A 114220-nucleotide genomic window follows, 5' to 3' on the forward strand; every position below is an offset into this window, starting at 1 on the left:
CGACGATATGCTCCCGGTCGACGATATCCGGCCGATCCTCGGGGCGAGGTTCATAGCTCCAGAAATAGCGCGCTAGCGAGCCGAATTCGCTGCGCAGATCGATCGCGCGCCGGGCATTGTTGATCGTCGAGACGATCTTGCCGCGATGTCGGATGATCCCGGTATCGGCAAGGCAGCGCGCGATATCCTCGTCGCCGAAGCGCGCCACTTTCTCGAAATCGAACCCGGCGAAGGCGGCGCGGAAATTCTCGCGCTTGCGCAGGATCGTCAACCAGGAAAGGCCGGACTGAAACCCTTCGAGGCAGATCTTCTCGAAGAGCCTGATGTCGTCAGTCACAGGCCTGCCCCATTCCTCGTCGTGGTAGCGCAGATAGTCAGGGAGATTCGCATGCCAGTGGCAGCGGCTCCTGCCGTCCTCGCCGATGATGATGCCGGTTTCGCTCATGTTTTTATCTCGTTTTGCGGCTGCGAATCCGGCTTTACCATTTGCAAACCTTCTTTCCAAACCGAACGGTAACCCTGACGAAAAGTTTATCCGGCCGTTCGTCTTTTCATGAATCGACATTTACCATTCGCTGGCGGACGCGGTGGCAGCATGACCGGAGGCGGATAATTCCGCCAGCCCATTTTCGGTCATTTGTAGAGAGTTCGTCCGATGATGAAACCCCTTGTTCTTGCCGCAGCCATGCTCGGTATTCTTTCCACGGCCGCCATTGCAGACGACCGCTACGCTTCCCGTCCACCCGTGGTGCTGAGCCCCGACCTCACCGCCCCCTGGATCAACCAGCTCGGCGGCGGCAGGGTTCGTCCCGTCGTCTACCAGCGGCCGGTCGTCTACCAGCAGCGCGGCCTTTTCCAGCAGCGCCGGACGTATATTCAGAGCGCGCCGCAGCGGGCACTGCAGATGGTCTCAGCCGTCCGCCCCGGCATTCCCGTGGTACGCGGGCAGGTCGAGCCACAGTTCCTGCCGCAGCTCGTCGATTACGATACCAGGGAAAGGCCCGGCACGATCGTCATCGATACCAATAATCGCTTCCTCTATCTCGTGATGGATGGCGGCAAGGCGCGCCGCTATGGCGTGGGTGTCGGCAAGCCCGGCTTCGAATGGGCCGGCGCCCACAAGATTACCCGCAAGTCGGAGTGGCCGGACTGGACCCCACCCTCGGAAATGGTGAGCCGCGAAGCCGCCAAGGGCCATTATCTTCCCGCCCGCATGGATGGCGGTCCGGAAAATCCGCTCGGCGCCCGCGCCATGTATCTCGGTTCCACCCTTTATCGCATTCACGGCACGAATGCGCCCTGGACGATCGGCAGCGCCGTCTCCTCCGGCTGTATCCGCATGCGCAACGAGGACGTGGTCGACCTTTACGATCGCGTCAATGTCGGCACCCGCGTGATCGTGATGTAAAAGCCGAATAACGGCCAGCGGACAGCGAGGACAGCCGTCCGCTGCCTAGAAAAACCGTCTCCCTCACCTCTCCGACTTGAAATTCAAACCGATTTGACTAGCCTCTACGCGGTCCTGAAGGAGAGGGTATCGAAAATGAAGCAGTTTTTTAGGCTCGCAGCGGCGGCTGCCGTTGCGCTGTCCTGTACGGTTGTGGCCGTCAGCGCGGAACCGGTGATGACCGCAACGGACGCAGTGCGCGGCGTCAAGCAGACCCGCGAGATCAAGCCACAGTTCCGCAAGCGTGTCGTCCGTCTTGCCACCAGCGAAAAGCCCGGCACTGTTATCGTCGACACCAACAACAAGTTTCTCTACCTCGTCGAAGGCAATAACCGCGCCACGCGCTACGGCATCGGCGTCGGTCGTGACGGTTTCGGCTGGTCGGGTGTGGTGACGGTCGGCCGCATGGCCGAATGGCCGAGCTGGACGCCGCCGGCCGAGATGCGCGCCCGCGAGGCCCGCGAGGGTCACAACCTTCCCGCCGTTCAGCCCGGCGGCCCGGACAATCCGCTCGGTGCGCGCGCCATGTATCTCTACAAGGGCGGCCGCGACACCATCTTCCGCATTCACGGCACGAACCAGCCCTGGACGATCGGCCTCAACATGTCCTCCGGTTGCATCCGGATGATGAATGACGACGTATCGCATCTTTACAACCGAGTCTCTGTCGGCACCAAGGTCGTCGTCGTCGGTCCCGGCAATAAGCAAGGCAATGTCGCCTTCCAGGACAAGGGAATTGATATCCTGCGCACTATGTTTGGCGGTTAGGCAACACTACCTATGAAAAATAAAGGCGCAGCAGATGCGCCTTTTTCTTTTTTAAGACTGTGACACAGAACTCTGCCAAGAATCGAACTGACAACCTTTCGGTACTTCGGGGGCATTCATGGCATATGCATCGCGTCTTTCCACCGTGCTTCTGGCGAGCATTGCGTTTTCCGCACTTGCGTCGGTGGCTGGCACGGCTTCGGCTGAAGATCTGGAATTTTCTATTTACGGCGGCTACCAGACGGCGCCGCATAGCCACGTCGATGTTTCCGACGGCACGTCCTTCAGCGCCGGCTGGGAAGGCAAATCCTTCGGCAGTCCGCCCTATTACGGCGGCAGAGTCACCTGGTGGCTGGGCGACTTCAACCTTCCGAACTGGGGTGTGTCTCTCGATTACACCCATGACAAGGTCTATGCCGACGACGATACCATGGCGCGTTCGCCGGGATGGACGCATTTCGAATTCACCGACGGCCTGAATCTCGTGACGGTCAACGGCCTCTACCGATTCAAGGACCCGGCTCGCCGCTGGACCCCTTATCTCGGCGCCGGTGTCGGCGTGAATATTCCGCATGTGGAAGTCACCCGTCCCCAGGGCACGACCTTCGACTACGAATTCGGCGGCGTAACCTTCCAGGCACAGGCGGGCGTCGACTTCCGCGTCACCGACAATTGGTCGACCTTCGTGGAATACAAGGGCACCTATTCGCGCGTCGACGTTCCGATCGACAGCGGCGATCGCCTGAAGACAAACATCGTCACCAACGCCGTCAACGTCGGTATTTCCTACCACTGGTGATTTTGGGTGCAGGCTGCGGGACTATTTGGTGCCGCAGCTCACTTTGCCTTCGACGACGAAGAAGCTTGTGCTGCCTTCGATGCGCAAGGCATAGGTGCCGCCGAAATTCGCCGCAGTCTCATCATGCTTGCCGGCGATCACCGCAAGATCCAGGGACTCGCGTTCGGCATCGGCACCTTCGATCGTGAACACTTCCAGGCGCAGATCGCCATTGCGCGACCAGCGGTTCGTCAGATCCTTCGATTCGAGAATGCGCTTGCCGAAGCTCTTGGATTTATTGGCGTCCTTGAGCATAAGCGCGCCACGGAAATGGATCAGCTGGTGGCCACCGCCGTCTTGAAAAGCGCTTTCGAGCGTGAACCGCACGTCCTTGTCGTCTGCAGAACAGAAATACCTGGCATCGGCGCGCGCCGCACCAGCCGCGCCGAGCAATACGGCAAGCACCATCAATCCACGCCACATAGCCAAAACTCCTGAGGTCGACCCTGAGACCAGTCAATGAATCGGTGGTCTCAAGCTAGCGGCAAATCCCTTAATTTTTCAGGCACAGCACCGCCATAGGCCCAATCCAGAAGTTCGACGGTATGCAGGATCGGCGTGGCAGTACCAGACCCGATCTGGGTAATACAGCCGATATTGCCGGTGGCGATGATATCGGCCTTGGTCGCCTCGATGTTCTTCACCTTGCGGGCCTTCAGGGTTGCAGAAATATCCGGCTGCATGATGTTGTAGGTGCCAGCCGAGCCGCAGCAAAGATGGCCCTCGACCGGATCGCGAACGGTAAAACCTGCCACCTTGAGCAGGTGCTTCGGCGCCGTGGTGATCTTCTGGCCATGCTGCATGGAACAGGCTGAATGATAAGCAACCGTGATACCTTTCGGCGTGTGAGCGGGCAGATCGAGTCCAACAAGATATTCGGTGATGTCCTTGGCAAGAGCCGACACACGTGCCGCCTTGCCGGCATAGGCCGGGTCAAGGCGCAGCATGTGGCCATAGTCCTTGATCATCGTGCCGCAGCCGGAGGCGGTGATGATGATCGCGTCGAGGCCGCCAGCCTCGATCTCGCGGGTCCAGACATCGACATTGGCTCGGGCCGAGGCGAGAGCCTGCTCTTCGCGCCCCATATGATGGACGAGAGCGCCGCAGCAGGCCTCGCCCTCGGGAACGACCACCTCCACACCCAATCGTGTCAGCAACCTGATGGTCGCGGCGTTGATGGCGGGATCAAGGACCGGCTGCGCGCAGCCGGTGAGGATCGCAATACGGCCGCGGCGCTCGCCCTGCGGTTCATGCCGGCCAGGGCGGGCAAAAGACGACGGCGCCGGAATATTGCGCGGCGCGAGCGCCAGCATAGCCGCGAACGGCTTCAACGCCGGCCCGCGCATCAGGCCGGCAAAGGGACGGCCGATGCGGGCAAGCGCAAGTGCTGCGCGAAAACGGCCGGGATAGGGCAGCACCGCGGCCAGGATGGCGCGCGTCGTCCGGTTCATGAACGGGCGCTTGTAGGTTCTTTCGATATGGACCCGGGCATGGTCGACGAGATGCATGTAGTCGACACCCGAAGGGCATGTCGTCGTGCAGGCAAGGCAGGAGAGACAGCGATCGATATGAGTGACGACTTGCGTATCCGCCGCGCGGCCGTTTTCCAGCATGTCCTTGATGAGATAGATGCGCCCGCGCGGGCTGTCGAGTTCGTTGCCGAGGGTCACATAGGTCGGACAGGTGGCGGTACAGAAGCCGCAATGGACGCATTTGCGCAGAATCTGCTCGGATTCAGCCACGTGCGGATCAGCAAGCTGGGCAAGGGTGAAGTTGGTCTGCATTTCAGTGTCCCGCCGTCTCCGGTATCCTCTTCTCCCCAGCTGGGCGAAGGTGCCCGCGGGGCGGATGAGGGGCCTTTACGCGGAGAGAGCGCGGAAGGGCAGCGAACGACGTGCCCTGTGGCCCCCTCATCCGACCCTTCGGGCCACCTTCTGCCCGGTGGGGAGAAGGGGAAACAAGAAGCACCGTCGTCCAATCCATCGACCGTCCATATTCCGGAACAAGCATCTCCATCATCCCATCTTGCCCGGATTAAGGATCCCCGCCGGGTCGAAGCTTTCTTTCACCCGACGCGAAAGCAGTGCCACTGCCTCTTCCTCCGGATGGAAGGCTGACGCCGCCGCTCTTGCCTGAGCCGTAGCGCGGATGAGCGTCGCATGGCCGCCACCGAGCGCCTTGATGAAGCGGCGGACCAGATCCGCTTCCGGATCGGCTTCCATGCGCATCCAGACGAGACCGCCCTGCCAGTCATAAAAAGCATCGACGCCCGCTTCGAGCCTCAAGGCCGCAACCAGTTGATGGCCGATACCAGGTGCCACTGAAACCCGCCAGACAGGCCGTGCGGTTCCATCGGCATAGGGCGCCACGTCACGGATCTCCTGCCAGAGCTGGCGGCTTGCTGCCCGGTCGAGCCTGACGACCTGGCCGAAAGGCGCCATCGCCGACAGAAGCTTTGCCGCCCGCGAGTCCACTGAGCTGGGCAGGCCTTCGATGCGCAGCACCGTCGCCTCCCCCTCCGGCAGCTTACCGCCGAGAAATTTCCAGGTCACCGTCAAAGGCAGGTGGGCAGCACCCGAAACCTCCACCGGCAAAGCCATGGCCGCCGCCATAGCATTTGCGGCCTCGACATCGCTGAGACCGGAGATGACGATGGTCTCCTCGGTCTTGGGACATGGCGGCACGCGGAAGGTCACTTCGGTCAGGAAACCGAGCGTGCCATGCGAGCCGGAAAGCAGCTTCACCAGATCGAGGCCGGTAACATTTTTCATCACTCGGCCGCCTGCCTTGATGATCTCGCCTTTGCCATTGACGAAACGAATGCCGAGCAGGCTATCGCGCGCAGCACCCGCCACGAAGCGCCGCGGCCCCGAGACATTGGCGGCGAAGACACCGCCGATTGTCGGCTGGCCTGATGTGCCCATCAGGGCGCGATGATCCATGGGCTCGAAGGCGAGCATCTGGCCGTTTTCGGCAAGGGCCGCCTCGACCTCGGCAAGCGGTGTACCCGCTTTCGCGGTCATGACCATCTCACCGGGATTATAGGCGACGATACCGGACAAGCCAGTCGAGCGCAGGCGATCCTCCGCTTCAACCGCATTACCGAAACCCGAGCGTGTATCGCCGCCGCTGATGGCAAGCGCACGCCCCTCTTGCGCATGCGCGCGGATGATGGCCGCAGCCTCCTCTTCGCTTGCAGGCACCAGATCGATCATACGGCAGGACGCCCCTTGAGCGGGAAGACCTTGGAAGGGTTCAGCAGCCATTGCGGATCGAAGGCGGCGCGCGCTGCCATCTGCTGGGCAAGATCGGCCTCGGAATATTGATGGCGCATCAGATCGCGTTTCTCGATGCCGACGCCGTGCTCGCCGGTCAGGCAGCCGCCGGCATCGACGCAGAGCTTCAGGATATCGTTGCCGGCCGCTTCGGCCTTGGCAGCGTCCTCGGGGTCATTGGCATTGAAGAGGATCAGCGGATGCATGTTGCCGTCGCCGGCATGGAAGACATTGGCGACGCGCAGCCCGTAACCGGCGACGATCTCGGACGTCCGCTGCAGCACATACGAAAGCTGGCTCAGCGGCACGGTACCATCCATGCAGATGTAATCGGCAATACGGCCGGTGGCACCGAAGGCGGACTTGCGCCCTTTCCAGATCAGCGCCGCCTCGGTTGCCGACTGGCATTCGCGCACCGTCTTGACGCCATGGGTGCGGGCGATCTTGACGATACTTTTCAGCATGTCGTCCATTTCCGCCTCCGATCCCTCGACCTCGACGATCAAGAGCGCGCCGACATCGAGCGGGTAGCCGGCATGAGCGAAGGCTTCGCAAATTTCGATCGCCGGCTTGTCCATGAATTCGATGGCGACGGGAATGATGCCGGCTGCGATGACGTCGGCCACACAGCGGCCGGCCTCTTCGGAGCTTTCGAAACCGAAAAGCACCGGCCGGGCACCCTCCGGTTTTGCGATGAGACGCACCGTCGCTTCGGTGACGATGCCGAGCTGGCCCTCATGACCGCAGACAAGGCCCAGCAGATCGTAACCCGCCGCATCCAGAGCCTTGCCGCCGAGCTCGATCACCGTGCCGTCGGTCAGCACCATCTTGACGCCGAGCAGGTTGTTGGTCGTGACACCATATTTCAGACAATGCGCACCACCGGAATTCATGCCGATATTGCCGCCGATGGTGCAGGCAAGCTGCGAGCTCGGATCGGGTGCATAGAAGAAACCGTCCGCGGAGACGGCTTCTGAAATGTTGAGATTGGTCACACCGGCCTGAACGACCGCGCAGCGATTGGCAAAGTCGATGTCGAGAAGACGGTTCATCTTCGACAAGCCGAGCACGACGGCGTCTTCCTGCGGGATCGCACCGCCCGAAAGCGAAGTGCCGGCACCGCGAGGAACGACCGGAATGCCGTAGCGATGACAGTATTTCATGACAGCCGCCACTTCCGCCGTCGAGCGCGGCAGGGCGACGGCGAGCGGCAGGCGGCGGTAGGAAACGAAGGCATCCGTCTCGAAGGGCACGAGTTCGCGCGCTTCGTGAATCAGGCATTCCGGCGGCAGGAGATCGACGAGATCGGCAACAATTTCCTTGCGGCGCGCCAGAACGTCGGGGCGTGGAGCGAGAAACGAAATAGCGTCGGACATGGCGTTCTCCCTCGGCCAACATGACGGAGACCGATGGCACTTCCTCCCTGTCACCGGTTCTTCGGGCTTAGCACTTTCCCGAAACCGGCGCAAATGTTAAGCACTTATGCCAAAAGGGAAAAAGTTACAAAACCTTATGACCAATCTGGGTGACTTGGAAATTTTTGCCAAGGTCGTTTCGACCGGCAGCATGTCGCTCGCCGGCCGCGCGCTCGGCTTTTCCCCTGCTGTCGTTTCCAAGCGCATCAAGCGACTGGAGGACCGGCTCGGCACGCGGCTTCTGCAGCGCACGACGCGACAGATTTCGCTGACTGAAGCCGGCCAGGGTTTCTACGATCGCGTCCTCGGTATTCTGGCGGGGCTGGAGGAGGCAGAGTTCTACATTTCCGGGCGTTCGACGCAGATGCATGGCACGCTGAAAATCTCCGCTCCCACCTCTTTCGGCCGCATGCATATCGCGCCGCATCTGAAGGTCTTCATGGAAGCACATCCGGAGCTCACCATTAACTTGGTACTGACCGACGAATTCAGCGATATCGTCGGCGGCGGCTTCGATCTTGCCATCCGGATCGCAGAGCTGACCGATTCCAGCCTTGTCGCGCGCCGGCTGGCGCCCGTGCGTCGCGTGCTCTGTGCCTCGCCTGATTATGTCGCCGCCCATGGCATGCCCAAGCATATCGAGGAGTTGAAACAGCATCGCTGTCTGCCGGCTCATAACAATGATGTCTGGCGGCTCGACGGCCCGGATGGGGCCTTAAGCATGCGGCCCGAAGGCATGCTCATTACCAATTCCAGCGAAGTGATCCGCGAAACGGTCATCGCCGGCCTCGGTATTGCGCTGCGTTCCACCTGGGATATCGGCGAGGAGCTAAAAAACGGCAAACTCGTGCAGGTGCTGCCGGCCTATGAGGGTTCGCACAATGTCACGCTCTCAGCGGTTTATCCAAGCCGGCAGTTTCTGCCGGCCAAGGTTCGGTTGTTCATCGATTTTCTGGCCGAGCTCTACGGCCCGGTCCCCTACTGGGAGCGCTGAGGCCGGCGAGCAGGGACTAATCCGCCAGCCGCTCGACGACGAGATCGAGAAGCGCCCTCAGCCGCGCCAGCCGCTTCATATCGCGGTGATAGCCGATCCAAGTATCGCGGCCGGGCGGCGCTTCGCCGAGATCGACAGGTTCGATGGCCGGGATGGCATCGCCAAGCGGGCGCGGCAGGACGGCAAGGCCGGCGCCTCTGGCACAGAGTGTCGCCTGCACATCGCGGTTATTACTGCGCATGGCGATATCCGCTTTTGGCAACAGCCTCTGCAACCAGCCGACGTCGGGCATGCCACCAAAGGCCTCGTCCATGGTGACGAGCCGGGCGCCTTTACCATCGCCCGCTACAGGATGCGGTAGACCGCGACGGATATAAAGGCCATAGTCTATATGCAGCAGCTTGCGGGATATGACCTCGGTCTCGGTGAAAGGCGCGATCCGGAAGACGATATCGGCTTCCCGGCGTGAGAGGCTGAGAAGCCGGCTGTCAGTCAGCAGTTCGACGACGACCTTGGGATAGGCAGCAGAGAACTCGGCCAGCACCGGCGAAAGAACATGCGCGCCGAACCAGTCTGACGAAGAGAGCCGCAGCAAGCCGTCGAGCTGCCTGCTCTGGCCGGCAAGCTCGCGCTCCAGCCCCAGTGCCTCCTCTTCCATGCGTTCGGCATGGGCGAAGACAGTCGTGCCTTCATCCGTCAGGACAAAACCGTCGGCAGTGCGCTGGAAGAGCGTCTGGCCAAGCGAAGTCTCAAGCGCCCGCAGGCGCCGGCCCATGGTCGGTTGCGTCAGCCCGAGGCTGCGCGCCGCGGCGCCGAGTGTTCCGAGGCGCGCGATTGCAAGAAAGAGTTTCAGATCGCTCCATTCCAATAGCATTGCCTTAAACAAAATTGCATGATCTTCATTCTGTATCTTTCATTTTCATTCATAATTCAATGAGTCATTCTGCGTCCAACAAACCAAGGAGAGTTCCATGAGCACGATGAAAGCCGCGCTTATCGAAGCGCAGAATTCAGAATTCAAGATTGCCGATATCGCAAGGCCAACGGCCCAGGCCGGCCAGATCCTCGTCCGCATCAAGGCGGCCGCACTCAATCCGCTGGATCTGAAGATTCGGGCCGGCGAGGCCGCGCATGCCCGTCACCCCCTGCCCGCCATCCTCGGCATCGATATGGCAGGTATCGTGGAAGCAGTCGGCCCCGGCGTCGAAGGCTTTCGCCCCGGTGACGAAGTCTACGGCATGACCGGTGGTGTCGGCGGCCTGCAGGGATCGCTTGCCGAATTTGCAGCCGTCGATGCCGATCTCGTGGCGCTCAAGCCGCGCAATCTCTCCATGCGTGAAGCAGCGGCCCTGCCGCTGATTGCAATTACCGCCTGGGAAGGCCTGGCGGAACGTACCCAGGTGAAAGCCGGACAAAAGGTGCTGGTCATCGGCGGTGGTGGCGGCGTCGGCCATATCGCCGTGCAGATGGCGGCTGCTGCCGGTGCCCAAGTCTTTGCCGTCGATGGCGGTTCGAAGGCCGAATATCTCCGCAGCATCGGGGCCACGCCGATCGACTATGCCAAGGAGACGACGGAAGATTATATTGCCCAGTATACCGACGGAAAAGGCTTCGACATCGTCTATGACACGATCGGCGGCAAGGGGCTCGACGCCGCCTTCCAGGCTGTCGCCAAGTTCGGCCATGTTGTCACCAGCCTGGGCTGGGGCACGCATTCGCTGGCACCGTTGTCGTTCAAGGGCGCTACCTATTCCGGCGTATTCACGCTGGCGCCGCTGCTGACGGGCGAAGATCGTGCCCATCATGGTGGGATCCTGAAGCAAATCGCAGCACGTGTCGAAGCCGGCTCGCTGATGCCGAATCTCGACCGGCGGCAATTTTCGCTCGGAGACGTCGGCGAAGCCTACCGGCTGCTCGAAAGCCGGCAGGCTGAAGGCAAAGTGGTCGTCGACATCTGACGACCTTCCGCAATTCCGGACGCAAAACCGCAATGCACTTTTGCTGGAATTGCTAGCCTGTTTTTGGCGCAATTCCGGACGCAAAACCGCAATGCACTTTTGCTGGAATTGCTCTAGCGCGCCAGATCGAGATAGGCGCTCGCAACCATCGCATCGATATCCGCCGGAACCGGCACGATGCAGGATTCAGCGCCGACGCCACGCTTTGCGACCCGCTCCAGGCAGCGAGCCTGCAAGGTAAAGCCGAGATCCATGGATTCCACGGAATTGCCAAGCGGACGCGAACCGGCCAGGTTGGCCATGTGGCCGCCACCGAGAACGTGGAATGACCGGCCGTCCTTCAGGTGGAAGGTCTCAATAAAATCGGCCTCGTAGCGATCGATATCAACGACATCGGGATGACTGCGAAAGGCGGCCACATCGATCTCATGCGGGAAATGCCCCCCGTTCATGAGGATTGCTCCGTCGTTGATCAGCGGCAGATCGGCTGCTGTGACGATGCCGGGGAAACCGGTGACGGTGGCGATCACGTCTGCCGAGCGGATGGCCTGTTCGCGCAACGGCGTGACGAAACCGTCGAGATGCGCCTCAAGGCTGGTGACGGGGTCGATATCGACAACGCTCACCGTCGAGAAGGCATTGCGGAAGGCGGCGGCCGTGCCCTTGCCGCAGGCGCCGTAACCGAAGACGGTGACGCGTTTGCCATTGGTGGAGCGGTTGGTAAAGCGCATGTAGCTTTCGAACAGGCTCTGGCCGACGGCGTGTTTGTTTTCTGCGAATTGCTTGATCGGGCTGTCATTGATGACGAGGATCGGCATGGCGAGCTTGTCGCGCATCGGCAGCAGGCGGGTCCGGCCGGAGGTCGTTTCTTCCGTCCCGCCGAGCAGATTGGCATAGGGCTTCTCGGCTGCGATCGCGAAGAGATCACCACCATTGTCGAGCAGGAGATCGGGCTTTTCGGCAAGGACGGCTTCAAGGCTTCGGTGATGGGCGACGAGATCGGTCGTTTGGGTTGCGAAGACGGTGATGCCTTGCGCACGCAGGAATTCCGCGGTTGCCGGCTGCGTACTGTTCAGATTGCCGGTGCAAATCAGGCGCGCGCCACCGGCCCGCAGGGTCATCAGCAGAGCGACAGTCTTCGGTTCCAGATGGATGCCGGTGCCGATCGAAAGACCGGCAAAGGGGCGTGTCTTTTCGAATTCCGCAGCCGTTGCCTTCAGCAGGCGGCAGCTATTGCTGATCCAGTCTATGCGTGTTGCAGGTTTTTCCATCTCATGCCCTTTCCTTTCCTCTGTTCTAGCGAGGCAGAGACAGGGCGGGCATGGAGATATTTCTGATGAAAGGGCAGAAAAACTGCCCTTTCAGGACGCGCCACCCGAGCGCAGCAGCCAGTTGCGGAGTGCTACGAAGGCTGGCCGTTTCGCATCTGATGCCCGGCAGCAGAGGCTGTAGCCGGTCGGCCGGCGGATGAAGCCGTAAGGTGCGACCAGAATGCCGCGGGCGAGATCGTCCTCGATCGAGGCTTTCGGCGCCACTGCAACACCGAGGCCGGCACGGGCCGCACCCACCGCCAAAAGAAGATCTTCGAACTCGCGGCGCCGGGAAAAGGCGACCGACGGCGTACCGCTTTCGGCAAACCATTCCGCCCAGAGTTTCGGCGCGCTTCGGCTGATAAGGATGTTTGCTTCCGCCAAGGCCGCGGCATCGCCTGCAAGTCTGGCCGCCATTGGCGGCGTTGCAACCGGGCCGAATTCGTCTTCCATGAAGCGTGTCTCGGTGACGCCGGCAGAAGATCTGATTTCGCCGCCCATAATCACGGCATCGAAATCCGGATGTTGCGACAAGGGCTCGACGACCGTCATCGGCACGATATCGATTTCGATATCGCCAAGACTTGCCTGCATGTCGGCCGCTCGCGGCATCAGCCACCAGACAGCAAAGGCCGAGGGCACGCCAAGGCGGATGCGCGTTCTATGTGCGTCTTCAAACTCAGCGGCGGCACGCTTCAATATCGTCAAGGCAGCGCTCGCGGCCTCGGCAAGGGCGCTCGCCCTCTCAGTCGGCACCAGCCTGCGGCCATCACGCACGAAGAGCTTGCTACCCAGGTGATCTTCGAGTGTCGATATCTGCTGTCGCACAGCGCCGCGCACCACACCCAGCTCTTCGGCTGCCTTCAGAATGCTGCCGTGACGACAGACAGCTTCAAAGGCGCGGATGGCGTTGAGGGGTGGGAGCCGCATGATCACGATACCTTGAAAAATGCTGGTGGAACAAATGATCGCGGCATTGATTAGGATGCCGCACCGGCCCATATTGTACAGCTGTGCAAGACGACGCCTTCAGGACAGGAAATGACGGAATTTCAGAACCTGCCCAGCTTCGATTTTCCTATGTACAATGAATCAAATCGTGTTCCGGTTCGTTCTGCACGTATGGATCGCGCAAGCTTTTCATACCATACTAATATAACACGACTCAGCTAAACGATCGCAAAGGTGACCCGACAATTGACCCTTCTTGCCCGCCTGGCTTCTGATGTGCAACTCATGTTTCGGCGTCCGCCGCGACAACAGTATGCTGCGCTGTGTTATCGGGTCAAAAAGAAGACGGGTGAGCTCGAAGTTCTGCTGATGACCAGCCGCGATACTGGGCGCTGGGTGATCCCCAAAGGCTGGCCGATGAACCGCAAATGTGCCTATGAAGTTGCGGCGCAGGAAGCCTTGGAAGAGGCTGGCGTACGCGGCACGGTAGAGACCGAAACGCTCGGCGATTATACCTACCCTAAGGTTTTGCGGGACGGCATGAAGGTGACTTGCAAGGTTCAGGTCTATGCCCTCGAAGTGACTGGCGTGGCGAAGAATTTCAAAGAAAAGGGCGAGCGAACTGTCGAGTGGGTTTCCTGCGACGAAGCGGTCAAGCGCGTCCAGGAATCCGAACTGCGCAATCTCTTCCTCGCTTTCAAACAGCGTATGGCCGAACGCCTTTCCAACGGCATTCCGAAACAAATTCCGGCGGAATGAGTCTTGCCATCTTGTGCTGCTAGAAAAGGCGGCGCAAAAGCAGGATCTAGCCAGGAAACAGAATGCCGCAACGCAACGCCGTCCTTACGAAACGCACGCTTGATAAGGACCTCGACAAGCTCACCCATGTCGAGGACGCGGCCAAATATGTTTCGCGACGGCTGGTCGCGCCGGGGCTTGGCCTGATCTTTCTCGGCCTCGCGATGCTTTTTGCCGGCGTTTACGTTTTCGACAGACCAGGGGCGGTCCTGGTGATTGCCGCCGCGGCCCTTGCCGCCTATATGGCGATGAATATCGGCGCCAACGACGTGACCAACAATGTGGGCGCGGCCGTCGGCGCGCGCGCCATCAGTATGAAGCAGGCGCTGATCATCGCCGCCATCTTCGAGGTGCTGGGCGCGACGATTGCCGGCGGCGACGTCGTCAAGACGATTTCCTCCAGTATCGTCGATACCGTGGTGGTGCCGCAGGCCATGCTCGGCTGGATCATGATGGCGGCGCTCACGGCTGCCGCACTCTGGATCAACCTCGCCACCTGGATGAATGCGCCGGTTTCGACGACGCACACGATCGTCGGCGCTGTGATCGGTGCCGGCATCGGAGCGGTCGGGCTCGAGCCGGTCAACTGGCGGGTGATGCTGGAAATCACCGCGAGCTGGATAACGTCGCCATTGATTGGCGGGCTGATCGCCGCGGGGCTCCTCTATCTGGTCAAGACCCTCATCGTCTATCGCGAGGACAAGATCGCCGCCGCCCGACAGTGGGTCCCCATCATGATCGCCACAATGGCTGGCGGTTTCATGGCCTATATGGTGCTGCAGCTCGCGCCGCAGGGACGGTACTCGCCGCTGACGATCCTCCTGATCGGCATCGGCATCGGTCTCGTCAGCTGGCTGGCCGCACGGCCGATCATCCTGCGGCAGGCGGAGAATCTCGAAAATCGCAACAGCTCGCTTCGCACGCTGTTCCACTTTCCGCTGATCGGGTCTGCGGCGCTGCTTTCCTTCGCACATGGCGCAAACGATGTTTCCAATGCGGTGGGTCCGCTTTCGGCGATCGTTCACTCGGCCGGCATCGGCGACGACGCGATGATCGGCCACTCACCGCTCTGGGTGATGCTCATCGGCGCTCTTGGAATCTCCGTCGGCCTCCTGCTTTTCGGGCCGCGGCTCATCCGGCTCGTCGGTGAGGAGATCACCAAGCTCAATCCGACGCGCGCCTATTGCGTAGCGCTATCGACCGCCTTCACGGTCATCGTCGCTTCGTGGCTCGGCCTGCCGGTCAGCACCACGCATATCGCCGTCGGCTCGGTGTTCGGTGTCGGCTTTTTCCGCGAGTGGTACACGCGCCATTCGAAGCGACGTATCGAATTCATACGCCGCAAGGCCGAAACCTTCGAGATCGAGGAGCCGGAGCCGAACGTTCATGAGGCCCGGCGCCGCTACCTGGTTCGCCGGTCGCATTTCATGACGATCGTCGGGGCGTGGATCATCACCGTGCCGATCTCTGCCGCGCTTGCGGCGGTGATTTATTGGGCTATGTTCGCGCTCTTCATGTGAATCAAGGTCTTAAGATGCGCGCCAATTTCCGCATGCAGCGGCTTTTCATCGATGCTCCTTTGTCAAAAGGTGCCGCCGTCGAGGCCAGTTCCGACCAGTTCAACTATCTCGCCAACGTGCTGCGTATGGAAGAGGGTGCGGAAATCCTCCTCTTCAACGGCCGCGACGGCGAATGGAAGGCGAGCCTTACCTTCCCGACCCGCAAACGCATCCTGCTCACGGCGAGCGAAGAGACCAGACCGCAGCCCGCCCCCTCCGACCTGCACTATCTCTTTGCGCCGCTGAAGGTCGGCCGCATGGATTATCTGGTGCAGAAGGCGGTGGAAATGGGCGCAGGCCTGTTGCAGCCGGTCATGACCCAGCATGTGCAAGGCAAGATCACCAATCTCGACAAGATCCGCGCCAATGTCATTGAAGCGGCGGAACAGTGCGGCATCCTCGGCATTCCCGATGTGGCCGAGCCCGTGCGGCTTGCCGATCTGCTCGACCGCTGGCCTGCGGACCGGCGCATCATCTATTGCGATGAGGGTGATGCCGGGCAGAACCCGCTGCCACTGCTTTCCAGGGTAACCGAAAGGAAGCTTGCGCTTCTCGTCGGCCCTGAAGGCGGCTTTTCGGAGGAAGAACGGGCGCGTCTACGCAGCCTCGATTTCGTGACCGCTATTCCGCTCGGGCCGCGCATCCTGCGTGCTGACACGGCAGCCGTCGCAGCCATGGCGGTGATACAGGCTGCCATCGGCGACTGGAATTGATCATCGAAGGTCGATCGGGCGGAAAGTGCCGCTATTTTTTTGATGACCTGTTGAAACAATTTCACTTGCAACTTGGCTGGCTTGGGCACTAATCACCCTTCCAATTATCCTGGCCCCGGCGCCTTCGAATACAGGTACTTTCATGGCTCGCGACACCACCGACCAGACGCCGATCTCTTCGGTTCAGGAGCTGACCGATTATCTCGCCGCCGGCAACAAGCCGAGGGACCGATTCCGCATTGGCACGGAACATGAGAAGTTCGTCTTCTTCCGCAAAGACAATAGTCCGGTTCCCTATTTTGGCGAAGCCAGCATTTCGGCGCTGCTGAAGGGCCTGCAGGCCAAGAGCGGCTGGGAGCCGATTACGGACGGCGACAATATCATCGGCCTTGCCGAGCAGAGTGGCATGGGCGCCATCTCGATCGAGCCCGGCGGCCAGTTCGAACTTTCGGGCGCACCGCTCGAAAACATTCACCAGACCTGCAAGGAATCCAACCACCATCTGGCGCAGGTGCGCGAGATCGCAGAGCCCATGGGCATCGGCTTCCTTGGGATCGGCGGCAGCCCGAAATGGACCTACGCGGAAACCCCGCATATGCCGAAGTCGCGCTACGAGATCATGACCAGCTACATGCCTGAGGTCGGCACCCGCGGTCTCGACATGATGTATCGCACCTGTACGATCCAGGTGAATCTCGACTTCTCCTCGGAAGAGGACATGCGCCGCAAGATGCGCGTGTCGATGAAGCTGCAGTCGCTGGCGACCGCGCTCTTCGCCTCCTCTCCCTTCACCGAAGGTAAGCCGAACGGTGCTCTTTCCTGGCGCGGCGATGTCTGGCGCGACGTGGACAACCAGCGCAGCGGCCTGCTCGACTTCACTTTCCGCGACGATTTCGGCTTCCGGGATTATGCCGAATGGGCGCTCGACGTACCCATGTATTTCGTCATGCGCGACGGGCACTATCACCGGGCAACCCACGTCACCTTCCGCCAATTCATGAACGGGGCGCTGAAAGGCGAGATCGCTGCGTATGAGCCGACGATGGGCGACTGGACGAACCATCTTTCGACGCTCTTCCCCGATGTTCGCCTGAAGCGATTTCTCGAAATGCGCGGTGCGGATGGCGGGCCGTGGCGGCGCATCTGTGCCCTGCCGGCCTTCTGGGTCGGACTGCTCTATGACGATACTGCTCTTGAGGCCGCCGACGAACTGACGAAGGACTGGGGCTTTGTCGAAGTGAATGCGTTGCGCAACGCGGTGCCGGAAGAGGGTCTCAAGGCCGAGTTCCGCGGACATGCGCTGATCGACACGGCGCGTGAGGTCCTCAATATTTCCCGCGCCGGCCTGAAAGCACGCAACAGGCTGAATGGCGACGGCGTCGACGAGAGCATCTTCCTGGCACCACTCGACGAGGTTCTGGCCAAGAAGGCGACACTCGCCGAGGACCTGCTGGCGCTCTATCACGGCCGCTGGAACGGCTCGGTCGAGCCAGTCTTCCAAGAATATCAATACTAAAAGGCGGTTCGCCCTTTCCAAAAAGCCGTTTGCGCATTCGCATTTCGAGCTATAGTAGCACGAACATGCGCCGCTATCCGGGAAAGGGACTTTCATGCTGCCACTTTTCGACATGATGATGCAGGCGCAAAACGGGGCGGCGATGGATGCCATCGCCAAGCAGTTCAACCTCGCGCAGGAGCAGGCGACCAAGGCGATGGCCGCGCTGACGCCGGCCTTTTCCGCGGGCCTTAAGCGCAGCACCAGCAATCCTTACGATTTCGCCGGCCTCATGCAGGCGGTGGCGTCGGGCAATTATGCCAAATATTTCGAGGACATGAGCAAGGCTTTCACCCCCGAAGGCATTTCCGACGGCAATAACGTCCTTTCCCAGCTTTTTGGATCGAAGGAAGTCTCGCGCGCCATTGCCGCACAGGCGGCGCAGATGACCGGCATCGGCCAGGAAATCTACAAGCAGATGCTGCCGGTCATGGCAGGTACGCTGATGGGCGGGCTCTTCAAGCAATCGACCGGTCAGATGGCCTCGCCGGTCAATCCTTTCGTCAATACTGCCATGGGCGAGACGATCCAGAAATGGCTTGAGAGCACCGGCTTCGCGCCGAAACCGAAGACGACACCCGAACCCAGCATTTTCGATAATCCGTTCACCCAGGCCATGCAGCTGATGTTCAGCGTGCCGAAACCGGCGCCCCAGCCGCAACAACCCGTCAACCCTTTCCTGGACAATCCCTTCGCTAAGGCATTCCAGGAGATGATGGCAGGGCTTCAGCAGCCGGCTGCAAAGGCTCCGGAGCCGCCGAAGGAAGAACCGAAAGCCGAAAACGACAGCTATAGCGAGATGCTGAACGCCATGTTCGACAGTGGTCTCGAGGTGCAGAAGAGCTATCAGAAGAGCCTCGAGGCGATCTTCGAAGCCTATCGGCCAAAGACGGCGCCCTCCCCTGAAAACAATGCTCCCGCCGGTCCCTCCACAACAGGCAAGCCATAAAAAAAACCCGGAGATGGCTTGGGAAAGCCGATCACCGGGTTAAGCAGCAGGGCTATTGGCTATCACCCTGCGGGGAAACGCCTGCGTTCAGTCCCTGTAGGGGCGCATGACCGCAATACGCCAGCGGCGCTTGGCCGCCTGCGTCAGATGCTCCGACGGATCTTCGAAGAAGGTCGAAGCCAGAAATGCGGAGGTGACATCGGCCCGCGTCAGGCCGATATCCCGCAACTGATTGTCATCAAGGTCGTAAAGCCCATTCACCTGCGAGCGATTGCGCACGATGCGAAGGGCGGTTGCCAGCGGCGCAAGGCCAGCCATAAGACGCTGGGTGAACGTCGGGGCGAGCTTGCCGCAGTCGAGTTCTAGTGTCTGTTCATGAGTGCGCATCGAACTCTCCTTTCTTCGGGGCGCAGAACAGCCCACCCCGCCTGCGAGGTCGTGCAGGAAGGGCAAAGCTGCTCACAGGCTGGACAGGCAGGGTGTCTGTCCTTCACTTTGCTTGATTTGCATCCCGAAGATGCCAAAGACCTATTGATCAGTCCAACGAATGTTTCTAATGATTAACATCAGAGATCTTTATGGATGGACAAGATCATGTCGGCGCCCCTTGATATCGACCAGTTGCAGACTTTCATCGCAATCGTGGACTCCGGCAGCTTCACCAAAGCGGCCGACAAGGTCTACAAGACACAGTCCGCCGTCTCCATGCAGATGCGGCGCTTGGAAGAACGCATCGGCAAGCAGCTCTTCATCAAGGACGGCCGCGGCAACCGGCTGACGGTCGAAGGTGAAAAGCTGCTCAATTACGCGCGCCGCATCATCCGCCTGAACAACGAGGCGATCGCCGCCTTCGACGACAACAGGCTGGAAGGCACTCTGCGCATCGGCACGCCCGACGATTATGCCGACCGCTACATGCCCGAGATCATCGGCCGCTTTGCCAAGACGCATCCGAATGTCGAGCTCTATATCGTCTGCGAACCATCGGTGGATCTCGCAGATCGCATGCACAAGGGAGAGCTCGATATCGCGCTCGTCACCCACAACCCGCGCGAACGCATTTCAGACGTGGTGCGCACGGAGCCGCTCTGCTGGGTGAGCTCCGCCAACCACCCGATCCGCGACGATGCGCCGGTGCCGCTTGCCGTCGGCCGTCGCGATTGCCAGTGGCGCCAGCTCGCCTGCTCGGCGCTCGATGCCGTCGGCCGTGAATATCAGGTCCTGTTCACGAGTTGGTCCTGCACTGTGGTCGCCTCCGCCGTCCTCGCCGGGATGGCGGTATCGGTCATGCCGGAATCAGCACTGCGGACAGGCATGAAAGTCTTGAGCCAGGCAGACGGTTTCCCGCCGCTGCCACCGGTGCAGATCGGCATCATGAAGCGGCCCGGCGTTTCGCTGTCGCTGATGAACGCGATCACCGCGCACATCACCGCCTGTCTCGATAACATCACGCCGACCGTCATCGAAGACGGTCTGGAACAGGATATGAGGACGGGCTCCTCCCGCCACTATCCGCGGCTGAAGGCTGCTGCCAGCATGATGCCAAGCTGGTGATATTGAGGCTGGCGATATTAGGCCGCTGAAGCTGAGGTCGGAGCAAATAGAGAGGCGCGGATGGCGCGCTTCCATTCGTCGAGAATGCGCTCCCCGAAGCCATCTTCGCTCAGCACTGCAAGGCGGATGGCCGCGCCGATCAGGTGGCTGAAAAGGTAAGTGCGCGCTTTCATCTGCTCATCGCAAGATTCCGGTGCCAGGCGGCGGACAGCGGCTTGAAAGATCTCGGCGACTTGGCCGCTATGCTCGATGTTTAGGCGCAGGAGATCCTGATCCGTCTCCGTTCCCATCCAGACGCCAAGATAGGCGGCATCGTTGCGGTATTCGGCATAATACCAGTCGATCACCGCGGAGATCAGGTCGAGAGCTTCGTCCAAGGACCGAACATCCGCGAACATTTGGGCCGTCTTCTGCTGGATCGCCTGCGCATGGCGGTCGAACAGCGCTTTGACGATCGCCGCCTTTTCGGGGAAATACTGATAGACCGAACCGATCGGAACGTTCGCGGCGACGGCAAGCTCGGTCATCCGCATGGCGCTGACGCCCTTTTCGGCGATGATGGTGGCTGCGGCGTTGAGGATGAGGTCCAGCCGCTGGATGCTTCGCTCCTGTTTCGGCTTCCTGCGAAGAGCAATGCGATCCGAAATATCCGCGATCATGTGGTCCCCATCTGTCTCGTTATCGAGCGGCCGAACTGGTGTGTCACGCCGGCGCTTCGGGCCGATATGACATGCAGGTATTCATCCGTCGTAAATGGAAATGGTCGGATTTTAGGCAATGGCAAGAGGCTGGGGAAAACGGGGCATTGCGCCCCGTTTTGGTCCGCGTGAGAGGGCCTCTCAACACCTCGTTCAGCAAGACCAGCTGAGCATACGTCATCAAACCTGTATCGTCTTTCGGCACAATGCCGAAGCTTGGGGCCGAAGCTTGGGGCCGAAGCTTGGGTCAGGCGAGGTTCCGCTTCAGAAACTCGACCGTACGGCCCCAGGCGAGATCGGCCGCTGCCTTGTCATAGCGGGCAGCCGAGGTATCGTTGTTGAAGGCGTGGTTGACGCCGTCGTAGACGTAAATCTCGAATTTTTTGCCATTCTCCTCCAGCGCCTTCCTGTAGGCATCGATGCCCGCATTGATGCGATCATCGAGGCCGGCATAGTGGAGCAGCAGCGCCGCCTTGATGTTGTGAACGTCAGAGGCCGGCGGCTGTGCACCGTAATAGGCCACGCCTGCCTTCAGCTCGGGCGACTTGACCGCGAGGTTGTTGACCGCACCACCGCCCCAGCAAAAGCCGATCGCGCCGACATTGCCGTTCGCCGTGTCGAGCTTGGAGAGGTAGATGACCGTCGCCTCGCCATTTGCGGTAACCGTGGCCGCATCGAGCTTGCTGAACATGTCGCGCGCCTGATCCTCGTTCTCAGGTGTGCCACCCTGCGGCGACAGGAAATCTGGCGCGAGCGCCACAAAGCCTTCGAGCGCCATGCGGCGGGCGACATCGCGGATATGCGGATTGAGGCCGCGGTTCTCATGGATGACGATGACGGCGCCGAGCTTGCCGGAGGCATTCTTCGGCTGCACCAGATAACCTTTCATGTCACCGCCGCTACCGGGATAGGTAATATCCTTACCGGTGAGGCGATCGTCATTTTCGGCGACGACCTCGGCGGCTGCCTTGTTGGCGGCCAAGAGCGGCGCGATTGCCGCGGCCGCGGTTGCCGAGCCGGCAAGCTTCGTGAGCTTGTCCATGAAGCTGCGGCGATCCAGCGTCAGATGCGTATATTCATCATAGGCATTGATCATTGCCTGCGTAATGACGGGCTTTTCCATGACGGACCTCCTTGTTTCCACCCCATGCCCAATCGGCAAAGGGGAACATAGGTCAGCGGCCGATAACGGAGGAACAAAACTGTGTTACCGACCTACCTGTAAAAATCACCCCGGATCAGGAGAATAGCATCCAGCCGGCGAGCCAGGCCCACATGGCAGCTAACACCACGAAGCCGGCGGCGAAGAGCGGGCTGCGATAGCGCAGATCGTTGCTGGTGACATGCACATAGGCATGGGCATATCGCAGGGTGACGAAAAGCCAGGCAAGCACGACGGCCGCCAGATTATCCGCCTCAGTGATATAAAGAAGAATGCTGCAGGCATAGAAGAGCACCGGCAGCTCGAACTGGTTGGAAAGGCTGTTCTTGACGAAAAGGCATTCGGCTGGTTCATCGCGGTTCTCACGAAAATCGGATTTCCTGATCCGTCCTTCGCGCACCGCTTTGCCGCGGCGCATGCCGAGCAGCCCATAGAGGATATAGACCAGCAGGACGTGGGCAAGCAGAGGCCAGAACATCTCGTAGCCAGTCATCAATCATTCCTTCTTTCGGCGACTGCCGGAGCAGTAGCGGAAAGACCTGCCGGATGCCAGAGCCGTGATGGCCCGCCGTGGAGCGGGCCGTCTTCAGGGTCAGACCTGGGCGATACCGCCGTCGACGAAGATCTCGGCGCCGGTGATGAAGCTCGATTCTTCTGTCGCGAGGAAGAGGGCCGTTGCGGCGATTTCTTCCGGGCGGCCGACGCGCCCCATCGGAACCTGCGATGCCATATAGTCCAGGAGGCCCTGCTGCTCGGCCTTGTCCTGACCCGCGAGTTCAACGAGACCTGTCGTTTCGGTCGGCCCCGGGCTCAGCGTGTTGATGCGGATGCCGCGATCCTTCAGGTCGAGGATCCAGTTGCGAGAGAAGTTACGGATCGCGGCCTTCGAGGCAGCGTAGACGCTAAAGGCCGGTGTGCCTGAAACCCCCGCCGTCGAGCCGGTCAGGATGACTGACGAACCTTGCCCAAGCAGGGGCAGCGCCTTCTGCACCGTAAAGAGCACGCCTTTCACGTTACGCCCGAAGGTATCGTCATACTGCTCCTCGGTGATTGCGCCGAGCGGGGCAAACGAGCCCCCACCGGCATTGACGAAAAGCACGTCGATGCGGCCGGCCTCTGCCTTCACCTGTTCATAGAGGCGGTCGAGATCAGCAAGCTTTGCCGAGTCTGCCTGAATTCCGGTGACATTGCCGCCGATTTCGGCAACAGCCGCATCAAGCACTTCCTTTCTGCGGCCGGTAATGAAAAGCCGTGCACCTTCGGCTGCGAAGCGCTTTGCGGTGGCCAGGCCGATACCTGATGTTGCGCCGGTGATGACCGCAATCTTCCCATTCAGTCTCTGTGTCCCATTCAGTGTCTGGCTCATTGTCGTCGTCTCCTGTTGCGTTCGACTGAGCAGAAGATGTGGACGCGCCCCTTGTTTCTGAATAGAAACAAATGAAAGGTATCATTGCAGGAATGAAATGATGGGTTTTCCCGATTTCGAGGGGCTGGCGATGTTTGCCAAGGTTGCAGAAGAGCGTTCTTTCGCTCGTGCCGCCAAGGCGCTCGGCGTTTCCGTGCCGACCGTATCGAGGGCGGTCAGCAGGCTGGAAAACCGGCTCGGCGCGCGGCTCTTCAACCGCACATCGCGGCAACTGGCGCTGACCGATTTCGGGCTGCGGCTGGTCGACCGCGCCCAGCGCATCTATGCGGAGGCGGAAGCGGCAGAGAATGCGGCTCGCGAACTCTCCAGTCAGCCGCGCGGGCTGATCCGCCTTGCGGTGCCGATGGTTTTCGGGCGGCAGTGGCTGGCGCCGATCCTGCCCGATTTCTTCGAGCTTTATCCCGATGTTTCGATCGATATGCATATGAGCGATGCGGTGGTCGATCTGGTGGGCGAAGGCTTCGATGCAGCGCTGCGCATCGCCGTCCTGCCGGATTCCTCTCTAGTGGCCAAACGGCTGGCGCCGGTGGCACCTTTCATCCTGGCAGCCCCCTCCTATCTCGAGAAATATGGTTCCCCGCAGCACCCGCGCGAGCTTGCCGCCCATCATTGCCTCGGCTACGCCTATCGGCCGCGGCAGGATATCTGGCGCTTCAGCAACAAGGCGGGAGAGGAGGAGATCGTCGTGCCGAACGGGCCGCTCAGGGCGACCAATTCGGAGGCGCTGATCCCGATGGCGTTACGCGGTCTCGGCATTGTCGAGCTGCCGGAATTCATGGCTTATGAGTATCTGATCGATGGACGGCTGAAAGCGATCCTCACCGATTGGACCCTGCCGAAAGGGGCCGTCTATTTCGTCACGCCATCAGCACGTGCGCGTCCGGCAAAAGTGGAGGCGCTTGCAGAGTTTTTCGCCGCAAGGCTCTCACATCCGACATGGCGCTGGCCGCAATAAAGGCTCAGTTTTCACGCGACCAACGGAGAATCGCGCCCCTCGCGATCAGAATGGCACAGACTGCAAGGCTTGCAAATTTCAGCTTCGTCATCCACGGCAGGATCTGTGCGGCAAGTCCTGCCGCGCCGCTGTCGCTGAAGGCCACCAGGCTCGAGATGTTTTCGCCGTAGTCGGCAAGCCCGTATATGAAGGGCAGGATGTAGGTGATACGGCCGAGCAGGCGGGGTGCCGGCCGGCCGCGCCATGTCCCGATCGGGCCGAGCCGCAGGAAAATCAGGAATAGAAGGGCTGTCAGCAAAGCCGGAAAGACGAGTTCCGGGCCGAAATACATGGCCCGGAGAATGCGGCTCGCCGTCTCGTTCCGATCGAGCAGCGTCTGCATATGGAAGACGGCGGACTCGTCATAGCCTGCAAAATATGTATCGAGCACTGCCTGCCCGGTCTCATGCTCGAAGGGCATGGTGAAGCCGAAGGTGGTCCAGCCGAGGACGACGAGGCAGAGGGCTGCGAGCAGCGCGATGATCCAGAGCGGAATCGAGCTGCTCGACTTCATTGTCAGGCGCCGGCGCCCGGATAGTTCGGGCTTTCGCGGGTGATGGTCACGTCATGCGGATGGCTCTCACGCAGACCGGCGCTGGAGATGCGCACGAAGGTAGCACGCTCCTGGAACTCCTTGATGTCCTTGCCGCCGACGTAACCCATGGCAGCCTTGAGACCGCCTGCGAGCTGATGCAGGACGCCGGACACGGGACCCTTGTAAGGCACCTGGCCCTCGATGCCTTCAGGCACAAGCTTCAGCGTGTCGCGCACTTCCGCCTGGAAGTAGCGGTCCGCCGAACCGCGGGCCATGGCGCCGACGGAGCCCATGCCGCGATAGGCCTTGAAGGAGCGGCCCTGATAGAGATAGACCTCGCCCGGGCTTTCATCGGTGCCGGCGAGCAGGGAGCCGACCATGACGGCAGAAGCGCCCGAAGCAATCGCCTTCGCCACATCGCCCGAGAACTTGATGCCGCCGTCGGCGATCACGGGAATACCCTGATCCTTTGCGGCCTCGACCGCCGACATGATGGCGGCAAGCTGCGGAACGCCGACGCCGGCGACGATGCGCGTCGTGCAGATCGAACCCGGCCCGATACCGACCTTGACGACGTCGGCACCGGAATCGATCAGCGCCTTGGTGCCGTCATAGGTCGCGACGTTGCCGGCCATGATGCGAACGGAATTGGAGAGCTTCTTGACGCGGCCGACGGCTTCCAGAACACGCGCCGAATGACCGTGCGCGGTATCGACGACGAGCAGGTCGACACCTGCATCGATCAGCCGTTCGGCGCGCTCGAAACCATCGTCACCAACACCGACGGCAGCAGCAGCCCGCAGGCGGCCCTGCGCATCCTTCGATGCGTTCGGGTTCAGCTGCGCCTTTTCGATATCCTTGACGGTGATGAGACCGACGCAGCGGCCCTCGCCATCGACCACCAGCAGCTTTTCGATGCGATGGGAGTGCAACAGACGCTTGGCCTCTTGCTGATCGACGCTTTCCTTGACCGTCACGAGATTTTCGCGGGTCATAAGTTCGAAGATCTTCTGGGTCGGATCGGATGCAAAGCGGACGTCGCGATTGGTGAGGATGCCGACGAGAAGGCCGGACTTTTCGACGACCGGAATGCCGGAGATACCGTGCATCTTCATCAGCGCCAGGGCGTCGGCAAGCGTCGCGTCGGGGCCGATCGTCACCGGATTGACGACCATGCCGCTTTCGAACTTCTTGACCTGGCGAACCTGCTCTGCCTGTTCAGCCGGCGTCAGGTTCTTATGAATGACGCCGAGGCCGCCGGCCTGTGCCATGGCGATCGCCAGACGGCCTTCGGTGACGGTGTCCATCGCCGCCGAGATGATCGGGATATTCAGCTCGAAGTCCGGTGCAAGGCGTGTTGCCACGCTCGTCTGGCCGGGGAGGACTTCGGAATGACCGGGTTGCAGCAGCACGTCATCGAAGGTGAGTGCGTCCAGTCCGGTTGGCGTTTCAATGATGCGAGCCATGGCCAAATTCCTTCAAGAAAGAAAAATGCAACCCACCCGGTACGAATCGTCCGCACCGGCGGTGTGCATGAGTTTATGGAAGTTGGCGAGGGCTGGTAACACGTCTATGACAGGAAGGAAATAGCAAAAAAGCCGGGAAAATAGCCAAGCCTAAGACGCCGTACATCCATTTGGACGCGCAGAGGACGCTCCAACACCTTGAATTTATGCATCAGGCTTTGGAAAATCGACTTCGATTTTCGAGTAGATGCCTTCACATGGGAGCCATGCGTCTGGCTCAGATGTCGTCCTGGCCCGGTAAGCACATTTCAATCTCGATAGACGAAGGTATCGAACAAGCAGTGTCACGCAGTCGTGATCCAAACGGATTACCGGGACCGATTGGCACAGCCCATAACTGGGACTACACAGCACGGGCCTCCCAAGCCCCATCCGCATCCATCAAGGCATTCGCCTATGAACCGCATCGTCCCGCTGATCCTCGCCGTTGCCCTCTTCATGGAACAGATGGACTCGACCGTGATCTCGACGGCCCTGCCGGCGATTGCGGCCGATCTGCATGTCGGGCCGATCACCCTGAAACTGGCTCTCACGTCCTACATGGTGGCGCTTGCGGTGTTCATTCCGATCAGCGGCTGGATGGCGGACCGGTTCGGCGCAAAGAATATCTTCCGGCTGGCGATCTGTGTTTTCGTCGTCGGCTCCATCTTCTGCGCCTTCTCCTCCGGCCTCGTCGAATTCGTCTTCGCACGCTTCCTGCAGGGCATGGGCGGCGCAATGATGACGCCTGTCGGGCGTCTCGTGCTGGTGCGAACGACGCAGAAGAGCGAACTGGTCTCGGCCATGGCGCTCTTGACGATCCCGGCCCTTGTCGGCCCGCTTGCCGGTCCGCCGCTCGGCGGCTTCATCACCACTTATTTCAGCTGGCACTGGATCTTCCTCATCAACGTGCCTGTCGGCATCATCGGCGTGTGGCTCGCGACAATCTTCCTGCCGGACATAGAGGCGGCGGCTCCGCCGAAACTCGATTTCACGGGTTTTATCCTGACCAGCCTTGCAGCTGCAGGCGTCGTCTTCGGCCTCTCGGTCGTCAGTCTTCCGGCCCTGCCGCCGATCATCGGCATTGCGGCCACTGCTGTCGGCATCCTCTGCGGCGTGCTCTATGTGCGTCACGCCAGGCGCTATCCGACGCCGATTCTCGATCTCAACCTGTTCAGGAATTCGACCTTCCGCGCCTCGACGAGCGGCGGCACCCTGTTTCGCATCTGCGTCGGCGCAATGCCCTTTCTGACGCCACTGATGCTGCAGCTCGGATTTGGTCTTACGCCCTTTCAGTCCGGCCTCATTACTTTTGCCGGCGCGATCGGCGCGATTACCACGAAGTTCATCGCGCGGCGCGTCTACAAGGCGATCGGCTTTCGCACCACGCTTCTCTGCGCCGGCGCGGTGACGACGGTCGTGACCGCCGTGACCGGTCTCTTCACGCCGGAGACACCGCATCTCGTCATCATCGGCGTGCTGCTGCTTGGTGGCTTCTCCCGCTCCTTCATGTTCACCGGCGTCAATGCGCTGGCCTTTGCAGATATCGACGATGCGCAGGCAAGCCAGGCGACATCCATGGCCTCGGTGATGCAGCAGATCAGCCTGGCGCTCGGCGTCGCGGTTGCCGCCTCGATCCTGGAAACCTCGATCTATTTTCGTGGAGCCGAGCTGCAGGTCACCGATTTCCACATCGCTTTCTTCGTCATCGCCGGGCTGACTGTCATCGCCACCATCCCCTTTGTCCTCATGGCCAAGGACGCTGGGGCTTCCGTGTCGGGCCACCGCGCCAAGCGCGTGCCGTCGACGATCAACGCCGAGCAGCAGCCGGTCAAATAAAGGGCGGTTCTTCGGCCTTTTCGCAGACCGCGCATAGCTTGTTGCCGTCAGGATCCCTGACATAGGCTGCGTAGAAATGCGCGTGATAGGAGCGCAGCCCCGGCTCGCCTTCATCGATAGCGCCGGCCGCAATTGCCGCTACATGGAAGGCATCGACCGCCGCCCGCGTTTCCGCCTCGAAGGCCACCATCGAGCCGTTGCCGTTCGTCGCCCGGCGCCTGTTGAAAGGGGTTACGACCCAGAAGCGGCAGCGTGTGTCGCCATCGGCGGCATAGCCGATCTCCTCCTCCGAATAGCGCTGGCACCGGTAGCCGAGCACCGGCAGGACGGCATCATAGAAATGCCGGGCGCGATAGAGATCGTTGGTTCCGAGTGTAACGTAAAGAAGCATGGGATCGGTGGTATCCAGTCCTGGGAAATCATCATCCGCAGGACGGGTGCAAAGATCAAGCCTCCTCGGGCTCCGCCTCGGCCTTGCGGCCTTTGAAACCCTTCGCCAGCAGGAACATCTCGACCGATTCGGCACGAGATGAAGCAGGTTTGACGTGCACGACCTGACGGAAATGCTGCTTCAGCATGGCGAGCAGATCCCGTTCGGTGCCGCCCTGGAAGGTCTTGGCGAGGAAGTGCCCACCCTCGCCCAGCACTTCGACGGCAAAGTGCGCTGCGACCTCACAAAGGTGCATGGTGCGCAGATGGTCGGTGCGGTGGTGGCCAGTCGTGGGGGCGGCCATATCCGAAATCACCAGATCGGGCGTGCCGCCGACGGCCTCCATCAGCTTCTCCGGCGCTGTGGGATCAAGGAAGTCCAGTTGGAGGATCTTGACGCCGGGAAGCTGGGCCATTTCCAGAAAGTCGATCGCGGCAACGCGGACATCCTCATCCGTCGATCCTGTCACCTTCGCGGCGATCTGTGACCAGCTGCCGGGGGCAGCACCGAGATCGATGATGCGCTTTGCGCCCTTCAGGATATGGTACTTCTCATCGATCTCCAGCAGCTTGAAGGCCGCACGTGCGCGATAGCCCTCGAGCTGGGCGCGCTGCACATAGGGATCGTTGATATGGCGCTGCAGCCACTGGCGGGATGAGGCCTTCAGCTTCTTTTTTTTGACGCGCTGGCCGAGCTTGCGGCCGATCGGTGCTTTGGTCATGCCTACCCCTTGTTTCCCCGCTGGCCGCGACGGTTGCGATTCCGCCGCCAGACGCCGTCATCGGCCATCATGTCGGTGAGCAGACCTTCCCTCAAGCCGCGATCGGCAACACGCATGCGCGGGCTCGGCCAGCGGCGGCGGATCGCCTCCAGAATGGCGCAGCCTGCAAGCACCAGATCGGCGCGATCCGGCCCTATGCAGGGATTGGCGGCGCGGCTTTCGAAATTCCAGGAGAGAAGCTTCGCCTGCATGGCGGAAACCTCATCATCTGACAGCCATATGCCATCGACCTTGCGGCGGTCGTAACGCGGCAGGTCGAGATGCACGCCAGCGAGTGTCGTCACCGTGCCCGAAGTGCCGATCAGATGGAAATCGCCATCTTCGGCAATCTCGATCTCGGGGCAATCGAAATTCGACAGCATGCCCGCAACCTCGCTTACCATGCCCTCGAAAACCTCCGGCGTCACATCCCGGCCACCGTGCCGTTCCGAGAGAGTAACGACGCCGACGGGCAGCGAGGTCCAGTGGGTGATGTGATTGGCAAGGCGGGCGAAGCGGTTATCGCCGATGCGGATGACGGCGATCTCCGAGGAGCCGCCACCGATATCGAAAAGAACGACGGAGCGCGTCTCGCGGCCGACCAGCGACGAGCAGCCGGACACGGCAAGTCGCGCCTCGGTTTCGCGATCGATGATTTCGAGGTCCAGCCCGGTTTCTGCCACGACGCGTTTCAGAAATTCCTCGCCATTGGCCGCCTGGCGGCAGGCCTCGGTCGCAATCAGCCGCATGCGGCGGATCTCGCGGCTCCGAAGCTTGGAGGCGCAAATCCTGAGCGCATCGACAGCCCGCTCCATCGCTTCGTCGGACAGCCTGCCGCTGGCGGCAAGCCCTTCGCCGAGGCGCACGATACGGGAAAACGCATCGACGACGCGGAACTGGCCGGGGCGCGTGGGCTGAGCGATCAGCAGACGGCAATTGTTGGTGCCGAGATCAAGCGCCGCATAGAGCTCATCCGGCCAGGGATGTTCGCCCCCTGCCCGCTCAACTTCAGGACCTGACTGCCGGCTCCTGCGATTTGCAGCTTCGGCGTCGTGGACCTCGCGCGGAGAAGGCCGCGTAGGAGCGTCGGCGCGATGCTCGGGTCTCGCAGACGGCGGCGCCTGCACAGGGACGAGCGGCCTGCCCTGCAGACCACGCTTGCTGCGATGCTTGCGGCGGTTGCGGCGGCTGGAGGGCGAATCGCCATCCGGCCGTGTTCCGCCATGACTGTGCGTGACGATCTGAGCAACGGCTTGGGGCTGAGCGGCGATGTCGGGTTGAGATGCGCCACGCCCACCACGACGGCGGCGTTTCCGCTTACGGGCCGGGCTTTCCGTGTCTTCCTTCGGGCGCGCTGTCTCGCCGGCATGGCCGGAAAGATCATGCGAAGCGGGCTGAGCGGCGTTGCGGGATTGCCCGCCACGCTTGCCCTTACGGCGCCTGGACTTCTTGCCGTCCTTGCGCCCTGCCGCCGACGCCCCGTCAAATTGCGGCCTAGCGCCGCCTTCGGGGTCTTCCACGTTCGTTTTCCATCGCGCCGCGCAAGTCCTGAAAGGTATGCAGCAGGCGCTCATTCGATTTTTGCGTTGGCGCGAAGATATCAGCGACCGGCGAAATCACCAAATTCTTTTTGATTCCGGATTTTAGCCGCCCGATTTTCACGCGGATTGGAAGGGTCGAATTTTTTCAAAACGGGTATTTGCAATCCGCCAGCTTTTGTTTATAAGCGCCGCACACCAGCCGAGCCAACTTGGGTTCGCAGCTGCTGGGGAATAGTTCAATGGTAGAACAGCGGACTCTGACTCCGTCGATCTTGGTTCGAATCCAGGTTCCCCAGCCAATTTCTCAAAAGCCTTTAATTCGTTGATTTTAGTTGTCATCAATCGTCGTGGCGCCCTCGTAAAAGCCGTTCGTCTGATATCGGCCTCGAGATCACCTGCGAACCGCTGGGCGTCATCGGTGTGATACCCGAATTTGTAAGCGCGGCCGTTCGCGGGCAAATTTCGTAAGCGCGATTAGATAAGAAAATCATAATTTTAACTGCCGCGCTTACGAACTTACGAAATTACGACCTATCTCCAACTCTCTTGGGGAGAGCCAACAGCCGCTGGAATACCGGCTGTCTCTCCATCTGAGTTTCACTATTATCTTCGTAAGTTCGTAAGCGAAGCAGTAATTCTTTGAAACCATTGCGGAAATTCGCTTACGATGTTCATATGTGCAATCGTAAGCGGCGTAAGCAATTCTGCCGGCCGTCGTAAAAGAAAACCGTCCGAAGATAGCGTCTCCAGTCGGGTGCGCCAACATCTGCCGAAAGGTCCGTTCCCGCTCTCACCGGGCATGCTCGAACTCGCTGCGACCATCTCGCCCAAAGCTCGCCGCTCACATCGCCGCGAATACGCCAATCCAGGCCGCATGCCGGAACGCTTGAGGTGACCCCGGTAGCAAAAACTCAACCTTCCGTCGGTAGAATCACCTCACGACTTGGAGACGGTTCGAGCCATGAAGACCTTTTCTGCATTATTGCTGACAGCACTTCTCATTCCGGCGACAGCCCACAGCGAAACGGCATCAGGCGAGACGGAGTGGATGGGCGAAGCGCGGCAGTGGTCGGTCGGGTTTGTCGACGAGAAGCCGTCCTATTGCCGACTGGTCTGGAACGACGAGCTCGGCAAGACGGCTGAATTCCGCCAGAGCCTCGACAGCGTCATGTGGCTCCTCTCGAAGGATGGCTGGGATATCCCCAGGGGCACGGCGACCAAGGTAACGCTTGTCGGCTATTCCGGCACCAAGGCCGTACCGGCCGAATTCTTCGACAGCAAGACGCTTCGCATCCTGCCGGCCAGCGACAAGACGGCCGTGGCGCAGATCAAGAAGATCCTCAAGAATTCCTTTATTGGCACGCCCGATATGGAACTGGATTTTGCCGGAAATGAAGGATCGTGGGTCGTGCCGCTCTCGCGGCTCCAGCAGATGTATACGACCTATGTCAACTGCCTGAACCGTCTCGTTCCCGCCAATCAGATCAGCCCGGTGTCCGACAAGACCCAGCCGTTCTAAACTCTCTGTCTCCACGCAATTCCGAACGCAAAATCAGGGCACTTTTTGCTGGAGTTGCTGCCCGTCTGCGGCGCCACGTCGCAGCGAAGCGCCACAAATTTGGCCGGCGTCACAGTGATCATCCGTCCTGCCGCCGCGCTTGCCCACGCGGGCGGTTGGATAGTGTTCTTCCAGTTCAGGAGGTCATTGTGCAAAAGCTTCGTATCGCATTCCTGATGAGTGCCGCTGTCATCGCCGCCGCAGAACTTGCCGGCCCGGCTGCGGCCGAGACGATCGCCCACAAACCCGCCAATACCCACGTGTTCGTGGTGCGACTGCCGGATGGTTCCATTGAACAAATTCGCTATGCCGGCGACTGGCCGCCGCAGGTCCGCATCGACAGTCAGCCGGAGCCCGGTTTCTTCGATCCTTTCTGGCCTTCGACACCCTTTGCCGATCTCGACCGCATATCCGCCGACATGGATCGCGAGGCTGCCGCCATGCTGCAGCAAGCCGACAGCATGATGCTGATATCACCGGGCAATCTGACGACGATCGGTCTCAGCGATCTGCCGGCCGGAGTGCGGGGATATTCCATGGTCTCCACCATATCCGGTAACGGCGTCTGCACCCGCAGCGTCCGTTACGTCAGCACGGGCAACGGCAAGCCCCATGTCGAGAGCAACATGTCAGGCAATTGCGCTCCCGGCAAGGCAGCGAGTGCGCCGGTTCCGGCCAAGGCGCCACGGCCGGGCGTCAGGCAGAAACCATCTGGCGTCATCGAGGTGAACGCCCAGCCACAGGTTCTCAATGCGTCACAGGCAAATCTTCGGCTTGCGAGCGTAGCTAATTGAGGCCGTCCGTCAGCCTAGACCGAAATTTTGCCCCTGATGGCGTCGGCGATCTCCGTCATGCGGTCGACAGGGGCATGGCCGATCAGCATGAAGGCATGGGCGGCGCTTGACCAGTAGACGACGTTCATGCCCTTGCGGCCCTCGATATCGGGGGCTTTGGGGCCGCCGTCGGAGGCGACGATGCAGAGCGCCATGGGGCCGGTTTTGGGATCCAGATAGGCGATCTGTGCGAGCGGCTTGCCATCATATTGCAGGATCTGGGCGCGCTTGAAATCGATATCCGGCAGGGCGACCTGCTCTGGCGAGAGTTGCAGGCGGAGGTCGCCATCCAGACTGGCGAGCTGCGCTGCCTGCACATCTCTGGGCGGAACCGGACCGGTGAGCGTCTCCGGCGTATAGAGCGAAATATATTCGGCAACGACGGCGCGCCATTCGCTGTTTTCATCCTTGCCCGAGAGCCTTGCGCCGACACCGATCACGGCGCGATCGACGGCGATGCCGGCAACGATCGAAGCAGCAAGCGCGCCGAGAAAGCCGCGACGGCTCACGAAGGCAGCCGGTCTTGCAGGCTGGGCGGTAGGAATGGCCGCTAACATGGCTTCGAGCTTTGCCTGCGGAGCGGCATCGAGCAGCGGCGCGAAGGCCTGCTTGTAAGGCAGGCTTGCATGCGCCAGGAATTCCAGCCGTTCGGCGACAGCCTCATCTGCCTCGATCATAGCCTCGATGCGGGCAGCCTCTTCGGGCGCAAGCTCACCATCGATGAAGGCGGTCAGTTCCTCGTCGGAGGGCATTTTATGCTTCGTGTTCATTCGAATCCCCCTGCCGATACGGTTTCGGAGAGCTTCGCGCGGGCGGCTGCCAGCCGGCTCATCACGGTGCCGATCGGAACATCCAGTATGGCAGCGACCTCGCGATAGGAAAGTCCTTCGACATAGGCGAGAAACACCGCCGATCGCTGCGCCTCCGGCAGCGCGTGCACCTGTTTCAAAACCTGGTTCGCCATGACATGCGTTTCGGTATCGCGGGCGCCGTCGAAGGTGAGCGTCTCGTCGGCATCGACGAAACCCTGCCCCTGGCGTACGCGGCGGGCACGGATCTCATTCAGCCAGATCGAATGCAGGATCGAAAACAGCCAGCGGTCGAGCCGCGTGCCTGCTATAAACTGATCGGCCCGCTCCAGCGCGCGAACACAGGTCGCCTGCACGAGGTCATCGGCCACATCACGCTGATGCGAAAGAACGAGGCCATAGCGCCACAGACGGGAAAGATGCTCCGTCAGGCCGCTCCTGATATCCGCTTCGCTCGCGATGGTTGCCTCCGCGCATACTAACTGTTTCGGGACCGCCGGCGGGGCCGGCGATTCCGTTCTGGCGCGACTATAGGCAGGAAATGTGGTGTGTGCGACCGACATCCGGAAATAGCCTTCAATCAACCTTGCCTCTCTCCTGCCTTGGCCCGGGTTCAGATCTTCGACGGATCAAGAATGGCGGCGTTGAGATCCTGATATTCTTCGCAGCCCGTGCCGCAAATCGCCTTGATGGTTGTCAACTGCTCCTTTGCGAGGTCGAGCTGACCCTTGATGACATAGGCTTCGCCGAGATATTCGCGGACCTTGGCATATTGCGGATCAAGCTTCACCGATTGCAGGTAGTAGGAGATACCTTCATCCGTGCGGCCGAGTTTGCGGGTGGCGTAACCGCGATAATTCAGCCATTCGGCATTGTTCTGATCTTTGACAGTGTCGAGCATGGCGAGCGCTTCTTCATAGCGGCCGGCCTTGGCGAGCGAGTAGGCGTAATCGGTGCGGTTCTCGTCCGTTACGTTGGCGCTCTGTTGCTTGACGCATTTCTTTGCCTTCTTGTCGTAGATCTCGCCCTTCTTGCAGGTCGGCATAGTGCTGCTATCGTCGCCGATCGCGAAGACGGGGCCGGAGAAGACAGACGCGGCAATGCAGCCGCCGAGCAGGAGGGAAGCAATGCGGACAGTCTTGATCGTCATGGGATAACTCCTCGAAAAATGACGTTGCGAGGAGTGAACACCGCTGCATCAAGCTTTATTCGGCGGGCCTTTGAATTTTTCGGTCACGGCTTCGTGAAGGGCGCCACGTCGAATAAACTTTGCAGCCAGCGTGTTTTCCGCTCGTTCCGCCGGGGGCGATAAGGAGCATACCGTGACTCAATCCGTCAGACTTTTAAGTCTCGCCACTGCAGTGCCTGACCATATCATCTCGCAGAGCCAGGCCGCGGAGGCCTCCGCGCGCCTGTTTGCCGATCGCTTCAAGGAATTTCGCCACCTCGCGCGCGTGTTCGACAATGCCGGCATCGCAAAACGTCATGCCGCCCGTCCCCTCTCCTGGTTTGAAGAGACGCATGGCTGGCAGGACAGGATGGAGGCCTATGAGCAGGTCGCCGGCGCATTGTTCGAAGAGACGGCAACGCGTGCGCTTGATCAGGCCGGGCTGACAGCCGGTGAGGTCGATTGCGTGGTCACGGTCTCATCCACCGGCATCACCACGCCGAGTCTTGATGCGCGGTTCGCTGGCCGGCTCGGCTTTCGCGCGAATATCGAGCGCGTGCCCGTCTTCGGGCTTGGCTGTGCTGCCGGCGTTTCCGGTTTCGGCATCGCCTCGCGGCTGGCGCGCAGCCGCCCGGATGCCGTGGTGCTCTTCGTCGCCATAGAGCTTTGCACACTCGCCTTCCGTCTGGATGAACTGACGAAACCGAACATCATTGCCACCGCGCTCTTCGGCGACGGGGCTGCAGCCTGCGTGCTGCGATCGGGTAAAGGTGGCGTGGCGGAAGTGGAATCGGCTGGCGATCACCTGTTTCCCGATACGCTCGACATCATGGGCTGGAAGATCGACGATACCGGGCTCGGCATCCTGCTGGCGCAGGGACTGCCGCCATTTGCAGAAAAGGAACTCGGCCCGGCGATCGACGGTATCCTGGCGCGCAGCGGGCTCAAGCGGGGTGATATCGACCGCTTCATCTGTCATCCCGGCGGCACCAAGGTTGTGGCGGCGATGGAGAGTGCGCTTTCCATGGCGCCCAATAGCCTCGATATCGAGCGGTCGGTGCTTGCAGATTACGGCAATATGTCCTCGCCGACAGTGCTCTTCGTTCTGGAGCGCGCTATCAGCAGAGGCCTGCCGGACCGGGCGGCGATGATCGCCATGGGGCCGGGCTTTACCGCAAGCTGCGTGACATTGCGGAGGGTCGCATGATGTGGCCTTCCATCGCACTGCTCACCTTCGTGACCGCCCAGCGGCTCTCCGAACTTGTCATCGCGCGCCGAAACACGATGGCGCTCTTTGCAAGGGGAGCCCGCGAGATCGCGCCCGATCATTACCCCTATATGGTGGCGCTCCATACGGGCTGGCTCGCCGGGCTTTGGATGCTCGCGACGGGACAGGCGATCCAGCTCTTCTGGTTCGGTGTTTTCATGCTGCTGCAGGTGCTGCGGCTCTGGGTGCTAGTGACGCTTGGGGAGCGCTGGACGACGCGCATCATCATCCTGCCCGGCGCGCCGCTCGTCGAAGGCGGCCCCTACCGCTTCTTCAAACATCCGAATTATATGATCGTCATCGGCGAGATCGCCACCCTGCCCCTTGCCTTCGGCATGCCGCTCTATGCGCTCGTCTTTTCGCTCCTCAATGCCGCAATCCTGACGATCCGCATCAGGGCTGAAAATGCCGCACTGAAAAGCGCAATGATTTTGAAATGATATGCGATTTTTCGTTTGCACCGCAGCATCGAGATGGGCATTTTAGGCCTCAAAATACAGCGGAATGCAGGGAAAATGACCAAAAACGCAATCGTGCTCGGCGCCGGTATCGTCGGGGTTTCGACGGCCATCCATCTTCAACGTCGCGGTCGGCAGGTGACCCTCATCGACCGCAAGGAGCCGGGTAACGAAACCTCCTTCGGCAATGCCGGCCTGATCCAGCGCGAAGGCGTCATGCCCTATGGTTTTCCCCAGCAGCTCGGCCTGCTGCTGCGCTATGCGCTGAACAACCGCATCGATGCGCATTATCACCTGAAGGCGCTGCCGAGCCAGCTCGCCTTCCTCGCCCGCTACTGGTGGAACTCCAATCCGAAGCGGCACGAGATGATCACCAAGGCCTATGCGCCGCTGATCGAGAATTCGATCACCGAGCACAAGGATCTGATCGAGGCCTCGCATGCCGAAGCGCTGATCCGCAAGGATGGCTGGATGAAGATTTTCCGCACCGAAGCCAAACGCGACGAGGCCTTTGCGGAGGCGGCTCTCTGGAAGAATCAATTCGGCGTCAGCTACGAAAGCCTGACCTCATCTGATATCGCCCGTCTGGAACCCAACATCATGGGCGATTTCGTCGGCGGCCTGCGCTGGATCGACCCGTGGTCGGTCCTCGATCCTCATGCGCTGACGCGTGCCTACCGCAGCTATTTCGAAAGCCTCGGCGGCAGGTTCGTGACCGGGGATGCGGCCTCGCTCGGGCAAGCCGGCTCCGGCTGGAAGATCATGACGTCGGAGGGATCGCTGGAAGCCGACGACGCCGTCATGGCGCTCGGTCCCTGGGCGGCGGTCGCGACGCGGCGTCTCGGCTATTCCTTCCCGCTTGGCGTCAAGCGCGGCTACCACATGCATTACAGCGTTCAGGGCAATGCGGTGCTCAACAACTGGACACTCGATTCCGAGCGCGGCTATTTCCTTGCTCCAATGAACAAGGGCGTGCGCCTGACGACGGGTGCGGAATTCGCAGCGCTGGACGCGCCGAAGACCCCGGTGCAGCTCGACCGGGCCGAAGCCGTGGCGCGCACGATATTCCCGCTGGGTGAGAGACTGGATCCGGAACCGTGGATGGGTGCCCGGCCCTGCACGCCTGACATGATGCCTGTTATCGGCAAGGCGCCGCGCCATCAGGGCCTGTGGTTTGCCTTCGGCCATGCCCATCACGGGCTGACGCTCGGGCCGGTGACGGGACGTGTGCTGGCGGAACTGATGAGCGGCGAGACGCCGTTCATCAATATCGCGGCCTATTCGCCCAGCCGGTTCAACCCGTAATACCAAGGGCAGCGAGAGCCTTCAGGGCCTTCGCCGCGATATCCTCGATCGTATCATCGATATCGACGGTCACGACGCCCTTTTCGCCTGTCGGCACTTCCAGTGTCTGTAGCTGGCTTTCCAGCAACGACGTCGGCATGAAGTGGCCCTTGCGGTGCGCCATGCGGTCCGTCAGCAGCTCTTTCGAGCCTTCGAGATAAACGAAATAGAGGTTGCCGCCAGCTGCCGCCCGCAAGCGGTCGCGGTAGATACGCTTCAGCGCCGAGCAGGAGACGATGATGCCTTCGCCCTTGGCAAGCGATGCCTTCATCGTCTCGCCGATACGGTCGAGCCAGGGCATCCGGTCCTCGTCGGTCAGCGGAATGCCCTTCGACATTTTCTCGACGTTGGAAGCGGGATGAAGGGCGTCGCCTTCGACGAACGGCAGGCCGAGGCCCGCCGCTATCTTTTCGCCGATCGAGGATTTGCCGGAACCGCTCACTCCCATGACGATGATTGCATGGAGACTTCCGTTATTCTCGGTCATAGCTCATCTCGGTCATCGTTCCAGCGTGAGATATCTGCGGCCTTACTAGGCTGCAGAGACGGCAGCGGCCTTGCGTGCAAGACGTGCCTTGATCGTATCGACATCCGCCCGCGGGGTCGCTGCAAACAGGGTCTTGGTATAATTGTGCTGCGGATCGTTGAAAACCTGCTCCCGCGTGCCGTATTCGACCGCCTCGCCGAAATACATCACCATAACCTCGTCTGCCATATAGCGAACAACAGACAGGTCGTGGCTGATGAAGACATAGGTCAGGTTCAGTTCGTCCTGCAGGTCCGCAAGGAGGTTGAGCACCTGCGCCTGTACAGACAGGTCGAGTGCGGAGACCGGTTCGTCGAGAACCAGGAGCCGCGGGTTCAGCATCAGCGCGCGGGCAATGGCGATACGCTGACGCTGGCCGCCAGAGAACATGTGCGGAAAGCGGTTGAAGTGAACGTCCTGCAGGCCGACTTTTTTCAGCATCGCCATTGCCAGGTCGCGCCGCTCGGAAGCCGGCGTGTTGGTGTTGATGATCAGCGGTTCCATCAGGATATCGCCGATCTTCTTGCGCGGATTCAGCGATCCGTAGGGATTCTGGAAGACGATCTGGACCTTGCGGCGGATTTCCGGCGTCAGATCGCCCTTGAAGATATCGACCTTCTTGCCGTCGATGAAGAGTTCGCCCGACGTGGCGGGATCGATCATCGTCACGATGCGGGCAAGCGTCGACTTGCCGCAACCGCTTTCGCCGACGATCGCAAGCGTCTTGCCCTGCTCGACGCTGAAGCTCACGCCTTTGACGGCATGAACCGTCCTTGCCTTCTTGAAGAGGCCGCCCGGCAGGTAATAGTCGCGGACGATGTTCTTTCCTTCGAGAACTGGCGTCATCAGGCCGCTCCTTCCACAGTCTTATTCGGATTGAAAAGTTCGCCGATGGTCGGTAGCCGGTCGCCGGTCGCATTATCTGGAAGGGCGGCGAGCAGTGCCCGCGTGTAATCGCTCTTGGGCGCCTCGAAGAGCGAGAGCACGTCGGCCTCTTCCATCTTGCGGCCCTTGTACTGGACGATCACCCGGTCGGCCGTCTCGGCAACCACGCCCATATTGTGGGTGATCATGATCAGGCCCATGCGATGCTCCGTCTGCAGGCGCATCAGCAGATCGAGGATCTGCTTCTGGATGGTCACATCGAGCGCGGTGGTCGGCTCATCGGCGATCAGGAGCTTCGGGTTGCAGGCAATGGCGATAGCGATCATGACGCGCTGGCACTGACCGCCCGACATCTGGTGCGGGAAATGGCCAAGCCGCTCGGCGGGATCGGGAATGCCGACCGCCTGGAACAACTCGATTGCGCGCTTGCGCCGCGCCGCCTTGTCCAGACCGAGGTGAATTCTCAGCACCTCTTCGATCTGGAAGCCGACGGTGAAGCAGGGATTGAGGCTGGCAATCGGTTCCTGGAAGATCATCGACATATCCTTGCCGATGATCTCGCGGCGCTTGGCACCGGACATGCCCAGTAGGTTCTGGCCGTCGAAGACCATCTTGTCTGCCGTCACCTTTGCCGTCCAGGGCAGAAGGCCCATGGCAGCCAGCATCGAGACCGATTTGCCGGAGCCGGATTCGCCGACGATCGCCAGGACTTCGCCCGCGTCGACCTTCAACGAAACGCCATCGACGGCGCGGAAAGGACCCGTCGAGGTCTGGAATTCGACGACGAGATTTTCAATTTCGAGGAGCGCCATCTCAGGACCTCTTCATCTTGGGGTCGAGCGCATCACGCAGGCCGTCACCCATCAGGTTGATGGCAAGAACTGTGATCAGGATCGCAAGACCCGGAAATGTAACGACCCACCAGGCGCGCGATATGAATTCGCGGGCTTCGGCGAGCATCGTGCCCCATTCGGGTGTCGGCGGCTGTGCGCCCTGGCCCAGGAAACCGAGGGCGGCTGCATCCAGGATCGCGGCAGAGAAGGCGAGCGTCGCCTGTACGATCAGCGGTCCCAGGCAATTCGGCAGGATCGTCTTGAACATCAGCCGGAAGGTGCCGGCACCCGCGACGCGGGACGCCACCACATATTCCTTTTCACGCTCGCTCATGACGGCGGCACGCGTCAGGCGCACGAAATGCGGCTGGTTGACGATCGAAATGGCGATCATGGCGTTGAGCAGGCCGGGACCGAGCACCGCGACGAGCACGAGGGCCAGAAGGAGTGACGGGAAAGCCAGGATGATATCCATGAGGCGCATGATGACGATATCGACACGGCCACGGAAATAACCGGCGACGAGGCCAATCAATACGCCCGCAACCACCGAAAGCGTGACGACCACGACACCGATGAACAGCGAGAAGCGTGCACCGAAGATCAGACGCGAGAGAATATCGCGGCCGACGGCATCCGTTCCGAGCGGATAGGAGAAGCTGCCGCCATCCATCCAGAAAGGGACGGAAAGCAGAAGCTCGCGGTTCTGCTCGGTCGGCGCGTGCGGCGAGACGAGAGGCGCAAAGATCGCCATGAGAAGAATGATGGCGAAGACGAAGAGGCCGATGACGGCGCCCTTGTTTCGCGAGAAGTAGTACCAGAATTCCGTGAGGGCGGAGGGCTGGTCGGATTTTGCAGTAACCGTGCTCATGGACCGCTCCTAGTGTCTGATACGCGGATTGATGAAGCCGTAGGCAAGGTCGACGATCAGGTTCACCAGCATGATGATGCCGGCGATCAACAGAAGACCACCCTGGACGACTGCATAGTCGCGCTTGAAGACAGCATCGACCATCCACTTGCCGATGCCCGGCCAGGAGAAGATCGTCTCGGTAAGAATGGCGCCTGCGAGCAGCACGCCGACCTGCAGGCCGATCGTGGTGACGACCGGGATCATGGCGTTTCTAAGCGCATGAACGCCGACGACGCGCAACGGTGCCAGGCCCTTGGAGCGGGCGGTGCGCACATAATCCTCGCCCAGCACTTCGAGCATCGCCGAGCGGGTCTGGCGGGCGATAACCGCAAGCGGAATGGTGGCAAGCACCACGGTCGGCAGAATGAGATAGCTGACGGCCGAGGCGAAGGCGCCCTTCTGGCCGGAGAGCAAACTGTCGATCAGCATGAAGCCGGTGACGGGTTTGAAGAAATACATCAGTGAGATGCGGCCAGAGACGGGCGTCCAGCCGAGATAGCCGGAGAAGAAGATGATGAGTAGCAGGCCCCACCAGAAGATCGGCATCGAATAGCCGATCAGGGCGACGCCCATCACGCTCTGATCGAACCAGGTTCCGCGCTTGACGGCAGCGAAGACGCCGGCCGGCACGCCAAGAAGGATTGCCACCAGGATGGCGCAGAGCGAAAGCTCAAGCGTTGCCGGGAAGAGCGTGAAGAATTCGCCGAGGACCGCACGTTTGGTGACGATCGAGGTACCGAGATCGCCGTGCAGCACTTTTCCGAGATAATCGAAATACTGCACATACATGGGCCGGTCGAAACCGAGATCGTGCATGATCTGGGCGTGACGTTCGGGTGCCATGGTTCGTTCGCCCGACAACAGCATGACGGGGTCGCCGGGAAGCAGGCGGATGAACGAGAAGGCAATGAGCGAAACGCCGAGGAAGGTCGGTATCAGGACTGCGAGGCGCCCGATGAAAAATCGCAACATAGCAGGTTGTCCAATAGTTTCCGGCGGTCAGGTGGAACCTGACCGCCGGTCGAGCCCGGTTTCAGCCGGGCAATTTACCATTTTTCTTATTCGGCGATATCAACGCCGTCGAAGCGGTGGATGCCGAGCGGATCCATATGGAAGCCCGACACCTTCTTGCTGACCGGAACGAAAACCAGCGAGTGGTCGAGCGGAGCCCAGGGAGCTTCCTTCTTGAAGATTTCCTGTGCCTCTTCGTAGAACTTCGTGCGGGCAGCAACGTCAGCCGTCTCCTTGGCCTTCGTCATCAGAGCATCGTAGTCCTTGTTGCACCACTGAGCGCGATTGTTACCGCCGACAGCGTCGCAGCCGAGCAGCGTATCCATGAAGTTATCAGGGTCGCCGTTGTCGCCGGTCCAGCCGAGGATGACGGCGCCATCGCGCTTCACGTCGGAGGAGAGCTTCAGGTATTCGGCCCATTCATGAGTGACGATCTCGACGTTAACGCCGATCTTGGAAAAGTCTGCCTGGATCAGTTCGGCGGCGCGGCGAGCGTTCAGCATGTACGGACGCGAAACCGGCATTGCCCAGACCTTCATGGAGAGGCCCTTCACGCCAGCGGCTTCGAGAGCCTTCTTGGCGCCTTCCGGATCGTACTTGTCGTCTTCGATCTTGTCATTATAGGACCACATGGTCGGCGGGATCGGGTTCTTGGCAACCTGGGCAGCGCCCTGGAAGACCGCGTCAATGATCGCCTTCTTGTTGATCGCCATGTTCAGCGCGCGGCGTACTTCCGGCTTGTCGAACGGAGCCTGCTGGGTGTTGTAGGCGAGGAAGCCGACGTTCAGGCCAGCCTGTTCCATGACCGTGAGGTTCGGATCCTTCTTGAGCTCGGCAACGTCAGCAGCGTTCGGATACGGAACGAGGTGGCACTCGCCGGCCTTCAGCTTCTGGGCGCGGACAGCGGCATCAGGCGTGATCGCGAAGACGAGATCGTCGATCTTTTCCTTGCCCTTGAAGTAGGTTTCGTTGGCCTTGTAGCGGATGACGGCATCCGTCTGATAGGCAACGAATGTGAACGGGCCGGTACCGAGCGGCTGCTGGTTCAGCTGGGCCATCTTGCCGTCAGCGGCGAGCTTGTCGGCATATTCCTTGGAAACGATGGATGCGAAGTCCATGGCGAGGTCGGCCAGGAACGGAGCTTCCGGGTTGTTCAGCGTGAACTTGACCGTCAGATCGTCAACCTTCTCGACCGACTTGATGAGATCGGGGAAGCCCATGCCGGCGGCGTATTCGTAGGAACCGCCTTCGACATACTTGTTCCACGGGTTGTCGGTTTTGATCTGGCGCTCGAAGGAGAAGACGACGTCGTCAGCAGTGAGATCGCGCGACGGGGTGAAGAAATCGGTCGTCTGGAACTTCACGCCGGGATGCAGCTTGAAGGTATATTCCTTGCCATCCGGAGAAACCGTCCAGCTGTCGGCAACGCCCGGCTCGATCTCTGTTCCGCCGTGCTTGAATTCAACGAGGCGGCTATAGACCGTACGCGAAGACGCGTCGAAGGTCGTGCCTGCCGTGTAGAGGCTCGGATCGAAGCCTTCCGGCGATCCTTCGGCGCAATAGACAAGCGTCTTGGAATACGCGGCGGTGGCCATGACCGAAGCCAGGGCTGTCGCTGCGAGCAGGACAGAGAACTTTTTCATGATATCGTTTCCCAGGTTTGTTCTTTTTTGATCTTTGGAGATCGGGCGCTCATTAGCCCGATCGGCGGGCCGATGGAACGATATTTATTTGCTGAAAGCAACGGGATCCGCAGAAAATTTTTCCAGGAAAACAATTTTAGAAATTTTCGGTCAAAAATAGGCCAAAATTTGCAAGATTGAAGCACGTTCAACCGAATTTTTGTCGCTTTTGGTACAATTTGGCGTCGCGGAAAGCGTTGAGAACGGTTTCAATCGGCTCTGATATATCAACAATCCGTGAGTTAAATGAAAAACCACGGCTATCGAAAACAGCCGTGGTTCATGATGATATCAGAATACCAAGTATTACGCAGCCGGTGCCGGAATGACGGGCTTGCGATAGTGTTGTTCGCCGGTGAGGCCGAGGAGGAAGTTGATCTGCGGCCGCGCCTTTACCAGGTCATCGATCGAATATTCGGTCAGCACGTCGAAGAAGGCATTGAGCGCCTTGCGCAATGCCGAATTCAGACCGCAACTATCGACCAGCGGGCACTCGGCCACACCGTCTTCAAAGCATTCCGCCATGGCGAAGCTGTCTTCAGTGACCTTTACCACGTCGAAAAGGCTGATATCGGTCGCCGGCTTGCCAAGGCGGACACCACCATTGCGGCCGCGCACCGTCTCGACAAGGCCTGCCTTGTTCAGAGGCTGCAGAATCTTGAAAAGAAAGAGCTCGGAAACACCGTATGCCCTGGCAATCTCCGGAATCCGGCTCAAATGTCCTTCATTGGCTGCACAATACATCAACATGCGAACCGCATAGTTGGTCTGCTTCGTCAACCGCATGCCGATCTCCTAAATCGTTTGTGGACCGTATATAATGGCTTTCACAGTTTTGAACAATTCCAAAATATGAAATTCACATTCACGTTTCCCGCGACTGCTCGCCGCAGCGTTTCCAAATGAAAACAGGCCCTTCTCGGGCCTGCTTGCAGATGACGAAAGATAAGTTGGATCACTTCATCGTCGGCATGACGAATTCGGCGCCGCTTTTGATGCCTGACGGCCAGCGGGCGGTAACGGTCTTGGTCCGGGTCCAAAACTTGATCGAATCGGTGCCGTGCTGGTTCAGGTCGCCGAAGCTCGAAGCCTTCCAGCCGCCGAAGGAGTGATAAGCGAGCGGAACCGGGATCGGAACATTGATGCCGATCATGCCGATATTGATGCGGGAGGCGAAGTCGCGGGCGGCGTCGCCGTCACGGGTGTAGATCGCGACGCCGTTGCCGTATTCATGTTTCATCGGCAGGTCGAGGGCCTCTTCGTAGTTCTTGGCACGAACGACGGAGAGAACCGGTCCGAAGATTTCCGTCTTGTAGATGTCCATGTCCGGCGTGACGTTGTCGAACAGCGTACCGCCAACGAAATAGCCGTTTTCATAACCCTGCAGCTTGAAACCACGGCCGTCGACGAGAAGCTTTGCGCCCTCTTCGACGCCGCGGTCGATAAGGCCGTTGACGCGGTTATAGGCATCCTTGGTGACCAGCGGTCCCATGTCGGCCTTTTCATCGGTATAGGGACCGATGCGCAGGGATTCGATCTTGGGCGTGAGTTTCTCGACGAGACGGTTGGCGGTTTCCTCGCCGACGGGGACGGCAACCGAGATGGCCATGCAGCGCTCGCCAGCAGAACCGTAACCTGCGCCCATCAGCGCGTTGACGGCCTGGTCCATATCGGCGTCAGGCATGATGATCATGTGGTTCTTGGCGCCGCCGAAGCACTGGGCGCGTTTACCGTTCATCGCAGCCGTTCCATAAACGTAACGGGCGATCGGCGTGGAGCCGACGAAGGAGACGGCGCCGATATCGGGATCGGTGAGGATCGCATCGACGGCCGTTTTGTCGCCGTTGACCACGTTCAGGATGCCAGCGGGAAGACCGGCTTCGATCATCAGCTCGGCCAGGCGGATCGGAAGGGACGGATCGCGCTCGGAAGGCTTCAGGATGAAGGCGTTGCCGCAGGCGATTGCCGGGGCAAACATCCACATCGGGATCATGCCCGGGAAATTGAAGGGCGTGATGCCGGCGCCGATGCCGACGGGCTGGCGGATCGAATACATGTCGATCGCCGGGCCGGCGCCTTCCGTAAATTCACCCTTGGCAAGATGCGGAATGCCGCAGACGAATTCGCAGACTTCGAGGCCGCGGATGATATCGCCCTTGGAATCCTCGACCGTCTTGCCATGCTCGCTGGAAAGCAGCGTTGCGAGCTCATCCATATGCTGGTTCAGCAGTTCGACGAACTTGAAGAAGACGCGAGCACGGCGCTGCGGGTTGGTGGCAGCCCATTTCGGCTGCGCAGCCTTGGCGTTTTCGACGGCGGCGCGCAATTCCTCGACGCTTGCAAGCGCGACCTTTGCCTGCACTTCGCCGGTCGCCGGGTTGAAGACGTCGCTGGTGCGGCCGCTGGTGCCGGCGACTTTCTTGCCGCCGATGAAATGACCAATCTCACGCATGGGGGTCCTCCTGATCTTTTGGATGGCGCAACAATCGCACTTCAATTTGCACAAATCAATGCGCTACAATAAGCAACCATTGTGCGCATATTATAGTTCTATTGCCGTGACCGGTGCTCCTGCTCCAAAACTTGGCATGGTACGCGGACAAGTCAAAGGGAGGGTCACCGATGAGCGGGAAACCTATCGTCAGAATGGCGGAACTGGAGATCGATCCAGGCGGGATCGAAGCCTATCGCGCGCTGCTGGCCGAGGAAATCGAGGCATCCATCACGCTGGAAGACGGCGTCCTTTCTCTGAATGCCGTTTCCATCAGGGATCATCCGAACAAAATCCGTATCCTCGAGGTCTATGCCAACAGGGAAGCATACGAAGCTCATCTGCAGACGCCGCATTTTCTTAAATACAAAACCGAGACATCAGGCATGGTGACAGCACTGACGCTCATAGACGTCGATCCCATCGCGATGCGTTCAAAGCCATGAACTGGGATGACGTTCGTATTTTCCTGGCTGTAGCCCGCGCCGGGCAGATCCTCGCCGCATCGAAACGGCTGGGGCTCAATCACGCCACGCTCTCACGCAGACTGACCTCGCTGGAAGAGGCGCTGAAAACCCGGCTTTTCATACGCCGGACCAATGGCTGCGAGCTGTCCGCCGAAGGCGCAATCTTTCTTGCCTCGGCTGAGCGAATGGAAACGGAGATGCTTGCGGCGCAGGCCAATCTCGGACACACCGATACGGCAATTGCCGGAACGGTGCGTGTCGGCGCGCCTGATGGGTTCGGCGTTTCCTTTCTTGCGCCACGCATGGGCCGGCTGATCGAGCGTCATCCGGCACTGAAGATCCAGCTCGTGCCGGTACCGCGTTCCTTTTCGCTGTCGCAGCGTGAAGCGGATATCGCCATCACACTGGAACGTCCGGAACAGGGACGCCTCGTTTCCTCCAAACTCACCGACTATACGCTCGGCCTCTACGCGTCGCGGGACTATCTGGCGCAGCATGGAAAGCCCGAACATGTCGACGCCTTGAAGGCCCATCCGCGCATCGGCTACGTCGAAGACCTGATCTTCACTGCTTCCCTGAATTTCTCCGCCGAGGTGATGCGCAGCTGGGATGCGGGGTTCGAGATCTCGACGGCGATCGGCCAGACGGAGGCCGTACGTTCAGGTGCCGGCATCGGTATCCTGCATGACTATATCGCTCGGCAATACCAGGAACTGGTGCGCATCCTGCCGCAGGTGTCCATCCGCCGCGCCTACTGGACGACTTACCACGAAAGCGCGCGCGATCTGGTGCGCGTGCGCAGCGTCATCGATTTCCTGCAGGAACTCGTTGACGAGGAAAGGCAGATCTTCCTCTAATACCCAGTTCGGAGATGTTTCGCCGGTTCCTCATTCTCATCGGGATTGGGAAGCGGCGTTTCATCCGGCAGGCGATCCGGCTCCGGCTCCTTGATCGGCGGTTCCGGCTTCCAGCCCGGTGAAGGCATCGGCGGCTGGTCGGGAATGGGTTCGTTGGGGACGGACATGGCCGGCTCCTTTACGATTACGATATCGGATTATTTTTCGTGCCTGACGGTTTCGCCAGCGCGCACGGGCATGCTGTCGATAATGGCGAAAAGTTCGCCGGATCTGATCGGCTCGCTGGCCTTCAGCTTGATCGCACCATCCTTGCCGACCAGAAAGGCGCAAATTCTCCTGCCTCAGGCGCTTCCAGCTCTTCTCGAAGCGCCTCACCGTCCAGCCCGTCGCCGCTTCCAAACAAGGGTTTGATGCTCGATCCAACAAGCTTGAGAACAATCATATCCCGCTCCTCAAGAGCGGCCCAATCGGCAAGCAACTGATTTTCCTGACGGGCAGCGCGGGAATTATCCGCATCGGCAATCACAAAGAAGACACGGTTCTTCCATTGGAACTGTTCGAGGCCAGCAACCGCTGCATAGGCGGCGTTCGTCTCGTCGATCTTCGTTGCGCCGTAAAGAAGGGTCTTGGACATACACATACTCCCGTCACCGGTGAACGGTGCGGGAGCCGCAAGAGTTCCAACCATGTCTTATAAAGGGGACGACGGCCGATCAGAAAATGCTGATCGGCCCTGTCGCACAGTCAGATATGCAGAAAAGCAGAAATCGGAACCTGCAGGGCTGCTGCGATGCGCTTCAGCTTTGCCGGATCGGCACTTTCGCCGTTTTCGATTTCGAGGATTTCCCCATTGGCCAGACCGCAGGTGACTGCGAGGTCTTCAATGCTGTAGCCAACCGCACTGCGTGCGTCCCGAACCGCAGCTGCCGCGTCAATCGGGGAAACAGCGGTCGATTCCTCTATATTCTGAACAGAAATGGACATCAAATTCTCCTTAATGCCTCGGTGGACTGTCCCTACCCCCAGGCGGCAAGCCGCCAGCATTTCGCAATGCAGCGGAAAGAATGGGCAATTGCTGCATCGCACCGCACATAAATAGGTAAACTAATGTTAACGGCAATAGCAAAATGCGAGGAGGCATCATTTTGACGGCAAAAAGCGCCGATGCCGTGCATTGCCGAACAGGAAGACCAACTTATGGGAGAGAATGGTACGGTTGGGGGGTCTCGAACCTCCGACCTCAGGTGCCACAAACCTGCGCTCTAACCAACTGAGCTACAACCGCACATGCCGCGCTCGGCGCGACGGGGGTCACATACGAGGACTTGAACTTTAATTCAAGCCCCGATTTGCCCTCAATATACAAAAAGGCCGAACCCACGGTCCAGCCTTTATTGCATATGGATGGTCGATCAAGCAGCCTTGAAGGATGCCATGACCTTTTCAGCGGCTTCCTTGGAAGGCTTTGCAACCTTTTCGGCAACCTGCTTGGTGGTTTCCTGGAGCGACTTCGCCTGCTCGATGGTGATCTCAGCCTGCTTGCGCAGGAAAGAGGTCTGCAGCTCGAAGAATTCGGCAACGGACTTGACGCCGAGCAGCGCTTCCATGTGCGACAGCGAGCTTTCAGCATTGATGCGGAGCGCATCGACTGCCTTGAGGCCGATTTCAACGCTGCCGGCCTGCGCGGTCTGCACCGTTGCTTCCAGCGTCTTGCTGGCTTCTTCGCCTGCAGACTTCAGCTTGGCATAGGCTTCCTTCGACTGCTGAGCGCCCTTTTCGGCGAAGTCGCGGAAGGACTCGGTCAGCTTGCTCGGGTCGAAAGAGGCAATTGAAAAAACGTCGTCGGTCTTTATGGTAGCCATCGGATAACGTCCTCTAGGATGGGCAAAGCTCGTGCCCGTGATACATTGGATAAATCTTATATAGAGCATTTCGTTGTGCATTGCAACATCATTGTGCAACGCACAATACGTTAACCTTTCCGGCCGAAAGCTCCCTGCTCTTCTGGACCGGTCGCAGACCTGCAGTTATTAATAAGCAGTTAATTCTAAAAGGCCGAAAGCGACAGGTTCGATCATGCCCGCAGTCCAGTATCCGTTCATCGATATTGCCGTTCATGCGCGGGTTCGTGAACGATTTTCGCGTGGCGAAGCCATGGTTTTGTTCTCGGGCGACCTTTCCCGCTTGCTGTGGGCAAACGGCGCGGGTGCTGAACTTTTTGGCCATACTGCTGTCTATGATCTGCTCGATCAGGGCGTCAGCCACGCCGACATCACCTTCCGCCAACTTGAGGCGACTGCCCGCCAGCTTGGCGAAATCGGCGACCAGAAAACCTTTGTCATTCGTATCGCCAAGGGCTTCCAGCGCGTTCAGGCCCCAGCATCATCGGAGCTCATCCGCCTCGCTTCGGGTGAGAAAGCCATCCTGTTTTCCGTTCCGGTTTTCACGCGGCCGCTGACGGCAGGCGCAAGCGCTGCGCAGATGCTGCAGGGCCTCGATGACCCGGATACGCATATGGCTGTGATCGGGGCCGAGGGCGAAGTCATTGCCGCTTCGCCAGGTTTCGCCTTGCTCGGCATCACACAGCAGGCGGCAAGAACGCTCATCACGCTTGCCGGCGCTCATCCTGACCGGCTGGTGAAGCGCCCGGTTGCGACCGGTCGTGGCCACTTGCCGGCTGCCGTCGGTAAACTCAGCGACGAGCCCGCACTGCACCTTCTCTTCGCCGTCGAAACGTCGATCGGTCATCTCGATCCGATCGAGCCCTCCGCCAAGGCCGAAGAGCCTGCGCCGCAGGAAATTGCGCCAGCGGAAGCCGCAGCGGATGAAATCGCTGGTGTTCCCGCACCTGTGGCCGGCTTTACAGAGGCCGAAGCGATCGATGCCGTTTCCGGTATCGAAGAGGTCGAGGAGACGCTGGAGGACATTACCGGGGAGCCCGAGGAACCGGTCCAGATGAACGAATCGGTCAAAGTCGAGGCCCAGGTCGAACCGTCGGCAGATGAAAGCAGTTCCGAGCCCGAAACAGCCGCCGCAGGCTCCGGTGAGCACCCGGCGGATCAGCCGAACGAAGCGTTGACCTCGGCGGAAGGAATCTTGGAGACACGCGCAGAGGCTCCGGTGGTCGAGCAGGTTGAGCCGGCCGCTTCCGTCGCCGAGAACTTCGCAGCAGCACCCGTTCTACCCGCTGAACCCGCAGCGGCGGCGAAGAAAAGTAGCTTCGTCTTCAAGCCGAACAGCCGTGCCACCCGCTTCGTTTGGAAGATCGATGCGGAAGGCCGCTTCAGCGAAGTTTCGCATGAATTTGCTGAGTCCGTCGGCCCGCATGCGAGCAATATCGTCGGCAGCGCTTTCTCCGAAGTTGCCGCCCTCTTCAACCTCGATCCGGAATCAAAGCTCTCCGAGGCCTTAGCGCGACGCGACACTTGGTCAGGCAAGACGATTTATTGGCCGATCGAAGGCACGAGCCTCGTCGTGCCTGTCGATCTCGCCGCCCTGCCGACCTATACGCGCAACCGCGACTTCGATGGTTTCCGCGGCTTCGGCGTTGTGCGCCTGTCGGACGCCCAGGAAGATCCATTGGCGCTCGGGCTGACGCTCGGGCCTGATGGCATCGGCCATGATGCCGCCTATCTTGGCCCGGTCGATGAAACCGCGCCGGAAGAGGCTGAACTGCCGAAAGAGCAGTCTGAGGAAATTGCCGAAGCTGTGCCGCAGGCCGAAGATGCAGTGAATCCAGAGCCTGATGCCGAAGAAGATACTGGACCGGAAGTGGAAGCCGCGACAGAAGCAACCAACCCGGAAGAGACTGTAGCAGCAGAACCTGTCGCCGAGGAACAATCCGCCGCTGAGCCTGATGCTGCCGAGCAGCGGGAAGAGCCGCCGGCGCTGCGCCTTTCCGAAACGCCGAGCCGCCGCTTCACCGACAAGGTCGTGCAGTTGCACAGTGCCAGCAGCGGTCTGACGGCAGCCGAGCAGGCGAATTTCCGCGAGATCGCCAAGCGCCTCGAAGCCTTCGGCGCGCGCAGCGAAGAGCCGGTCGCAGCCCCGCAGCCGGAACCTGATGTCGAACAGGCAGCGACAGTCGAAGATGTCGTTGCCGAAACTTCCGCCGTCGAGCCGACTGCGCCTCAGGAAGCGATTTACGAAGCCGCAGCAGAACCGCTGCCGGAAGAGGCTGCTGCCGAGGCCGAGGAGATCCCCGCGGACGAAGTCGAAGACGACGTGACCGAAGGTCTGCAGGAGACCGTCAGCCAGATCGAGGTTCTGACCAGCTTTATTCCGCCGCGCGTGAAGATGACGGACGGACTTTCGGCTGCGACCGTCGATCTGCTGCCTGTTGCCGTGTTGATCCATGCCGGCGATCAGCTGATCCATGGCAACCCGGAATTCCTGCGGCTGACGGGCTACGATTCCGTCGAAGCCCTCTCCGAAGTTGGCGGCATCGATGCATTGCTGCAGCGCCACGACCTCGAAAACGGTGCAGGCACGATGATGCTCGTCAAAGCCGATGACAGGCTGGTGCCGGTCACGGCCCGTCTGCAATCGGTTCGCTGGGAAGATTCCAACGCCCTGATGCTGGCGCTGATGCCGGTCGAAAACCGGGAAGAAAGCAAAGGTGAGGTGATCCGGCTCGACCAACGCACCGACCGCATGGTGGAGAAGGTTGCCAAGCTGCAGGTCGAAGTGGAGGAACTGCGCTCGATCCTGGAGACGGCAACCGACGGCGTCGTCGTCATCGGCACTGAGGGCGATATCCGCTCGATGAACCGCTCGGCAAGCGCCCTTTTCAACTACGACGAACAGGAAACGCGCGGCAAACCCTTCGCGATGCTGTTTGCGCATGAGAGCCAGAGAGCGGTGCTCGACTATCTGCACGGGCTTTCCGGTCACGGCGTCGCAAGCGTGCTGAACGACGGACGCGAGGTCATCGGCCGCGAGGCCGCCGGCGGTTTCGTGCCGCTGTTCATGACCATGGGTCGCCTTACCTCATCCAACGGCTATTGCGCCGTCATCCGCGACATCACACAGTGGAAGCGCACGGAAGACGAGTTGCGCAATGCCAAGGGTGCAGCCGAAACCGCCAATGCTCATAAGACGGATTTCCTTGCGCGCGTCAGCCACGAAATCCGCACGCCGCTCAACGCGATTATCGGCTTTTCAGATATGATGGCGAGCGAACGCTTCGGGCCGATCGGCCATCCACGCTATATTGAATATGCAAACGACATCGGCCGTTCCGGCCGGCATGTTCTCGACATCGTCAACGACCTGCTCGATATTTCCAAGATCGAAGCGGGCGAGATGGATCTCGACTTCGCCTCCGTGGGCCTCAACGAGGCGATCTCGGAAGCGGTGGCACTGGTGCAGCCGCAGGCGAACAGCCAGCGGGTTATCATCCGCACTGCCCTTTCGCAGTCGGTGCCCGATGTTGTGGCCGACCTGCGTTCGATCAAGCAGATCGCGCTGAACATCCTGTCGAACGCCATCCGCTTCACACCGTCTGGCGGGCAGATCGTCGTTTCCACCTCCTATGAGGCGAACGGCAGCGTGGCGATGCGGGTGCGGGATACCGGCATCGGCATGACACGCAGCGAACTCGACCAGGCGATGAAGCCATTCCGCCAGGTATCATCCACGCAGTCACGCCATCGCGGCGACGGCACCGGTCTCGGCTTGCCGCTCACCAAGGCGATGGTCGATGCCAACAGGGCAATTTTCTCGATCAATTCCGCGCCGAACGAAGGCACGCTGGTGGAGATCACCTTCCCGTCGCAGCGTGTGCTGGCGGGCTAAGCACTTATTTTCGCGCGTTCCGGACGCAAAACCGCTCTAAACTTTGCTGGAATTATTCGCCAAAGAAAAGGCAGCCAAGGGCTGCCTTCGAGAGTTGGTGCTGGTAAAACAAGAGCTTAGACGATCAACGTCATGTTTCGGGAACCGCAGTTCCAGACCATCTCTTCATGTATGGTCTCCAAGTTGGCTTCACCTTTGACAAACCTTTCTTAACGAAAGGTTTCCAAAACGCGGAATTGATCAACGGCAAAAGCTTGTAGTTTAGCAGCCGCTTTCAAACCTTTAGCTCTTCCAGTCCGGCAAAAAGCTTGAGTGCCTCGGGGTTGGCGAGTGCCTCCTGATTCTTAACGGGCCGGCCGTGCACGACCTCGCGCACGGCAAGTTCGACGATCTTGCCGGACTTGGTACGGGGAATATCCGCGACTGCAATGATTTTGGCTGGCACATGACGCGGAGAGGCGCCGACACGGATGCGAGTCTTAATCGCCTTTACCAGGTCCTCGGTCAGCGCCACGCCAGGCGCCAGCCGGACGAAGAGCACGACGCGCACGTCGTCGTCCCAGTCCTGACTGATGCAGAGCGCCTCGACGACCTCCTCCATCTGCTCGACCTGATTGTAGATTTCCGCCGTACCGATGCGCACGCCGCCAGGATTGAGCGTCGCATCCGAACGGCCGTGAATGATCAGGCCGCCGTGTTCGGTCCATTCGGCGAAATCGCCGTGGCACCAGACATTGTCGAAGCGCTCGAAATAAGCCGCCCGATACTTGGCGCCGTCAGGATCGTTCCAGAACATGACCGGCATGGACGGGAAGGCCTTGGTGCAGACCAGCTCACCCTTTTCCTGACGGACCGGCTTGCCTTCGTCATTCCAGACGTCGACGGCAAGGCCGAGGCCTGCCCCCTGGATCTCACCGCGCCAGACAGGCTGCAGCGGATTGCCGAGCACGAAGCAGGACACGATATCGGTGCCACCGGAAATCGAGGCAAGCTGGACGTCTTCCTTGATACCTTCATAGACAAAGGTGAAACCTTCCGGCGATAGCGGCGAGCCGGTGGAGGTGATCAGCCGCAAGCTCGATAGGTCATGGCTCGTGCGCGGCGTCAGCCCGCTCTTGCGCACCGCGTCGATATATTTGGCCGAGGTCCCGAAGATTGCGAATTTCTCCTCGGCCGCATAGTCGAAGAGTACATTGCCATCGGGCGCGAAAGGCGATCCGTCGAACAGGCAGAGCGTGGCGCCGGAGGCAAGACCGCTTGCCAGCCAGTTCCACATCATCCAGCCGCAGGTGGTGAAGTAGAAAAGCCTGTCCCCGGGCTGCAGGCCACAGTGAAGGCGATGCTCCTTCAGATGCTGGAGAAGTGTGCCGCCGGCCGAATGCACGATGCATTTCGGCACGCCTGTCGTGCCTGAGGAGAAGAGAATGTAAACTGGATGGGCAAAGGGCAGTTGCACGAAGTCGACGGGCTTCGCTTCGTAGGGAGCGATGAATGCGGCAAGCGTATTGCCTCCGGCCGTCTCGCGAGCGACCTCATCTGCATCACCGGCATAATGGACTACGAGCGTCGGCACACCGAGACTCTTCGCGACATTTGCCACCTTCTGTTTCACGTCCTGCAGCTTGCCGTTATACCAATAGGCATCGCAGGCGATGAACAGCTTCGGCGCAATCTGGCCGAAACGATCCAGCACACCCTGCTCACCGAAATCGGGCGAACAGGAGGACCAGATGGCGCCGATCGAGGTTGCCGCCAGCATGGCAGCTATCGTTTCCGGCATATTGGGCATCATGGCAGCAACACGGTCGCCCTCGCCGATACCGAGAGCGCGAAAGCCCTGCTGGAGCTGTGACACGAGCGCACGCAGGCGATCCCACGACCATCGGTCTTCGACCTTGTCCTCGCCGCGGAAAATGATGGCATCGCCCGGCCCGCTTCCGCTCAATAGGTTTTCGGCAAAGTTCAGGCGCGCCTCAGGAAAGAAGCGTGCTTCCAGCATGCGGTCGCCGTTCACGAGAATATTCGCGCCGCGCTCTCCCTTCACGCCGCAGAAATTCCACAAGGCCGACCAGAAACTCTCCCGATCGGCGATCGACCAGGCGTGCAGATCCTCAAAGCCCTTTAAGGCGAGACCGAAGTCTCCATTGCAGCGCTGCATAAAAGCATGGATCGGGCTATTTTCGATCCCATCTTTCGTGGGCTTCCAAAGCGGCTGATTTTCCTGCATTCAATCCTCCTCCCCAATGCAGAACTTATAGCATGCTGCATTGCATTATAAAGTGTGCAGCGACCCGATCCGGCGCGCGTGGGATTTGCATATGCCCGGTATTTCATATATCCGGCAAAATCAGAAAATAACGGGTAACCGGCTGAAGTTCCGGCGGAGCTCATGGGTACGTCAAGACAAGGCAGATGGCGAAAAAGGATCGGCCCCGTCTCGCGCTGGCTGCCGGCATTTGCCCGTGTCTCCACCATCATATTGTTAATCGGGCTTGCCTTCTTCCTCGCGCTCAGGATCGCCGCTCCCTATCTTATTTCCACCGGCTTCGTGCGCTCGGGCATCGAGGATGCCCTGTCGAAATGGACGGGCTATCACGCCGAGATCAAGGGCAATCCAGTCCTCGAATTCTGGCCGACGCCACGCATTACGCTGAACGACGTCACCATCCGCCAGCCGCGCGGAAGCGGCGACAAACTGCTCGGCCGCATCGAGAGCCTTTCAGCCGATTTCAGCCTGATCGATGCGCTGCGCGGCCGTACCCGCTTCCACGAATTTCACCTGCTAAGGCCCAACCTCTCGCTGACGCGTGACGAGAACGGCCTTATCGACTGGAGTTATGCCGGCCTTCTGGCGCGAGCCATCGCAGGTGTGCAGGACAATAACGGCACCGAGATTCTCCCTCCGAAGCTTGACGCCGATATCGGCGCGGTGACCGTCGAGGACGGCACGCTGACCCTGACAGATACGCGGACAAGCAATGTCTACCACTTCGACAGTGTCGCAGCCGATATCGCCTGGCCGAAGCTGTCGAGGGCAATTTCGGCCGTCCTCATCGCCCGATTCAACGGGCAGGACGTGAAGATCGACTTTTCCTCGGCCGCGCCACTGCTCGTCTTCGCCGGCAAGAATGCCGAGATGAAGGCCTCGATCGCTTCCAATCTGATGACTGCGCGTTTCCAGGGCGTCGGCAGCATGGTGAGCCTCTCCTCGGTCTCCGGCAATATCAACGCCAGCTTTCCGGACGTGCCGGCCCTCTTGAAATGGTCCGGCAGATCGATACCGGGGATCGAGTCGCTGAAGAGCGCCTCGATGACCTCGGATGTGTCGTCTTTAACAAACGGCTTCCGCTTCAACAATGTCAGCATGACGCTCAACGATGCGAGCGCCACCGGCGTGATGGATTTCACCGTCGCACCTGGCAAGCGGCCGAAGATTGGCGGGACGCTTGCCTTCGACCAGATGAACCTCAAGCCGTTCCTCGATGCCTTCGCACTCAGGCTTGCCGTCGGCGGCCTGGGCGACTCGCTGCTACCGAACTCTCTCGGGCCACTGCAGCTTCTCGATCTCGATGTGCGGCTTTCCGCGCGACAGGCGCAGATGGGTATCTTCTCGCTTGCGGATGTCGGCGCCAGCGTGATCGTCGCCGGCGAGGAGGCGAAGTTCGATATCGGCGAAAGCCAGTTCGAGGGCGGCGAAATGACTGCCCATCTGGAGGCGACCCGCCGCGATTTCGATGGTGGCGGCAAATTGCAGCTTTCGATCCGCAATGCGGACTTCAATGCGCTGGCAGAGAAATTGCAGCTCAAGGGGCCGCTGCCGCATGCGATCGGCTCCCTCGACCTTTCGCTGGAGACGCCGAAGGCAATCTGGACGACGGGACTTGCCGATGTAACCGGCAAGCTCCGGTTCTGGACGGCGGCGGGCTCCATTCCCGGCGTCGATGTCTACGCACTCCGCACCCAGGCATCGCAGAAGCCGTTCTTCGCGCTAAGCTCCACCGGAAACGGATCCTTCGCCTTCAGTAAGCTCGATCTTCGGGCTGACTTCGCCAATGGCACCGCGGAAATCCACGATGCGCGATTTGCCGGCTCCGATCAGACGCTGACACTATCAGGCGTCATCACTTATCAGTCGAACGGACTTGCGCTCTCCGGCGTGCTGGAAGCGATCGATCCGGCAAAAGCGGTCGATCTGCCGCGCCTGCCCTTTTTCATCGGCGGCTCGTGGCCGAACCCGGTGATTTCGCCGGTGCCGCTGCTGAACGGACCGGCAAAGTCTCAACCTTAAGCGACCGCAGCCGCGGCCCGCTCATCCCGTTCGCGCTGCACCTCGCGGCGCTTGGTGATGATCGAGGCGCAGATGACGCCAACCGTCACGATGGCAATCAGGATAGTACAGACCGCGTTGATCTCTGGCGTCACGCCGAGACGCACCTGGCTGTAAATCTTCATCGGCAATGTTGTTGCGCCCGGGCCGGACGTGAAGCTCGCAATCACGAGGTCGTCCAGTGACAGGGTGAAAGCCAGGATCCATCCCGAAAAGACGGCTGGCGAGATAATCGGCAGCGTGATTTCGAAGAAAGTGCGCACCGGCGTTGCGCCAAGATCCTGGGCTGCTTCCTCGATCGACTGGTCAAAACTCAGAAGCCGTGACTGCACGACGACGGCGACGAAGCACATGGTCAGCGTCGTATGCGCAAGCGTAATGGTCCAGAAGCCGCGGTCGAGACCGATTGCCACGAAGAGCAGCAGCAATGACAGACCGGTGATGACGTCAGGCATCACGAGCGGTGCGTAGATCATGCCCGAAAACAGCATGCGGCCGCGGAAGCGCGTGTAGCGTACCAATGTCAGCGCAGCCATCGTGCCGAGGATGGTTGCGAAAGTGGCCGACAGCAGGCCGACACGGATCGTCACCCAGGCGGCGTCGAGCAGGGCCTGGTTCGACAGCAGGGACACATACCATTTGGTGGAGAAGCCGCCCCAGACTGTGACAAGCTTCGACTCGTTGAAGGAAAAGACCACCAGAAGCACGATCGGCAGATACAGGAAGGCAAAGCCGAGCACCACGGAGATGATATTGAAACGGGTCCATCTCAGCATGCTTATTTACCTCGCTCTTCGGCTTTGGCCTGGGCATTCTGGAAGAAGACGATCGGGATCACCAGGATCAGCAGCAAGATCGTCGCGACCGCCGAGGAAACCGGCCAGTCTCGGTTGGCGTTGAATTCGTTCCAGAGTGTCTTGCCGATCATCAACGTTTGCGAACCGCCCAGAAGATCCGGGATGACGAATTCGCCGACGGCGGGAATGAAAACCAGCATGCAGCCGGCAATCACGCCGGGGATCGATAGCGGGAAGGTGACGCGCCAGAAGGCTTGGATCGGCGTACAGCCGAGATCCTGGGCCGCCTCGATCAGCGTACCGTCCATTTTTTCAAGCGCCGAGTAGAGCGGCAGCACCATGAAGGGCAGGTAGGAATAGACGATGCCGATATAGACGGCTGTACTGGTGTTGAGAATGATCAGCGGACTATCGATGACGTGCAGCGACAGGAGGAGCTGGTTTAGCAACCCCTCCGGCTTCAGAATGGCGATCCAGGAATAGACACGGATCAGGAAACTCGTCCAGAAGGGCAGGATGACGAGCATGAGCAAGGTCGGCCGGACAGTCCGCGGCGCCTGCGCCATGCCGTAAGCAATCGGATAGGCGATCAGCAGCATCAGGAAGGTGGAGATCGCGGCGATCATGACGCTCGACACATAGGCATTGAAGTAAAGCGGGTCGTCGGTCAGGTAGCCATAATTGTCGAAAGAGAAGGTCGCGACCTTGCTCCAGAAGCCGCTCCAGCCGTCGGCAAGTGCGAAGACCGGCTCATACGGCGGTATGGCGATTGCCGTCGTCGATAGCGAAATTCGGAAGACGATGAAGAACGGAGCCAGAAAGAAGAGCAGTAGCCAGGCATAGGGAATGATGATCACGAGGCGGTTGTAGAAGCGTGAGGCAAACGTTCCCATAGGCTCAATCCTTCAACAGCACGCCACCATTCTCATCGAAGGAGACCCAGACTTCCTGATCATAGGTGAAGGGGTCGTCGACGGAACGCTGTGCGTTGAGGGAGGAGGCTCTGACGAATTTTCCGCTCGGCAGCCTGATATGGAAAACGGTCATGTCACCGAGATAGGCAATATCCCAGATCTCACCCTTGGCGGCATTGATCGAAGCATTCAAAGGTGCCGCCCGCGTGACGCGGATCTTTTCCGGGCGAATGGCAACACCAACCGTATTGCCGACAGCAGGCGTTTCGGGCGCGGCAATACGGATCGTGAAGCCGCTCTCGACTGCAAGCTCGACCGCGCCGTTCCCTGACATCGTCACCTTGCCATCGAAGATGTTCACATCGCCAATGAAGTCGGCAACGAAACGGGAATTCGGCGCCTCGTAGATTTCGGCAGGGGTTGCGACCTGCACCACTTTGCCATGGCTCATGACGGCGATTCGATCTGCCATGGTCATTGCTTCCTCCTGGTCGTGGGTGACCACGACGAAGGTCAGGCCAAGATTCTGCTGCAGGTCCATCAGCTCGAACTGGGTTTCCTCGCGCAGCTTCTTGTCGAGCGCGCCGAGCGGCTCGTCGAGCAGAAGCACCTTCGGGCGCTTGGCGAGCGAACGGGCGAGCGCCACGCGCTGACGCTGACCGCCAGAGAGCTGGTTGGGCTTGCGGGAGGCGAACTGCTCGAGCTTCACGAGCTTGAGCATCTGCGATACGCGCTCGGCAATCTCGTCCTTCGGCATTCCATCCTGCCTCAAGCCGAAGGCAATGTTCTTCTCGACCGTCATATGCGGGAAAAGGGCATAGGACTGGAACATCATGTTGACGGGCCGCTTGTAGGGCGGCGTGCCGGCGAGATCGGCGCCATCGAGCACGATCTCGCCCGATGTCGGCTGCTCAAAGCCGGCCAGCATGCGCAAGAGCGTGGACTTGCCGCAGCCGGACGCGCCGAGCAGCGCGAAGAACTCGCGGTGATAGATATTCAGCGACAGGTCATTGACGGCAGTAAAATCGCCGAAGCGTTTGGTGACATTCTTAAAAGCAATGAAGGGTTTTGCAGACGGATCGGTCCATGGCGCGAACGCGCGGCGGATATTACCGAGAGACTTCATATTATTCCCCGAAATACACGGTTTCAGCCAGCCTCCCCAGGCCGGTAATTGAAAGGCCCGGACGTTTCCGTCCGGGCCTGGTATCATCTTACTGGCCAGTGACGACCTTCGTCCAGATTCGCGTCGCCGTGCGCTGGGTCTTCGGATCCCACGGCCGGACCGTGAAAAGACCCTTCATTACCTCATCCGTCGGATAGACGGCCGGGTCTTCCAGCACCTCCTTGCTGACGAACTGCTGCGAGGCCTTGTTGCCGTTGGCATAGAAGGTGAAGTCGCTCGCTTTCGCGATGACTTCCGGCTTCATCATGTAGTTCAGAAATTCATGGGCTTCGGCCACATGCTTGGCATCGGCGGGAATCGCCATCATGTCGAACCACATCTGTGCACCCTGCACAGGAATCGAGTAGTTGACCTCCACACCATTCTTGGCTTCGGCCGCGCGGTCGCGGGCCTGCAGCATATCGCCGGAATAGCCGAAGGCGATGCATATATCGCCATTGGCAAGGGCGTTGATGTATTCGGACGAGTGGAACTTGCGAATGTAGGGGCGAGCGGCCGTCAGCAACTCTTCGACCTTCTTGAAATCCTCGGCCTTGGTGGAGTTCGGGTCGAGGCCGAGATATCGCAGCGCCGTGGTTATCACGTCCTTCGGCGTATCGAGCACATAGATACCGCAATCCTTGAATTTTGCGGCAACCTTCGGATCGAAGATCACTTCAAGGCCGGGCTTGGCATCGGGGCCGAGGATTTCAGCGACCTTCTTGACGTTGTAGCCGATGCCATCGGTACCCCACATGTAATCGACAGCATATTCGTTGCCCGGATCATATTCAGCAGTGCGCTGCTGGATCACATCCCACATATTAGAAAGGTTCGGCAATTTGGACTTGTCGAGCTTCTGGAAGACGCCGGCCTGAATCTGCCGCTGCAGGAAGTCTGCTGTCGGAACGACGACGTCGTAACCCGTGCCTCCAGCGAGCAGCTTGGTTTCCACGGTTTCGTTGGAATCGAACGTGTCGTAGACAACCTTGATACCGGTTTCCTTGGTGAAGTCTTCAAGGATTGAGTTGTCGATATAATCGGACCAGTTGTAGACGTTGACCACGCGCTCCTGGGCGAAGGCCGGCGCAGCAGTAAGGAGAGCGACAACGGCAACTGCCGTCAGGCTGGCTATTCTTGACCTCATAATATCTCCTGTTTTTAAAGGCGTCGCGCCACCGGACACCTCTTCTTCCCTCTGGTTTGAACGCAGACTAGAAAGGAATTTCTGAGCCTACAAGCGCAAAATCCTGCAGTGTCAACGATTTCACAATCACTGAAAATCGAAGCTTCCAAGGCCGGCGGAAGTCTCGTCCAGTGCGAGTGGACGGGTGAGCGGCGGCTCGGCCCGCGAAAGGCATCCGCGCCTCTCGCAAAGGCGGCAGGCGGGGCCGACGGCGACCGGTAGGACATCGCTTCGACCGTAGACAAGACTGTCGCGCAGGGCGGCATCGCAACCGATCAGCAGAGCCGTGCGCCGCACCCGTTCGCCGAATTCGACAACAGGCCCTTCCAGCGTGCGTGCGACCGTCAGGAAAGTCGAACCGTCGGGCATGACGACCGTTTCTGCCAATATCCTTCCGGGCTCCTGAAAGGCTGCATGGATATTGAGCTTCGGACAGTTGCCGCCAAAGCGTGCCTGAGGAAACCCGTGGGCGCCTGCCCTGTGGATCACATGCCCAACGGCATCGCGCTCCATGAGAAAGAACGGAATGCCCGCAGCACCGGGACGCTGCAGCATGACGAGGCGCGCCGCAGCCTGGCCGAAGGAAACAGCGAAACGGGCGCGGATGAGATCGATGTCGTATCGGGTATTCTGTGCGGCAAGAAGAAAGGCTCCGTACGGCATCAGCAAGGCGAGCGCCGCACTGCGCGTGAGTTCGAAGCGGGCGATGCGCCGCGCCTCGTCGGATGACAAGGGCAACTCGTCGAGCGCGGCTTCGATCTCGGGCCGCAGGGCGAGCCTGGCCACTTCGATGGCTATCTCCTGCGCTTGATCGGCCCGCGAAAGGCGCTCGGATAAAAAAAGCCGCATCGAGTGACGGTCGAAGCGGCGACGCAGATCCGGCATGACGTGGACAGGCAGGATGCGAGTGGCGATGCCGCGCTCGTTCTTCAGCCAGTCCTTCAGGTCACCGCCGGCAGCAAGTCCATTGGCGAAACTTTCGGCCGCCGCCTCGATGTCGGCGAAATAGGCGGGACGGCGCTCCAGCACCTCCCTCACCTCATCCAGAGGCAGGCGGCCGGACGCGACCGGCACACGGTCGTCCCCCGCCATCAAGGCGGTCAGGTCGGAAAGCCGGGCGGCCTGCTCGCGATAGGCGCGGTAGAGCTTGACCACGCCACCGGCCGCGTTCGGCGCGGCATCGGCCACTTCGACAAGTTCCTGATCACCCGGCAACTCACCCGACAGCAACGGATCGGCGAACACTTCCTTCAGCTGGCCAAGGCCGCCGGGAGTTTCACCCTGCAGTTCCTCAAGATCGATGCGGTAGACGGAAGAGAGCTTGAGCAGCAATTGTACCGTCAATGGGCGCTGATTGCGTTCAATCAGATTCAGATATGAAGGCGATATCTCCAGCGCCTCGGCCATGGCAGTCTGAGTCAATGCCAGCGCATTGCGGATACGCCTGACTTTCGGCCCCGCAAATATCTTCCGTTCCGCCATGTCACATCCTTTACAGTCAGGAGTTTACAATTTTTTACAAAATTACAAAAAAATCCTGTAAATTCTGCTCATCCTAACCTCTTTCCTGGCCTGTAATCAAAGGTTTTTCTGGATAATTTCTTCACTTTTGTAAATTCTGTCATCAGCGCTCAGGCGTAGGAAGTCAAAGAGGAGATTGGCATGACAGATTTTTACAAGCTCATCCGCAATGCCCCCGCTGGCCGTTTCGACGGTATCGAACGGCCCTATTCCGTCGCCGATGTAGAGCGTCTGCGCGGCTCCGTCGCGCTTCGCTACACGCTGGCCGAAATGGGGGCTGCCCGTCTCTGGCAGCTTCTGCATGAGGAGAATTTCGTCAATGCGCTCGGCGCGCTCTCCGGCAACCAGGCCATGCAGATGGTACGCGCCGGGCTGAAGGCGATCTATCTTTCCGGCTGGCAGGTTGCAGCCGACGCCAACACGGCATCAGCAATGTATCCGGATCAATCGCTCTATCCCGCCAATGCCGGGCCGGAGCTTGCTAAACGCATCAATCGGACGCTCCAGCGCGCCGATCAGATCGAGACGGCGGAAGGTCAAGCACTTTCGGTCGAGACCTGGTTTGCGCCCATCGTCGCTGACGCTGAAGCCGGTTTCGGCGGACCGCTCAATGCCTTCGAGATCATGAAAGCCTACATAGAGGCGGGAGCAGCCGGCGTTCATTTCGAGGATCAGCTGGCTTCGGAGAAGAAATGCGGCCATCTTGGCGGCAAGGTGCTGATCCCGACCGCCGCGCATATCCGCAATCTCGACGCGGCGCGGCTTGCGGCCGATGTCATGGGTGTGCCGACGCTCGTCATCGCCCGCACCGATGCCGAAGCGGCCAAACTTCTGACCTCTGACATCGACGAGCGCGACCAGCCTTTCGTCGATTATGATGCCGGACGCACGGTCGAGGGCTTCTATCAGGTTCGCAACGGGCTGGAACCCTGCATTGCACGTGCGGTCGCCTATGCGAACCATTGCGACCTCATCTGGTGCGAAACGTCGAAGCCTGACCTGGAACAAGCACGCCGCTTTGCCGAAGGCGTCCACAAAGTGCATCCCGGCAAGCTGCTTGCCTATAATTGCTCGCCATCCTTCAACTGGAAGAAAAACCTCGACGATGCTGTCATCGCCAAGTTCCAGCGCGAACTCGGCGCCATGGGCTACAAGTTCCAGTTCATCACACTCGCCGGGTTCCATCAGCTGAACTACGGCATGTACGAGCTCGCCAGCGATTATCGCGAGCGGCAGATGGAGGCCTATTGCGAGCTTCAACAGGCGGAATTCGCGGCGGAAGCGCGCGGCTATACCGCCACCAAGCATCAGCGTGAAGTCGGCACCGGCTATTTCGATGCCGTGTCGCTGGCGATATCGGGCGGCCGTGCTTCGACGACGGCCATGGGAGAATCAACCGAACACGCCCAGTTCAAACCGGCTGCCGAGTAGAGGAGAACAAAACATGGCATCCATCGCACGCGTCCGCGAACGGACGGAAGAACAGGCAAGCAGCATGACTGATAACCAGCAGACGGTGATCCGTATGCTCGCCAACGATCTGCACAGGCTGAACCAGTCGGTAATGAAGGCGGTCGAGGCCGGTGTTTCGGTGGAGCTGGTGCGCTCCGCCCGGCATCATGGCGGCGACGGCAATTGGGGCGATCTATTGATCCCGGTCATCGTCGCAAACAGAAATTAAGGGTAGGTCCGGTGGTAGAGACCGCCGGACCTACGCTATTTGACGCAATTGTCTGCCTGGCGGAGTCGCGGCATAATTGAGCATATCTTCGAACGGAATGCATATGCCCGGTCCGCCGCACGCAAAACTCGACGTTCTGACCGATCTGATCTATGGCGCGCTCTTCGGCGAGACGTCGTGGCAAGCCTTTCTCGACGCGCTGACCGCGACGATGCCTGATGCCAAGTCGACGCTGTTTTTCCACGATGCCGTAGCGCGCACCGGCGGTCTCTCCCTTTCCTCCGGTCTCACGGAAAAGGAAAGCGACGCCTATAACCACCACTATGCGGCCATCAATCCGTGGATGCCGCGCGCCGCCACCCGGCCGATCGGCCTTGGCGTGATCGCCGATCAGATGCTGCCGCGCGAGCAGCTTCTGAAGACGGAGTTCTACGGCGATTACCTTCGCTGGATCGGCTGCGAAAGCAGTGTCGGCGTGACGATCATGCGCGAACGCGGACGCTCCTTCAACCTTTCGACGCTGACCTCGTCTTCCGATCCGGATTTCAATCGCAGCAATGCCGAACTGCTCAGCGACCTGGCGCCGCATTTGCGCCGCGCTTTCGATTTCATTCGCCGCGAGCACCGCGACCCTCATAACAATGAAAACGGACTGGCGCTCTTCGACGCGATCGGCGTCGGCATCGTCTATATCGGCGAGGATCAGAATATCCGCTCCATCAACGCTGAGGCGGAGCGCATGATCGCGGAGGGCGAGGCGATCGGCGTCACCTCGACCGGGCGGATCGTGATCGATGACGGGGAGCTCGCCTCCCGTCTGTCGGTGCTGCTGCGCAACCGCTTGCAGACAGCTTCGCCGGCGAGCACGCTAATCAGGATGAAGAACAGCAGCTTCAAATGCACGCTGGTGAAGATGCAATCGGATTTCGTCACTCAATTTCTTGAAGGACCGATGGTGGCGATGATCATCGAGCGGACGAGCGTTCCATTGCGGCCCGATCTCAACGACGCCCTACCGCGCATCGACCAGCTGACGGCGGCGGAAATGCGGATCGCTGCCGGCATCGCGGCGGGCCTGTCGCTGCGCGAGGTCGCACGGACGAACGATGTCAGCTATGAGACGGCGCGGTCGCATCTCAAGAACATCTATTCGAAGCTCGGGGTGAACAGCCAGGTAGCGCTCGTGCGGCGGCTGATGCCGTAACGCAATTCCGGCTAACCGCGGCTGGCGCGCTTACCGGCGAAGAGATCGGTGTAGCTTTTCAAGAGCTTCGTCATTCGGTCGGCGACCGTGCGGATTTCCGGGCGGTGACGATCCTCGGCATTCATGACGATCCATTGGCGGTGACGCAGCTCAGGCAGTTCGCCACCGCACCGTTCCAGTTCGGGATAGAGATCGCCGACGAAACAGGGCAGCACCGCCTTTCCCGCACCCGCACGCACCAGATCCGGCAGGGAGCGCGGACGGTTGACCGTCGCGACGATGGCGGATCCCGCATTCTGATAGGGCCAGCGCAGGTAGGAGGAGATCGCATCCTCCGCGCCAACGGCAATCCACCTGCCATCGTCCTGGCTGGCATTGCGCCTGACATAGACCGCATAGGCGACTTCGCCGAGCAAACGGGCGGCGAGATTGCTTTCCTCCGGCTCAAAGGCGCGGATGCCGATATCGCTTTCCCGGTAATTCAGGTTCGCTCGCGCCTCGCCAATCGCCAGAGAGATGCCGAACGTATCTCCCGGCATGCGGATCGCCGAAAAATTCTCGGTCAGCAGCCAAGAGATCCATGTGCCGGCAGCGATCCTGACGGTGGCCCCACCCTCGGACGATTGCCGCCATGCTTCGACCTTGCGGGCGGCGGCTTCCATCTCCTGCAGATGATCGACGAGGGTCTGTCCATCAGCGGTCAGGCGGTAGCCTGTCTGGCTGCGGTGAAAGAGTGCGCGGCCGAGTTCCTGCTCGAGATCGAGCATGCGCCGGCCGATCGTCGCCGGGCTCAAAGCAGTGGCGGCACTTGCGCCCGTCAGACCGCCGCTGCGGGCAACCTGCAGGAAAAGCTGATAGGAATCCCAATTGCCGCTTTTCATGAGTGAAAGACATAATGGGATTTCGCCTGTTTAAGAAGCGGATTTTGATGTGTAGATCAATCGATGTCCACAAACGAAAGGACATCACGATGATTGAGTGTTTTCTGATCGCAGATATTGCTGGCCGGATGCAGCGGGCTAGATTGCTGCAGCAAACGAGACGCGACCGGATAAAAGACGAAGACGCGTTTTACAATACGGTTGCAAGCGGCCCCTTAGTGCGATTTGTCGCCTGGCTAACCGAGCCGGAAAATAGAGGCGCCGGGCGCACGAAAGTGCAGCCCGGCAGAAATGAATGCGGATGTCAGGCCGCCTGTCTCACGCGGCCATGAGCGGCAGCGCCTTCGGCAAGCCGGAACTGCTCGATGAGCGCCATCAGCATGTCGGCCTCTTCTGCCAGCTGGCGGCTTGCCTGCGTGGCTTCGGCAACCATCGAGGCATTCTTCTGCGTCATCTGGTCCATCGCATTGACGGAACTGTTGACGTCCTGAAGGGCGGCGGACTGGTCGCGGCTTGCCGTGGCGATGGTCTCGACGTGACCGCTGATTGCGATGATCTCGTGGCTGATCGAGGCGAGCACGCTGCCTGTCTTCTGCACGAGTTCGGAACCGGCATTTACCTCGCGGGTCGACTGTTCGATCAGCGCCTTGATTTCCTTGGCGGCATTGGCCGAACGCTGGGCAAGCTCGCGCACTTCCTGAGCCACGACGGCAAAGCCCTTGCCGGCCTCACCGGCGCGCGCCGCCTCGACACCGGCGTTCAGCGCCAGAAGGTTGGTCTGGAAGGCGATGTCGTCGATGACCACGATGATCTGTTCGATACGCTGCGAAGCGTCTTCGATGCGGCCCATGGCGGCGACGGCATCACCGACGACGGTACCGGAACCGTCCGCCGTCCGTTTGGTCGCGGCGACGACATTGTTTGCCTCATGGGCGCGTTCGGCCGACGAGCGGACGGTAACCGTGATCTGTTCGACGGCAGCAGCCGTTTCTTCGAGACTTGCGGCCTGGGATTCCGTGCGCTTGGAGAGTTCGTCAGCCGAGGCGGAAACCGAACCGCTGTTGCGCTGGATGGAAGCGGCGCTTGCCCGAATGCGCGTCAGCGTATCCTGAAGGCGCAGGAGCGACGTGTTGAAATCCATGCGGAGCTGTTCGAGCCGGCCGACGAAGGGTGTTTCGATGGTCTGCGAAACATCACCCTGGGACAGGCGCCCCAGACCGGCGGCAAGCTGATTGACGGCAAAATCGATCTGGCCGTCGAGCGTGCGCTTCTCCGCATCGTTGCGGCTGCGCTCGGCATCGTTCAGGGCCCGCTGTTCGGCGGCCTGCGTTTCCAGTTCCTGTCGGACCACCGCGCTGTCGCGGAAGAGAGCGAGCGCGCGGCCGATGTCGCCGAATTCGTTCTTCTTTTCGACGCAGGGGACGGCGCTGACGAGATCACCCGACGAAATGGCACGCACGCTTGATGTCAACGCCTGCATCGGCCTCACGGAACGGCGGATCGCATAGAAAGCGAGCACGCCGACGAGTAGCATCACCACGGCGCCGACGCTAAGAACCAGCGTCTGCAGCTCGTTCATCCGCTGGTAATAGACTTCCATCGGTATGCCGATGAAGAGGATGCCGATCGTGGCGCCCGACGGATTCTTGACCGGGAAATAGCCCGTCATGAACTTGCGGCCGAACAGATCTGCCGGACCGTAATAGGCATTACCCTGTGCGAGCACAGGCTGGGCGGGATGATCCGCGGCAAGCTTGGTGCCAACGGCACGGTCGCCATTTTCCTTCTTCACATTGGTGGAGACGCGGACGTAATCGCCACCCTGCTTTTCGAAGATGGTGGCAACGCCGGCGATCGACTGCGCCGTGCGATCAACAAGCGAATAGTCGCCGAAAGCGGGAATCTTATCTTCGGTGACGCCGGACAGAACGTTGTCCTTCACATCGATGCGGACATCAGCATCGCTTGCGCCATAGAGAACCGCCATCGAGCGGCTTGCATCCTTCGCGTCGGATACCGCGCTATCCATGACATAGCTGCCGAGATTGTAATAGGTCACGCCGACAATCGCTGCGGTGCTGACCGCAAGCAGAAGCAGCGTGATCGCAACGATCTGACGCACGATGGATGTCGAAAAGAAACGCAGCATCTGGAACCTCTGGCAAACACAATCGGTATCAGGTTCATAAGAATGCGTTAGGGAAAATTTTCCCTTAACACCGGGCTGCGCGAGGCGTTTTACTTGCGTTTTTTCAAATTTAGTACGACTTGATGAGCATCGCAGTCGCCACCGAGGCAGAAAATTTCAGTCCATCCAATTTCGCACAACCTGAGGGAGATTTTAGCAAAAACAAAAATGGCCCCGAAAATGGAGCCATTTTTATTGCGGGTTGAATATCGGAATCAGGCGGCGCGGCACATCTGCACGTCGCTGCCGCCATCGATCTTGAACTGCTGCACGAGATGCAGCAGTGCGTCTGCCTCGTTTGCAAGCTCGCGGCTTGCTGCAGTGGTTTCTTCCACCATCGCAGCATTCTGCTGGGTCATCTGATCCATCTGGTTGACGGTGGAGTTGACCCCCTGTAGCGCGCTCGACTGGTCGTGACTTGCGCGGGCGATCATTTCGACATGCTGGCTGATCGTGACGATCTGGGCGCTAATCTTGGCGAGAACCGTTCCGGTTTCCTGTACGAACTGCGAACCGGAATTGACCTCGTTCGTCGACTTGTTGATGAGGCCCTTGATCTCCTGCGCGGCAGCGGCAGAGCGCTGGGCAAGCTCGCGGACTTCCATGGCGACGACGGCAAAGCCCTTGCCAGCCTCACCGGCGCGGGCGGCTTCGATGCCGGCGTTCAGAGCGAGCAGGTTGGTCTGGAAGGCGATCTCGTCGATGACACCGATGATCTGCTCGATCTGGCGCGATGCATCTTCGATACGGCCCATGGCATCGATCGCGTTGTTAACGACGACGGCGGAGTCGTCGGCGCTGCGCTTGGCCTGGCGGACGATCTGGTCGGCATCCTTGGCACGCTCGGCAGACGAGCGTACGGTGACGGTGATCTGATCGACAGCGGCGGCGGTTTCCTCCAGCGACGCGGCCTGCTGCTCGGTGCGCTTGGAGAGATCTTCGGCGGACTGGGCCATCTGGTTGCCGTTGCCTTGGATCATCTGGACGTTATCGCGGATCTGACTCATCGTGGCCTGCAGGCGCAGCATCGAACCGTTGAAATCCTGGCGGAGCTGTTCGAGACGGCCGATGAAGGGCGTTTCGATCGTCGTCGAGATATCACCCTGCGACATACGCTCGAGGCCGGCGGCAAGCGCGTTGACCGCGAATTCAATCTGGCGGTCCATCTCGCGCTTTTCAGCATCGTTGCGCTGGCGCTCATGCTCGGCGGCCTGACGCTCTTCGTCGCTCTGCTCCTCGATACGAATCTTGGAGATGGCATTTTCCTTGAAGATGCCGAGCGCGCGGGCCATGTCGCCGATTTCGTCGAAACGCTTCTCACCGGAAATGTTGGTATCGAGCGCACCTTCGGCGATGCGGCGCATGGCGGCGGTGATCTGGGCGATCGGCCGCTGCAGCGTCAGCACCAGTGCGATGCCGCCGACGATGGAAACTAGGATGCCTAGCGCTGTCGTACCGACGGAGATGCTGTTGGCCTGTTCACGCTCGGTGCCGGCAGTCTGCTTCTGCTGTTCCGCGAAGCTGGTGAGCTGGCCCCAGACGCCGTCGAGCTGCTGTCGCGCTGCGGCATAATCGGTCGTGCGTTGATTGATCACATCGACGAGGCTTTGTGCACCCTTGTCCATCGAAGCGAGAGCAGGCGTAATCGCGTCGACGATGTCACCGGCGAAATTCATACCCTTGGCGCTTGCCTGAAGGGTATTCAGCATGGTGTTGAGCGTGGCGACCTCCTGGTTCAGGCGAACGCGATTTTCCTTGTTCGGCTTGGCATTGAACTCGGCAAGCACGAGCTGCAGCGAATAAATGGAGCTCTCAAGGCGCCGGGTGTCTTCCAGCACGGAATTCGTCTGAGCGATGCGGCTGTCGAGTTCCACGAAGGTCGTCGTTGCCTCACGCATCATCTGGGTGGCGGTCAGCTGGGTGTAAGTGGACATCTGGCGGAAGCGGGAAACGAGACGGCCGAGATTGGCAACGCCGTCATCCGTACCGGCATCCGGCGCAGTTGCCTGAGCCTTCAGATCGCTGACGGTCTGCGCCATCGACTGCGTCATGCTCTTCTGGTTCTGCGGAACGGAGATTTCGATCATGCGCTGCGCCTTGACGATCGCAGGAAGGGCATCGGTGACGGCCTTAAGCTTGTCAGCCGGAGTCTGCGCCTTGTTGAAATCGTTCATGGCGGCCGCCAGCGTATCACCGCCCTTCAGCAGACGGTCGGCTGCGCGCAGCGTTGCCGTCGCATTGCCTTCGTCTGTGCGGATATTTTCTTCCAACTGCTTGGCGTCGTAGCTGACGTTGAAGCGGTTGGTGATCATCACCTTTTGGGCATCGTCGATCTGCTTACGAAGGGCCACCTCCTGCTCGTGCAGCGTCCAGAGCTTACCGACAGTATCCGAAATGCCGTTCGTGCCCTCGATAGCAGCCTGCAGGTTTTCATGACCGGCATTGTCGCCGATCTGCGCCATGGTGGCGTTCAGCGTCTGCCCCTGGGTTTTGATATCGGCATGGAGCTTGTCACGCGCCTGCTCGTTGGTGGTCTGCAGGAAGTCATCCATCGAAGCGTAGAGATCCTTGAACCCGCTCAGCGACTGGAGAACGCTGTTGGAAATCTCCATCCGGCCCTGCAGCAGACCTGAGGCATAAAGACCGGTCAGACCGACGGCGGAAATGGTGACGACGAATGGCAGAACAAAAATCAGAACCTTAGTCTGAATTTTGAAACGAGACAGAATCTTGTCAATGAACATGGCGCGCTGTGCCTTTCATACACCACCCCTCCCGCCGGCGGCCTTTCTGGCGCCAGCCGGGTGCATATCGAGCTGATCTACTAACAGTTGGGGAAACCCTGAAAGGGCGGCAGTCATTGCCATTTCATTACCGGCAAAGGCCGGAAACACCCAAATAATCGTCCCTAATGTGTCAGATTATATGTTAATTTTCGGATAAACATTAAGCGCGCATCAGCCGCTCTCGCACAATAGTTGCAAACCGCGCGCTATGGAATTGCAATAGATCAGCCGCGAGACCAGACGACTTCCATCAAGCTGCCGAAAGATCAGATGAAGTGGGAGAGAAGAACCGCAATGCTGGCGGCGGTCGCGCCGGCGGCAAGCATCAGATAGCGCAGAGCTACGAGTTTCGTATCAGGCTTTGCCTGGGCGATTGCGATGGCGCGGGAGCGTCGAGTGTTTCTGTCCATTGCGAAACCTCACTTCTATCTAAGCACAACAATCCAATAAAACGGCTTGCCGGTAAAGCTTCATTTAGGAATGATTTGCCAACCTGCCATTGGGACAGGATGGCGCAGCCAATCTTAAGAAGTCTTGAATCGAGGAAAAGGTTTCACGTCTACGAATATTCGCATTTACAATGCCTCACCGGCGGCAAAGCCGGAGGCCCAGGCCCACTGGAAATTATAGCCGCCGAGCCAGCCGGTCACGTCAACACATTCACCGATGAAATAGAGACCAGGAACGGCCTTGGCCTGCATGCTGCGGGAATCGAGCGCCACCGTGTCGATGCCGCCGAGCGTGACTTCCGCCGTACGATACCCCTCCGAACCGGACGGCCTGACGGACCAGTTCTGTACGGAATCCGCAAGTTTGGTCAGCAGCTTGTCGGAGAGGTCGGCCATGTTACCGCTGACCGCTTCGCGCTCAACGATATATTGCGCTAAGCGCTTCGGCAGGATTTCAGCAAGCGCCGTCTGTGCGGACTGGCGCCCGTTTACCTGTTTCGCCTTCTTCAGATGCGCGCCGATATCGACATCTGGCTCGATATCGATGGTGATGACATCACCTTCCCGCCAGTAAGAAGAAATCTGCAGGATGGCCGGGCCGCTGACGCCACGGTGGGTGAAGAGCAGGGCTTCCCGAAAGGCAGTCTTGCCGTGACGGATCTCGGCAGGCGCGGAAATACCTGAGAGCGGCGCGATGCTTTCAAGCAGGACGGGGTCAAGTGTCAGGGGTACCAGGGCGGGGCGCGTTTCAGTCAGAGCGAGACCGAACTGCTCGGCAATACGATAGGCAAAGCCGGTCGCCCCCATCTTCGGAATGGATTTTCCGCCCGTTGCGATGACCAGCGAGGCGGCGTCGAAGAACCCTTCGGAGGTCGAGACACGAAAGCCGCTTTCGGTCTTTTCAACCCCTGTCATTTCGACGCCGAGATGCCAGACAGCACCTGCGGCACGCATCTCGTCGAGCAGCATGAAGATGATGTCCTTGGCGCTGCTGTCGCAGAAAAGCTGTCCGAGCGTCTTTTCGTGCCAGGCGATGCCATGCCGGTCCACCATGGCGATGAAATCAGCCGGCGTGAAACGGGCAAGCGCCGACTTACAGAAATGCGGATTGGCGGAGAGGAAGTTCTTCGGGCCGGCATTGACGTTGGTGAAATTGCAGCGGCCGCCGCCGGAAATGCGGATCTTTTCGCCTGGAGCGTGCGAATGGTCAAGTACGGTGACCGAGCGGCCGCGCTGACCGGCGCGAATGGCGCACATCATGCCCGCGGCCCCGGCCCCGATGACGATCACATCGCTCTGACGCTGCAAAATCCATTTTCCTTGCTGAAATAGCGTCTTCTTTTTCCATCAAAGCGCAGATGTCAACGCCTTCCACCCCCTCGCCAATTGGCGAACTCCGGTTATGATGGCGCTACGATCAACACGAACCGGTGTGTCATGTCCCCAAAAAAGACGACGCTGAAGCCTGCCAGAAACGTACCCGCCTCGAAGAAACTCCCCCCTGACCCTGGATCTCTTCGCGGTGTTGCCAACTGGAAGGAAGCGGCGCAATGGTTGAGGGCACGCGGGATCGAAGACATCGAATGCATCACGCCGGACCTTGCCGGAGTGCCGCGCGGTAAGATGATGCCGTCCTCCAAGTTCACCTCCAACACATCGCTCGCACTGCCTTCGGCGATTTACCGCCACACGATATCAGGCGAATATCCCGAGGAGACCGAAAGCTTCCGCTACGAGCCGCGCGACAGCGACCTGAAGCTCGTGCCCGACCTTTCTACCCTGTCCGTGGTGCCCTGGGAAACCGACCCGACCGCGCAGGTCATCTGCGACATCGTCAATTCCGACGGACAGGAAGTTCCCTACACGCCGCGCAACGTGTTGAAGCGCATTCTCAGCCTCTATGCCGAGCGCGGCTGGAAGCCTATCGTGGCGCCGGAAATCGAATTCTACCTGGTCGCCACGAATGACGACCCTGATTATCCGCTGCATCCGCCCAAGGGACGTTCGGGTCGTTCTATTCTCGGCGGCCAAGGCTATTCGATCGCCGGCATCAACGAGTTCGATGAACTGATCGACGACATCTACCACTTCTCGGAAAAGCAGGGCCTCGAGATCGATACGCTGATCCACGAGGAGGGACCGGCGCAGCTCGAAATCAACCTCCGTCACGGCAATCCGATCGAACTTGCCGACCAGGTGTTTCTCTTCAAGCGAACGATCCGCGAGGCGGCGCTGAAGCACGATATCTACGCCACCTTCATGGCAAAGCCGATGCAGGGCCAGCCGGGTTCGGCGATGCATATCCACCAGTCGGTCGTCGACATCGCGACCGGCAAGAACGTCTTTTCGAACAATGACGGTTCGGCCTCGAAGGAATTCTTCCATTTCATCGGCGGCATGCAGAAATACGTGCCGAGCGCGCTCGCCATGCTGGCGCCCTATGTGAATTCCTACCGCCGCCTGCAGCCGGATATGTCCTGCCCCGTCAACAATGCCTGGGGTTACGACAACCGCACGACGGCCTTCCGCGTGCCGGTCTCCGATCCACAGGCACGGCGCGTGGAAAACCGCCTGCCGAGTTCGGATGCCAATCCGTATCTGGCGCTCGCCGCCTCGCTTGCATCCGGTCTGCTCGGCATCATGAAGGAAATCGAGCCTACCGCTCCGACCGAGGATTCGGCCAATGAGGGCTCGATCGACTTGCCGCGCGGTCTTCTGGAAGCCGTGGCACTGCTCGAAGACGAGCCGGCCTTCGAGGAAGTCTTCGGCAAGGAATTCATCGGGCTTTATGCCGGCGTGAAGCGGGGCGAGTTCGAAACCTTCATGCAGGTGATCAGTCCCTGGGAGCGGGAATTCCTCCTTCTGAACGTTTGAGGATCGGCCATGACGAAAGAGACATGGCAAAGCCCCATCGCGCCGGGAGTTTCCTGGTATCAGACAACAGTCGGCGAGCGGCCGGATTATCCGGCACTCGACGGCTCCAGGCAGTGTGACGTCGCCATCATCGGCGGCGGCTATACGGGCCTTCAGGCCGCCTATAATCTCGCCAGGGCCGGTGTCTCGGTGACGCTCATTGAGGCATTCAGGCTCGGCGACGGCGCCTCGGGGCGCAATGGCGGCCAGCTCGGCACCGGCCAGCGCTGGTGGCCGGAAGAGATGGAAGAGAAGATCGGCTATGAACGCTCCAAGGCGCTCTTCGATCTTGCCGAAGATGCCAAGCGGCACCTCATGGATTTTGCGACCGAGCACCAGATAGATATGGATTATGTGCCCGGCCAGCTCAACGTTGCGCACAAGGAAAGCTATAAGCGGTACTATTACGAGAATGCCGAGATCGCAGCCTTCCGCTACGACTATCCGCACATTCGCTTCATGGACCGCGAGGAGACGCAGGAACGGCTCGGCTCCAGGCGTTTCTATTGTGGCGTTCGCGATACCGGCACCGGCCATATCCATCCGCTGAAGCTGCTGATCGGCCTTGGCCGGGCTGCGGCCAATGCCGGGGCCGATATCTTCGAAATGACCAAGGCAAAGTCGATCGGTCGGGCCAGCGGCAAGGTCATCGTCGAGACCGAACGCGGTACAATCACCGCCAACCGGGCGCTGATTGCCTGCAATGGACATATCGGCAATCTGGAGCCAATCACCGCAAGCCATGTGATGCCGATCCGCTCCTTCATTGGCGCGACCGTACCGCTCGACCGGTTCCCTGATGTGATACCGGGCGGCGAAGCGGTGGCGGATTCGCGTTTCGTCGTGCGCTATTTCCGCAAAATGAAGGACGGACGGTTGCTCTTCGGCGGGCGCGAGGCCTATACGGCCGACAATCCGCGTGACATCTCGCAGCATATCCGCCGGCAAATCGCCGAAATCTATCCCGCGCTCAAGGATATCGAGATCACCCATGCCTGGGGCGGCTCGGTCGGCATCACAATGCCGCGCCAGCCGTTCGTGCGCGAGGTCATGTCCGCCGTCACTTCGATCGGCGGTTATTCCGGGCACGGCGTCATGCTGTCAAATTACTGTGGCAAGCTTTACGCAGAGATGGTGCTGGGAAAGTCGGCCGATCTCGATCTCTTCAAGGCGCTCGATATTCCTGCCTTTCCGGGTGGCGCGCGCATGCGGGCACCGCTGCTTTTCCTTGCCTTGTCGTGGTTCGCTCTCCGCGACAAGTTTTAGTTCGATTGCGGATTTCCTCTCCGGGAAATTCGCTTTAAAACCGATGACCGACAGATTCATTGCACCGCACACTGGCTTTTTTAAATCGATTAGATTAAAACGGCCACCAACCAAGCATGATTGAGAGACAAGCTCATGAGCAGCCAGATCATTCCCGTTGAGCCTTTTGATTACGTCGTCTTTGGCGGCAGCGGCGACCTTGCCGAGCGCAAGCTTCTGCCCGCACTGTATCATCGCCAGATCGAGGGCCAGTTCTCGGAGCCGACCCGTGTCATCGGCGCTTCGCGCAGCCCGCTTTCGCATGAGGAATACCGCAAATTCGCGAAGGACGCGCTCAAGGAACACCTGAAGAAGGGCGAATATGACGAGGCGGAAGTCGAAAAGTTTTGCTCTCGTCTCTTCTATGTTTCCGTCGATGCCCGCACGGACAGCGGCTGGGATCAACTGAAGAAGCTGCTCGACGAGGGCAAAGATCGCGTTCGCGCCTTCTATCTCGCCGTCGCTCCGGGCATCTTCGGCGACATCTCGCAGAAGATCCACGACCACAAGCTGATCACCAAGTCGACCCGGATCGTTGTCGAAAAGCCGATCGGCCGTGACCTCGCCTCGGCCCTGCAGCTCAACGACAGTATCGGCCGCGCCTTCAAGGAAGAGCAGATCTTCCGCATCGACCACTATCTCGGCAAGGAGACGGTGCAGAACCTGATGGCGCTGCGCTTTGCCAACGCGCTCTATGAGCCGCTGTGGAACGCCAACTATATCGATCACGTGCAGATCACGGTTGCCGAAGCCGTCGGCCTCGAAGGCCGCGCCGGTTACTATGACACCGCCGGCGCGCTGCGCGACATGGTGCAGAACCACATCCTGCAGCTCCTCTGCCTCACCGCTATGGAAGTACCCTCCTCCATGGATTCGGAGGCCGTTCGCGACGAAAAACTCAAGGTTCTGCGCGCGCTGAAGCCGATCAATGCCTCCAACGTCGAGCAGGCCACCGTCCGCGGCCAGTACCGCGCCGGCGCTTCCGGCAGCGGCCCGGTCAAAGGCTATCTCGAAGAGCTCGAAGGCGGCGTTTCCAACACGGAAACCTTCGTTGCCATCAAGGCCGAGATCAACAACTGGCGCTGGGCAGGCGTTCCCTTCTATATCAGAACCGGCAAGCGTCTGGCTGGCCGCATGTCGGAAATCGTCATCACCTTCAAACCGATCCCGCACGCGATCTTCGACCAGGCCGCCGGCCGCATCAGCCAGAACCAGCTGATCATCCGCCTGCAGCCGGATGAGGGCGTCAAGCAGTCGCTGATGATCAAGGATCCGGGTCCGGGCGGCATGCGCCTGCGCAACGTTTCGCTCGACATGAGCTTCGCCCAGGCCTTCAACGTCCGCAATCCTGACGCCTACGAGCGCCTGCTGATGGACGTCATCCGCTCCAATCAGACGCTGTTCATGCGCCGCGACGAAGTTGAAGCCGCATGGCAGTGGGTCGATCCGATCCTCAAGGGTTGGGAATCCACCGGCCAGCAGGTGCAGGGCTACACGGCCGGCACCTGGGGTCCAAGCCAGGCCATCGCGCTGATCGAACGTGACGGCCGCACCTGGCACGACGACATCTAAGTCCAAGGGTCCGAAGATATGGCATCGACACTGCATTCCTTCGCAAACGCCGCCGAACTCGCCGCCAACCTTGCAGACAAAGTATCCGGCGCTCTTTCGGCAGCCATCGCAGCCCGCGGAGAGGCGAGCATTGCCGTTTCCGGCGGTTCCACGCCGAAAGCCTTCTTCCAGGCACTTTCGATGCGTGATATCGACTGGGCCAAGGTGACGATCACGCTTGTCGATGAACGTTTCGTTCCCGCCGACAATCCGCGCTCCAACCATCTGCTGGTCGATGCCAATCTTCTCCAGAACAAGGCAAAGGCGGCGCGTTTCGTGCCGCTTTACCAGCCGGCAGACTCCGTCGAGGAGGCCGCAAAGCTTGCGACTACAAAGAGTGCCGAGATCGGCATCCCCTTCGATGTCGTCATTCTCGGCATGGGTGGCGATGGCCATACGGCCTCGTTCTTTCCGGGCGGCAACAATCTGAGCGTCGCGCTTGATCCGCAGACGCCGCGCGGCATCATCACCATGGACGCGGAAGGGGCCGGCGAGCCACGCTTGACCTTCACCTTCTCCGCCCTTGAAGATGCCAAACTGCTCATTCTCCACATTGAGGGCGAAGGCAAAAAAGACGTTCTCGCCAAGGCAGAAGGTAACGGTGAAGAGGCGGATATGCCGATCCGTGCCATTCTGCGCCGGGCCACTTCCCCGGTCGAGATCTACTGGGCTCCCTGACACGGCCTGAGAGGCCGCCGGAGCCGGCGAACAGACAGAGACGAACCAGAACAAGGCAGGGATTTTCCATGTCCGCTCACGCACGCATTGCTGCGATTACGAATCGCATTGTCGAACGCTCGAAGCCGACCCGCGAGCGCTATCTGGAGCGCCTGCGCGCTGCCGCCTCTCAAGGCGTCAACCGCTCGGTTCTCGGCTGCGCCAACCTCGCCCACGGCTTTGCCATCTGTTCCCCCGCCGAGAAGGACGCGCTGGCGGGAGACCGCGTACCCAATCTCGGCATCATCACCGCCTATAATGACATGCTCTCGGCCCATCAGCCGTTCGAGACCTATCCGGCGATCATTCGCGAGGCGGCAGCGCAGGCGGGTGGTATTGCCCAGGTTGCCGGCGGCGTGCCCGCCATGTGCGACGGTGTCACCCAGGGCCAGCCGGGCATGGAGCTTTCGCTCTTCTCACGCGACCTGATTGCCATGGCGGCCGGTGTCGGCCTGTCGCACAACATGTTCGATGCGGCGCTCTTCCTCGGCGTCTGCGACAAGATCGTGCCCGGTCTCGTCATTGCCGCTCTTTCTTTCGGCCATCTGCCGGCGATATTCATCCCGGCCGGACCGATGACGTCGGGTCTGCCGAACGACGAGAAGTCGCGCGTGCGCCAGCTCTTCGCCGAGGGCAAGGTCGGACGTGCGGAATTGCTGGAAGCCGAATCCAAGTCCTATCACGGCCCCGGCACCTGCACCTTCTACGGCACGGCCAACTCCAACCAGATGCTGATGGAGATCATGGGCTTCCATATGCCGGGCTCCTCCTTCATCAATCCCGGCACACCGCTGCGCGAGGCGCTGACGCGCGAAGCCGCCAAGCGGGCGCTTGCCATTACCGCTCTCGGCAACGAGTTCACGCCGGCCGGCGAGATGATCGACGAACGCTCGATCGTCAATGGCGTCGTCGGACTGCATGCGACGGGTGGTTCGACGAACCACACGATGCATCTCGTCGCCATGGCGCGCGCCGGCGGCATCGTGCTGACCTGGCAGGATATTGCCGAGCTTTCGGAACTGGTGCCGCTGCTTGCCCGTGTCTATCCGAACGGGCTTGCCGACGTGAACCATTTCCAGGCAGCCGGCGGCATGGGCTTCCTCATCAAGGAACTGTTGAAGCAAGGCCTGGTGCATGACGACGTGCGCACGGTCTTCGGCCAGGGTCTCGAAGCCTATACTGTCGATGCTCAGCTCGGCGAAAACGGCGCGGTCGTGCGCCAGCCCTCGCCGGAAAAGAGCCACGATCCGAAGGTACTCGCCAGCATCGAGACGCCCTTCCAGGCGAATGGCGGCTTGAAGATGCTGCGCGGCAATCTCGGCAAGGCGGTCATCAAGATCTCCGCCGTCAAGGCGGAGCGCCATATCATCGAGGCGCCGGCCATCGTGTTCCATAGCCAGCAGGAGCTGCAGGACGCCTTCAGGGAAGGCAAGCTCAACCGCGATTTCGTCGCCGTCGTGCGCTTCCAGGGACCGAAGGCCAACGGCATGCCGGAATTGCATAAGCTAACCCCACCGCTCGGTGTGCTGCAGGACCGCGGTTTCCGCGTGGCGTTGCTGACCGACGGCCGCATGTCCGGTGCTTCCGGCAAGGTTCCGGCGGCAATCCATGTCACGCCCGAAGCCGTCGACGGCGGCCCGATCGCCCGCATCAAGGACGGCGATATCATTCGTCTCGACGCAATCAGGGGTACGCTCGAAGTTCTCGTCGATGCCGCCGACATGGCCGAGCGCGAGCCTGCGACAATCGATCTTTCAGACAATGAATTCGGCATGGGCCGCGAGCTTTTCGCGCCGTTCCGTCACGCGGTCGGGCCTTCCGACCAGGGTGCCAGCGTGCTTTTCCACGCCCACTGACATCTCCTCATCGATGCAAAGAAAAACCCGCGGCCGAAACCGCGGGTTTTCATATCCAGCGAGACGCGAGACTGTTACGCGCGGATATCGAGGACGTAATCCTTGTGAGCCGGGTGCGTGCTGTAGACGAAGATCTTGTTCAGCTCCTTCTGCGTCAGCAGGCGCAGGAAGCGAACCTCGATCGTGTTGTTTGGGAAGGTCTTCATCAGCAGGCAGCCCACCTTGGTGATGCGGGCGTCCGGAATATCCAAGTAGAACTGCTTCGGCAGCGTGTACTGCGTGAGGATCGCGAGGATCGCACTGCTCATGGAGATACGGACGATATCGCAGCGGCGCGAGGCGGCATGCATGACGCCCTTTTCCGTATATTCAATGCGCGCGGCGTTCATCGTGTCTTCCATCTTGAACCGCGATTCGCGGTCGTACATGAAAGATTCTTCCTTCGCCAGGAAGTGCGATTTAGGAGGTGTCGGATTCGATGCGGCCATAGCCTTAGTCCCCTCAGTCTTGATGAGAAAAGGCTAGCACTGCATGTTTAACAGAAAGTGAGAATCCTCCCCCTCCACAGCCTCAAGAAGAAGGATTCCACCAAAAATGGATGGTCATCTTCTATAGGTGTGACCTGCCGCATCGAAGAGATGCAGTTTCTGCCGGTCGGCAACAAAATGCATCTTCTGGCCGCGCTTCACGTCGTAGATTCCGGGCAGTTTGACGATGATCGGCTCCCCCTGGACCAGGCCTTCGATATAGAGAAGCGTCACTTCGCCGAGCGCCTCGACGATCGAGACTTCACCTTCGAACAGGTAATCCTCGTTGGGGCCTGCGATACGCAGATCTTCGGGGCGAACGCCGAAGCTTGCCTGCTTGCCCTTCTCCGATGCCGCAGTGGCGACATCGAGCGTCACCGATTTGCCGCCCGTCAGCGTCACCGTCGTGTTTTCGCCGGCATCGGTGATCGTTGCGGGGATGACGTTCATAGCCGGAGAGCCAATGAACTTGGCGACGAAGAGGTTTGCGGGGCGCTCGTAAAGCTCCAACGGCGCTCCGACCTGCTCGATATTGCCGGCCGACAGAACGACGATGCGGTCCGCCAGCGTCATCGCCTCGACCTGGTCGTGCGTGACATAGATCATCGTCGTATCGGCCATCTGTTCGTTCAGGCGGGCGATCTCGATCCGGGTTGCGACGCGCAACGCGGCATCGAGGTTGGAAAGCGGCTCGTCAAAGAGGAAGACTTTCGGGTTGCGGCAGATGGCGCGGCCGATCGCCACGCGCTGGCGCTGGCCGCCCGAGAGCGCCTTCGGCAGGCGGTCGAGATATTTTGTAAGCTGCAGGCTTTCGGCCGCAGCCCGCACGCGGCGGTCGATCTCCTGCTTGCTTTCGCCGGCGATCTTCATGCCGAAGGCCATATTGTCGAAAACCGTCATATGCGGGTAGAGCGCGTAGGACTGGAACACCATGGCGATGCCGCGCTTGGAGGGCGGCACGTCGTTGACGAGCATGCCGTCGATATACATCTCCCCGCCGGTGATGTTTTCCAGGCCGGCGATCATGCGGAGTAAAGTGGACTTGCCACAGCCGGAGGGGCCGACGAAAACGATGAATTCGCCCTGGTTGATCTCCAGGTCGATGCCGTGGAGCACATCCACGGAGCCATAGGATTTGCGGATATCCTTAAGCGTCAGTCCAGTCATTTTCCTCTCCCCTCCTGATCCTTAAGCGAGGCGGGCGAAATACGCCCCCCAGGCCGGAATATCGATCCTGTCGCCGTAATTGTTGCTGTTAAAGCCGTGCCCCGCCAAAGCCTGCCACTCGCCTGCCGGCAGGGTGACACTGGTTTCTGCCGGTCCCATGTTGAAGATGCAGAGCAGCGTCTCATTGCCGTGTTCGCGCGTGAAGATCAGCGCATCGCCCTGCGGATCCTCGAACTCGATCTCGCCTTTGGCGAAGGCCGGATGCTGCTTGCGGAAGGCGATGAAGCGGCGGTAGTGCTCGAGCACGGAATTCTCGTCGCCCTGCTGCACGCTGACGGCGCGCAGGATGTGCTCGACCGGGACCGGCAGCCAGGGTTTCACGGTCGAGAAACCGCCCTGGGCAACCTGGCTGTCCCAGACCATCGGCGTGCGGCAACCGTCACGCCCCTTGAACTCCGGCCAGAACTGGATGCCGTACGGATCCTGCAGGTCCTGGTAGGCAAGATCGGCTTCGGTCAGCGCCAGTTCCTCACCCTGATAGAGGCAGACGGAACCGCGCAGGGTCATCAGCAGCGAGGCATAGAGCTTGGCAAATGCATCGTGGTCGGCGACCAGCGAACCCCAGCGGCTGACATGGCGCATGACGTCATGATTGGAAAAGGCCCAGCAGGCCCAGCCATCGGGAGCCGCGGCGCCAAAATCCTTCATGACTTCCTCGACGCGCTCGGGCGTCAGCGGATCGGGCGCCAGGAATTCGAAGGCGTAGCACATGTGCATCTTGTCATTGCCGGACGTATATTCACCAACGATTTCGAGACCACGCTGGCTGTCGCCGACTTCGCCGACGGCGGCAATGGCAGGAAACTCTTCCAGTACCGCGCGGAAGCGCTTCAGGAATTCGAGATTTTCAGGGCGGTTCTTGTCGTAAAGGTGCTCCTGGAAATTATAGGGGTTCACCGCCGGAGCGGTCGACGCGTTGCGACGTTCCGGGGCAAGTGCCGGGTTATCGCGCAACAGCTTGTCGTAGAAATAGAAGTTGATCGTGTCGAGGCGGAAGCCGTCGACACCGCGCTTCAACCAGAAACGGACGACATCCAGCAGGCGGTCCTGAACTTCCGGGTTATGCAGGTTCATATCCGGCTGCGAGGTCAGGAAGTTGTGCATGTAATATTGCATGCGTGTCGGATCCCACGCCCATGCAGAGCCACCGAAGATCGACAGCCAGTTGTTGGGCGGCGTACCATCCGGCTTTGCATCGGCCCAGACATACCAGTCGGCCTTGGCATTGGTCTTGCTCGTGCGGCTTTCGACAAACCAGGGATGCTGGTCGGACGAGTGCGAGATGACGAGATCGATCATCACCTTGATGCCGAGGCGGTGGGCCTCGGCAATCAGGGTGTCGAAATCGATCAGCGTTCCGAAGATGGCGTCGACGTTTTCGTAGTCCGAGACGTCGTAACCGAAATCGCGCATCGGCGAGGTGAAGAAGGGCGAAATCCAGATCGCGTCAGCCCCGAGGCTTGCCACATGCGGCAGGCGGGCGGTGATGCCTTTCAGGTCGCCGATGCCGTCGCCGTTCGAATCCTGGTAGGAGCGCGGATAGATCTGATAGATCACCGCGCCGCGCCACCAGTCCTTGTCGGCAGTCTGAAGGGGTTGGGAAGCCAGACTCATGGGATATCCTGTTTGAAATTACGTCTTGGGATGGATCAGCCTCCCTTGACCGACCCCGCCAGCAGGCCGCGCACCAGATAACGCTGCAGCCCGAAGAAGACGAGCAGCGGTATGATGATGGTGACGAAAGCGGACGCCGTCAGGATTTCCCAATTGCCACCACGCGAACCGAGCAGCGCGTTCAGCGCCCCGGTCAGCACGAGGTGGTCCTTGTCGGTGCCGAGGAAGACCATGGCAACGAGCAGGTCGTTCCACACCCACAGGAACTGGAAGATCGCGAAGGATGCGAGCGCGGGGAAGGACAGAGGCAAAACGATGCGGGTGAAGATCTCGAAGTCGCTCGCGCCATCGACGCGGGCGGATTCGATGATCTCCTTCGGCAGGCCGGCAATATAGGCCCGCAGGAGATAGATGGCGAGCGGCATGCCGAAGGCGGTGTGCGCCAGCCAGATGCCGGGATAGGTCTTCGACGGCTGGCCGATCGCGGTGCCGATCTCGTTATAGAGGCGCAGGAGCGGGATGAGCGACATCTGCAGCGGCACAACAATGAGGCCGACGACGAGTGCAATCAGCAGTGCGCGGCCCGGAAACTCCATCCAGCTCAGTGCATAGGCGGCGAAAGCGGCGATCAGGATCGGAATGATGGTCGCCGGAATGGTCACGGTCAGAGAGTTGATGAAGGACTGGCCGATGCCCTCGCTCGTCAGAACGGTCTTATAGTTCGCGAGCGTGAATTCCGGCGGAGCCGATGCCGCGACATAGATGCGGCGCGGACGTTCATCGGGCGAAAAGGCGACATTCTTCATGTAGCGGTAGCTGCCGTCGCTGTTGATGAGCAAGCTTTCGCCCTCGCCGAGGTCGGCGGTCTGACCGGCCTCGAAAGCCGAAGGCTGCTGCACACGTACGCCGAAGGCCTTGACCGAGCGACCAGGCTGATCGGCCAGCACATTGCCCGTGATGACGTAGATATCGCCTTCCTGCTTTGCCTGATCGGGGGTGCCGAGGCGCGCGGCCACCGTCTGCGTGGAGCCGGCAAAGGCGGTCCACCAGCCGGAAACAGTGATCTGGTCCCTGTCGCGGAGCGCACTGACGAAGATGCCGAGTGTGGGCACCAGCCAGACGATGACGATGACGAGAACACAGAAGTGGACGAAAAGACGGGCGGGGCCAATCTTGAAGTAACGTGCAGCGGTCGTCATCTCAGCGCCCCCTCAGCTCAGCGTTGGCGCGGCGCACGTTCCACACCATGATCGGCGTGACGGCGAGCATGATGATGATGGCGATGACGGCGCTTCGGCCGGAATCGCCGCCGCCGCGGAACAGCCAGTTGAACATCAGGTTCGCCAGCACCATGGTCTGCCACTGGCCGTTGGTCATGGTGAGCACAATATCGAAGACCTTTAGGACAAGAATGGTGATCGTGGTCCAGACGACGGCGATCGTGCCCCAGATCTGCGGCACCATGATGCGCCAGAAGATCTGCCAGCCATTGGCGCCATCGATGACAGCGGCCTCGATCGTCTCTTCCGGGATGCCGCGCAGTGCTGCCGAGAGAATGACCATGGCAAAACCGGTCTGGATCCAGATCAGGATCACCATCAAGAAGAAGTTGTTCCAGAAGGGAACAGAGATCCAGACCTGCGGCGTGCCGCCGAAAGTCTGCACGATGGCGTTCAGGAGGCCGATCTGCACATCGTTGCCGCCGCGATACTCATAGATGAACTTCCAGATGACGGAAGCACCGACGAAGGAGATCGCCATCGGCATGAAGACGATGCTCTTGGCGATATTGCCCCACCAGATGCGGTCGGTCATGACGGCGATGACGAGGCCGAAGAAGGTGCAGGCAGCTGGCACGACTGCAAGCCATAGAATGTTGTTGAAGATCGACTGGCGGAATTCGCGATCGTTCAAGGCCCACAAGTAATTGGTCGCGCCCACGAACTCATTGCCCGACCGGTCGTAAAAGGACAGGATGAAGGTCGCGACGACAGGATAGACGAGATAGACGATCAGCAGGAAGAGCGCCGGGAAGAGGAACAGCCAGGGGCGGATCATTGCGCGCCGGTTCAGATTGCGCGAGGCCTGACGGATATCGCCGTCCCGCACCGGCAAGGCGAGATCGAGGATCTTGTTCGAAAAAAAGAAATAGGCCGAGCACGCGAAAACGGCGACGACCACGACGCCCAAAGCGGACACTATCTGCGACAGCATTTCGTCCCTCCCCTGCTTCCCTGTCTTATTCTGAAGGGTTAAAGCCGGATATCGTCAATAGAGCTGATGTGTTTGACCACAGGATCCGGCACAACCGGGCTCCCCCTCTGGAGCCCGGCCGCTCATTCCGGTGATGCCGCCGGTTACCCGGCGGCACGAAATGGCAGGAGATTACTTGATGCCGTCCCAGGCGCTCTGGATTTCGGCTGCGGCGTCCTGAGCGGACTTGCCGCCGACGAAATCAACCATGCCGGTCCAGAAGGCGCCAGCGCCGATCTTGCCAGGCATCAGGTCGGAACCGTCGAAGCGGAAGGTGGTAGCCGAGGTCAGGATCTCGCCTTCCTTCTTCATCTGCTCGTTAGCGTATGCATCGACGTTGACGCCCTTGTACGGGGTCAGGAAGCTCGACTGCGCCATCCAGAGCTCATGAGCAACCGGCGTCTTCAGGAAGTCGACGAAGGCGCGAGCCGTCGGAGAATCCTTGGCGATGGTAACGAGCGTGCCTGCACCCAGAACCGGCTTGCCGAGATCGGCATGTGCAGCATAGGTCGGCATGTAGAAGAAGTCGGCATCGGTGCCGAGCTTCGTTCCCTCAGGGAAGAAGGACGGGATGAACGAAGCCTGGTGGTGCAGGTAGCACTTCGGCGGAACGGCGAAGAGGCCCTTCGGGCTGTCGCGGAAGTCGGTCGAAGCAACGGCCGCAACGCCACCGTCGACATACTTTTCGTTCTTGGCGAACTTGCCGAATTCGTCGATCGCGGCAACGACGGCCGGATCGGTGAACTTCACTTCGTTGGTGGTCCACTTGTCGTAGACGTCAGGCTTCTGGGTACGCAGCATGATGTCTTCGACCCAGTCGGTCGCCGGCCAGCCGGTTGCGCCGCCTGAACCGAGGCCGATGCACCAGGGAACACCGCCGTCCTTGACGATCTGGTCGGTCAGAGCGTGCAGCTCTTCCATGGTCGTCGGAACCTTGTAGCCGGCTTCCTGGAAGTTTTCCGGCACGTACCAGACGAGCGACTTCACATCGGCTTTGTACGGGAATGCATAGAAGGCTTCCTTGCCATCCTTGCCCTTGTAAGTGCCATAGCCGACCCAGCTGTCGCCGGCGCCGTAATTGTCCTTGACCCACTTGGAGGTATCGTCGCCGAGCGGCGTCAGATAGCCCTTGCCGGCGAGATCGGCCAACAGACCCGGCTGCGGCAGGATGGCAATATTCGGAGGCGAGCCTGCCTGTGTATCGATGACAATCTGCTGTTCGTAGTTTTCAGAGGAAGAATACTTGGCGTCGATGCCGGTCGCCTCGACGAAGTAGGCGAGGATGCTCTGGAAGAAGGCTTCGTCTTCACCGCGCCACGGGCCGAAGATCGTCAGAGGCTGTCCCTTCAGGTCGGCATGGGCAGACTTGAAGTCATCATAGCTTTTCCAGTTGAACTTGGAGTCCTGGCCCGGCGGAAACTTCAAATCCGCGGCCGACGCAGCGCCGGCAAAAAGCGCAGCAAGTGCAACACCCATCAAGAATGACTTTTTCATGTGATCAACCTCCCATCACAATCCGATAGCGCAGAATTTCATTCAAAGGAAATTTCAAAGCGCTTTGACAACGCAACTCATTCACTTTCAGCCGAATGAAGTCAAGCCATTTTGCGAAAACAGCGGGAGTACCGCCGTCGTATCGCGCTGCAGTAAGGCGTAATGTGGGAATATGGAGCGATTTTTCTTGAGTCAAGCGCAGCAGATGCTACATATTTTAAAGCGCTTTGGAAGCCATTGGGAGGCGGCGACCACTATTTTGACGGCCACAGGGCAGGCCGGGAGGAAGCATAGCAGGTGAATCTCAAACAGCTATCGGAATTGCTGGGGCTTTCGCAGACAACTGTGAGCCGCGCGCTTAACGGCTATCCCGAAGTCAGCGAGGCGACTCGGGAACGCGTGCTCCGGGCGGTCAAGGAAACCGGGTACCGACCCAACAAGGCCGCCCAGCGACTTGCCACCGGCAAGGCCGGTTCGATTGGCCTCGTCATGCCGACAGCGCCCGGTCATCAGTCGGACGTGCATTTCGGCGAATTCCTGGCCGGCCTCGGCGAGGAAGCGGTGCGCCACGACTTTCACTTCGTCATCATGCCGGCAGACCCCGACGATGAGGTCGCAGCGCTGCGGCGCCTGGCGATAAGCGGCAATGTGGACGCGCTTTTCGTAGCCTATATGCGCGGCCACGACCCGCGCCTCGCAATGCTGAAGTCCCTCTCCATGCCCTTCGTTGTACATGGGCGCTCCTTCGGTTCGGAGCCGGACTATCCCTATCTCGATATCGACAATGAGGCAGCTTTCTACGAGGCGGCGAGGCTTCTCCTGCAGCTTGGCCATACGCGCTTTGCGCTGATGAACGGGCCGGCGCATCTCGATTTCGCCATTCGCCGCAGGAACGGCCTCATTGCGGCGCTCGACGAACGCGGGCTCGAGCTTGCGGAGGACTGCACGAGCCATACTGTGATGTCGGATGAAGAAGGGCTGATCGCCATGGAGCGCTTCCTGCAGCTTGCCGAGCGGCCGACTGCCATCCTTTGCTCAAGTACGGTGCTCGCTCTCGGCGCGATCCGGGCAGTCAATCAGGCCGGACTGAAACTTGGTGAGGATATCTCGCTGATCGCCCACGACGACGTGCTGCCGCTGTTGAAGCCCGAAAACTTCTCGGTGCCGCTGACAACGACCCGGTCGTCGCTGCGCGCTGCGGGCGTGCGTATCGCGCAGCGGCTCATCGGCACGGTCAAACAGGCAGGCCCCTTCCCCGAGCAGGAACTCTGGAAGACCGAACTGATCGTCAGGGCCTCGACGGGCGCCGCGCCCCAGAGTTGATCAAAAGGGGCTGATCAGAATACCGGCGGCGTCAGCCCTGCCGAGCGGTGGGCTGCAATCACGGTATTGGCCATCAGCATGGCGATCGTCATCGGGCCGACGCCGCCCGGAACCGGGGTGATGACGGCAGCAACCGAAGAAACCTCGGCAAAGGCGACATCGCCGACGAGGCGGCTCTTGCCCTCGCCCCGCTCGGGGGCGGCGATGCGATTGATGCCGACGTCGATGACGGTGGCACCCGGCTTGACCCAATCGGCTTTGACCATTTCCGGACGACCGACGGCCGCCACCAGAATATCAGCGTTGCGGCAGATCTCGGCGAGGTTCTTGGTGCGCGAATGGGCGATGGTGACCGTCGCATTGGCATTCAGCAGAAGCTGCGCCATCGGCTTGCCGAACAGGTTGGAGCGGCCGATGACGGTGGCATTGAGGCCGGAAAGGTCCTCGCCGTGGGTGCGGCGGACGAAAACCATGGCACCGGCCGGCGTACAGGAGACGAGGCCGGTCTTCAGGTCGCCGGTCGCAAGCTTGCCGGCATTGACGACGCTCAGGCCATCAACATCCTTCTCCGGCAGGATCGACTGGATGATCGGCTCGCTGTCGAGATGTTTCGGCAGCGGCAGCTGCACGAGAATGCCATGGATCGACGGATCGGCATTGAGCGAAGCGACGAGGGCGGCAAGCTCCTCCTGCGTCGTCTCGGCCGGCAGCGTGTGCTGGACCGATTTGAAGCCGCATTCCTTGGCCATGCGGCTCTTGGAACTGACATAGGTGTGGCTCGCCGGATCGTCGCCGACGATGATGACCGCAAGGCCTGTCTGGACGCCTTTGGCGGCTTCCAGCGCAGCATTTGCCGATTTCACGGTTTCGATTACGGAAGCGGCAACCTGCTTGCCGTCGATTACTGTCGTCACGCGTCTTCTCCGCCCAGTTTCGCGCCAGTCTATTCGCCCGCGGCGGGAATGATTTCCCGATAACGCCCTATCCCGTTTAAAAACGGCAAATGCAAGGGCAATCTGCGGTCGGGCGCTCGCCTACTGGGAGACCTGGTAGGAATGAAAGCGATCGCGCAGGCTGGCGATCTGCGATCGCAGTGCATCGACCTCGTCAGCCGCCTGCGGGACGAGTGCCGGCTCCGGTACCTGTGTCAACGCAGGGACCTGCGCAAGTTCGGGCACAGGGGCGAGAATTGGAGCCTGAACAGGAACTGCGACCGGCGTCCGTTCGAGCTGCCGCCGGAAGAAACGCGGCACGAAGGCGAGGCCGAGGCCTGCTGCCAAACCGGCAAGGCCGCCGACCAGGGCGTCGAAACCGAAATTGCTGTCGCCGGAAACAGGCAGCACGAGAGCGGGCTTGCGAACCGTGACCCGGCCATCGCCGACGGCACCTGTCGTGGAAACTTCCTCTTCCAGGCGCGAGCGGGCGGCAGATGCCTTTTCCCGCAATTCGGTCAGCTTGGCGAGATCGACGCCAGTGTCGCGACTCTGGGCAATCAGCGCGTTGCGGCGGTCACTGAGCTGCCTGCGCGCATCGACGGCAGCCTTGGCTGCTGCATTTGCGTTCTGGGCGAGGCGCCCCAGTTCCTTGCCGATGCTGTCCTTCAGACCGTCGACCTCAGACTGCTGCTGGAGCAAGCGCGGATGGCGCGGCCCTAGGTCTGCCGAAAGCTGCGCGAGTGCGGTCTTGGCGAGCGCGTATCTGTCGCGCAGATCCTGTAGGGCGGGCGAGATCATATCCGGGGCGAGCGAGCCTTCCAGCACATCGGTGAGCTTGGCCGCCTTGAGCTTGTCGGCCTGTTCCTTGGCGGTCAGGATATTGTTGTCGGCATTCTTCAGATCGCTATCGAGCCCGGCTATCTGGCGCTGCAACTGCGTCGCGACCTTGACATTGCCCTCGCCGTTCTTCTGGCCGAAGGCTGAGAGCTCTGCCTGGGCCTGATCATTTTCCTTCTTCAAGGCAGCGGCCGTCTCGGCCGCCTTGCCTGCGGCGCCGCCGCCGGTCACCGCATCGGACAACCGCATGGCGATGCGCGTCGATTTGTTGCCATCGCCTGTCGTTACCATCAGACGGATCGTGCCAGCGCGGTCGTCGGGAATAATCGCCACGGCAGATTTCAGCGCGGCCTCTGCGCGCGATGCCGGATCGGCGGCGGCACCGCTGCCGGATAGAAGATCGAAGGCGATGCCAAGCGCATTGGGGCTGTTGCCGGCAAATTCCGGATCGCGGTCCAGCTTCAGTGCCGCAACGGCAGAGGTGATGACAGGTACCGATAAGAGCCTTTTGACGGTATCCCCAACGAGTGCAGCCCGGTTGCCTGCGTCCGCATCCACGGCGAGCGCCGTTTCGGCTGTGTAACGCGCGGGCGAGGACGGCATCAGGACAGGGGTGGCAGCACCTCCGAACGAGAGGGCAGCAACGATGAGAGCGCTCCTGCTCCAGTTCGAGCGCCGTATTTCGCCTGAAATCGGCGAAATGGGTGCTTTTTCAACGGGAGCGACGCGGTGAACCTGAACGACTTGCGTCGTTAGCTCTGGTGCAGGACGAGAGGGTTCAGATGCGGAAGCGAAGGCGATATCGTTTGCAGCCTGAAGGCGCGAGCCGAGGATCGTTTCGATCCGGTCCACCAGCGGTTCAGTCTGCCGCGCTTTCGCACGCTGTTCGTAGAGCAGCCGGCCTATGGCGCGCAGCAGTTCGGCTTCGGAAGGACGGATCTCCGGCGGATGGGTGTTCTTTTCGGCATAACTTTGCTGCTGGCCGCGCGAAGAGCTGGTTGCGCGATCATGGAAACTGCTTTTCGCCCTGGAATCGTGCATTGGCGTCACATCTCATGCGCATGTTGGCCGAGTTCGCTCAACCGCGCTGACGCGGAGGATTAAGCTACTCTAAATATACATGGCAAAGAAATGGTTAACCGGAACCTGCAGAAATCTGTAATCAGCCGGCCTTCTTCATCTGCTCGATTCTCTTCTGTTCGTCCCCGGCGTGCGCCCGTTCAACCGGCTGACTGAGAATGCGTGCGCGCCGGCTGAAGCGATACTGGAAGACCCGGAAGAGGAAGACCGGAATGCCGAGAATATAGCGGCGCCAGAGGCGCGCCGGCTCCTGCACCAGACGGTAGGCCCATTCCAGACGCATCATGCGCACGGTCTTCGGCGCGCGTGGTACAGTCCCCGAAACGAAATCAAAAAGTGCACCGACCGTCAGAACGAGACGCGCGTGATCGGCGCGGATATTCTGGTGGACCCATTTTTCCTGCAGCGGCGTGCCCATGCCGACGATCAGGATATCGAGCTTCTGGCGCTCCACCTCGGCGATAACAGGTTCGGGATCGGCCTTGTCAAAAAAGCCGTCGGAAATCACCAAGAATTCGTGCCAGGGTGCGTGCCTGGAAAAGTTCTCGGCCGCTTTCTCAACGACTGCGCGCGCGCCGCCGATCAGGCCGATACGACGCGGCGTTTCCATGAAGGTCAGGAAGGCCGGCACGAAATCGGTGCCGTTCAGATTGGCGGGAAACGGCGAACCATGCGTGACCTGAGATGCGATATTGAGACCGATACCGTCGGGGAGCACGAGGTTGTGCGACATGATCTGATAGTACTCGTCGTCGCGCAGGGCCGTCAGCATGTTGTGGGCGTTGACGAAGCAAACCACGGTCTGCCCGACGGGAATGGAAGCCAGTTCGTTGATGAAAACCAGCGCGTCGTCCCAGCCGAGATCGCAGACCGGCAGATCGAAAATCGTCCGCCGCGATGCAAGCACCGCGAAGTTTGCAATCAGATTCATTCCAACCTCCTGCCGAGGGTGCGTCATGCGCCCGACATCCCGGAAAATAAGCCTACGTTTCCGCAGCGGAGGTCGTGTGAGGACCAGCAGCGTCCTGCCTGAAGCGATCTCCCCCAGCCCCGTGGCGGCCATCCTCCCAAGCTTGTGCCGGCGTTATATCAACTCGGTTTCAAACAACCCTTAGGAAAAATCCTTGAATTTTCCTACGCGCATAAGTCGTTCGTTAACCAAAGGCGAGAACGCAGAAACGGCGCCTTTCGGCGCCGTTTCTAACTGGTCGGCCGACGGTGATCAGTGACCGGCGGCTGGAGCCGGCGTTTCGGATGCAGGTGCGGTCTCGACGATCTTGACTGTCGCGCCGATCTTCTGCGGCTTGCTGCCCGAATTTTCCTTCACGTCTTCCTTCGAGAGATAGTCGAGTTGTTCCAGCATGACTTCGGCCACATATTCGCCGCCGAGACGTTCGTTCATACCCTTCTTGATCTCCGCGCGGAAAGCCCCGGGATCGAAGGCCTTGACGTTGGAAACATCGATCATCTTGTTGCCGACGAGCAGGCTGAAGAGTTCGTCGGTCGTCATCTCCGTGATCGGCAGATTGAGGCCGGCGATCATATCCTTGTGCATCATGAAGGAGATGCGGCCGAGGAAATAACCGTTGACCGCACCATTGCCGATGACAGGCACAGTGATCGTCTCGCCCTTTACAAGTTCGAGCGCGCTTTGCTTGGTATCCGCAACAGCCGGCGCCGGCGCAGTCGCCATGTTCACCGAGAAATAAACCGATGCCAGCGTGACGGCGCAGACCCAGACGCCTGTGAGGACGAGCTTGATCATCAGTTATCCCGCGCGACAAACTGTTCCTGAGAATAGGTGCCGTCAGCATCGGCATCCTGCACGGCATTCTTCAGAAGATCGGCAACGGCGCGAACCGCCTCCAGATGCGCTTCGACGCGACGGGCGTTCAGCACCAGCTTCTTCTTGAGACCGTGAAGCTGGTCCAGATGCGAAGCGGCAAGTTCGGCCGGATCGGTGTCGCGAAAGAGCATCGAGAGCTCGTACAGGCACCGGCTCTTATGCGCATTGGAGACCTTGAGATCGAACTGCGGATCGCTGCCGATTCGATTGTTCTCGTTGTCGATTATCATTTCGAGGCGCCCGAGAACGGATTTGATCCTGTATTCGTTCGAAACTATTTCCATTTTATCCTCGATCATGCGTCGCTTGTTGCAGACTTATTGTCGGCAGTCGGAGTCCCGAAGGTCTTGCGCTGAAATTCATCGATCATGCTCATCGCGGTCTTGCGATCGTCTTCATCGGTGGAGGCATTGACGATCTTGCCCTCCTGGCGATGGAGCTGCTCGGCATACATTTGCTTGGCAATGCCGATGCCGTCGCCCTTGGCCATGACGTTGCCGAGTTGCTCTGCCATCATGCCCTTCCAGATGTCGCCCGTTGCGCCCTTGCCGAAGACATTCTCGGCTTCGCTCGGCAGCATGGACTTTACGAAGTTCTGCAGAACCATGGCCTCGAACTTCCGGTAGGTTTCCGGTACTTCCTCGGACTTGGTGCGGTTCTGGATATTGTTCAGGCCGCTTTTCTGTTTGACGTGGTCGAGAATGTCGACTGCGGAAGAAAAACCGTTGCCGCTGTCGGCCAGACTTGTCGCAGCAAAGGCCGCGCGGTTGGCCTTCAGCTTTTCCTGGGCAGCCTGGACCTCCATGGGGTCGGCCGCCTTGACGACGTCCATCACCAGATCGCTGGGGGGTGAAATTGCCACGTTACAATCCTCTAATGTAAGATCGTGGCGATTATTATTTTTGAAGCTTGCTGGAGGCTGGCGTTGAGAACTGCTGATCGATTACGTCGTAGACGGCATTGTCATCTGCCTCGCGACGCTCGGCCTGGAGGGCATCGAGCCTGTTTTCTTCAAGCCGGTCGCCTTTTGCGCGCTCGCGCGTCAGACGCATTTCATGCACCTGCTGCATGCCGGTCAACTGCTGGTCCTTGATGCTCAGCCTGCCGAATCGATCGGCATAACTCTGCGAAAAAGCACGATGGATGGGGTCCAGCGAACCCAGCGCAAGGATGGCGACATCCATGGCCGCATTGACTTCGGCGCGCTGGCGGCTGGTTTCTGCGAGATCGTACTCCGCCATCTTTTCAAGGTGCCGCTGTACCGCGACCAGACGCTTGAGCTTGTCGGAGCGCTTCTTCTCGATCATCGCCTTCACCTTCCCACGTATAGTGCTGAGAAGGATTGGCCGAACTGGCTGATCATTGCCGCGATCGAGAAATAGAGCAGGAACAGGCCGCCCATCAGTAGATAAGGCGTGGAGATGAAGTAGACCGGAATCTGCGGCGCGAGCTTGTTGATGAAGCCGATCGAGACATTGAAGATCAGTCCATAAATCAGATAGGGGCTCGAAAGCCGCAGCATGATGTAGGTGGTCTGTTCCAGCGTATCGGTGAAGGTGATGAGCGTGGCCCGCATCTGCATCAAGCCGCCGAAAGGCATGGTCGTGTATGAATCGATCAGCGCGCGGAAGACGATGTGATGGAAATCCATGATGAAGAGAACCATCAGGCCGGTCATCATGATGAAGGCCGTCAGGCTGATTTCGGCCGAGTCTTCGACGACATCAGTCGTGCTTGGCTGCGTGTAACCAACCATCATGGAGACGATAGAGGCCGCGAACTGCAGGCCGAGCGTATAGAGGCGAGCGAGCATGCCATACATCACACCGATCAGCGATTCGCTGAAAATCAGGCCGATATAAGTGCCGGAACTGGTGTGAACGGATGGATAGACCGTGTCCCAGAGCACCGGCAGCACCGCAAGCGAAAGTCCGCCAGCGATGAAGACACGCAATTGCTCCGGCACGCGGGCGGAAGAAAAACCTGGAAGGGTCAGCACGCAGCCGCCGATCCGGCAGAAAACCAGAAACAGCGCCAGAACTGTCCCTTGCGGGTCTGAAATCATGAAATCGAGCCCAAAATCTTGATTTCGATGCCCTTGGCCAGTTCCACATGCGACAGGACGGGAAGCGTTGCGAAGAGTCGCTCGATGATCATACGGACATAGGAGCGCGTTTCGGGTGACGTGACAAGGGCGAAAGGCAGGCCTCTATCCATGAATTCACGGATAACCTTCGTCGCCTGCTCGCTGAACTCTTCCAGCGTGCGCGGGTCGATGTCGAACTCGACGACTTCGCCCTTCGCATCGCGCTTGAGAGCCTGGTGGAAGGCAAGGTCCCATTTGCTGCCGAGTCGCAAGACGCGCAACACGCCGTTGTCGGCAAGGTCGCCGCAGAGCTGCTGGGCCATGCGGATGCGGACGTGCTCGACGATCTGCTCGGTCTTCCTGACATGCGGGGCAAGTTCCGCCACGGCTTCAAGGATGAGGTGCAGGTTGCGGATCGAGACGCGCTCGGCAAGAAGCAGTTTCAGTACCGCCTGCAGCCCCGAATACGACATGTGGGACGAGCAGATTTCATCGGCGAGCTTCTTGTATTCAGGGTCGAGGCGATCGATCAGGATCTTCACGTCCTTATAGGAAAGAAGCTGCGGCAGATTGTTTCTGATAACCTCGCTCATATGCGTCAGCACGACCGAGACATTGTCGATCGGTTGGAAGCCTTCGCGCTTCAGATCGTCGGCGAAGTTTTCGAGGATCGAAACCGCCGGCATGCCGAAAGCGGGTTCGCGGATTTCGTCGCCCGGAATGCTCGGCTTGCGGCCGGCACCGGTGACGACGAGAACTTCGCCGACACGCAGCAGGTTCGAGGCGACGGTCGTGCCGTGGATACGGATCTGGTAGGACTTTTCGGGAATGCCGATATCATCCGTCACCTTGATTTCCGGCACGACGAAACCATACTGCGTCGCAAACTTCTTGCGCATCTTGCCGACGCGGAAGGCGAGCTCCTGATGGGCACCCAGAAGGCGGGTCGAGACCATCTTGCCGAGAGCAAGCTCGATTTCGGACGTGCGGAGAACTGACTTGACCGAGTCCTTTTCAAGTTCCTTGTTCTGGACGACCTTCTTTTCTTCAGCTTCGCGGCGGACCTTGTTTTCCGCTTCGACCTGACGCGGGATGAACCAGGCACCGAAGGCGAGAAGACTGCCGAGGATCACGAAGGGGACAAACGGCAGGCCCGGCATCAGGGCCAGGACGAGCATCAAGACGGCGGAGACGGAGAGCGCACGGGGATAGCCGCTCAGCTGATTGACGACCGCCTGGTCGGTAGAGCCGGTGGTGCCGCCGCGTGAGACGAGCAGGCCTGCGGCGAGTGAAACGATGAGGGCCGGCATCTGCGAGACGAGGCCATCACCGACCGACAGCTTGACGAAGACATCGGCCGCTTCGCCAATCGGCATGCCGTGGCGGAAGTAACCGATGATGATGCCGCCGAAGACGTTGATACCGGTAATGAGAAGACCCGCAACCGCGTCACCGCGAACGAACTTCGACGCACCGTCCATGGCACCGAAGAAGGAGCTTTCTTCTTCCAGTTCCCTACGACGGCGCTGGGCTTCCTTCTCGTCGATGATACCGGCAGACAGGTCGGCATCGATCGACATCTGTTTGCCCGGGATGGCATCCAGGGTGAAACGCGCGCCGACTTCCGCGATACGTGTGGCACCCTTGGTGATGACGATGAAGTTGATGGTGATGAGGATCAGGAAGACGATCAGACCGATGACGAAGTCGCCGGACATGACCAGGCTCGCGAAGCCGGCAATGACGCCGCCTGCAGCGTCGTGCCCTTCGTTGCCGTGCGAAAGGATGACACGCGTCGTCGCAATGTTCAGTGCCAATCGCGTCATCGTCGCGATCAGAAGAATGGTCGGGAAGGATGAGAAATCGAGAGGTTTCTGGATCCATAGCGCGACCATAAGGATCAGCACCGAGAAGGCGATCGAGAAGGCCAGTCCCATATCGATCAGGAACGGCGGGATCGGCAGAAACAGGATGCAGATGATGCCGATGATGCCCATGGCAAAGCCGACATCACGCAGGCTCGGAGCGACTTTCGGAAGGGGTAGTGCAGGTGGTTGCGCCATAGCGATTCCGTCTCTTCATGAGAGGAGGCGGACATCGGAGTCCGCCCAGTTCGGACCGACAGTTAAATGGCGAAGCTTGCGCGAAGTTGGCTCAGAAGCCGGACTGAATGCGCGAGAAGACCAGATTGGTGAAGCTGGAAATCTGGGAGCCCACGAAGGGAGCGGAAATGCCGATCGTGACCAGGACGGCGACAATCTTCGGAACGAAAGTAAGCGTCGCTTCCTGTACCTGCGTCAGCGCCTGGATCAGCGCGATCACGAGACCGACGACCATTGCTGCAATGACCGCGGGACCCGCGGCAACGAGAACGGTCCAGATCGCAGCCTGGAACAGGTCGAGTGCATCAGCTTCATTCATCGTCAGGCAACCTCATATCGCCTTGAAAGCAGTCAGTCCGGCCTTAACCGGACTGGTATTTTTGGCATCATCCAAACGAACGAGCGCCAAGCCCCGTCGTCGCTTCAGGTATCATCCGAACCGGTATCATCGCCAGAAGCGTTGGTCGGGGCCGAATCGGAAAGCGAGATGCCGGCCTGGATGAGAATCTTACCGCCATTGTCGAGCGTTGCAATGAGGCCGTCGGAATAAACCTTGACGGATTCGACTGTGCCCTTGGTCTTGCCATCGGCGCTTTCCATGTACTTGCCGATATATCCGCTCGCCTGGGTCAGGCTGGAGCTCGTCAGCAGCGTGTCGAGCTTCGAGTTCGTCTGGATCGTCTGCTCGACCTGCGAGAAGCTAGCAAGCTGCGACATCTGCTCGCTGGCATCCATCGGATCGGTCGGATCCTGGTTCTTCATCTGCGCGACAAGCAACTGAAGGAAGTTGTCGTAGTTCAGCGTGGCCTTCTGCTGCGCAGTGTTGGACGAGCCATACGTGTTGCTGCCTCCACCTACGCTTTGAGGTGCGTCTACCGCCATGGTGCGATCTCCCTGCGAATCTGCTCGACCATAGTCGGAGGCAATTCGTGATTGTTGAGAATGCCGTCTTCGATCGCGTAGAGACCGCGGATCGCCTTCAGCGCGTCGAAGGCGCGGCCGGTCGAGACGAGTGCATCGATACGCTTCAGTTCGGCAAGGATTTCCTCGTTCTTGAAGCATGTGAGCAGCATCGTGATCGACTTCCGGAACATCGCCGTCGAATGTTCCTTGCCCTCTGGGTTGATGAGGATCATCTGGGCGATGAAATAGAGCTGGCGAAGCGGCGTTGTCGCGCCTTCCGGTTGCAGCACGTGGTTTTCGAGAAGGAACGTCACATCATTCAGGAATTCCAGTGCGACCTTACGGTCGACACGCAGGACAGCGCCGTTGATGAAGATTCTTTCTCCGGCCTTCAGAGAAATGCGAAGTGTACTTTTCATTTAAGTCCATCCCTGATGATGGTGGTAACGTCGATGATGCCCTGGTAATTATTCGACTGACGTTTTCTAATTCGGTCGCATTCCTTCAATATCCAGATTGCAATCGAGATGAGGTTCGCTCTGAGCTCGATCTCCAGCTGGTTGTCTGGATGCTTCAAGTCCTCGATAAAGCTGATCCACACCCTTCGCGTATAGAAGAGAGCTTCAATAGACTCGCGGCTGTACTTCTCTTTGTCGCGCGCCACCGAAAGCAGTTCTATCGAACGTTCGAGAACCTGCCATTCCCGCTCTTTCGCGTCGGCAACCGAGTCTTGCATGACCTCGGCATAAGAGAACTGATACATTCATGCATCCTTCTTTATATAGCGCGCCTTTGCTCATCAAAGGTAGTTCACGAGACTCAACTGCTGGATCTTCGAGACGATTGTGTAGGCTGTTTCCAGCTGGGTTTCCAAAGTCTTGACAAGGGTCGAGGCCTCATAGGGATCGACGCCCTGGATATCGACGAGCTTGGTCTGCATGATGTTCGACTGAGCGTCGAGAGCGTCATTCGCCTTCTCGACACGTTCCTGCGACAGACCGAGCTGGCTCGCCTGAGTAACGATACCGGTGGTCGCGCGGGTCGTATAGGTGATCGCCTTGGAGGAGACCGCACTCATCGCGTCGGTGCTGAGGCTCTGGCCCATCAGCGCAGAGGTCATTACCGTCGCCAGAGCAAAGTAACGCATGCCCTCGGAATTGGCGCTGGTCGAGGACTCGACGACTTCCGAATTGCTGATACGGCTCGTCATGTTCTGACTGGACGCCTTGGACCAACCGGTGGTCGGATCCGTCCAGGCCGCTTCGCTGAACATCGGCTCTACCTTGGTCTCGATGAAGGTCTTCATCTCGTCGCCGGTGAGCTGGTTGACCGGCTTGGGTGTCGGCAGGCCTGCCGCATAAGTGGTCAGAGCTGTGACGATCGCCGCCGAAGTCGCAGCGGTTTTGTCGGTGAGCGGCTGGATGTCGGTGTTTATGCCGGCAAAAAGATATTCGCCATTCACCATCGAGTTCGATGTATCCATCATCGTGGAAAGCGCACTCGTGGCCGACTGGATGGCGACCGTGATGCTGCCCGGATCGTGGCTGCTCTGAAGCGCGGTCAGCTTGGACAGGAAGCCGTCGCCCGCCTTCTTCATTTTATCGAGCCCGGTTTGAGCCGATTCCATACGGGCGTCGACGAGAGCATTGCTCAGCTTGATCGACTTGATGCGGTCCACTTCGCGCGTGAAGTCGATGCTTTTGGCCGCGTAACCGCCAAGCGATACACCTATATCGGCGTAGGTGCCGGTGGTCGCTTCCATCGTCGCCTTCGACATCTGGTTCTGCGCCTGACGGATCGTCAACCGCATGGCATTTTGGATGGCCGAACTTGAAATAAATGAGCTCTTCATGGCTTAACTCGCAATATCCAGCAATGCTTTCAACATCTCGTCAACAGCGTTCAATATCTTGGTCGCCGCCTTGTAGGACTGTTCGATATCGAGAAGCAGCGTCAGTTCCTCATCGAGGTTGACGCCGGTTTCGTTGGAATAAGCTTCATCGGTTCGGGCTGCGGCAGCCTGGGTGTTTTCCGCTGCCGTGGTTGCATCGCTTCGGCGCTGCTCGAGCCAGCCGATGGAGTTGGTGGCAAAGGTCAGGATGCTGACATTCGAGTCGAGGCCAGTCGACGGATCAAATGGAATGCCGGAATCCATCGCCGTATAGAGGCGGTCGAGTTCCGCGGTATAGCCGCTCGACCCCCCCGGGTTCGCAGGCGTGCTGGACGCATTGATGTTGCCGTCACGCAGCCGCGTCGGATCGCCGCCCTTGGAGGTGACGACGCGATCATTGATCGCAATCGTTCCCGCAATGCCGTCGATGACGACGCCGGCCGGCGGAACCCCGCCTGCAGTGCCGTTCGCCTGTGTCCAGACGAAGAGGCCGGGATTGCCGTCTTCCTGGTAGAGATTGACAAGACCGCGGGCGACTTCGTCGAGCTGGCTCTGGAAGGTCGGTGCGATGTCGTCACGGATCTGCAGAAGCGAGGCCAGGCTGCCCTGTGCGTTTGTCGACGCACCCGAACCCATGTTGACGGCGACGCCGTCGATATAGACCTTATTGCCGACAGTGGTCGCCGCATAGGACTGCGTCGGCTCGAAACTCACGGTCCGCGGAATCGTTTCGAACAGTGTCGTGCCGTCGGCTGTGTAGAGCACCATGTCGTTGTTGGCGCGTGTCGTTGTGGATACGCCAACAATCTGATTAATCTGCTTGAGAACCTTTTCGCGCTCATCGAGAGCGCTCGACGGATCCTCGTTGCTTGATGTCGCCTTCTTGACGGCATTGTTTGCCGTTTCGAACTGCTTCAGCAGGCTATTCAGCGAGTCGACCTGATTCTTGATCTGCTTGTCGGCATCGGCACGCTGCTGCTGCACCGCCTTGGAGGCATTGTTCAGCGAAGTTACGACGTCCTGCGCCGCTGTAATCGCCCCCTGGGCAGCAATCAGGTCCCCAGGTGTCGCGCGGAAGGTGCCGAGCTTGTCACGAAAGGCACGCAGCGCAGTTTCAGGCGACGTTTCATTCTCGTTGCCGCCCATGATCGACTTCAGATCTTCAAGGCCGCCCAGCAGGGTCTGCTGGGCGCTGTCCTGAGAGGACGCCTTGAGATATTGTTTCAGCAGCGCATCTTCCTGCGCGCGGCTGATCTTCACCACCTGGGCGCCGCCCAGCGAGGTGGTGAGCATCGCCTGCCGGCGCACATAGTCCTTGTTGCCGGCGTTCGAGATATTGTTCGATACGATGCTGCTCTGCGTGCCCGTATTGTTGAATATGCTCTGCGCGGTGTTAAGTGCTGAAGTGAGCGACATGGCTTACCCGTTACCCTGAATTAACGCTTGAGGTTGACGAGAACGTCCATGAGATCGGAACCCGTCTGGAACACCTTGGAATTGGCGGTGTAGCTGCGCTGGGATTCGATCATTTCGGTCAGTTCGCCGGCGAGGTCGACGTTCGAGCCTTCGAGGGCGCCCGACTGGATCTTGCCGAAGCCGCTGGTCTGCGGGAAACCGGTGACGGTTACGCCCGACTTGCCGTTGGCGGAGTAGACGTTGCCGGTCATCAGCGTCAGCAGGTCCGGGCTCGGCACATTGGCGAGCGGAATCTGGAAGACGGGCTTGGTGCTGCCGTCGTCATACTTGGAGTACACGATACCATCGGCATCGATCGTGATATCAACCGGCGAGTTTGCGCCCTGACCGTCGACGTTACCCGTACCCGAGAAATTATCGCCAACCTGGGAAAGGTCGAGGTTCATGTTGATGGTGAGGCCGGTAACCGGATCAGTGATCGTCGCGCCGGGCGGCGACAGCATCTGGCCCTTATCATCGAACGAGATCGTCTTCACAGAGACTGCTGCCGAGCTGTAGGGGAAAGAGCTCGTACCGGTCGTGGCTTTGTCAGCGTTACGAAATACGGCCATTTCCCACTGGGTTGCCGTACCGGCGGGCGATGCGGGGGGCACGGCGGCTGGGATCTTCGTATAGTAGATGTCATACATTACCTTGCTACCCAGCTTGTCATAGGTAACAATCGAGTACTTCTGGGTATTGCTGGTAGCGGCCGTGGGGGCTGCTGGCGGGGCCGGCAGGCTGCCGTTAGCGCTCGGCAGGGCATTCGGGTCCGTAACCACAGTTGCGCCTGGCTTCAGGTTGCCGGTCCAGGTGCCGTTCGCGGTCGGGACGGCTTGCAGCTTCTGGTCGCCGAGTACGTTGATCGGAACGAGGCCATCGAAACCGTTGACGACGACGGCCGGAGCCGAGGAGCCCCACGGATAACCCATGAGCGTGAAGCCGGCCGAGTTGACGAGGTTGCCGCTGTCGTCCTTGGTAAAGTCGCCGGCGCGGGTCAGGACGGGAACGCCATCACCGCCCTGGACGATGAAGAAGCCATCCCCCGAAATTGCCAGATCGTAACCTGAGGTCGTGTAGGAGATATCGCCCTGGTCGGAAACAGCCTGACGAACCGTCGTCGTCACGCCGCCAGAGTTGTAGTTACCGGAGCCTGATGGCAGGACCAGCGACGAGAACGCTGTCGAGACAGCCTTATAACCTGTCGTGTTCACGTTGGCGATGTTATCGGAGACGGTGCTGAGGCGGTTTGCCTGTGCGTTCATCCCCGATACTGCCGTCTTCATGCTGCCGAAAATGCTCATCTGAAAACCTCGTTTTACCTGTTAGGTGCAACAGTATTTGGCGGGCCTTGCGTGAAGCTGTCTGTTGTGCCGGGTCGCCGACCGAAATATTCCGGCTTTCCCGAGCAGCGTGGCCGGCGCCAGAAAATCAATTCCAATCAATGCAATAGCCAAGGAATCGCTTGGAATCGACCGGATCGACACCTAGCTTCTTGCGCAGCTTCTTGCGCAGCTTGGAAATGTGGCTTTCGACGACGTTTTCTTCGACTTCCTCATCGAAAATGCCGTAGATCGCATTGAAGATCTGAGTCTTGGTGACGCGGCGGCCGCGATTGGCGATCAGATATTCGAGGATGCGGCGCTCGCGGCGCGGCAAGGCGAAGGTTTCGCCGTTGATTTCCGGATCGCGCCCGTCGGAGAAGACGCGGATGGCGCCGATGTCGGTGTAGTTTGCGATCGCCTTCAGGCGGCGACGGATTGCAGCGGCGCGCGCGAGAATCTCACGCGGATGCACCGGTTTGCGCACAACGTCGTCGACACCGCAGTCGAAAAGAGCAAGTGTATTTTCGAGCGATGGCTGGTCGCTGACCGCGATCACGGGCGCCATTGAGCGATCTCTGATCGCGCGCGGCAATTCCATGGTGCGCTGTCCTTGGCCGATCAGAAATGCCTCGACGGCAGCGATATCAGAATCAGCTGCGGTCTGCACCCATTCGCCGAATTCATTGGGATCAAAACCGGTTGAGGGAATGCCCTCACGGCCAAAGAGAGAAGTGTATCCATCCTTCACGAGCTCACGCTCATCAACCACTACGATCATTCGTCCGCCTCCGAATCAGTGTGGCACATCGATGATCTATGGGTACGAATCGCGCGAATCAGCGGCAACTCGTGAAAGTTAATGGCGGAAATTAATAATTGATTAAGAATTGGGTGCCGATTTGATCTATATATAGTAGGTCATGGTCGTTATGCACACAAAAATTTCGTGGAAAAGTTAACACCCTCTTAATTATGACTTGCAGGTAGGATTTGTGCCGAATTCCTGCCACACTCTGACACAGTTTGGTCATAGTCCGACGATTCAATTATTAATTGAATTAATTTGCGCAGAAATTACTCGCATTGGGAGTCCACTTACCGTAGCCGGTGGCGACCAGATTTGCGATGACGCGGCAGACATATTGCTTCTGCGCCGGATTATTATTCGGACCTGCGTGGTATCGAGCTACCGCCATTGTCCATGTTTCGTGACGGTCGTGCAGGTTGCGCAAGAACTTGGCAGCATACTCCACGTTGCGGTGAGGGTCGAACATTTCTTCCACGGAGCTGAAATTCTCCCCATGGAAGTAGTGGTTGATCTGCATACATCCGATATCGATGAGCTTCGCGCCGCCTCTGCTGGAGGCGTCGAATTGCTGTAATGCGGCCTGCTCGGAGGCTGGGAACAGGGCCTTCCCCTCGACGTTCATCGCGTAAGGATAGAGCGATCCCTTGCGCCCGGTTTCCGTCAACCCGACCGAATAGAGAATTCCCTCCGGAATCCCGTATTTGGCCGCAGCAGACTGAATCTCGCGCTCGCAGGCGCCGGTAGAGGCGGTTGCGCTAGAGGTAAACGCTGCCAGAGCGGCTGCCGCCAGCGTCGACAGAAGCAGAAGCGTTCTCAACACCGTTCCCGCCCGCACCATTGAAGCCTCCATCCGTCTGTCGCACTGTCTGGTTCTGGCGCTCGCGCGCCTCGCCGCCCTGGCCTTGCTGGGCGAGCGACTGTTGCTGCTGCTGAGAAGTCTGTCCCTGGCTGTTTGCCTGGTTGCCGGCATCGGACCGATCCACGGGGGCCATGCTGATGGTCACGTTATCTACCGCATAACCCTGGCTGCGCAGCGCCTCGAGAATCTTGCCGTGGTCTTCCTTGAGCTGGCGATAGGCTGCGCCGGTCTCGACCTTGAGATCAACGTTCAGCGTATCGCCTGACAGCCGCATCGTCGCCGTGACGAGGCCAAGATCGATCGGGCTCATCTGGATCTTGAGGGTGTTCACCACCTTGCCGGTGCTCGTCCATTCAGCGGCGTTCGACAGAGCAGAGCTCGGCTGCATAGCCTGCGCCCATTCCTTGTCACCCGACAGCGCTGCTGTCACGTTTGCGGAATTCGGGTTCTGAACCAGGCCGAGATAACGGCGCGATTCCAGAACGGAAACATTTTCGACACTCGACTTTGCCGACTTCTCGCCGGGTTGCTCGGTACCGATATGCATATCCATCGACTGGCCACGGCCATCGGCGCGGCTGATCCTGAACGTCCTGCCTTCGACGCCTTCGGCATTCTCCGTTCCCGGCGCACGCGCGTCATTGCCATGCGGCGCGACGGCTGCCAATGCATCCGACACGTGCACATCGGCTTTTGCGCCATGTACGCCCCCGGTTTGCGCGTCCTTCTTTCCGGCCGGCACGTCATCGGTCTTCGCCGCTACCTGATGTGCGGATGCCTGGAGGATAGCCGCGGCATCACCGGGTTCCTTCTTCAAAAGACCAAGCACATCAGTGATATCGCCTTCGCTGGCTGCTGTATCTGTGCCTGTATCGATGCCGCTATCAAGCTCATTGGTTTTGGTATGTTTGGCAGGTTTAACCACTGCTTGCGTAGAGGCCTCGGCTGCCTGATCCTTGGCGCCCGGCTTGCCCGACCCGAGCACACTCGCGTTCTTGCCCTGGTCCTTTTCGGACTTCAAAAGTATCTCGACGCTTGCAATAGTTTCGGACTGTACGTCCACCTGTCCCTTGAGCGAGGCGTCGTTCAGGTCGATCAGCGGCTTCGGGTTGCGGCCACGCAGATTGCGCCCCACGGTCTCCGCGCTGTCGTTGACGTCCTGATGGTCGGACGTATCGACGGTATCCGCATCCTGATCGCTATTGCTGGCCTTGGAGAGCACATCCGAGAAGCCGCCGTTCTGATCCGCAGCCTCGCCCTTACCGGCTCCCCGACCAGACCTTACGGACGCAGACGCATCCGTGCCGGGCGCTCCGCCCGAGACGCTGATATCCATCATCATCTTATTTGCCTTCTTGGGCCAGGAGACCGTCGATTTCGTCGAGCTTGGATCGATTGGTCGTCACGAAAGAGGTGAATGAAGGATCGACATCCTGGCCTCCCGTGCCAGCAGAAGCCGTGCCTTCGACAACAGGTTCCGGGGCAGCGGCCGGCGCTCCTCGCGGTTGCGCAGCCGTGGCGGCTGCAGCCTGTTCAGAAGTAATTTCTTGATTAGTATAATTAGGGGACGAGCCTTGTGTCAGGCTTGCCGGGTCCGGAGCCCGCAATATCTGCTCGGCAACGGATCTTGCGGCGGCTTGCAGCGCCTGGTCCTGTGGCGAGAGAGACGCTCCGGAGATATTGGCGATATATTTGGCAGCCTGATCGATATCGTCGGTGGGGACGTTCGCCATGCCCTTATAGAAATCGGCAAGCGGTCCGAAAGGGTTATCCGTCCCCTCGCCCAGCGATTGAACGCGCTGGGCGGCCATACGGGCGAGTCGCGGCTTTCCGGCGATCGCGGCAGCGCGTGCGACACGCAGATAGACCTCGCGCTGGCGCGGCGCGTCCATGAAAGAAAGGATATCGACGACGGTCTGCGGGCTGACATCGTGATCGTGGCTGACAATCAGCTTCACGAAGAGATCGGCAAACTGGCTGGCATAGGGCGAATGCAGAAAGCGGCGGACATAGCGTTGTGAATAGGCGAGGCCCTTGTCGACCTGCCCGGTTTCGACGCAGATGGCGACCGAGCGGCGTAGCGCCGCCTCCTCCACAATCGTGCCAGGTGCATTGAGCCGCGCCTTGTCATATAGCGAAAGGGCATCCATTGGCCTCGTGGCGATCAGCACGTTGCCACCGATCAGCGCCAGATAAGGGCCGATTTTCTTGCCGTCATATTCCTTGGCGGTTTCTTCCAGTGTCCTCGAGACGAGCAAGCCTTTGCCACCAAGGTATTTCCGCAGCACGTCGGTGACGCGATTATCGAAATAACCATTGACGTCATGATTGACGAGATATTCGAGCGTTTGAGGATTGCCGCCGCTCATCACGTAGATCAGTGCAGCATCGACATTGCGGTCGTCATCGTAAACCGACGGATCGACGTTGCGCAGGCGCTGATCGATCTTGCCAAGCATGAAACGCTGCATTTCTCCGGCGGAATGATCGCCTGTTACAACCGAGTCCTGAACGAACTGCAGGGAGCGCAGCATCTTGTAGGGCGCGATATCGTCCGCATCCGCTGCATGACCGACGGCGGGCGATATCATCGCCACGCCGAAGACCGCATATCTGAAATAGCGATGCGTCCTGCGCGTCATAAGACTATCCTTGATCTGCCTGCACGAGGATCTCGATCCGGCGGTTCGACGCGTTATAGGGGTCCTCGGGAAGCCTTAGGCGACGGTCGGCGAAGCCGGAGACCTGGGAAATGCGCTTCTCATCGAGGCCGCCGCGAACGAGCATGTAATAAGCGCTCTGGGCGCGGTCCATCGACAATCGCCAGTTCTCGTTGAGATCGCCCTTGAACTGCCGTCCGTCCGTATGGCCGCGGATGGCGACGGCCCCGCCCCTCTGTTTCAGGATCGCGCCGATCTTCTGCATAGCAAGGACCATTTCCTGACGCGGCACTGCAGAACCAACATTGAACATGGAGTCGTCGTTCTGGTCGGAAATGCTCACCAGCAGGCCGCCCTCGGACGCTGTCACCGTCAGGCCCTCGGCGAGCTTGCCGGCGACACCGGCGATCTGCTGTGCAATCTCCTGCTGCAGTTCATCGGCCCGCTGCTTCTCTTCGGCCTGCATGGCCTCTTCGGTTTTGTCGGCGTCCTTGGTCTTGTCAGCCTGCCTGTCCTTCGTTTTATCCGGCTTCTTGTCTGCCTGTTTCTCTGTCGAAGCAGCGACGGCAGCGCTGTTGGGGTCCTTGCTCAGCAGAGTAGGAGGCTGGACGTTTTCGGCCTTGGCGAGCTCATTCGGCTCGGCCTTCGAATCGAGCGGCGAAGGCTGCTGCGGCTTTCCGGCGGTGGTGACTTCGACCTGCTTGGTCCAGAAATCCGGGTCGAACGGATCGCGATAGGCTTCGCCCCCATCGGCGCCGGTCGCCGGGCCTGAATCTGCGGCACCTCCATCACCCTTGGCGCTGACATTTGCCTGCTGGCCGACTTCCTGAGCGATCTCGGCGAGAACCGAATAAGGGTTTTCGAAGAAATCGGCTTCAGAATAATTGGTCTTGTCGCCGGAGGTCGAGGTCTGGTCTTCGCCATCGGCGGCAGACTTGCCCTGGTTAGGGTTCTCTTCTTTGTTCTTCGACTTTTCCTGCTTCTGCTCGCCCTCGGCCTGGTCGACCGGCTTTTTCAAACCCTTTTCGGTAGGCTTCTCATCGGAGAGCTTGATCGGGTTGAAATAGGTCGCGATCGAGGCCTTGGTTTCCTCGTTGGCAGCGTTGACCAGCCACATGACAAGGAAGAATGCCATCATCGCCGTCATAAAGTCGGCATAGGCAATTTTCCACGCACCGCCATGGGCGCCATCGTGATCTCCGCCGCCATGCTTCTTGACGATGATAATCTCGTTCTTGCCGTGGTGGTGGTTTTCCCCGTCGCTCATTCGGAAACCTTCTTCAAGCTGGCCGCCCAGGCGGAAATGCGGGTCACGAGTACGGTTTCGCCAATCTCGGCAGCAAGATCGACGTCATCGGCCTCATGATGGCGAACCAATGCAGCATGCTCTCCAAGTTCGTCCTTGAGGATGTCGAAAAGCTTGGCCGGACCACGCACGATGATTGGCGCTGCGGCGCCTTCAAGGACCGCCTCCCGCAGCAAGGCGGCGAGGTTTTCGGCGGCTTTTTTGGCGAGGGCTTCGGTCATGATCGGCGCGATGGCCGTCGCGGTCACTTCGCTGACGAGCGCAGCAATCTCTTCTGCCATGTCGCGAATCCGCGAAGCGATGACAGCGGCCGCCTCGATCTCGTATCGGAGTTTCAGTTCCTCGATCTCCCGAATGTGCGCTTCGGCCACGGCCTGGGCTTCACGTTCGTATTTTTCGGTCAGCTCAGCGGTCGCGGCGGCGAAGCCTTCGGAATGGGCCTCGCGTCGTTCTGCCTCGACGTCGATCTCAGGCTCTTTCGGCAATTCGGCGAAAGCAGAGGCGGTTTCGACGGCAAAATCATCCACATCGATGATCGGTTCCGAGGGACTCGGCGCACCGAAATCCTTCAAATACCGGGAAAGCATAATGCTCATGAAAATCCGTCCAGTATTCGGGAAGCACGCGGCATGCCCCCTCTTGAAAAATGACCGTCGTCCTTGCCGGCATGCCGTTCCCGGTCCGGGAGAGGCTCGGAGCCTTTCGCCGGCATTGGAAGCTGCCTTCATGCCGGAAACTAGAAACTCAAACTTGCGCGAGGATGAATGGTGCCGCCCCGTGCCGATCACTACTCGAGCAGGATGAGAATTTTGCTAGCGGCCGTATTGAGGATGGAAATCGCTTCTACGGCCATCTGCTTCTGGGTTTCGATAGCCTTCTGGCGGATCGATGCCTCGTCCATATCGGTGTCGACGAGGGCGCCGACGCTCTTTTTGACACCGTCGGACAGATCTGCGGTATAGTCGATCTGATCGTCGATGCGAGCCTTCATGATGCCGATCCCTGCTGCCGAATTCGTAAGCTGCTTGAGCATGGCGTCCGTGGCCGTCACCATATCCGTGATCTGCGAGTCGGTGGTCGACTTACCGATGGAGATTTCCGTGCCGGTCGCCGGCGTCCCGGAGTTTGCATTCAGCAGATAGTAATTGCGGACTGGCGTGCCGTCAGGATTGCCGTTGACATCCTTGGTAAACAGGCCGCCGCCAGCGTTATTTTTGTCGATCAGAATGGTTTGGGACGACGGGAACTCAATGGTCTGCGCCTGATACTCGCCTGTCGGAGCACGTACGAAGCTGCCGATGATCTTCCACTGCGGAGGTGCCACGGGCTCGCCGTTCAACAGCCAGTTTTCACCAGCAAAAGACGTTCCTTCGACCATCGTCTGGAGTTGGTTCTTATATTCGGTGATTTCTGCGTTGACCTTGTCCTTATCGACACCCGGCTCACGCGCAGCAACGAGCTTAGCTCTAATGTCGCCCAGAAGATCGATGGCCGAATTCATCGTCGTATAGGTCGAATCAACCTTTGCGGCACCGAGGCCAAGGGCATCGCCAATGGTGCCCAGATTGGTACTGTCGGCGCGCATGACGCTGGCGATCGACCAATAGGTCGCATCGTCGGCCGCAGTCGCAACCCGCTTCGCCGTGGAAACCTGCTGCTGTACGTCGTTTGATTCTTTATTGATGCTGCGCAGCACTGCAAGCGCACTCACCGCGGCCGCGTTGGTAATCTTTACGGTCATCGACATGGTCTCGGAAAGGTGAAGGGATCAGGCCGGTTTTGCCGGCAGCGACTGAAGTGGCTTCATGCCCCCGGCGGGTTTCCCACACCGGTGTGTCGCAAAACAAATCAACTCCCGGCAACGTTAACCCGATATCAACCAGTTTCGCAAGGGCGGAAACGGGAAACGAAACAACCCTGCCGGCATCTGCACAAGCCCTTGAAATAAAATAGAAACCGCGCCGGAATGGCGCGGTTTCCAGACTGCCGCAAATCGGCGGCACAAGGTTTGGTCCAGCTTCAACCGCCGGCTTAGCTGCGGAAGAGCGTTAGGACGTTCTGAGCGCTGGAGTTTGCAATCGAGAGCGACTGGATCGCCAGCTGTTGCTGCGTCTGCAACGCTGTGAGCCTGCTCGATTCCTCTTCCATGTCGGCATCCACAAGACGACCGACACCGGAGTCGATCGAGTCGCCGAGGGCCGCGACGAAGTTTTCCTGCAGTTCAATACGGTTGGAGATGGAGCCAAGCTGGGAAGCTGCCTTCGTCATGGCCTCCAAGCCCGATTCGATAGCCGTGAGTGCCATAGCGATTTCCGTCTGACCAAAAGAAGTGATGTTCATGGTGTAGATCGAGCCGATCGTGCCGTTGGAGGTGCCGATAATGCCGGTGCTCGAATCGATGGTGCCCGTCGTGGTCATGCCGAACAGGACGTTCCCATTGGAAGCCGCGTTCAGAACATAGTCGGTCGTCTTGACCGAGACGTTGCCGTTGCCGTCGCGGACGAAGGTGGAAACGACGCTCTTGGTCGTGTTGCCAGCAACCCAGTTTTCACCGGAGAAAGAAGCCGACTGGGAGATGCTCATGAGCTGAGCCTGGAGCTGGCTGATTTCTTCCTGGATCTTGGTTTTGTCGACACCCTTTTCGGTGGCCGCAACGATCTTGGACTTGATTTCGCTGACGACATCGATGGCATTGTCCATCGCCGTGTAGGCGGTGTCGACCTTTGCTGCGCCGAGGCCGAGAGCATCGGAGACTGCCGAAAGGGCCTTGTTGTCCGAACGCATGGTCGTTGCGATAGACCAATAAGCTGCGTTGTCTGCAGCTTTTTCAACGCGATAGCCGGAAGATACGCGGTTTTGAGTATCCTGAAGATTGTTGCTGATACCGCGGAGGGTCTGGAGGGCGGCCATAGCCGCGACGTTCGTCAAAATGCTTGTCATAAAATGATTGCCCCTTGCTGGCAGGCGTTAATAAAAGGGACATTCCGGAATAGCGCCCGGGAACGGCGATCAGCTTTCATGCCTGTTAACCCATTCTTAAATTTGGTTAACTCGCCGTCTCGTTGAGACGCAGATGACAGCAATATGGTTAATCAATCGTTAACGGAAATTAAAAAAGCCGCGCTCCATCGAAGCGCGGCTCGATTTCGATAGGACCCGCCGGTCGGCCGGCGGGCTATCTTTGGCGATCCTATCAGCCGCGGAAGAGCGACAGGATGTTCTGCGAAGAGGAGTTGGCGATCGAGAGCGACTGGATCGCGAGCTGCTGCTGCGTCTGCAGAGCGGACAGCTTGGAGGACTCTTCTTCCATGTTGGCGTCGACCAGGCGGCCGATACCGGAGTCGATCGAGTCGCTGAGGGCGTTGACGAAATCGTCCTGCATCGTGATGCGGGTGGTGATCGAACCAAGCTTTGCACCGGCAGAAGTCATGGCCTTCAGAGCGTTTTCAACGGTCGTCAGAGCCGTGCCAAGCTGACCCAGGGTCATGTTGGTGATGTCGAGGCCGTAGACCGAGCCGGTCGGGCCGTAGGACGTGCCGAGGATACCCGTGGACGTCTCGACCTGACCACCGCTCATGCCGAACATAACGTTACCGGCCGAGCCGTTGTTCAGGACGTAGTCGGTCATCTTGACGGAAACGCCGTTGGAACCGTCGCGAACGAAGGAGGAGACAACGCTCTTGGTGCCGTTGGCGCCAGCAACCCAGTTCTCACCGGAGAAGGCCGCCGACTGGGCGATGCTTACCAGCTGGTCCTGCAGCTGGTCGATTTCTTCCTGAACCTTCGTCTTGTCGACACCGTTTTCGGTCGCAGCAACGATCTTTGCCTTGATTTCGCCTACGACGTCGATGGCGCTGTCCATGGCGGTGTAGGCAGTGTCAACCTTGGCGGCACCGAGGCCGAGAGCGTCGGAAACGGCCGAGAGAGCCTTGTTGTCCGAACGCATGGTCGTTGCGATCGACCAGTAGGCAGCGTTGTCGGCAGCCTTGCCGATGCGGTAGCCGGAGGAAACGTGATCCTGGGTCTTGTTGAGGCCCTGGTTGATGCCACGCAGCGTCTGGAGAGCGGCCATTGCAGCATTATTGGTGTTGATGCTTGTCATAGTTTGCTTGCCCCTTTTGGCAGATGTTAGGAAGGGACATTCCGGATTTGGGCCGGCCCACAGCGATCAGCATCATGCCTGTTAACCATTCTCGTTAAGGTTAACTCGCCGTTTCGATGGGCCTAGAAAACAGCAAGATGGTTAAAGAAAACTAAATTCGAGAACGAAATTTCGTAAAAATATCTGATACTTAGAAGGGTTTCCATTAACCTTA

Annotated in this window: 104 protein-coding genes, 2 tRNA genes and 2 pseudogenes (1 of these 108 cut by a window edge); 32 read left to right on the forward strand and 76 right to left on the reverse strand. The window is 59.7% G+C overall.

Going from position 1 to position 114220, the window contains the following annotated elements:
- A protein-coding gene (locus FHT92_RS05050; RefSeq protein ID WP_183822953.1) for a DNA-3-methyladenine glycosylase I crosses the window boundary here: on the reverse strand, window positions 1–445 show its 5' portion. Its footprint begins 185 nt before the window's first position; only the first 445 of its 630 coding nucleotides appear in the window; the start codon lies at window positions 443–445; its stop codon lies off the left edge, out of view.
- Window positions 446–655: 210 nt separating this feature from the next.
- On the opposite strand from FHT92_RS05050, the gene FHT92_RS05055 reads away from it, so the two are divergent.
- From FHT92_RS05055 to FHT92_RS05065, 3 genes are all read left to right on the forward strand, one after another.
- Window positions 656–1408, forward strand: a complete 753-nt coding sequence (locus FHT92_RS05055) for a L,D-transpeptidase (protein ID WP_183822955.1) — start codon at window positions 656–658, stop codon at window positions 1406–1408.
- A 135-nt stretch (window positions 1409–1543) separates the two neighbouring features.
- Complete coding sequence (locus tag FHT92_RS05060; protein ID WP_183749078.1) at window positions 1544–2215, forward strand: L,D-transpeptidase; 672 nt, start codon at window positions 1544–1546, stop codon at window positions 2213–2215.
- A gap of 118 nt (window positions 2216–2333) precedes the next feature.
- The gene (locus FHT92_RS05065; RefSeq protein WP_183749077.1) at window positions 2334–3014 is read left to right on the forward strand and encodes an outer membrane protein; all 681 of its coding nucleotides are present in this window, start codon (window positions 2334–2336) and stop codon (window positions 3012–3014) included.
- 21 nt (window positions 3015–3035) lie between these two features.
- Here FHT92_RS05065 and FHT92_RS05070 read toward each other — a convergent pair whose 3' ends face one another.
- From FHT92_RS05070 to FHT92_RS05085, 4 genes are all read right to left on the reverse strand, one after another.
- Window positions 3036–3476, reverse strand: coding sequence for a hypothetical protein (locus FHT92_RS05070; protein ID WP_183822957.1), 441 nt, complete (start codon window positions 3474–3476; stop codon window positions 3036–3038).
- 50 nt (window positions 3477–3526) lie between these two features.
- The gene (gene glcF, locus FHT92_RS05075; RefSeq protein ID WP_183822959.1) at window positions 3527–4837 is read right to left on the reverse strand and encodes a glycolate oxidase subunit GlcF; all 1311 of its coding nucleotides are present in this window, start codon (window positions 4835–4837) and stop codon (window positions 3527–3529) included.
- Window positions 4838–5068: 231 nt separating this feature from the next.
- Window positions 5069–6268, reverse strand: coding sequence for an FAD-binding protein (locus FHT92_RS05080; RefSeq protein WP_183822961.1), 1200 nt, complete (start codon window positions 6266–6268; stop codon window positions 5069–5071).
- On the reverse strand, window positions 6265–7704 hold the full coding sequence (locus FHT92_RS05085) for an FAD-linked oxidase C-terminal domain-containing protein (RefSeq protein ID WP_183822963.1): 1440 nt from the start codon (window positions 7702–7704) through the stop codon (window positions 6265–6267). Before FHT92_RS05085 ends, FHT92_RS05080 begins: the two co-directional genes overlap by 4 nt.
- A 136-nt stretch (window positions 7705–7840) precedes the next feature.
- Between FHT92_RS05085 and FHT92_RS05090 the strand changes: the two genes are divergently transcribed.
- A complete protein-coding gene (locus FHT92_RS05090) occupies window positions 7841–8737 on the forward strand; it encodes a LysR family transcriptional regulator (RefSeq protein ID WP_183749072.1) in 897 nt (298 codons plus the stop codon).
- A gap of 16 nt (window positions 8738–8753) precedes the next feature.
- Here FHT92_RS05090 and FHT92_RS05095 read toward each other — a convergent pair whose 3' ends face one another.
- Window positions 8754–9605: a LysR family transcriptional regulator gene (locus tag FHT92_RS05095; protein ID WP_183822965.1), complete on the reverse strand. Its 852-nt coding sequence runs from the start codon at window positions 9603–9605 to the stop codon at window positions 8754–8756.
- 103 nt (window positions 9606–9708) lie between these two features.
- Here FHT92_RS05095 and FHT92_RS05100 point away from each other — a divergent pair, with 103 nt between their 5' ends.
- Window positions 9709–10695: a zinc-dependent alcohol dehydrogenase family protein gene (locus tag FHT92_RS05100; protein WP_183822967.1), complete on the forward strand. Its 987-nt coding sequence runs from the start codon at window positions 9709–9711 to the stop codon at window positions 10693–10695.
- Between the two features lie 113 nt (window positions 10696–10808).
- Here the strand turns inward: FHT92_RS05100 and FHT92_RS05105 are convergent, their stop codons facing one another.
- Complete coding sequence (locus FHT92_RS05105; RefSeq protein WP_183822969.1) at window positions 10809–11966, reverse strand: adenosylhomocysteinase; 1158 nt, start codon at window positions 11964–11966, stop codon at window positions 10809–10811.
- A 90-nt stretch (window positions 11967–12056) separates the two neighbouring features.
- Complete coding sequence (locus FHT92_RS05110; protein WP_183822971.1) at window positions 12057–12935, reverse strand: LysR substrate-binding domain-containing protein; 879 nt, start codon at window positions 12933–12935, stop codon at window positions 12057–12059.
- A 267-nt stretch (window positions 12936–13202) separates the two neighbouring features.
- Here FHT92_RS05110 and FHT92_RS05115 point away from each other — a divergent pair, with 267 nt between their 5' ends.
- The 5 genes from FHT92_RS05115 to FHT92_RS05135 all read left to right on the forward strand — a co-directional run bounded on the left by FHT92_RS05115 (window position 13203) and on the right by FHT92_RS05135 (window position 18530).
- A complete protein-coding gene (locus tag FHT92_RS05115) occupies window positions 13203–13715 on the forward strand; it encodes an NUDIX hydrolase (RefSeq protein ID WP_183822973.1) in 513 nt (170 codons plus the stop codon).
- Between the two features lie 62 nt (window positions 13716–13777).
- Window positions 13778–15274 carry an inorganic phosphate transporter gene (locus tag FHT92_RS05120; protein ID WP_183822975.1) on the forward strand — a complete coding sequence of 499 codons (1497 nt, stop codon included), beginning with the start codon at window positions 13778–13780 and terminating at the stop codon, window positions 15272–15274.
- A gap of 14 nt (window positions 15275–15288) precedes the next feature.
- Window positions 15289–16026: a 16S rRNA (uracil(1498)-N(3))-methyltransferase gene (locus tag FHT92_RS05125; RefSeq protein ID WP_183822977.1), complete on the forward strand. Its 738-nt coding sequence runs from the start codon at window positions 15289–15291 to the stop codon at window positions 16024–16026.
- 142 nt (window positions 16027–16168) lie between these two features.
- Window positions 16169–17542, forward strand: coding sequence for a glutamate--cysteine ligase (locus FHT92_RS05130; protein WP_183822979.1), 1374 nt, complete (start codon window positions 16169–16171; stop codon window positions 17540–17542).
- 94 nt (window positions 17543–17636) lie between these two features.
- Window positions 17637–18530 carry a DUF937 domain-containing protein gene (locus FHT92_RS05135; RefSeq protein WP_183822981.1) on the forward strand — a complete coding sequence of 298 codons (894 nt, stop codon included), beginning with the start codon at window positions 17637–17639 and terminating at the stop codon, window positions 18528–18530.
- A gap of 87 nt (window positions 18531–18617) precedes the next feature.
- Here the strand turns inward: FHT92_RS05135 and FHT92_RS05140 are convergent, their stop codons facing one another.
- Window positions 18618–18917 carry a DUF1127 domain-containing protein gene (locus FHT92_RS05140; protein WP_183749063.1) on the reverse strand — a complete coding sequence of 100 codons (300 nt, stop codon included), beginning with the start codon at window positions 18915–18917 and terminating at the stop codon, window positions 18618–18620.
- Between the two features lie 207 nt (window positions 18918–19124).
- On the opposite strand from FHT92_RS05140, the gene FHT92_RS05145 reads away from it, so the two are divergent.
- Window positions 19125–20084, forward strand: coding sequence for a LysR substrate-binding domain-containing protein (locus FHT92_RS05145; RefSeq protein WP_210278346.1), 960 nt, complete (start codon window positions 19125–19127; stop codon window positions 20082–20084).
- A gap of 17 nt (window positions 20085–20101) precedes the next feature.
- Here FHT92_RS05145 and FHT92_RS05150 read toward each other — a convergent pair whose 3' ends face one another.
- The 4 genes from FHT92_RS05150 to FHT92_RS05165 form a co-directional block, all read right to left on the reverse strand.
- Entirely contained in the window at window positions 20102–20743 is a 642-nt protein-coding gene (locus FHT92_RS05150) for a TetR/AcrR family transcriptional regulator (protein WP_183822985.1), read from the reverse strand.
- Between the two features lie 286 nt (window positions 20744–21029).
- Window positions 21030–21905 (reverse strand): dienelactone hydrolase family protein, encoded by an 876-nt coding sequence (locus tag FHT92_RS05155; RefSeq protein WP_183822986.1) that lies wholly within the window; start codon window positions 21903–21905, stop codon window positions 21030–21032.
- A 115-nt stretch (window positions 21906–22020) separates the two neighbouring features.
- Complete coding sequence (locus FHT92_RS05160) at window positions 22021–22437, reverse strand: MAPEG family protein (RefSeq protein WP_183749059.1); 417 nt, start codon at window positions 22435–22437, stop codon at window positions 22021–22023.
- 99 nt (window positions 22438–22536) lie between these two features.
- Window positions 22537–23310 carry an SDR family oxidoreductase gene (locus tag FHT92_RS05165; protein WP_183822988.1) on the reverse strand — a complete coding sequence of 258 codons (774 nt, stop codon included), beginning with the start codon at window positions 23308–23310 and terminating at the stop codon, window positions 22537–22539.
- 97 nt (window positions 23311–23407) lie between these two features.
- Here FHT92_RS05165 and FHT92_RS05170 point away from each other — a divergent pair, with 97 nt between their 5' ends.
- Window positions 23408–24325: a LysR family transcriptional regulator gene (locus tag FHT92_RS05170; RefSeq protein WP_183822990.1), complete on the forward strand. Its 918-nt coding sequence runs from the start codon at window positions 23408–23410 to the stop codon at window positions 24323–24325.
- Between the two features lie 4 nt (window positions 24326–24329).
- Here FHT92_RS05170 and FHT92_RS05175 read toward each other — a convergent pair whose 3' ends face one another.
- Window positions 24330–24878, reverse strand: coding sequence for a hypothetical protein (locus FHT92_RS05175; protein WP_183822992.1), 549 nt, complete (start codon window positions 24876–24878; stop codon window positions 24330–24332).
- Window positions 24879–24880: 2 nt separating this feature from the next.
- Window positions 24881–26365 carry an IMP dehydrogenase gene (guaB, locus tag FHT92_RS05180; protein WP_183749056.1) on the reverse strand — a complete coding sequence of 495 codons (1485 nt, stop codon included), beginning with the start codon at window positions 26363–26365 and terminating at the stop codon, window positions 24881–24883.
- A 456-nt stretch (window positions 26366–26821) separates the two neighbouring features.
- Here guaB and FHT92_RS05185 point away from each other — a divergent pair, with 456 nt between their 5' ends.
- Window positions 26822–28243 (forward strand): DHA2 family efflux MFS transporter permease subunit, encoded by a 1422-nt coding sequence (locus FHT92_RS05185; RefSeq protein WP_183822994.1) that lies wholly within the window; start codon window positions 26822–26824, stop codon window positions 28241–28243.
- Here the strand turns inward: FHT92_RS05185 and FHT92_RS05190 are convergent.
- Genes FHT92_RS05190 through FHT92_RS05200 form a run of 3 tightly spaced genes read right to left on the reverse strand, consistent with a single transcriptional unit; the run spans window position 28236 to window position 30953 of the window.
- Window positions 28236–28634, reverse strand: a complete 399-nt coding sequence (locus FHT92_RS05190) for a VOC family protein (RefSeq protein ID WP_183749054.1) — start codon at window positions 28632–28634, stop codon at window positions 28236–28238. The genes FHT92_RS05185 and FHT92_RS05190 overlap by 8 nt on opposite strands.
- Window positions 28635–28689: 55 nt before the next feature.
- Window positions 28690–29394 carry an RlmE family RNA methyltransferase gene (locus FHT92_RS05195; protein WP_183749053.1) on the reverse strand — a complete coding sequence of 235 codons (705 nt, stop codon included), beginning with the start codon at window positions 29392–29394 and terminating at the stop codon, window positions 28690–28692.
- Window positions 29395–29396: 2 nt separating this feature from the next.
- Complete coding sequence (locus FHT92_RS05200; RefSeq protein WP_183822996.1) at window positions 29397–30953, reverse strand: Ppx/GppA phosphatase family protein; 1557 nt, start codon at window positions 30951–30953, stop codon at window positions 29397–29399.
- Window positions 30954–31199: 246 nt separating this feature from the next.
- Here FHT92_RS05200 and FHT92_RS05205 point away from each other — a divergent pair.
- The 3 genes from FHT92_RS05205 to FHT92_RS05215 all read left to right on the forward strand — a co-directional run bounded on the left by FHT92_RS05205 (window position 31200) and on the right by FHT92_RS05215 (window position 33326).
- Window positions 31200–31273: transfer RNA gene (locus tag FHT92_RS05205), tRNA-Gln, on the forward strand.
- A 662-nt stretch (window positions 31274–31935) separates the two neighbouring features.
- Complete coding sequence (locus FHT92_RS05210) at window positions 31936–32493, forward strand: hypothetical protein (RefSeq protein WP_183822999.1); 558 nt, start codon at window positions 31936–31938, stop codon at window positions 32491–32493.
- 188 nt (window positions 32494–32681) lie between these two features.
- Complete coding sequence (locus tag FHT92_RS05215; protein ID WP_183823001.1) at window positions 32682–33326, forward strand: hypothetical protein; 645 nt, start codon at window positions 32682–32684, stop codon at window positions 33324–33326.
- 14 nt (window positions 33327–33340) lie between these two features.
- On the opposite strand, the gene FHT92_RS05220 is transcribed toward FHT92_RS05215, so the two are convergent.
- Genes FHT92_RS05220 through FHT92_RS05230 form a run of 3 tightly spaced genes read right to left on the reverse strand, consistent with a single transcriptional unit; the run spans window position 33341 to window position 35324 of the window.
- A complete protein-coding gene (locus tag FHT92_RS05220) occupies window positions 33341–34135 on the reverse strand; it encodes an anti-sigma factor family protein (protein ID WP_183823003.1) in 795 nt (264 codons plus the stop codon).
- Window positions 34132–34737, reverse strand: coding sequence for an RNA polymerase sigma factor (locus tag FHT92_RS05225; RefSeq protein WP_183823005.1), 606 nt, complete (start codon window positions 34735–34737; stop codon window positions 34132–34134). Before FHT92_RS05225 ends, FHT92_RS05220 begins: the two co-directional genes overlap by 4 nt.
- 50 nt (window positions 34738–34787) lie before the next feature.
- Window positions 34788–35324 carry a tetratricopeptide repeat protein gene (locus FHT92_RS05230; protein WP_183749038.1) on the reverse strand — a complete coding sequence of 179 codons (537 nt, stop codon included), beginning with the start codon at window positions 35322–35324 and terminating at the stop codon, window positions 34788–34790.
- A 172-nt stretch (window positions 35325–35496) separates the two neighbouring features.
- On the opposite strand from FHT92_RS05230, the gene FHT92_RS05235 reads away from it, so the two are divergent.
- From FHT92_RS05235 to FHT92_RS05245, 3 genes are all read left to right on the forward strand, one after another.
- Window positions 35497–36549 (forward strand): type III polyketide synthase, encoded by a 1053-nt coding sequence (locus FHT92_RS05235; protein WP_183823007.1) that lies wholly within the window; start codon window positions 35497–35499, stop codon window positions 36547–36549.
- Window positions 36546–37049, forward strand: a complete 504-nt coding sequence (locus FHT92_RS05240; protein WP_183823010.1) for an isoprenylcysteine carboxyl methyltransferase family protein — start codon at window positions 36546–36548, stop codon at window positions 37047–37049. Before FHT92_RS05235 ends, FHT92_RS05240 begins: the two co-directional genes overlap by 4 nt.
- Window positions 37050–37124: 75 nt before the next feature.
- A complete protein-coding gene (locus tag FHT92_RS05245) occupies window positions 37125–38372 on the forward strand; it encodes an FAD-binding oxidoreductase (RefSeq protein WP_183823012.1) in 1248 nt (415 codons plus the stop codon).
- On the opposite strand, the gene FHT92_RS05250 is transcribed toward FHT92_RS05245, so the two are convergent.
- From FHT92_RS05250 to FHT92_RS05285, 8 genes are all read right to left on the reverse strand, one after another.
- On the reverse strand, window positions 38362–38898 hold the full coding sequence (locus tag FHT92_RS05250; RefSeq protein ID WP_183749034.1) for a gluconokinase: 537 nt from the start codon (window positions 38896–38898) through the stop codon (window positions 38362–38364). The two genes, FHT92_RS05245 and FHT92_RS05250, sit on opposite strands and share 11 nt — an antisense overlap.
- Window positions 38899–38943: 45 nt before the next feature.
- The gene (locus FHT92_RS05255) at window positions 38944–39783 is read right to left on the reverse strand and encodes a dipeptide ABC transporter ATP-binding protein (protein ID WP_183823014.1); all 840 of its coding nucleotides are present in this window, start codon (window positions 39781–39783) and stop codon (window positions 38944–38946) included.
- A complete protein-coding gene (locus FHT92_RS05260) occupies window positions 39783–40634 on the reverse strand; it encodes an ABC transporter ATP-binding protein (RefSeq protein WP_183749032.1) in 852 nt (283 codons plus the stop codon). The genes FHT92_RS05255 and FHT92_RS05260 overlap by 1 nt, the downstream gene beginning before the upstream one ends.
- Window position 40635: 1 nt before the next feature.
- Window positions 40636–41526 carry an ABC transporter permease subunit gene (locus tag FHT92_RS05265; protein ID WP_183749031.1) on the reverse strand — a complete coding sequence of 297 codons (891 nt, stop codon included), beginning with the start codon at window positions 41524–41526 and terminating at the stop codon, window positions 40636–40638.
- Window positions 41527–41535: 9 nt separating this feature from the next.
- Window positions 41536–42540, reverse strand: a complete 1005-nt coding sequence (locus tag FHT92_RS05270; RefSeq protein WP_183749030.1) for an ABC transporter permease subunit — start codon at window positions 42538–42540, stop codon at window positions 41536–41538.
- An 86-nt stretch (window positions 42541–42626) separates the two neighbouring features.
- Window positions 42627–44222: an ABC transporter substrate-binding protein gene (locus tag FHT92_RS05275; RefSeq protein ID WP_183749029.1), complete on the reverse strand. Its 1596-nt coding sequence runs from the start codon at window positions 44220–44222 to the stop codon at window positions 42627–42629.
- Between the two features lie 345 nt (window positions 44223–44567).
- Window positions 44568–45047, reverse strand: coding sequence for an iron-responsive transcriptional regulator RirA (gene rirA, locus FHT92_RS05280; protein WP_183823016.1), 480 nt, complete (start codon window positions 45045–45047; stop codon window positions 44568–44570).
- Between the two features lie 169 nt (window positions 45048–45216).
- Entirely contained in the window at window positions 45217–46713 is a 1497-nt protein-coding gene (locus FHT92_RS05285) for a CoA-acylating methylmalonate-semialdehyde dehydrogenase (RefSeq protein WP_183823018.1), read from the reverse strand.
- Between the two features lie 170 nt (window positions 46714–46883).
- Between FHT92_RS05285 and FHT92_RS05290 the strand changes: the two genes are divergently transcribed.
- On the forward strand, window positions 46884–47198 hold the full coding sequence (locus tag FHT92_RS05290) for a putative quinol monooxygenase (protein ID WP_183823020.1): 315 nt from the start codon (window positions 46884–46886) through the stop codon (window positions 47196–47198).
- Entirely contained in the window at window positions 47195–48076 is an 882-nt protein-coding gene (locus tag FHT92_RS05295; protein WP_183823022.1) for a LysR family transcriptional regulator, read from the forward strand. The genes FHT92_RS05290 and FHT92_RS05295 overlap by 4 nt, the downstream gene beginning before the upstream one ends.
- Here the strand turns inward: FHT92_RS05295 and FHT92_RS05300 are convergent.
- The 5 genes and pseudogenes from FHT92_RS05300 to FHT92_RS05320 all read right to left on the reverse strand — a co-directional run bounded on the left by FHT92_RS05300 (window position 48073) and on the right by FHT92_RS05320 (window position 49938).
- Entirely contained in the window at window positions 48073–48243 is a 171-nt protein-coding gene (locus FHT92_RS05300; RefSeq protein ID WP_183749024.1) for a hypothetical protein, read from the reverse strand. The genes FHT92_RS05295 and FHT92_RS05300 overlap by 4 nt on opposite strands.
- Window positions 48244–48273: 30 nt before the next feature.
- A pseudogene (locus tag FHT92_RS05305) lies at window positions 48274–48710 on the reverse strand (DUF4174 domain-containing protein).
- A gap of 110 nt (window positions 48711–48820) precedes the next feature.
- Complete coding sequence (locus FHT92_RS05310) at window positions 48821–49060, reverse strand: helix-turn-helix domain-containing protein (protein WP_183823024.1); 240 nt, start codon at window positions 49058–49060, stop codon at window positions 48821–48823.
- 224 nt (window positions 49061–49284) lie between these two features.
- A tRNA-His gene (locus FHT92_RS05315) sits at window positions 49285–49361 on the reverse strand.
- A gap of 127 nt (window positions 49362–49488) precedes the next feature.
- The gene (locus FHT92_RS05320) at window positions 49489–49938 is read right to left on the reverse strand and encodes a phasin (RefSeq protein ID WP_183823025.1); all 450 of its coding nucleotides are present in this window, start codon (window positions 49936–49938) and stop codon (window positions 49489–49491) included.
- A gap of 214 nt (window positions 49939–50152) precedes the next feature.
- Here FHT92_RS05320 and FHT92_RS05325 point away from each other — a divergent pair, with 214 nt between their 5' ends.
- The gene (locus tag FHT92_RS05325) at window positions 50153–53872 is read left to right on the forward strand and encodes a PAS domain-containing sensor histidine kinase (protein ID WP_183823028.1); all 3720 of its coding nucleotides are present in this window, start codon (window positions 50153–50155) and stop codon (window positions 53870–53872) included.
- A 274-nt stretch (window positions 53873–54146) separates the two neighbouring features.
- Here FHT92_RS05325 and FHT92_RS05330 read toward each other — a convergent pair whose 3' ends face one another.
- Complete coding sequence (locus FHT92_RS05330; RefSeq protein ID WP_183823030.1) at window positions 54147–56099, reverse strand: acetoacetate--CoA ligase; 1953 nt, start codon at window positions 56097–56099, stop codon at window positions 54147–54149.
- 162 nt (window positions 56100–56261) lie between these two features.
- Here FHT92_RS05330 and FHT92_RS05335 point away from each other — a divergent pair, with 162 nt between their 5' ends.
- A complete protein-coding gene (locus FHT92_RS05335) occupies window positions 56262–58160 on the forward strand; it encodes an AsmA-like C-terminal region-containing protein (RefSeq protein WP_183823032.1) in 1899 nt (632 codons plus the stop codon).
- Here the strand turns inward: FHT92_RS05335 and FHT92_RS05340 are convergent.
- The 5 genes from FHT92_RS05340 to FHT92_RS05360 all read right to left on the reverse strand — a co-directional run bounded on the left by FHT92_RS05340 (window position 58157) and on the right by FHT92_RS05360 (window position 63743).
- Entirely contained in the window at window positions 58157–58975 is an 819-nt protein-coding gene (locus tag FHT92_RS05340) for an ABC transporter permease (protein WP_183749018.1), read from the reverse strand. The two genes, FHT92_RS05335 and FHT92_RS05340, sit on opposite strands and share 4 nt — an antisense overlap.
- A gap of 2 nt (window positions 58976–58977) precedes the next feature.
- The gene (locus FHT92_RS05345; protein ID WP_183749017.1) at window positions 58978–59889 is read right to left on the reverse strand and encodes an ABC transporter permease subunit; all 912 of its coding nucleotides are present in this window, start codon (window positions 59887–59889) and stop codon (window positions 58978–58980) included.
- 4 nt (window positions 59890–59893) lie between these two features.
- Entirely contained in the window at window positions 59894–61036 is a 1143-nt protein-coding gene (locus FHT92_RS05350) for an ABC transporter ATP-binding protein (RefSeq protein ID WP_183823034.1), read from the reverse strand.
- Between the two features lie 88 nt (window positions 61037–61124).
- On the reverse strand, window positions 61125–62222 hold the full coding sequence (locus FHT92_RS05355) for a polyamine ABC transporter substrate-binding protein (protein ID WP_183823036.1): 1098 nt from the start codon (window positions 62220–62222) through the stop codon (window positions 61125–61127).
- A gap of 126 nt (window positions 62223–62348) precedes the next feature.
- On the reverse strand, window positions 62349–63743 hold the full coding sequence (locus tag FHT92_RS05360; protein WP_183823038.1) for a short-chain fatty acyl-CoA regulator family protein: 1395 nt from the start codon (window positions 63741–63743) through the stop codon (window positions 62349–62351).
- Window positions 63744–63923: 180 nt separating this feature from the next.
- Here FHT92_RS05360 and aceA point away from each other — a divergent pair, with 180 nt between their 5' ends.
- The 3 genes from aceA (at window position 63924) to FHT92_RS05375 (ending at window position 66667) form a co-directional block, all read left to right on the forward strand.
- Window positions 63924–65213, forward strand: a complete 1290-nt coding sequence (gene aceA / locus FHT92_RS05365) for an isocitrate lyase (RefSeq protein ID WP_183823040.1) — start codon at window positions 63924–63926, stop codon at window positions 65211–65213.
- A 13-nt stretch (window positions 65214–65226) separates the two neighbouring features.
- Window positions 65227–65463, forward strand: a complete 237-nt coding sequence (locus FHT92_RS05370; protein WP_183749012.1) for a hypothetical protein — start codon at window positions 65227–65229, stop codon at window positions 65461–65463.
- 103 nt (window positions 65464–65566) lie between these two features.
- A complete protein-coding gene (locus FHT92_RS05375; RefSeq protein ID WP_183823042.1) occupies window positions 65567–66667 on the forward strand; it encodes a helix-turn-helix transcriptional regulator in 1101 nt (366 codons plus the stop codon).
- Between the two features lie 11 nt (window positions 66668–66678).
- On the opposite strand, the gene FHT92_RS05380 is transcribed toward FHT92_RS05375, so the two are convergent.
- From FHT92_RS05380 to FHT92_RS05400, 5 genes and pseudogenes are all read right to left on the reverse strand, one after another.
- Window positions 66679–67548, reverse strand: coding sequence for a LysR family transcriptional regulator (locus FHT92_RS05380; RefSeq protein WP_183823044.1), 870 nt, complete (start codon window positions 67546–67548; stop codon window positions 66679–66681).
- A 304-nt stretch (window positions 67549–67852) separates the two neighbouring features.
- Window positions 67853–69697 (reverse strand): methyl-accepting chemotaxis protein, encoded by a 1845-nt coding sequence (locus FHT92_RS05385; RefSeq protein WP_183823046.1) that lies wholly within the window; start codon window positions 69695–69697, stop codon window positions 67853–67855.
- A gap of 254 nt (window positions 69698–69951) precedes the next feature.
- On the reverse strand, window positions 69952–72480 hold the full coding sequence (locus tag FHT92_RS05390; protein ID WP_183823048.1) for a HAMP domain-containing methyl-accepting chemotaxis protein: 2529 nt from the start codon (window positions 72478–72480) through the stop codon (window positions 69952–69954).
- A gap of 308 nt (window positions 72481–72788) precedes the next feature.
- Window positions 72789–72932 (reverse strand): hypothetical protein, encoded by a 144-nt coding sequence (locus FHT92_RS05395; RefSeq protein ID WP_183749007.1) that lies wholly within the window; start codon window positions 72930–72932, stop codon window positions 72789–72791.
- A 165-nt stretch (window positions 72933–73097) separates the two neighbouring features.
- Window positions 73098–74319, reverse strand: a pseudogene (locus tag FHT92_RS05400) (NAD(P)/FAD-dependent oxidoreductase).
- 89 nt (window positions 74320–74408) lie between these two features.
- On the opposite strand from FHT92_RS05400, the gene FHT92_RS05405 reads away from it, so the two are divergent.
- The 5 genes from FHT92_RS05405 to edd all read left to right on the forward strand — a co-directional run bounded on the left by FHT92_RS05405 (window position 74409) and on the right by edd (window position 81373).
- Window positions 74409–75845 (forward strand): glutamine synthetase family protein, encoded by a 1437-nt coding sequence (locus FHT92_RS05405; protein ID WP_183823053.1) that lies wholly within the window; start codon window positions 74409–74411, stop codon window positions 75843–75845.
- Window positions 75846–75854: 9 nt separating this feature from the next.
- A complete protein-coding gene (locus FHT92_RS05410; RefSeq protein ID WP_183823054.1) occupies window positions 75855–77150 on the forward strand; it encodes an NAD(P)/FAD-dependent oxidoreductase in 1296 nt (431 codons plus the stop codon).
- A 135-nt stretch (window positions 77151–77285) separates the two neighbouring features.
- The gene (zwf, locus tag FHT92_RS05415) at window positions 77286–78761 is read left to right on the forward strand and encodes a glucose-6-phosphate dehydrogenase (protein ID WP_183749003.1); all 1476 of its coding nucleotides are present in this window, start codon (window positions 77286–77288) and stop codon (window positions 78759–78761) included.
- An 18-nt stretch (window positions 78762–78779) separates the two neighbouring features.
- A complete protein-coding gene (gene pgl / locus FHT92_RS05420; protein WP_183823056.1) occupies window positions 78780–79478 on the forward strand; it encodes a 6-phosphogluconolactonase in 699 nt (232 codons plus the stop codon).
- Window positions 79479–79546: 68 nt separating this feature from the next.
- Window positions 79547–81373: a phosphogluconate dehydratase gene (gene edd, locus FHT92_RS05425; RefSeq protein WP_183749001.1), complete on the forward strand. Its 1827-nt coding sequence runs from the start codon at window positions 79547–79549 to the stop codon at window positions 81371–81373.
- A 74-nt stretch (window positions 81374–81447) separates the two neighbouring features.
- On the opposite strand, the gene FHT92_RS05430 is transcribed toward edd, so the two are convergent.
- From FHT92_RS05430 to FHT92_RS05455, 6 genes are all read right to left on the reverse strand, one after another.
- Window positions 81448–81861 carry a hypothetical protein gene (locus FHT92_RS05430; protein WP_183728680.1) on the reverse strand — a complete coding sequence of 138 codons (414 nt, stop codon included), beginning with the start codon at window positions 81859–81861 and terminating at the stop codon, window positions 81448–81450.
- Window positions 81862–81975: 114 nt separating this feature from the next.
- On the reverse strand, window positions 81976–83067 hold the full coding sequence (locus tag FHT92_RS05435; RefSeq protein ID WP_183749000.1) for an ABC transporter ATP-binding protein: 1092 nt from the start codon (window positions 83065–83067) through the stop codon (window positions 81976–81978).
- Window positions 83068–83088: 21 nt separating this feature from the next.
- Window positions 83089–84741: an alpha-glucosidase gene (locus tag FHT92_RS05440; RefSeq protein ID WP_183823058.1), complete on the reverse strand. Its 1653-nt coding sequence runs from the start codon at window positions 84739–84741 to the stop codon at window positions 83089–83091.
- Between the two features lie 35 nt (window positions 84742–84776).
- Window positions 84777–85940: a carbohydrate ABC transporter permease gene (locus FHT92_RS05445; RefSeq protein WP_183823060.1), complete on the reverse strand. Its 1164-nt coding sequence runs from the start codon at window positions 85938–85940 to the stop codon at window positions 84777–84779.
- A 1-nt stretch (window position 85941) separates the two neighbouring features.
- Complete coding sequence (locus FHT92_RS05450; protein ID WP_183823062.1) at window positions 85942–86955, reverse strand: carbohydrate ABC transporter permease; 1014 nt, start codon at window positions 86953–86955, stop codon at window positions 85942–85944.
- 171 nt (window positions 86956–87126) lie between these two features.
- The gene (locus tag FHT92_RS05455; RefSeq protein WP_183748996.1) at window positions 87127–88488 is read right to left on the reverse strand and encodes an ABC transporter substrate-binding protein; all 1362 of its coding nucleotides are present in this window, start codon (window positions 88486–88488) and stop codon (window positions 87127–87129) included.
- A 297-nt stretch (window positions 88489–88785) separates the two neighbouring features.
- Between FHT92_RS05455 and FHT92_RS05460 the strand changes: the two genes are divergently transcribed.
- A complete protein-coding gene (locus FHT92_RS05460; protein ID WP_183823064.1) occupies window positions 88786–89811 on the forward strand; it encodes a substrate-binding domain-containing protein in 1026 nt (341 codons plus the stop codon).
- A gap of 14 nt (window positions 89812–89825) precedes the next feature.
- On the opposite strand, the gene folD is transcribed toward FHT92_RS05460, so the two are convergent.
- The 25 genes from folD to FHT92_RS05585 form a co-directional block, all read right to left on the reverse strand.
- Complete coding sequence (folD, locus tag FHT92_RS05465; protein ID WP_183823066.1) at window positions 89826–90725, reverse strand: bifunctional methylenetetrahydrofolate dehydrogenase/methenyltetrahydrofolate cyclohydrolase FolD; 900 nt, start codon at window positions 90723–90725, stop codon at window positions 89826–89828.
- A 120-nt stretch (window positions 90726–90845) separates the two neighbouring features.
- Window positions 90846–92624, reverse strand: coding sequence for a succinoglycan biosynthesis protein exop (locus tag FHT92_RS05470; protein WP_183823068.1), 1779 nt, complete (start codon window positions 92622–92624; stop codon window positions 90846–90848).
- Window positions 92625–92745: 121 nt separating this feature from the next.
- On the reverse strand, window positions 92746–93594 hold the full coding sequence (locus tag FHT92_RS05475; RefSeq protein WP_183748992.1) for a WecB/TagA/CpsF family glycosyltransferase: 849 nt from the start codon (window positions 93592–93594) through the stop codon (window positions 92746–92748).
- 291 nt (window positions 93595–93885) lie between these two features.
- Window positions 93886–94428 (reverse strand): hypothetical protein, encoded by a 543-nt coding sequence (locus FHT92_RS05480; RefSeq protein WP_183748991.1) that lies wholly within the window; start codon window positions 94426–94428, stop codon window positions 93886–93888.
- Window positions 94428–94793 (reverse strand): hypothetical protein, encoded by a 366-nt coding sequence (locus FHT92_RS05485; RefSeq protein WP_183748990.1) that lies wholly within the window; start codon window positions 94791–94793, stop codon window positions 94428–94430. The genes FHT92_RS05480 and FHT92_RS05485 overlap by 1 nt, the downstream gene beginning before the upstream one ends.
- An 11-nt stretch (window positions 94794–94804) precedes the next feature.
- Window positions 94805–95371, reverse strand: a complete 567-nt coding sequence (locus FHT92_RS05490) for a rod-binding protein (RefSeq protein WP_183823070.1) — start codon at window positions 95369–95371, stop codon at window positions 94805–94807.
- A gap of 34 nt (window positions 95372–95405) precedes the next feature.
- On the reverse strand, window positions 95406–95816 hold the full coding sequence (locus FHT92_RS05495; RefSeq protein ID WP_183748988.1) for a hypothetical protein: 411 nt from the start codon (window positions 95814–95816) through the stop codon (window positions 95406–95408).
- Window positions 95817–95821: 5 nt separating this feature from the next.
- Window positions 95822–96574 carry a flagellar biosynthetic protein FliR gene (gene fliR, locus FHT92_RS05500; protein ID WP_183823072.1) on the reverse strand — a complete coding sequence of 251 codons (753 nt, stop codon included), beginning with the start codon at window positions 96572–96574 and terminating at the stop codon, window positions 95822–95824.
- Entirely contained in the window at window positions 96571–98658 is a 2088-nt protein-coding gene (flhA, locus tag FHT92_RS05505) for a flagellar biosynthesis protein FlhA (RefSeq protein ID WP_183748986.1), read from the reverse strand. Before flhA ends, fliR begins: the two co-directional genes overlap by 4 nt.
- Before the next feature lie 91 nt (window positions 98659–98749).
- The gene (gene fliQ / locus FHT92_RS05510) at window positions 98750–99016 is read right to left on the reverse strand and encodes a flagellar biosynthesis protein FliQ (RefSeq protein ID WP_183823074.1); all 267 of its coding nucleotides are present in this window, start codon (window positions 99014–99016) and stop codon (window positions 98750–98752) included.
- 104 nt (window positions 99017–99120) lie between these two features.
- A complete protein-coding gene (flgD, locus tag FHT92_RS05515) occupies window positions 99121–99579 on the reverse strand; it encodes a flagellar hook assembly protein FlgD (RefSeq protein ID WP_183748985.1) in 459 nt (152 codons plus the stop codon).
- The gene (gene flbT, locus FHT92_RS05520) at window positions 99570–100019 is read right to left on the reverse strand and encodes a flagellar biosynthesis repressor FlbT (protein ID WP_112541506.1); all 450 of its coding nucleotides are present in this window, start codon (window positions 100017–100019) and stop codon (window positions 99570–99572) included. The genes flgD and flbT overlap by 10 nt, the downstream gene beginning before the upstream one ends.
- Window positions 100016–100363, reverse strand: a complete 348-nt coding sequence (flaF, locus tag FHT92_RS05525; RefSeq protein ID WP_183748984.1) for a flagellar biosynthesis regulator FlaF — start codon at window positions 100361–100363, stop codon at window positions 100016–100018. Before flaF ends, flbT begins: the two co-directional genes overlap by 4 nt.
- 36 nt (window positions 100364–100399) lie before the next feature.
- Complete coding sequence (locus FHT92_RS05530; protein ID WP_183748983.1) at window positions 100400–101452, reverse strand: flagellar hook-associated family protein; 1053 nt, start codon at window positions 101450–101452, stop codon at window positions 100400–100402.
- 3 nt (window positions 101453–101455) lie between these two features.
- Complete coding sequence (gene flgK, locus FHT92_RS05535; protein ID WP_183748982.1) at window positions 101456–102907, reverse strand: flagellar hook-associated protein FlgK; 1452 nt, start codon at window positions 102905–102907, stop codon at window positions 101456–101458.
- Window positions 102908–102927: 20 nt separating this feature from the next.
- A complete protein-coding gene (locus FHT92_RS05540) occupies window positions 102928–104250 on the reverse strand; it encodes a flagellar hook protein FlgE (protein ID WP_183748981.1) in 1323 nt (440 codons plus the stop codon).
- 127 nt (window positions 104251–104377) lie between these two features.
- Window positions 104378–105049, reverse strand: a complete 672-nt coding sequence (rem, locus tag FHT92_RS05545) for a transcriptional activator Rem (RefSeq protein WP_183748980.1) — start codon at window positions 105047–105049, stop codon at window positions 104378–104380.
- 280 nt (window positions 105050–105329) lie between these two features.
- Window positions 105330–105917: a lytic transglycosylase domain-containing protein gene (locus FHT92_RS05550; protein WP_409527132.1), complete on the reverse strand. Its 588-nt coding sequence runs from the start codon at window positions 105915–105917 to the stop codon at window positions 105330–105332.
- Entirely contained in the window at window positions 105835–107277 is a 1443-nt protein-coding gene (locus tag FHT92_RS05555) for a flagellar hook-length control protein FliK (protein WP_183823834.1), read from the reverse strand. The genes FHT92_RS05550 and FHT92_RS05555 overlap by 83 nt, the downstream gene beginning before the upstream one ends.
- 4 nt (window positions 107278–107281) lie before the next feature.
- Window positions 107282–108580 carry a chemotaxis protein MotC gene (gene motC, locus FHT92_RS05560; RefSeq protein WP_183823076.1) on the reverse strand — a complete coding sequence of 433 codons (1299 nt, stop codon included), beginning with the start codon at window positions 108578–108580 and terminating at the stop codon, window positions 107282–107284.
- A 4-nt stretch (window positions 108581–108584) separates the two neighbouring features.
- Window positions 108585–109865: a MotB family protein gene (locus FHT92_RS05565; protein ID WP_183823078.1), complete on the reverse strand. Its 1281-nt coding sequence runs from the start codon at window positions 109863–109865 to the stop codon at window positions 108585–108587.
- Window positions 109862–110500, reverse strand: coding sequence for a hypothetical protein (locus FHT92_RS05570; protein WP_183823080.1), 639 nt, complete (start codon window positions 110498–110500; stop codon window positions 109862–109864). The genes FHT92_RS05565 and FHT92_RS05570 overlap by 4 nt, the downstream gene beginning before the upstream one ends.
- Before the next feature lie 191 nt (window positions 110501–110691).
- Window positions 110692–111645 carry a flagellin gene (locus tag FHT92_RS05575; protein WP_183748975.1) on the reverse strand — a complete coding sequence of 318 codons (954 nt, stop codon included), beginning with the start codon at window positions 111643–111645 and terminating at the stop codon, window positions 110692–110694.
- 290 nt (window positions 111646–111935) lie between these two features.
- Entirely contained in the window at window positions 111936–112844 is a 909-nt protein-coding gene (locus FHT92_RS05580) for a flagellin (RefSeq protein WP_183748974.1), read from the reverse strand.
- Between the two features lie 253 nt (window positions 112845–113097).
- Window positions 113098–114006 carry a flagellin gene (locus FHT92_RS05585; RefSeq protein ID WP_183823082.1) on the reverse strand — a complete coding sequence of 303 codons (909 nt, stop codon included), beginning with the start codon at window positions 114004–114006 and terminating at the stop codon, window positions 113098–113100.
- Between the last annotated feature and the right edge of the window lie 214 nt (window positions 114007–114220).

It is taken from the genome of Rhizobium sp. BK377, assembly GCF_014193935.1.
In the GTDB taxonomy this organism is placed as follows: domain Bacteria; phylum Pseudomonadota; class Alphaproteobacteria; order Rhizobiales; family Rhizobiaceae; genus Rhizobium.

Bases quoted from the DNA above. Each gene is read 5' to 3' on its own strand.
- FHT92_RS05360 (WP_183823038.1), bottom strand. From the start codon at position 63,743: ATGGCGGAACGGAAGATATTTGCGGGGCCGAAAGTCAGGCGTATCCGC.
- FHT92_RS05110 (WP_183822971.1), bottom strand. From the start codon at position 12,935: ATGCGGCTCCCACCCCTCAACGCCATCCGCGCCTTTGAAGCTGTCTGT.
- FHT92_RS05140 (WP_183749063.1), bottom strand. From the start codon at position 18,917: ATGCGCACTCATGAACAGACACTAGAACTCGACTGCGGCAAGCTCGCC.
- FHT92_RS05155 (WP_183822986.1), bottom strand. From the start codon at position 21,905: ATGGAAAAGCCCGTCATTACGCAGGCAATGATCAATGCCTATGATGAA.
- pgl (WP_183823056.1), top strand. From the start codon at position 78,780: ATGGCATCGACACTGCATTCCTTCGCAAACGCCGCCGAACTCGCCGCC.
- flaF (WP_183748984.1), bottom strand. From the start codon at position 100,363: ATGTATCAGTTCTCTTATGCCGAGGTCATGCAAGACTCGGTTGCCGAC.
- FHT92_RS05175 (WP_183822992.1), bottom strand. From the start codon at position 24,878: ATGAAGTCGAGCAGCTCGATTCCGCTCTGGATCATCGCGCTGCTCGCA.
- FHT92_RS05170 (WP_183822990.1), top strand. From the start codon at position 23,408: ATGATGGGTTTTCCCGATTTCGAGGGGCTGGCGATGTTTGCCAAGGTT.
- FHT92_RS05145 (WP_210278346.1), top strand. From the start codon at position 19,125: ATGTCGGCGCCCCTTGATATCGACCAGTTGCAGACTTTCATCGCAATC.
- FHT92_RS05270 (WP_183749030.1), bottom strand. From the start codon at position 42,540: ATGTTGCGATTTTTCATCGGGCGCCTCGCAGTCCTGATACCGACCTTC.
- FHT92_RS05555 (WP_183823834.1), bottom strand. From the start codon at position 107,277: ATGATGGATATCAGCGTCTCGGGCGGAGCGCCCGGCACGGATGCGTCT.
- FHT92_RS05340 (WP_183749018.1), bottom strand. From the start codon at position 58,975: ATGCTGAGATGGACCCGTTTCAATATCATCTCCGTGGTGCTCGGCTTT.
- FHT92_RS05120 (WP_183822975.1), top strand. From the start codon at position 13,778: ATGCCGCAACGCAACGCCGTCCTTACGAAACGCACGCTTGATAAGGAC.
- FHT92_RS05585 (WP_183823082.1), bottom strand. From the start codon at position 114,006: ATGACAAGCATCAACACCAATAATGCTGCAATGGCCGCTCTCCAGACG.
- FHT92_RS05210 (WP_183822999.1), top strand. From the start codon at position 31,936: ATGAAGACCTTTTCTGCATTATTGCTGACAGCACTTCTCATTCCGGCG.
- FHT92_RS05250 (WP_183749034.1), bottom strand. From the start codon at position 38,898: ATGACCGAGAATAACGGAAGTCTCCATGCAATCATCGTCATGGGAGTG.
- rem (WP_183748980.1), bottom strand. From the start codon at position 105,049: ATGATCGTAGTGGTTGATGAGCGTGAGCTCGTGAAGGATGGATACACT.
- FHT92_RS05570 (WP_183823080.1), bottom strand. From the start codon at position 110,500: ATGAGCATTATGCTTTCCCGGTATTTGAAGGATTTCGGTGCGCCGAGT.
- FHT92_RS05440 (WP_183823058.1), bottom strand. From the start codon at position 84,741: ATGAGTCTGGCTTCCCAACCCCTTCAGACTGCCGACAAGGACTGGTGG.
- fliR (WP_183823072.1), bottom strand. From the start codon at position 96,574: ATGATTTCAGACCCGCAAGGGACAGTTCTGGCGCTGTTTCTGGTTTTC.
- FHT92_RS05565 (WP_183823078.1), bottom strand. From the start codon at position 109,865: ATGAGCGACGGGGAAAACCACCACCACGGCAAGAACGAGATTATCATC.
- FHT92_RS05580 (WP_183748974.1), bottom strand. From the start codon at position 112,844: ATGACAAGCATTTTGACGAACGTCGCGGCTATGGCCGCCCTCCAGACC.
- FHT92_RS05085 (WP_183822963.1), bottom strand. From the start codon at position 7,704: ATGTCCGACGCTATTTCGTTTCTCGCTCCACGCCCCGACGTTCTGGCG.
- guaB (WP_183749056.1), bottom strand. From the start codon at position 26,365: ATGGCTCGCATCATTGAAACGCCAACCGGACTGGACGCACTCACCTTC.
- FHT92_RS05405 (WP_183823053.1), top strand. From the start codon at position 74,409: ATGTCCCCAAAAAAGACGACGCTGAAGCCTGCCAGAAACGTACCCGCC.
- FHT92_RS05480 (WP_183748991.1), bottom strand. From the start codon at position 94,428: ATGATCAAGCTCGTCCTCACAGGCGTCTGGGTCTGCGCCGTCACGCTG.
- FHT92_RS05285 (WP_183823018.1), bottom strand. From the start codon at position 46,713: ATGCGTGAGATTGGTCATTTCATCGGCGGCAAGAAAGTCGCCGGCACC.
- FHT92_RS05355 (WP_183823036.1), bottom strand. From the start codon at position 62,222: ATGAGGTCAAGAATAGCCAGCCTGACGGCAGTTGCCGTTGTCGCTCTC.
- FHT92_RS05265 (WP_183749031.1), bottom strand. From the start codon at position 41,526: ATGAGCACGGTTACTGCAAAATCCGACCAGCCCTCCGCCCTCACGGAA.
- fliQ (WP_183823074.1), bottom strand. From the start codon at position 99,016: ATGAATGAAGCTGATGCACTCGACCTGTTCCAGGCTGCGATCTGGACC.
- FHT92_RS05165 (WP_183822988.1), bottom strand. From the start codon at position 23,310: ATGAGCCAGACACTGAATGGGACACAGAGACTGAATGGGAAGATTGCG.
- FHT92_RS05225 (WP_183823005.1), bottom strand. From the start codon at position 34,737: ATGTCGGTCGCACACACCACATTTCCTGCCTATAGTCGCGCCAGAACG.
- FHT92_RS05310 (WP_183823024.1), bottom strand. From the start codon at position 49,060: ATGTCCATTTCTGTTCAGAATATAGAGGAATCGACCGCTGTTTCCCCG.
- FHT92_RS05410 (WP_183823054.1), top strand. From the start codon at position 75,855: ATGACGAAAGAGACATGGCAAAGCCCCATCGCGCCGGGAGTTTCCTGG.
- FHT92_RS05450 (WP_183823062.1), bottom strand. From the start codon at position 86,955: ATGCTGTCGCAGATAGTGTCCGCTTTGGGCGTCGTGGTCGTCGCCGTT.
- FHT92_RS05125 (WP_183822977.1), top strand. From the start codon at position 15,289: ATGCGCGCCAATTTCCGCATGCAGCGGCTTTTCATCGATGCTCCTTTG.
- FHT92_RS05330 (WP_183823030.1), bottom strand. From the start codon at position 56,099: ATGCAGGAAAATCAGCCGCTTTGGAAGCCCACGAAAGATGGGATCGAA.
- FHT92_RS05485 (WP_183748990.1), bottom strand. From the start codon at position 94,793: ATGGAAATAGTTTCGAACGAATACAGGATCAAATCCGTTCTCGGGCGC.
- FHT92_RS05150 (WP_183822985.1), bottom strand. From the start codon at position 20,743: ATGATCGCGGATATTTCGGATCGCATTGCTCTTCGCAGGAAGCCGAAA.
- FHT92_RS05135 (WP_183822981.1), top strand. From the start codon at position 17,637: ATGCTGCCACTTTTCGACATGATGATGCAGGCGCAAAACGGGGCGGCG.
- FHT92_RS05060 (WP_183749078.1), top strand. From the start codon at position 1,544: ATGAAGCAGTTTTTTAGGCTCGCAGCGGCGGCTGCCGTTGCGCTGTCC.
- FHT92_RS05350 (WP_183823034.1), bottom strand. From the start codon at position 61,036: ATGAAGTCTCTCGGTAATATCCGCCGCGCGTTCGCGCCATGGACCGAT.
- FHT92_RS05195 (WP_183749053.1), bottom strand. From the start codon at position 29,394: ATGACCAAAGCACCGATCGGCCGCAAGCTCGGCCAGCGCGTCAAAAAA.
- FHT92_RS05475 (WP_183748992.1), bottom strand. From the start codon at position 93,594: ATGAATCTGATTGCAAACTTCGCGGTGCTTGCATCGCGGCGGACGATT.
- flgK (WP_183748982.1), bottom strand. From the start codon at position 102,907: ATGTCGCTCACTTCAGCACTTAACACCGCGCAGAGCATATTCAACAAT.
- FHT92_RS05090 (WP_183749072.1), top strand. From the start codon at position 7,841: ATGACCAATCTGGGTGACTTGGAAATTTTTGCCAAGGTCGTTTCGACC.
- FHT92_RS05325 (WP_183823028.1), top strand. From the start codon at position 50,153: ATGCCCGCAGTCCAGTATCCGTTCATCGATATTGCCGTTCATGCGCGG.
- FHT92_RS05220 (WP_183823003.1), bottom strand. From the start codon at position 34,135: ATGAACACGAAGCATAAAATGCCCTCCGACGAGGAACTGACCGCCTTC.
- FHT92_RS05435 (WP_183749000.1), bottom strand. From the start codon at position 83,067: ATGACTGGACTGACGCTTAAGGATATCCGCAAATCCTATGGCTCCGTG.
- FHT92_RS05375 (WP_183823042.1), top strand. From the start codon at position 65,567: ATGCCCGGTCCGCCGCACGCAAAACTCGACGTTCTGACCGATCTGATC.
- FHT92_RS05080 (WP_183822961.1), bottom strand. From the start codon at position 6,268: ATGATCGATCTGGTGCCTGCAAGCGAAGAGGAGGCTGCGGCCATCATC.
- FHT92_RS05495 (WP_183748988.1), bottom strand. From the start codon at position 95,816: ATGATCGAGAAGAAGCGCTCCGACAAGCTCAAGCGTCTGGTCGCGGTA.
- FHT92_RS05130 (WP_183822979.1), top strand. From the start codon at position 16,169: ATGGCTCGCGACACCACCGACCAGACGCCGATCTCTTCGGTTCAGGAG.
- FHT92_RS05255 (WP_183823014.1), bottom strand. From the start codon at position 39,783: ATGACGCCAGTTCTCGAAGGAAAGAACATCGTCCGCGACTATTACCTG.
- FHT92_RS05275 (WP_183749029.1), bottom strand. From the start codon at position 44,222: ATGAAAAAGTTCTCTGTCCTGCTCGCAGCGACAGCCCTGGCTTCGGTC.
- FHT92_RS05380 (WP_183823044.1), bottom strand. From the start codon at position 67,548: ATGAAAAGCGGCAATTGGGATTCCTATCAGCTTTTCCTGCAGGTTGCC.
- FHT92_RS05530 (WP_183748983.1), bottom strand. From the start codon at position 101,452: ATGAAGAGCTCATTTATTTCAAGTTCGGCCATCCAAAATGCCATGCGG.
- FHT92_RS05335 (WP_183823032.1), top strand. From the start codon at position 56,262: ATGGGTACGTCAAGACAAGGCAGATGGCGAAAAAGGATCGGCCCCGTC.
- rirA (WP_183823016.1), bottom strand. From the start codon at position 45,047: ATGCGGTTGACGAAGCAGACCAACTATGCGGTTCGCATGTTGATGTAT.
- FHT92_RS05390 (WP_183823048.1), bottom strand. From the start codon at position 72,480: ATGTTCATTGACAAGATTCTGTCTCGTTTCAAAATTCAGACTAAGGTT.
- FHT92_RS05260 (WP_183749032.1), bottom strand. From the start codon at position 40,634: ATGGCGCTCCTCGAAATTGAAAATCTCGTCGTCGAATTCCAGACCTCG.
- FHT92_RS05455 (WP_183748996.1), bottom strand. From the start codon at position 88,488: ATGAAAAAGTCATTCTTGATGGGTGTTGCACTTGCTGCGCTTTTTGCC.
- flbT (WP_112541506.1), bottom strand. From the start codon at position 100,019: ATGAAAAGTACACTTCGCATTTCTCTGAAGGCCGGAGAAAGAATCTTC.
- FHT92_RS05300 (WP_183749024.1), bottom strand. From the start codon at position 48,243: ATGTCCGTCCCCAACGAACCCATTCCCGACCAGCCGCCGATGCCTTCA.
- FHT92_RS05160 (WP_183749059.1), bottom strand. From the start codon at position 22,437: ATGACTGGCTACGAGATGTTCTGGCCTCTGCTTGCCCACGTCCTGCTG.
- zwf (WP_183749003.1), top strand. From the start codon at position 77,286: ATGAGCAGCCAGATCATTCCCGTTGAGCCTTTTGATTACGTCGTCTTT.
- FHT92_RS05395 (WP_183749007.1), bottom strand. From the start codon at position 72,932: ATGGACAGAAACACTCGACGCTCCCGCGCCATCGCAATCGCCCAGGCA.
- FHT92_RS05190 (WP_183749054.1), bottom strand. From the start codon at position 28,634: ATGCTTCTTTACGTTACACTCGGAACCAACGATCTCTATCGCGCCCGG.
- edd (WP_183749001.1), top strand. From the start codon at position 79,547: ATGTCCGCTCACGCACGCATTGCTGCGATTACGAATCGCATTGTCGAA.
- FHT92_RS05240 (WP_183823010.1), top strand. From the start codon at position 36,546: ATGATGTGGCCTTCCATCGCACTGCTCACCTTCGTGACCGCCCAGCGG.
- motC (WP_183823076.1), bottom strand. From the start codon at position 108,580: ATGACGCGCAGGACGCATCGCTATTTCAGATATGCGGTCTTCGGCGTG.
- FHT92_RS05105 (WP_183822969.1), bottom strand. From the start codon at position 11,966: ATGGAAAAACCTGCAACACGCATAGACTGGATCAGCAATAGCTGCCGC.
- FHT92_RS05055 (WP_183822955.1), top strand. From the start codon at position 656: ATGATGAAACCCCTTGTTCTTGCCGCAGCCATGCTCGGTATTCTTTCC.
- FHT92_RS05185 (WP_183822994.1), top strand. From the start codon at position 26,822: ATGAACCGCATCGTCCCGCTGATCCTCGCCGTTGCCCTCTTCATGGAA.
- FHT92_RS05470 (WP_183823068.1), bottom strand. From the start codon at position 92,624: ATGCACGATTCCAGGGCGAAAAGCAGTTTCCATGATCGCGCAACCAGC.
- FHT92_RS05100 (WP_183822967.1), top strand. From the start codon at position 9,709: ATGAGCACGATGAAAGCCGCGCTTATCGAAGCGCAGAATTCAGAATTC.
- FHT92_RS05345 (WP_183749017.1), bottom strand. From the start codon at position 59,889: ATGGGAACGTTTGCCTCACGCTTCTACAACCGCCTCGTGATCATCATT.
- FHT92_RS05065 (WP_183749077.1), top strand. From the start codon at position 2,334: ATGGCATATGCATCGCGTCTTTCCACCGTGCTTCTGGCGAGCATTGCG.
- FHT92_RS05295 (WP_183823022.1), top strand. From the start codon at position 47,195: ATGAACTGGGATGACGTTCGTATTTTCCTGGCTGTAGCCCGCGCCGGG.
- FHT92_RS05070 (WP_183822957.1), bottom strand. From the start codon at position 3,476: ATGTGGCGTGGATTGATGGTGCTTGCCGTATTGCTCGGCGCGGCTGGT.
- FHT92_RS05430 (WP_183728680.1), bottom strand. From the start codon at position 81,861: ATGGCCGCATCGAATCCGACACCTCCTAAATCGCACTTCCTGGCGAAG.
- FHT92_RS05290 (WP_183823020.1), top strand. From the start codon at position 46,884: ATGAGCGGGAAACCTATCGTCAGAATGGCGGAACTGGAGATCGATCCA.
- FHT92_RS05550 (WP_409527132.1), bottom strand. From the start codon at position 105,917: ATGGTGCGGGCGGGAACGGTGTTGAGAACGCTTCTGCTTCTGTCGACG.
- FHT92_RS05385 (WP_183823046.1), bottom strand. From the start codon at position 69,697: ATGCTGCGTTTCTTTTCGACATCCATCGTGCGTCAGATCGTTGCGATC.
- aceA (WP_183823040.1), top strand. From the start codon at position 63,924: ATGACAGATTTTTACAAGCTCATCCGCAATGCCCCCGCTGGCCGTTTC.
- FHT92_RS05245 (WP_183823012.1), top strand. From the start codon at position 37,125: ATGACCAAAAACGCAATCGTGCTCGGCGCCGGTATCGTCGGGGTTTCG.
- FHT92_RS05230 (WP_183749038.1), bottom strand. From the start codon at position 35,324: ATGACGATCAAGACTGTCCGCATTGCTTCCCTCCTGCTCGGCGGCTGC.
- glcF (WP_183822959.1), bottom strand. From the start codon at position 4,837: ATGCAGACCAACTTCACCCTTGCCCAGCTTGCTGATCCGCACGTGGCT.
- FHT92_RS05575 (WP_183748975.1), bottom strand. From the start codon at position 111,645: ATGACCGTAAAGATTACCAACGCGGCCGCGGTGAGTGCGCTTGCAGTG.
- flgD (WP_183748985.1), bottom strand. From the start codon at position 99,579: ATGGCGGTAGACGCACCTCAAAGCGTAGGTGGAGGCAGCAACACGTAT.
- FHT92_RS05320 (WP_183823025.1), bottom strand. From the start codon at position 49,938: ATGGCTACCATAAAGACCGACGACGTTTTTTCAATTGCCTCTTTCGAC.
- flhA (WP_183748986.1), bottom strand. From the start codon at position 98,658: ATGGCGCAACCACCTGCACTACCCCTTCCGAAAGTCGCTCCGAGCCTG.
- FHT92_RS05370 (WP_183749012.1), top strand. From the start codon at position 65,227: ATGGCATCCATCGCACGCGTCCGCGAACGGACGGAAGAACAGGCAAGC.
- FHT92_RS05540 (WP_183748981.1), bottom strand. From the start codon at position 104,250: ATGAGCATTTTCGGCAGCATGAAGACGGCAGTATCGGGGATGAACGCA.
- FHT92_RS05445 (WP_183823060.1), bottom strand. From the start codon at position 85,940: ATGACGACCGCTGCACGTTACTTCAAGATTGGCCCCGCCCGTCTTTTC.